89 protein-coding genes and 1 tRNA gene (2 of these 90 running past the window's edge) are annotated in these 115,343 nt (G+C 53.7%); 59 read left to right on the top strand and 31 right to left on the bottom strand.

The window, feature by feature from the left end:
* Together BUB22_RS00855 and BUB22_RS00850 are read right to left on the bottom strand one after the other, a co-directional pair.
* Positions 1-368, bottom strand: partial view of a pyridoxine 5'-phosphate synthase gene (locus BUB22_RS00855; protein ID WP_072809148.1) — the 5' portion only. Its footprint begins 364 nt before the window's first position; the window shows 368 of its 732 coding nt (coding positions 1-368); its start codon is at positions 366-368; its stop codon lies off the left edge, out of view.
* 5 nt (positions 369-373) lie between these two features.
* Entirely contained in the window at positions 374-1,507 is a 1,134-nt protein-coding gene (locus tag BUB22_RS00850; protein ID WP_073113614.1) for a divergent polysaccharide deacetylase family protein, read from the bottom strand.
* 28 nt (positions 1,508-1,535) lie between these two features.
* On the opposite strand from BUB22_RS00850, the gene miaA reads away from it, so the two are divergent.
* From miaA to BUB22_RS00820, 6 genes are all read left to right on the top strand, one after another.
* Positions 1,536-2,426, top strand: coding sequence for a tRNA (adenosine(37)-N6)-dimethylallyltransferase MiaA (miaA, locus tag BUB22_RS00845; protein WP_073113511.1), 891 nt, complete (start codon positions 1,536-1,538; stop codon positions 2,424-2,426).
* Between the two features lie 29 nt (positions 2,427-2,455).
* Positions 2,456-3,589 (top strand): dTDP-glucose 4,6-dehydratase, encoded by a 1,134-nt coding sequence (locus BUB22_RS00840; RefSeq protein ID WP_073113510.1) that lies wholly within the window; start codon positions 2,456-2,458, stop codon positions 3,587-3,589.
* Complete coding sequence (gene rfbC / locus BUB22_RS00835) at positions 3,589-4,152, top strand: dTDP-4-dehydrorhamnose 3,5-epimerase (protein ID WP_073113509.1); 564 nt, start codon at positions 3,589-3,591, stop codon at positions 4,150-4,152. The genes BUB22_RS00840 and rfbC overlap by 1 nt, the downstream gene beginning before the upstream one ends.
* Before the next feature lie 63 nt (positions 4,153-4,215).
* The gene (locus BUB22_RS00830) at positions 4,216-4,659 is read left to right on the top strand and encodes a low molecular weight protein-tyrosine-phosphatase (RefSeq protein WP_073113508.1); all 444 of its coding nucleotides are present in this window, start codon (positions 4,216-4,218) and stop codon (positions 4,657-4,659) included.
* Positions 4,659-5,804: a polysaccharide biosynthesis/export family protein gene (locus BUB22_RS00825; protein WP_073113507.1), complete on the top strand. Its 1,146-nt coding sequence runs from the start codon at positions 4,659-4,661 to the stop codon at positions 5,802-5,804. Before BUB22_RS00830 ends, BUB22_RS00825 begins: the two co-directional genes overlap by 1 nt.
* Before the next feature lie 5 nt (positions 5,805-5,809).
* Positions 5,810-7,189 (top strand): mannose-1-phosphate guanylyltransferase/mannose-6-phosphate isomerase, encoded by a 1,380-nt coding sequence (locus BUB22_RS00820; RefSeq protein WP_073113506.1) that lies wholly within the window; start codon positions 5,810-5,812, stop codon positions 7,187-7,189.
* Positions 7,190-7,380: 191 nt separating this feature from the next.
* On the opposite strand, the gene pheS is transcribed toward BUB22_RS00820, so the two are convergent.
* Genes pheS through BUB22_RS00805 form a run of 3 tightly spaced genes read right to left on the bottom strand, consistent with a single transcriptional unit; the run spans position 7,381 to position 9,465 of the window.
* The gene (gene pheS, locus BUB22_RS00815; RefSeq protein WP_072801315.1) at positions 7,381-8,403 is read right to left on the bottom strand and encodes a phenylalanine--tRNA ligase subunit alpha; all 1,023 of its coding nucleotides are present in this window, start codon (positions 8,401-8,403) and stop codon (positions 7,381-7,383) included.
* Between the two features lie 37 nt (positions 8,404-8,440).
* Complete coding sequence (locus tag BUB22_RS00810; protein WP_073113505.1) at positions 8,441-8,860, bottom strand: AgmX/PglI C-terminal domain-containing protein; 420 nt, start codon at positions 8,858-8,860, stop codon at positions 8,441-8,443.
* Positions 8,861-8,886: 26 nt separating this feature from the next.
* Entirely contained in the window at positions 8,887-9,465 is a 579-nt protein-coding gene (locus BUB22_RS00805) for a pyridoxamine 5'-phosphate oxidase family protein (protein WP_073113504.1), read from the bottom strand.
* A 238-nt stretch (positions 9,466-9,703) separates the two neighbouring features.
* On the opposite strand from BUB22_RS00805, the gene BUB22_RS00800 reads away from it, so the two are divergent.
* Positions 9,704-11,647, top strand: a complete 1,944-nt coding sequence (locus BUB22_RS00800; protein ID WP_083535305.1) for a carbohydrate-binding domain-containing protein — start codon at positions 9,704-9,706, stop codon at positions 11,645-11,647.
* A 36-nt stretch (positions 11,648-11,683) separates the two neighbouring features.
* On the opposite strand, the gene BUB22_RS00795 is transcribed toward BUB22_RS00800, so the two are convergent.
* A complete protein-coding gene (locus BUB22_RS00795; RefSeq protein WP_083535328.1) occupies positions 11,684-13,120 on the bottom strand; it encodes a toxin-antitoxin system YwqK family antitoxin in 1,437 nt (478 codons plus the stop codon).
* A 34-nt stretch (positions 13,121-13,154) separates the two neighbouring features.
* Here BUB22_RS00795 and BUB22_RS00790 point away from each other — a divergent pair, with 34 nt between their 5' ends.
* The 7 genes from BUB22_RS00790 (at position 13,155) to BUB22_RS00760 (ending at position 18,881) form a co-directional block, all read left to right on the top strand.
* The gene (locus BUB22_RS00790) at positions 13,155-13,943 is read left to right on the top strand and encodes a hypothetical protein (RefSeq protein WP_083535304.1); all 789 of its coding nucleotides are present in this window, start codon (positions 13,155-13,157) and stop codon (positions 13,941-13,943) included.
* A gap of 6 nt (positions 13,944-13,949) precedes the next feature.
* Positions 13,950-14,504, top strand: coding sequence for a hypothetical protein (locus tag BUB22_RS00785; RefSeq protein WP_072809128.1), 555 nt, complete (start codon positions 13,950-13,952; stop codon positions 14,502-14,504).
* Between the two features lie 12 nt (positions 14,505-14,516).
* Positions 14,517-15,266 carry an alpha/beta fold hydrolase gene (locus BUB22_RS00780; RefSeq protein WP_073113503.1) on the top strand — a complete coding sequence of 250 codons (750 nt, stop codon included), beginning with the start codon at positions 14,517-14,519 and terminating at the stop codon, positions 15,264-15,266.
* Positions 15,267-15,337: 71 nt separating this feature from the next.
* Positions 15,338-15,421: transfer RNA gene (locus BUB22_RS00775), tRNA-Leu, on the top strand.
* Positions 15,422-15,840: 419 nt separating this feature from the next.
* Positions 15,841-16,488 carry a GNAT family N-acetyltransferase gene (locus tag BUB22_RS00770; RefSeq protein ID WP_073113610.1) on the top strand — a complete coding sequence of 216 codons (648 nt, stop codon included), beginning with the start codon at positions 15,841-15,843 and terminating at the stop codon, positions 16,486-16,488.
* 279 nt (positions 16,489-16,767) lie between these two features.
* The gene (locus BUB22_RS00765; RefSeq protein WP_072809123.1) at positions 16,768-17,616 is read left to right on the top strand and encodes a TIGR02147 family protein; all 849 of its coding nucleotides are present in this window, start codon (positions 16,768-16,770) and stop codon (positions 17,614-17,616) included.
* Positions 17,616-18,881: a carbohydrate binding domain-containing protein gene (locus BUB22_RS00760; RefSeq protein WP_073113502.1), complete on the top strand. Its 1,266-nt coding sequence runs from the start codon at positions 17,616-17,618 to the stop codon at positions 18,879-18,881. Before BUB22_RS00765 ends, BUB22_RS00760 begins: the two co-directional genes overlap by 1 nt.
* A 130-nt stretch (positions 18,882-19,011) precedes the next feature.
* Here BUB22_RS00760 and BUB22_RS00755 read toward each other — a convergent pair whose 3' ends face one another.
* Positions 19,012-20,403 carry a sugar porter family MFS transporter gene (locus BUB22_RS00755; RefSeq protein WP_073113501.1) on the bottom strand — a complete coding sequence of 464 codons (1,392 nt, stop codon included), beginning with the start codon at positions 20,401-20,403 and terminating at the stop codon, positions 19,012-19,014.
* Positions 20,404-20,597: 194 nt separating this feature from the next.
* Here BUB22_RS00755 and ileS point away from each other — a divergent pair, with 194 nt between their 5' ends.
* The 6 genes from ileS to BUB22_RS00725 all read left to right on the top strand — a co-directional run bounded on the left by ileS (position 20,598) and on the right by BUB22_RS00725 (position 27,735).
* Entirely contained in the window at positions 20,598-23,783 is a 3,186-nt protein-coding gene (ileS, locus tag BUB22_RS00750; protein WP_073113500.1) for an isoleucine--tRNA ligase, read from the top strand.
* Between the two features lie 106 nt (positions 23,784-23,889).
* The gene (locus BUB22_RS00745) at positions 23,890-24,159 is read left to right on the top strand and encodes a UPF0175 family protein (RefSeq protein ID WP_083535327.1); all 270 of its coding nucleotides are present in this window, start codon (positions 23,890-23,892) and stop codon (positions 24,157-24,159) included.
* Entirely contained in the window at positions 24,156-24,656 is a 501-nt protein-coding gene (locus BUB22_RS00740; protein WP_073113498.1) for a PIN domain-containing protein, read from the top strand. Before BUB22_RS00745 ends, BUB22_RS00740 begins: the two co-directional genes overlap by 4 nt.
* Positions 24,657-25,120: 464 nt before the next feature.
* Positions 25,121-25,402 carry a hypothetical protein gene (locus tag BUB22_RS00735; protein WP_073113497.1) on the top strand — a complete coding sequence of 94 codons (282 nt, stop codon included), beginning with the start codon at positions 25,121-25,123 and terminating at the stop codon, positions 25,400-25,402.
* Between the two features lie 18 nt (positions 25,403-25,420).
* Positions 25,421-25,948 (top strand): hypothetical protein, encoded by a 528-nt coding sequence (locus BUB22_RS00730; RefSeq protein ID WP_139258644.1) that lies wholly within the window; start codon positions 25,421-25,423, stop codon positions 25,946-25,948.
* 2 nt (positions 25,949-25,950) lie between these two features.
* On the top strand, positions 25,951-27,735 hold the full coding sequence (locus BUB22_RS00725) for an FISUMP domain-containing protein (RefSeq protein ID WP_073113495.1): 1,785 nt from the start codon (positions 25,951-25,953) through the stop codon (positions 27,733-27,735).
* Positions 27,736-28,022: 287 nt separating this feature from the next.
* On the opposite strand, the gene BUB22_RS00720 is transcribed toward BUB22_RS00725, so the two are convergent.
* Positions 28,023-28,901 carry an MBL fold metallo-hydrolase gene (locus tag BUB22_RS00720; protein WP_073113494.1) on the bottom strand — a complete coding sequence of 293 codons (879 nt, stop codon included), beginning with the start codon at positions 28,899-28,901 and terminating at the stop codon, positions 28,023-28,025.
* A 102-nt stretch (positions 28,902-29,003) separates the two neighbouring features.
* Between BUB22_RS00720 and BUB22_RS00715 the strand changes: the two genes are divergently transcribed.
* The 14 genes from BUB22_RS00715 to BUB22_RS00650 all read left to right on the top strand — a co-directional run bounded on the left by BUB22_RS00715 (position 29,004) and on the right by BUB22_RS00650 (position 45,088).
* Entirely contained in the window at positions 29,004-29,822 is an 819-nt protein-coding gene (locus BUB22_RS00715; protein WP_073113493.1) for an alpha/beta fold hydrolase, read from the top strand.
* A gap of 371 nt (positions 29,823-30,193) precedes the next feature.
* Entirely contained in the window at positions 30,194-31,081 is an 888-nt protein-coding gene (locus tag BUB22_RS00710) for a sulfide/dihydroorotate dehydrogenase-like FAD/NAD-binding protein (RefSeq protein WP_073113492.1), read from the top strand.
* The gene (gltA, locus tag BUB22_RS00705; RefSeq protein ID WP_072809078.1) at positions 31,081-32,580 is read left to right on the top strand and encodes an NADPH-dependent glutamate synthase; all 1,500 of its coding nucleotides are present in this window, start codon (positions 31,081-31,083) and stop codon (positions 32,578-32,580) included. The genes BUB22_RS00710 and gltA overlap by 1 nt, the downstream gene beginning before the upstream one ends.
* A gap of 414 nt (positions 32,581-32,994) precedes the next feature.
* Complete coding sequence (locus BUB22_RS00700) at positions 32,995-33,678, top strand: DUF4956 domain-containing protein (RefSeq protein ID WP_072809076.1); 684 nt, start codon at positions 32,995-32,997, stop codon at positions 33,676-33,678.
* 10 nt (positions 33,679-33,688) lie between these two features.
* On the top strand, positions 33,689-34,789 hold the full coding sequence (locus BUB22_RS00695) for an HlyD family secretion protein (RefSeq protein ID WP_073113491.1): 1,101 nt from the start codon (positions 33,689-33,691) through the stop codon (positions 34,787-34,789).
* Entirely contained in the window at positions 34,789-36,168 is a 1,380-nt protein-coding gene (locus tag BUB22_RS00690; RefSeq protein ID WP_073113490.1) for a TolC family protein, read from the top strand. Before BUB22_RS00695 ends, BUB22_RS00690 begins: the two co-directional genes overlap by 1 nt.
* A 1-nt stretch (position 36,169) precedes the next feature.
* Positions 36,170-36,988, top strand: a complete 819-nt coding sequence (locus BUB22_RS00685) for a polyphosphate polymerase domain-containing protein (RefSeq protein ID WP_072809070.1) — start codon at positions 36,170-36,172, stop codon at positions 36,986-36,988.
* Between the two features lie 41 nt (positions 36,989-37,029).
* A complete protein-coding gene (locus BUB22_RS00680; protein ID WP_073113489.1) occupies positions 37,030-38,664 on the top strand; it encodes a lamin tail domain-containing protein in 1,635 nt (544 codons plus the stop codon).
* A 146-nt stretch (positions 38,665-38,810) separates the two neighbouring features.
* Positions 38,811-40,598, top strand: coding sequence for a TolC family protein (locus tag BUB22_RS00675; protein WP_083535303.1), 1,788 nt, complete (start codon positions 38,811-38,813; stop codon positions 40,596-40,598).
* Complete coding sequence (locus BUB22_RS00670) at positions 40,598-41,596, top strand: HlyD family secretion protein (RefSeq protein ID WP_073113487.1); 999 nt, start codon at positions 40,598-40,600, stop codon at positions 41,594-41,596. Before BUB22_RS00675 ends, BUB22_RS00670 begins: the two co-directional genes overlap by 1 nt.
* A gap of 12 nt (positions 41,597-41,608) precedes the next feature.
* On the top strand, positions 41,609-42,799 hold the full coding sequence (locus BUB22_RS00665) for an ABC transporter permease (RefSeq protein ID WP_073113486.1): 1,191 nt from the start codon (positions 41,609-41,611) through the stop codon (positions 42,797-42,799).
* Complete coding sequence (locus BUB22_RS00660; protein WP_072809063.1) at positions 42,796-43,977, top strand: ABC transporter permease; 1,182 nt, start codon at positions 42,796-42,798, stop codon at positions 43,975-43,977. The genes BUB22_RS00665 and BUB22_RS00660 overlap by 4 nt, the downstream gene beginning before the upstream one ends.
* A 104-nt stretch (positions 43,978-44,081) precedes the next feature.
* Entirely contained in the window at positions 44,082-44,795 is a 714-nt protein-coding gene (locus tag BUB22_RS00655; protein WP_073113485.1) for a zinc metallopeptidase, read from the top strand.
* Positions 44,796-44,803: 8 nt separating this feature from the next.
* Positions 44,804-45,088: a hypothetical protein gene (locus tag BUB22_RS00650; RefSeq protein WP_072809059.1), complete on the top strand. Its 285-nt coding sequence runs from the start codon at positions 44,804-44,806 to the stop codon at positions 45,086-45,088.
* A gap of 94 nt (positions 45,089-45,182) precedes the next feature.
* Here BUB22_RS00650 and BUB22_RS00645 read toward each other — a convergent pair whose 3' ends face one another.
* Together BUB22_RS00645 and glmS are read right to left on the bottom strand one after the other, a co-directional pair.
* Complete coding sequence (locus BUB22_RS00645) at positions 45,183-46,574, bottom strand: segregation/condensation protein A (RefSeq protein WP_083535302.1); 1,392 nt, start codon at positions 46,572-46,574, stop codon at positions 45,183-45,185.
* A 40-nt stretch (positions 46,575-46,614) separates the two neighbouring features.
* On the bottom strand, positions 46,615-48,444 hold the full coding sequence (gene glmS / locus BUB22_RS00640) for a glutamine--fructose-6-phosphate transaminase (isomerizing) (RefSeq protein WP_072809049.1): 1,830 nt from the start codon (positions 48,442-48,444) through the stop codon (positions 46,615-46,617).
* A gap of 141 nt (positions 48,445-48,585) precedes the next feature.
* On the opposite strand from glmS, the gene BUB22_RS00635 reads away from it, so the two are divergent.
* Entirely contained in the window at positions 48,586-49,464 is an 879-nt protein-coding gene (locus BUB22_RS00635) for an FKBP-type peptidyl-prolyl cis-trans isomerase (RefSeq protein ID WP_083535301.1), read from the top strand.
* Between the two features lie 174 nt (positions 49,465-49,638).
* On the opposite strand, the gene BUB22_RS00630 is transcribed toward BUB22_RS00635, so the two are convergent.
* The 3 genes from BUB22_RS00630 to BUB22_RS00620 form a co-directional block, all read right to left on the bottom strand.
* On the bottom strand, positions 49,639-51,033 hold the full coding sequence (locus BUB22_RS00630) for a S41 family peptidase (RefSeq protein WP_083535300.1): 1,395 nt from the start codon (positions 51,031-51,033) through the stop codon (positions 49,639-49,641).
* Positions 51,034-51,102: 69 nt separating this feature from the next.
* Positions 51,103-52,407 carry a S41 family peptidase gene (locus BUB22_RS00625; protein WP_083535296.1) on the bottom strand — a complete coding sequence of 435 codons (1,305 nt, stop codon included), beginning with the start codon at positions 52,405-52,407 and terminating at the stop codon, positions 51,103-51,105.
* A 109-nt stretch (positions 52,408-52,516) separates the two neighbouring features.
* The gene (locus BUB22_RS00620) at positions 52,517-53,269 is read right to left on the bottom strand and encodes a leucine-rich repeat domain-containing protein (protein WP_073113481.1); all 753 of its coding nucleotides are present in this window, start codon (positions 53,267-53,269) and stop codon (positions 52,517-52,519) included.
* Positions 53,270-53,539: 270 nt separating this feature from the next.
* Between BUB22_RS00620 and BUB22_RS00615 the strand changes: the two genes are divergently transcribed.
* Both BUB22_RS00615 and sprA read left to right on the top strand, forming a co-directional pair.
* A complete protein-coding gene (locus BUB22_RS00615) occupies positions 53,540-55,432 on the top strand; it encodes an AIPR family protein (RefSeq protein WP_073113480.1) in 1,893 nt (630 codons plus the stop codon).
* Positions 55,433-55,842: 410 nt separating this feature from the next.
* Complete coding sequence (gene sprA, locus BUB22_RS00610; RefSeq protein WP_254794577.1) at positions 55,843-62,730, top strand: T9SS outer membrane translocon Sov/SprA; 6,888 nt, start codon at positions 55,843-55,845, stop codon at positions 62,728-62,730.
* A 96-nt stretch (positions 62,731-62,826) separates the two neighbouring features.
* Here sprA and BUB22_RS00605 read toward each other — a convergent pair whose 3' ends face one another.
* Positions 62,827-63,591, bottom strand: a complete 765-nt coding sequence (locus BUB22_RS00605; protein WP_073113479.1) for an SH3 domain-containing protein — start codon at positions 63,589-63,591, stop codon at positions 62,827-62,829.
* Between the two features lie 212 nt (positions 63,592-63,803).
* Positions 63,804-65,615: a BatD family protein gene (locus BUB22_RS00600; RefSeq protein ID WP_073113478.1), complete on the bottom strand. Its 1,812-nt coding sequence runs from the start codon at positions 65,613-65,615 to the stop codon at positions 63,804-63,806.
* Positions 65,616-66,096: 481 nt separating this feature from the next.
* Here BUB22_RS00600 and BUB22_RS00595 point away from each other — a divergent pair, with 481 nt between their 5' ends.
* The 4 genes from BUB22_RS00595 (at position 66,097) to BUB22_RS00580 (ending at position 77,160) form a co-directional block, all read left to right on the top strand.
* Positions 66,097-69,075, top strand: a complete 2,979-nt coding sequence (locus tag BUB22_RS00595; protein WP_073113477.1) for a glycosyl hydrolase family 95 catalytic domain-containing protein — start codon at positions 66,097-66,099, stop codon at positions 69,073-69,075.
* A gap of 303 nt (positions 69,076-69,378) precedes the next feature.
* A complete protein-coding gene (locus BUB22_RS00590; protein WP_073113476.1) occupies positions 69,379-71,460 on the top strand; it encodes a family 43 glycosylhydrolase in 2,082 nt (693 codons plus the stop codon).
* Positions 71,461-71,569: 109 nt separating this feature from the next.
* Complete coding sequence (locus BUB22_RS00585; RefSeq protein WP_073113609.1) at positions 71,570-75,070, top strand: beta-galactosidase, LacZ type; 3,501 nt, start codon at positions 71,570-71,572, stop codon at positions 75,068-75,070.
* A 116-nt stretch (positions 75,071-75,186) separates the two neighbouring features.
* Complete coding sequence (locus BUB22_RS00580) at positions 75,187-77,160, top strand: carbohydrate-binding protein (RefSeq protein WP_254794576.1); 1,974 nt, start codon at positions 75,187-75,189, stop codon at positions 77,158-77,160.
* A gap of 162 nt (positions 77,161-77,322) precedes the next feature.
* Here BUB22_RS00580 and BUB22_RS16545 read toward each other — a convergent pair whose 3' ends face one another.
* Positions 77,323-77,499 carry a hypothetical protein gene (locus BUB22_RS16545; protein ID WP_175547200.1) on the bottom strand — a complete coding sequence of 59 codons (177 nt, stop codon included), beginning with the start codon at positions 77,497-77,499 and terminating at the stop codon, positions 77,323-77,325.
* 56 nt (positions 77,500-77,555) lie between these two features.
* Here BUB22_RS16545 and BUB22_RS00575 point away from each other — a divergent pair, with 56 nt between their 5' ends.
* On the top strand, positions 77,556-78,326 hold the full coding sequence (locus tag BUB22_RS00575; RefSeq protein ID WP_175547199.1) for a nickel/cobalt transporter: 771 nt from the start codon (positions 77,556-77,558) through the stop codon (positions 78,324-78,326).
* Positions 78,327-78,343: 17 nt separating this feature from the next.
* Here BUB22_RS00575 and BUB22_RS00570 read toward each other — a convergent pair whose 3' ends face one another.
* From BUB22_RS00570 to BUB22_RS00545, 6 genes are all read right to left on the bottom strand, one after another.
* Positions 78,344-78,676 (bottom strand): biopolymer transporter ExbD, encoded by a 333-nt coding sequence (locus BUB22_RS00570; protein WP_073113474.1) that lies wholly within the window; start codon positions 78,674-78,676, stop codon positions 78,344-78,346.
* Positions 78,677-79,243 (bottom strand): MotA/TolQ/ExbB proton channel family protein, encoded by a 567-nt coding sequence (locus BUB22_RS00565; protein ID WP_072809021.1) that lies wholly within the window; start codon positions 79,241-79,243, stop codon positions 78,677-78,679. It abuts the gene before it with no gap.
* A 106-nt stretch (positions 79,244-79,349) separates the two neighbouring features.
* Entirely contained in the window at positions 79,350-80,060 is a 711-nt protein-coding gene (locus BUB22_RS00560) for an energy transducer TonB family protein (protein ID WP_073113473.1), read from the bottom strand.
* 9 nt (positions 80,061-80,069) lie between these two features.
* The gene (locus tag BUB22_RS00555) at positions 80,070-81,281 is read right to left on the bottom strand and encodes a DUF1302 family protein (RefSeq protein WP_254794575.1); all 1,212 of its coding nucleotides are present in this window, start codon (positions 81,279-81,281) and stop codon (positions 80,070-80,072) included.
* Positions 81,282-81,283: 2 nt separating this feature from the next.
* Positions 81,284-82,060 (bottom strand): outer membrane lipoprotein-sorting protein, encoded by a 777-nt coding sequence (locus tag BUB22_RS00550; protein ID WP_073113607.1) that lies wholly within the window; start codon positions 82,058-82,060, stop codon positions 81,284-81,286.
* Between the two features lie 15 nt (positions 82,061-82,075).
* A complete protein-coding gene (locus tag BUB22_RS00545; RefSeq protein ID WP_083535292.1) occupies positions 82,076-84,451 on the bottom strand; it encodes an efflux RND transporter permease subunit in 2,376 nt (791 codons plus the stop codon).
* 158 nt (positions 84,452-84,609) lie between these two features.
* On the opposite strand from BUB22_RS00545, the gene BUB22_RS00540 reads away from it, so the two are divergent.
* Both BUB22_RS00540 and feoB (BUB22_RS00535) read left to right on the top strand, forming a co-directional pair.
* Positions 84,610-84,861: a FeoA family protein gene (locus BUB22_RS00540; RefSeq protein WP_254794573.1), complete on the top strand. Its 252-nt coding sequence runs from the start codon at positions 84,610-84,612 to the stop codon at positions 84,859-84,861.
* Between the two features lie 2 nt (positions 84,862-84,863).
* Positions 84,864-86,912 carry a ferrous iron transport protein B gene (gene feoB, locus BUB22_RS00535; RefSeq protein ID WP_073113471.1) on the top strand — a complete coding sequence of 683 codons (2,049 nt, stop codon included), beginning with the start codon at positions 84,864-84,866 and terminating at the stop codon, positions 86,910-86,912.
* Positions 86,913-86,920: 8 nt separating this feature from the next.
* Here feoB (BUB22_RS00535) and BUB22_RS00530 read toward each other — a convergent pair whose 3' ends face one another.
* The 7 genes from BUB22_RS00530 to BUB22_RS00500 form a co-directional block, all read right to left on the bottom strand.
* A complete protein-coding gene (locus tag BUB22_RS00530) occupies positions 86,921-87,709 on the bottom strand; it encodes a ZIP family metal transporter (protein WP_073113470.1) in 789 nt (262 codons plus the stop codon).
* Positions 87,710-87,724: 15 nt separating this feature from the next.
* Positions 87,725-90,073, bottom strand: a complete 2,349-nt coding sequence (locus BUB22_RS00525; RefSeq protein ID WP_073113469.1) for an efflux RND transporter permease subunit — start codon at positions 90,071-90,073, stop codon at positions 87,725-87,727.
* Positions 90,074-90,156: 83 nt separating this feature from the next.
* A complete protein-coding gene (locus tag BUB22_RS00520; protein WP_073113468.1) occupies positions 90,157-90,585 on the bottom strand; it encodes a flavodoxin in 429 nt (142 codons plus the stop codon).
* A gap of 42 nt (positions 90,586-90,627) precedes the next feature.
* A complete protein-coding gene (locus tag BUB22_RS00515) occupies positions 90,628-91,206 on the bottom strand; it encodes a DUF3793 family protein (protein ID WP_073113467.1) in 579 nt (192 codons plus the stop codon).
* Positions 91,207-91,256: 50 nt separating this feature from the next.
* A complete protein-coding gene (locus BUB22_RS00510) occupies positions 91,257-92,990 on the bottom strand; it encodes an ABC transporter ATP-binding protein (protein WP_073113466.1) in 1,734 nt (577 codons plus the stop codon).
* Positions 92,983-94,767, bottom strand: coding sequence for an ABC transporter ATP-binding protein (locus tag BUB22_RS00505; protein ID WP_073113465.1), 1,785 nt, complete (start codon positions 94,765-94,767; stop codon positions 92,983-92,985). The genes BUB22_RS00510 and BUB22_RS00505 overlap by 8 nt, the downstream gene beginning before the upstream one ends.
* Positions 94,768-94,769: 2 nt before the next feature.
* On the bottom strand, positions 94,770-95,606 hold the full coding sequence (locus BUB22_RS00500) for a helix-turn-helix domain-containing protein (RefSeq protein WP_073113464.1): 837 nt from the start codon (positions 95,604-95,606) through the stop codon (positions 94,770-94,772).
* 323 nt (positions 95,607-95,929) lie between these two features.
* On the opposite strand from BUB22_RS00500, the gene BUB22_RS00495 reads away from it, so the two are divergent.
* The 13 genes from BUB22_RS00495 (at position 95,930) to BUB22_RS00435 (ending at position 112,772) form a co-directional block, all read left to right on the top strand.
* On the top strand, positions 95,930-97,255 hold the full coding sequence (locus tag BUB22_RS00495) for a hypothetical protein (protein ID WP_139258642.1): 1,326 nt from the start codon (positions 95,930-95,932) through the stop codon (positions 97,253-97,255).
* A gap of 171 nt (positions 97,256-97,426) precedes the next feature.
* Positions 97,427-99,685, top strand: a complete 2,259-nt coding sequence (locus tag BUB22_RS00490; RefSeq protein ID WP_254794572.1) for a TonB-dependent receptor — start codon at positions 97,427-97,429, stop codon at positions 99,683-99,685.
* Between the two features lie 217 nt (positions 99,686-99,902).
* Positions 99,903-100,124 (top strand): DUF1490 domain-containing protein, encoded by a 222-nt coding sequence (locus BUB22_RS00485; protein ID WP_073113461.1) that lies wholly within the window; start codon positions 99,903-99,905, stop codon positions 100,122-100,124.
* Between the two features lie 63 nt (positions 100,125-100,187).
* Positions 100,188-102,269: a heavy metal translocating P-type ATPase gene (locus BUB22_RS00480; RefSeq protein ID WP_073113460.1), complete on the top strand. Its 2,082-nt coding sequence runs from the start codon at positions 100,188-100,190 to the stop codon at positions 102,267-102,269.
* A 347-nt stretch (positions 102,270-102,616) separates the two neighbouring features.
* Positions 102,617-103,057 (top strand): metal-dependent transcriptional regulator, encoded by a 441-nt coding sequence (locus tag BUB22_RS00475; RefSeq protein WP_072799375.1) that lies wholly within the window; start codon positions 102,617-102,619, stop codon positions 103,055-103,057.
* A gap of 1 nt (position 103,058) precedes the next feature.
* A complete protein-coding gene (locus BUB22_RS00470) occupies positions 103,059-103,343 on the top strand; it encodes a FeoA family protein (RefSeq protein WP_073113459.1) in 285 nt (94 codons plus the stop codon).
* Entirely contained in the window at positions 103,343-106,267 is a 2,925-nt protein-coding gene (gene feoB, locus BUB22_RS00465; RefSeq protein WP_073113458.1) for a ferrous iron transport protein B, read from the top strand. Before BUB22_RS00470 ends, feoB (BUB22_RS00465) begins: the two co-directional genes overlap by 1 nt.
* Before the next feature lie 227 nt (positions 106,268-106,494).
* The gene (locus BUB22_RS00460) at positions 106,495-107,886 is read left to right on the top strand and encodes a hypothetical protein (RefSeq protein WP_139258641.1); all 1,392 of its coding nucleotides are present in this window, start codon (positions 106,495-106,497) and stop codon (positions 107,884-107,886) included.
* 130 nt (positions 107,887-108,016) lie between these two features.
* Positions 108,017-108,631 (top strand): MptD family putative ECF transporter S component, encoded by a 615-nt coding sequence (locus BUB22_RS00455; RefSeq protein WP_073113606.1) that lies wholly within the window; start codon positions 108,017-108,019, stop codon positions 108,629-108,631.
* The gene (locus BUB22_RS00450) at positions 108,628-109,314 is read left to right on the top strand and encodes an energy-coupling factor transporter transmembrane component T (protein WP_073113456.1); all 687 of its coding nucleotides are present in this window, start codon (positions 108,628-108,630) and stop codon (positions 109,312-109,314) included. The genes BUB22_RS00455 and BUB22_RS00450 overlap by 4 nt, the downstream gene beginning before the upstream one ends.
* 42 nt (positions 109,315-109,356) lie before the next feature.
* Positions 109,357-110,850 (top strand): ABC transporter ATP-binding protein, encoded by a 1,494-nt coding sequence (locus tag BUB22_RS00445; RefSeq protein WP_073113455.1) that lies wholly within the window; start codon positions 109,357-109,359, stop codon positions 110,848-110,850.
* 60 nt (positions 110,851-110,910) lie between these two features.
* The gene (locus tag BUB22_RS00440) at positions 110,911-112,104 is read left to right on the top strand and encodes an alpha/beta hydrolase (RefSeq protein ID WP_083535290.1); all 1,194 of its coding nucleotides are present in this window, start codon (positions 110,911-110,913) and stop codon (positions 112,102-112,104) included.
* 8 nt (positions 112,105-112,112) lie between these two features.
* Entirely contained in the window at positions 112,113-112,772 is a 660-nt protein-coding gene (locus BUB22_RS00435; protein WP_217650338.1) for a class I SAM-dependent methyltransferase, read from the top strand.
* On the opposite strand, the gene BUB22_RS17270 is transcribed toward BUB22_RS00435, so the two are convergent.
* Together BUB22_RS17270 and BUB22_RS00425 are read right to left on the bottom strand one after the other, a co-directional pair.
* On the bottom strand, positions 112,682-113,110 hold the full coding sequence (locus tag BUB22_RS17270) for an ORF6N domain-containing protein (protein WP_139258658.1): 429 nt from the start codon (positions 113,108-113,110) through the stop codon (positions 112,682-112,684). The two genes, BUB22_RS00435 and BUB22_RS17270, sit on opposite strands and share 91 nt — an antisense overlap.
* A 91-nt stretch (positions 113,111-113,201) precedes the next feature.
* A complete protein-coding gene (locus tag BUB22_RS00425; RefSeq protein ID WP_073113453.1) occupies positions 113,202-114,158 on the bottom strand; it encodes an ORF6N domain-containing protein in 957 nt (318 codons plus the stop codon).
* An 82-nt stretch (positions 114,159-114,240) separates the two neighbouring features.
* Here BUB22_RS00425 and BUB22_RS16540 point away from each other — a divergent pair, with 82 nt between their 5' ends.
* Together BUB22_RS16540 and BUB22_RS00415 are read left to right on the top strand one after the other, a co-directional pair.
* Entirely contained in the window at positions 114,241-114,447 is a 207-nt protein-coding gene (locus BUB22_RS16540) for a hypothetical protein (RefSeq protein WP_073113452.1), read from the top strand.
* Positions 114,448-114,960: 513 nt separating this feature from the next.
* On the top strand, positions 114,961-115,343 hold the beginning of the coding sequence (locus BUB22_RS00415) for a DNA cytosine methyltransferase (RefSeq protein WP_073113604.1). The gene runs 970 nt beyond the window's last position; 383 of the gene's 1,353 nt are visible here — the first part of the coding sequence; the start codon lies at positions 114,961-114,963; the stop codon falls past the right edge of the window.

Genomic DNA, 115,343 nt, shown 5'->3' with positions numbered 1-115,343 from the left:
TTGAGGGTCATCACGATTTTTGCAATCTCGTCAATCTTTGCCGCGACGTTCATGCCCGCCTCGGTCGTGATTTCCTGGCTGTTCTCGGGTACGAGCGTCACCATGTCGGGCTGCACGTTGATGGCGAACTGCACCATCTCGGGATTGGTAGAAATCTGGAGGTTGAGTTTCGTGGAAACCGTGCCGCGCAAAAGCTTGAGGTCGCGGTCCTGGATGTGACGCTTGTCTTCGCGCAGGTGGGCAACAATGCCGTTGCAGCCTGCGAGTTCGGCAATAATCGCTGCGGCAACCGGATCCGGTTCGCGGATCTTGCGTGCTTCACGGATAGTGGCGATGTGGTCTACGTTGACACCCAGTTTTACGGTCATGGAAACTACTCCTTGTTGGTGTTCATAAAGGTAGATAAATTTATGAGCGTGGTACCCTGCGCGGTCGTTTTTTCTTTCAATGTCTTGACTTTCTGGACGCTCTCGAGCGTGAGGGGGAGAATGATTGCCGCCATGCCGCTCCTTGCCGCCCCGCGGAGTTTCTTGTGGACGAAGTCGTCAATGCTGCTGTTCGAGGGGTTGTAGGGCGTGATAATCTTGCAGTTCATGCCCACTTCGGGGCAGACGTCCGAAACCTTGGATTTGCTGTTGCCCGAAAGGTCAGCAAACCACAGCTGGTGAGCCTTCGCTGCGTTGAGTACCGCCTGCAGCAGCGGCTTGTGTTCGACTGCCTTGTCGGCGAATCGCGTGGCTATCCCGTTTGCCGAGGGTACGAGCGTCTTGGCGTCCGTAATGATTTCTGAAATCTGGTCTTCCGTGAGGTAACTGCGGATGGCGCGCATGTTCTTGTGCCTGCTGTCAAGGCTGTTCGATTCCATGAGAAGCCACAGTACGAGTTCCTTGTTCTTTATCTTGTCCAGGTCGGGGTAGAAGCCCTTCGGCATGTCGAACGGGGTTATCAGCAGGTCGTAGGGGTAGTCGAGCGAATTGAGCGCCGCGATGATTTCGGGCATAATCCTTTTTTGCTGGAAAGCTTCTCCGGTTATCTGGAACGAGACTGAAAGGTACGATGCGTTGTCGCGGAATATGTTGCGTGATATTTGCAGGTTTATCCGGAGCGTATCGCCATCGGGGGAGAGCGCGTCCAGGTTTGCAGACTGGAACGCGTCGTTGTCGTTGAAAAGCTCCTCCATGTAGAGGACCTTCCCGTTGTTCTTGTCGATGAACCGCTTCGCCTGCAACAGGTAGCGGATAATCGTGGTTCCGTTCCCGAGAGTCCACACGTCGCGCTTTTTCCGGCGGGAGAACTGCGCCTGGATAACGCCTATGTCTGCCTTCATGCGGTCAATGAAGGGCGTGGTGTCCTGTACGGAATTCGTATCCGCTACTTCGGCAGCAGAGTCGTTTGCCATCTTTTCAGAAATAAAACTATCTATGTCGCTCTTGGGAAGCAGGTAGGCTGCCGTAGCGAGTACCCCGAGAACAATAAATATGGCGATTATATGCTTTGCGTTTTTCATCCCCTCCAAATATAATTATATTGCGGGCATGCCAATCCTCTTTGCAATCGCCGGAGCCACGGGAATAGGGAAGTCGCGCCTTTCGCTCGACCTCGCGGAACGATTCGATGTCGAAATAATCGGGGTGGATTCGCGCCAGATATACACGGGCTTCGCGATAGGGACGGCACAGCCTTCACCTGCAGAAATGGAGCGGGTGAAACACCACATGGTAAACTTCCTTGACCCGCGGGAAACTTTTTCGGCGGGGGATTTTTGCAGGAACGTGCGCGAACTTCTGGAAGCAAATCCCGGCAGGAACTACATTGCGGTTGGCGGTACGGGACTTTACCTGCAGTCGCTGATGCTCGGGCTCCCGAAAATCCCGAAGATAGAGCCGGGTGTGCGTGTAGGCCTTGAAGAAAAAGCTGTCTGCGAAGGTCTTGATAGTTTGTTCAAAACTGCGCAGGAAGTAGACCCCGAGGCGATGGCCGGAGTCGAGAAGGAAAACGCCCAGCGCATCATCCGCATACTGGAAGTGTGGCAGGCGACGGGCCGCAAGCTTTCGGACTGGCAAAAGGAACGCGAGGGTGGTATCGGGCAGGTTCCCGTTTTCTGGCTCCAGCGTTCGCGCGAAAACCTGTACGCCCGCATCAACGCCCGCGTGGACAAAATGATGGCGGATGGCTGGCTCGATGAGGTTCACCGCCTTGCAAAGAACGTGCCGCTCGATGCTCCCGCATGGCAGAGTCTCGGGTACCGTGAACTCCTGCAGGCGACATCACCTGCGGATGTGGCGCGGGTTGTCGATGAGGTCAAACGCAAGACCCGCAACTACGCGAAACGCCAGCTGACATGGTTCCGCTGGCAAATTCCCTCTGTTTCCGTAGATTTGGAAACTCTCGCGAACCCGTACGAGTATATCGTAGGCCAGATTTAATATATTTGCTCCATAAAACTGGAGTTTTTATGAAGAATATCGTCATTACCGGCGGTGCAGGCTTTATCGGAAGCCACGTGGTTCGCCTGTTCGTGAACAAGTACCCGGAATACAAGATTATCAACCTCGATAAGCTTACCTATGCGGGCAACCTCGCGAACCTCAAGGATATCGAGAACAAGCCGAACTACAAGTTCGTGAAGATGGACATCTGCGACTTCGACGCGTTCTACAAGCTTATGCAGGACGAACATGTAGACGGTATCATCCACCTGGCGGCAGAAAGCCACGTGGACCGCTCCATCAAGGACCCGTTCACGTTTGCCAAGACGAACGTCATGGGAACTTTGAGCCTGCTTCAGGCTGCGAAGCTCTACTGGGAATCATTGCCCGAAAAGTACGAGGGCAAGCGCTTCTACCACATTTCGACCGATGAAGTCTATGGTGCCCTCAAGATGAACCACCCGGAAGGCATCACGCCCCCGTTTACCACGACGGCTAGCTCCAGCGAACACCACCTGGCGTACGGCGACGACTTCTTCTACGAGACGACGAAGTACACGCCGCATTCTCCGTATTCTGCCTCTAAGGCCGGCTCCGACCACTTCGTGCGCGCGTTCCACGACACCTACGGCATGCCGACGATTGTCACGAACTGCAGTAACAACTACGGCCCGTACCAGTTCCCCGAAAAACTCATCCCGCTTTTCATCAACAATATCCGCCACAAGAAACCGCTCCCGGTTTATGGCAAGGGCGAGAACGTTCGCGACTGGCTCTTCGTGGAAGACCATGCCCGTGCCATCGACGTGATTTTCCATAACGGCAAAATTGCCGAGACGTACAACATCGGCGGCTTCAACGAATGGAAGAACATCGACATCATCAAGGTCGTCATCAAGACCGTTGACAGGCTCCTCGGTCGCGCCGAAGACGAGGACATGAACCTGATCACTTATGTGACGGACCGCCTGGGCCACGACGCCCGCTACGCCATCGACTCCACCAAGCTTCAGAAGGAACTCGGCTGGGAACCAAGCCTCCAGTTCGAGGAAGGCATCGAGAAGACGGTGCGCTGGTACCTCGACAACCAGGAATGGCTCGACAACATCACGAGCGGCGACTACGAAAAGTATTACGAAAAAATGTACGGGAACAGATAATGGGAAAGTTTAACTTTATCAAAACCTCCATCGAGGGCGTGACAATCATCGAGCCGACGGTCTATGGCGACCATCGCGGCTATTTTATGGAAACCTACAACAAGGCTGAATTCGACGCAGCCGGCTTAAACATGGTTTTCGTACAAGATAACGAATCCAGAAGCAAGAAGGGCGTGCTCCGCGGACTCCACTTCCAGAAGAAGAACCCGCAGGGTAAGCTCGTGCGCGTCATCGAAGGCGAAGTCTTCGACGTGGCGGTGGACCTGCGCAAGGGTAGCCCCACGTTTGGCAAGTGGGAAGGTGTTACGCTCTCCGCCGAGAACAAGAAGCAGTTCTACATTCCCGAGGGATTTGCGCACGGTTTCGTGGTGCTCAGTGAAACTGCGACTTTCGTGTACAAGTGCACCCGCCTCTACGACCCGAAGGACGAAGGCGGCCTCATGTGGAACGACCCCGAAATCGGCATCGAGTGGCCGGTGGGCAACGGCTTCGAACCGCTCCTCTCCGAAAAGGACACGAAGAACCCGCCGCTCAAGGACCTGGGCTTCGCGTTTGAAGTGTAATTCCTTTTGTCATGCCCGCGCAGGCGGGCATCTCTTATGATATAATTTTCTAATTTAAGAGCAATGAAGCATATTTTAGTTGTCTGTACGGGAAATATTTGCCGTAGCCCCACGGGAGAATACCTTTTGAAAAAGGAACTCGGTGAGGGTTTTGAAGTCATGAGCGCCGGGCTTGGCGCCTTGGTGGATCATCCTGCGCACGAAATCAGCCAGAAGATCGCTCTTGAACATGGTATTGATATGAGCGCGCACCGTGCTCGCCAAATAAACCTGGATATCCTCAAGTGGGCGGATCTTGTCCTGGTTATGGAAAATGGGCACAAGGCGGAACTTTTGCGCCGCTATCCGGCCCTTGGCGACAAGGTCCATCGCTATGGCGAGGCTCAGCAGGTCGATGTCCCCGACCCCTACCGTAGGCCCGAAAGTGCTTTTGTGTTGGCTTGGAACTTTATTTCTAAACTGACCCCTTATTGGGTCGAGAAGATTAAACAGAGCGAGGCTCAATAATGAAAAAATTGAATCTTTTGCTTGCTGCCGGTGTTGCCCTCGTCATGGGCGGCTGCTCGCTGGGCCCCCACATGCGAATGTCGGTGCCGGAAGGTGATGCGGAAGGATCCGCCGAATACAACGGCATCAAGGTGGTTGTCCACTCTATCGAAAACGGTGATTTTGGCACGGGCACGGCTGCTGCCGGTGATTCTGCAAAGTCGGATTTCGGCGAGCTTGCAGAACTGATTGTGGATTCCCTGCCGAGTCTTGAATACCGCATCGGTCCTCTGGACATGGTCCAGGTGGTCGTTTGGGAACACCCGGAACTCACGTCCCCGATGGGCCAGTACCAGCCTGCCGGCCAGCGCGTGACGACCGATGGCACGCTATTCTACCCCTATGCTGGCGAGATTAAGGCCGCGGGTCTTACGGCGCAGGAACTTCGTGCCGAAATCACGAAGCGCCTTTCCGACAAGATTTTGAACGATCCGCAGGTTGATGTACGCGTGACGGGCTACAACAGCCTCAAGGCGTTTATCTCCGGAGCCGTGAACAAACCGGGCTACGTTTCCTTTAACGAACTGCCGATGACTATCCCCGCTGCGATTGCGAGCGTGGGTGGATTTGCCGATGAGGCAGACCCCTCCGGAATGCAACTGCGCCGTGGAGACAAGGTCTATAGCATCAACTACCTTGATGCATTCAAGGCGAACCTCCCGCTCGACAAGATTCTCCTCAAGCCCGATGACCAGATTTTTATTCCGGCCCTCAGCGAGACCCAGAAGGAGAACCGCGTGTTCGTGATGGGCGAAGTTGCGAGGACTGGCGCCGTGAACGTGAACCAGGGCAAGCTCTCGCTCGTCGAGGCATTGGCTGCGGCTGGTGGCCTGCAGACGACATATGCGTCTTCTAAGTCTATTTATGTTATCCGTAACACTTCGGAAAAGCAGATTGACGTGTACCACCTGAATGCGAAGAACGCGATGGCGCTCGCGATGGCCGAACGCTTCAACCTGAATTCGCGTGACGTTGTCTATGTCGATGCTTCCGATCTTGGAACGTGGAACCGTCTCGTGAATTTGATCTTGCCTACGGCATCGATCATAAACTACGGGGCTAGCACGACTCGTAACATTGAGCTGATTTCTAGAGATGGGTGGTAATAGATATGATTAACCTTATCCTTTGTGGCGGTTCGGGCACGCGCCTTTGGCCCGTGAGCCGTTCCCTGATGCCCAAGCAGTTTGCCCCGCTCTTTGACGGGCAGTCCCTGTTCCGCAAGACGGTTGTCACGAACTCCGCTCTCTGCGAGTCGCAGTTCATCGTCTCTAACGCCGACCAGTTCTTCCTCGCGAAGGACCAGCTCGAAGTCGAAGGCATGACCGGCAGCAAGTTCCTGCTGGAACCCGTGGGCCGCAACACCGCACCCGCGATCGCGCTCGCATGCCTTACCATGAACCCGGAAACCATCGTGCTCGTGTCCCCGTCGGACCACGTGATCCGCAAGAAGGAAGAGTACAAGAAGGTGCTTCTCCGCGCGCAGGAACTCGCCGAGGCGGGTAACCTCGTGACGTTCGGCATCACGCCCACGAGCCCCGAGACGGGCTACGGCTACATCGAGGCTGACGGCGAGAATGTGAAGCGCTTTGTGGAAAAGCCCGACTTGGCGACCGCCGAGAAGTACCTGCTCGCGGGCAACTTCTACTGGAACAGCGGCATCTTCTGCTTCAAGGCGAAGACCTTCCTCGCGGAACTCGGCAAGTATTCTCCGGAGATGCTCGCCGCCGCACAGAAGGCGCTTACCAACGCGACCATCGAGGACGGTGAACCCATCCGCATCAACCGCGACGACATGCTTGCCATTCCGAGCAACTCCATCGACTACGCCGTGATGGAGAAGTCCAAGAAGGTGAAGGTCGTGCCGAGCGACATCGGCTGGAGCGACCTCGGAAGCTTTGATAGTTTGTATGGGGAATACCCGCACGACGATAACGGCAACAACGTGAACCCGCGCCACATCGCGGTGGGCTCGAAGAACTCCCTCGTGATGGGCACTCAGCGCGCTATCGCGACGATCGACCTCGACAAGATGCTCATCGTCGACACCCCGGACGCATTGTTGGTCGCCCCGCTTAGCAGCAGCCAGAAGGTGAAGAAGGTGGTGGAAGAGCTCAAGCAGCGCGGTTCCGACCTCATCAACGTGCCGCAGACGGTGAGCCGCCCGTGGGGTACTTACTCCGTGCTCGAATCCACCGAACGCTACAAGATGAAGCGCATCGTGGTGAAGCCGGGCAAGCGCCTTAGCCTGCAGAAGCACCTGCACCGTTCCGAACACTGGGTCGTGGTGAGCGGTACTGCTACCGTGACTGTCGGCGACAAGGTGTTCTACGTGCGTCCGAACGAGTCGACCTACATCCCGATGGGCGAGGTGCACCGCCTCCAGAACGAAGGCCGCCTCCCGCTCGTGATCGTGGAAGTCCAGGTGGGCGAGTACACCGGCGAAGACGACATCATCCGCGTGGAAGACGACTTCCACCGCTGCAAATAACAACCTTCTGTCACCCTGGAGCACCGCAGGTGCGATAGGGTCCATAAAAAGAAAAGCGGGCCTTTCGGTCCGCTTCTTTCATATTGTCATCCCCGCGAAGGCGGGGATCTCTTTTTTATACAAGAAAAGCGGGCCTTGCGGTCCGCTTTTTCGTTTCCTTCGTCTACCAGCGCAGCGGTCTTTCGTCTAACCTAGAACTGGCTCAGGAATCTCTGGTCGTTGCTGGTCAGGAGGCCGATTTCCGGAATCGCGTGGCGGAGCATCGCGATACGGTCGAGACCGAAGCCGAATGCAAAGCCTGTGTACTTCTCGGAATCGATGCCGCAGTTCTTGAACACGTTCGGGTCCACGGAACCGCAACCGCCGATTTCCATCCAGCCGGTTCCCTTGCAGCGACGGCAGCCCTTGCCACCGCAGAACACGCAGCTCACGTCCATTTCGGCACTGGGCTCCGTGAACGGGAAGAAGCTCGGGCGGAAACGGGTCTTGACGCCTTCGCCGAACAGCTTGTTCATGAACACCTGCAAGACACCCTTGAGGTCTGCAAAGCTGATGTTCTCGTCGACCACGAGGCCTTCGCACTGCTGGAACATCGGGGCGTGGGTCGCATCGTTATCCACACGGAACACGTGGCCCGGAGCAATCATGCGGAACGGCGGCTTGTGCGTTTCCATGTAGTGGATCTGCGTGCCGGAGGTGTGCGTACGCAGCATCACCTTGTCGTCCACGTAGAACGTGTCCTGCATGTCGCGGCTCGGGTGGTCGGGCGGCGTATTCAAGGCTTCGAAGTTGTACCAGTCCGTCTCGATGTCGCGACCGAAGTCCACTTCGAAACCCATCTGGCTAAAGAAGTCGATAATCTCTTCGCGCACGTCGTAGAGCGGATGCGTAGAGCCCGCCGGGATGCCTGCACCCGGGAGCGTGGTATCTACAAAGCCGCTTTCCAGCTTCTTCTGGAGGGCAGCCTGGTTCGCGGTCTCGATAGCCTTGTCGATTGCCTCGGAGACGGCGACCTTAAGTTCGTTCACGAGCTTGCCGTAAGCCGGACGTTCCTCGGCGCTCAAGCTCCCCATCTGCTTCATGAGGTCGGTGACGGCACCCTTCTTGCCCAGGTACTTCACGCGGAGGTTGTTGACGGCTTCTTGGTTCGTAAGGTCGGTTTGCGCAAGTTCTGCGTCAAACGCCTGCTTCACATTGTTAATAGCTTCACTCATAGTGCGGGTAAATTTAGCAATTTTTAGTCAATCAAGATTATTCCGAAAATGTCAAGGGAACCGTAATCGTGCACTTCTCGTAATCCCCAGCGGGATATTTCCACTGCAAAAGGTCTGCCGCCACTGCTTTTTCAAATTCGGGATAGTCCGTAGTAGCATTCACAACTTCCGTTTTTTCAACCTCACCATTTGCAAGTATGGTATACTTTATTTTTATCGTACCTGCAAAATGAGGCTTTTTGTGCAGATAGTTATTATAAAGTGGAACCAATCGCTCCTGCGTATTTTTTGCGACTATGACTTTCAGGTCCTTTAAGCTACGTAAATTTTCCGACTTTTTATCAGATGTTTTTTCTTCAGTAGCCTGAGATGGTTCTTTCGATACACTTGGATTTGATGTTGACGCACACGCCGCAAAGAACACCGTCATACATAATGCAATCAAGAACTTATTCATAAAACTCCAAATACTTTTTAGGCAATCTATTTTTCAGCCTTCGCTTTCCCTGTGAAATTCATGCTCGTTATCTTGAGGACGGTCACGGCGGCGGCCTGCGTGGGCGTGAATTCGAACTTATGCGGGGTCGCGTGCATAGGTTGCGCCGGTTTTGCGGACTGCGCGGAACTTGAACCGTGCGCGGCGCCTGCGGCGTGCATTTGCTGCGCGGCGCCTGCGGCCTGCCGTTCCATCAGGAGCGAGAGTCCGTGGCATTTCTCGGTGCTATCCTCGACGATTTCCGCCTTGCCCTGCCCGACAACGCTTGCATAAAAGCGCCCGCTCTTGCAATAAACGTCCTCGTGAATTTCGATGCGGTTCTCGACGCACATGCTGAACGCCACATTCGGATTCTTGCGGATGCAGTCGAGTTTTTTGCCGACGTGCGCACAATGGAAGTACAGCTCCAGGACGCCGCCCTTCAAACTGTACCCGAACGACATCGGAATCACGTAGGGCATGCCCGCATCCGTATCGTCCTCCATCGCAATGTGGCAAGTCGTGCACTGCTCGATAATCTTTGCGATATTCTCGTCGCCTAAAACTTCTCTATCCTTGCGCCGCATATTTAATTTGTCCTTTCCTTTTTTTCAAATCTAATTTTTTTCTTGGACTCTTCTCCCGCTTGAAAAATGATTTTTACGTAAACGGCCGCCTGGAAATTTTTTCGGGATAATGCGTAACGCGCGGAACTTAAACTCCCGATTTTTCGGGTTTTGTTGTTCTCGACTTCAACAGAATGTTATAGGCTGCAGTGGCGTGTTTGGAGGGGCCAATCTATATTAAGAAAAAAAGGAGTCAGATATGAAATTAGGGCTTTTGGCGTTTCCCGCCATTGGAGTCTCGTTGGGTCTTGTAGCCTGTTCTGAAGATGCCGGCGTGAATCCGAATACGGACAACGGGGCGCTTTTCCCGTCGGATTTTTCTTCCAGCAGCGATTTCTTGGGAACTGGCATCCCTGGCGTAGAACTTTCCAGTTCCAGCTTTGTCGTGCCCGGCATTGAACTTTCCAGTTCGAGTATTGCCGGCCCCGGCTTTGGCATCTCCAGTTCAAGCTTCGTATGGCCCGGCCCGGTTGTCTCTAGCTCGAGCGTCGTGATTCCCGGTGGCAACAATCCCGGCAACGAGAGCGGCGACGACGAGAACGACAACGAGGATTCAAGGACGTTGGACGGCTCGCAGATTCTCCTGAAGCTTGCGGGCACTTCGGCTACGGTCGAAAACAACAACGGCTGTGTCGAAGTGGCGGACAAGAGCGCGTCCATCACTTGCCCGGGCGCCTACTACGTGACGGGCGAATCATCCGACTTCCAGGTGGTGGTGAATACTCCGGGCGCCGAGAACGAGGGCAATACCGGCATCTACCTCCATAACGCGACCATCAAGAGTTCCAATTCCCCCATCCTCGTGAAGAACGCTGACAAGACGGTGATTCACCTGGTGAAGGGGACTACCAACGTGGTCGAAGACGGCAACGGGAATCACTTGTTCACGAAGGTCAACGGCGCGCAGGATACTTCGAAGGCTGCAATCTATTCCCGCGACGACTTGAACATCAAGGGCGCAGGCACCCTGACCGTCAAGGGCAAGTTCAAGAACGGCATTCAGTGCAGCAATGACCTCAAAATCAAGAACGGAAACATCACTGTCGAGGCTGAAGAAAACGCCATCAAGGGCAAGGGAAGTCTCCAGATTTCGGGCGGTGTCTTGAACGTGACCGCCAAGAAGGGCGACGGACTCGAAAGCGACGAATGCGAAGAGGCGGGTGGCGCCTGCAAGGATACGGTTGCCGGCAAGGGCATCGTGGAAATCTCCGGCGGAAACATCACCATCAAGGCGGGTGACGACGGCATCCAGGCGGCAAACTACATTCTTGTGAACGATTCTGCCGAAGCCTCCACCATCAAGGTGACTTCTACCGGCAAGGGAATGGTCGCCACGAAGTTCATCTATGTGAACGGGGGCGATATCAACGTGACCGCCGATGACGATGCAATGCATACAAAATGGCGTGTCTACATGAATGCGGGCAACGTGACGGTCAGTTCGAAGGATGACGGCATTCACGCCGATTCTGCCCTGTACCTGAAGGGCTCTACAATCAACGTGGTTACCGCTAGCGAAGGCCTGGAAGCCTACAGGATTTTTGCGGAAGGCGGAATCACTTCGACATTTGCTACAAACGACGGCTGGAACGGCGCCGGTGGCCCGAAGGAAAACGTGGGCCAGTACGCTGCGTTCAGCGAGAGCGGTGGCCATATTGTCGTTAGCGGCGGCTACCACTACATCAGCGCGAAGGGCGACATGATCGACGTGTTCGATGCGAACGGTTCCGGAAAGATGACCGGTGGCGTGCTGATTCTCGAAATCACTGGCCAGAGCTACGAGAACCAAGGCGGCTTCAACTTTGGAGGTTGGGGCGGCGGAGGCATGGGTGGCGGCATGGGCGGTGGTAGCGGCGGATGCTCTTCCAACATGGCGGGCGGCCTTATCGATACGGATGCCGGCTTCGAGATTACCGGCGGCGTTCTCCTCGCGTTCGGCAACTACTCGACCGACCTTCCCAAGTGTGCGACCGTCACCTACAACAACAGCAGTTACTACGGCTCAAACAACGCTGCATTCAAGCCGACCTACCAGGGCAACGCGATTATCTACGGTGGCGAAGTGAATTCTGTCAGCCAGGTAAATACGGCTGGAATGCAGGAGCTCAAGTTCCCCAACGCCGTGAGCTACATGTACAAGTAGCCCTTCGGCATGGTTCGGCAGGCTCACCAACCGAGCTCAGGGACCTTGTTTAGCGGGTAAATGCATTATCACGGGCCGGTTCTTGCCGGCCTCTGTTTTATGTATCGTGAGCTTGCCGGTGCTGTCGTAACCGAACTGCTCGCCGACGCGTTCCCCGTTTACGTAGTTGAGGCTGTCTTTCAGTACCCCGTTCGGGTACCAGTTGCGCCAGATGCCATGGCGTTTGGTGTTTTCCCAAAAGCCCAGGCTAGCCATTCCACCGCCCATGCTGTCGGGGTAGAAACTTCGTTCTTCGATTTGGGTAGAATCTTCTCCGGCACCCCAGAACTCTTCGTGTAACAGGTTGTGCCCTGCCTTGATATAGCGCAGTGTTGCTGGAAATTTTCCGATACTTAGTTTATATGCGTCTTTGTCGCTCAAACCGCTTGTTTTGAGAAGACCGCTTGGGATTGGAGAACGAAAAAAAGAGGTTTCCGCACAGAACATTGTCGATGATGTTTCGCATGTTCCGTAAGATATTCCGGTATTTTCACTGAAGCCCTTGTATGTTTCTATAGTGAATTTGCTTTCACGAAGTAGTTTCCCGTTTTCGTCATACCAGCTCCATATGGAATCGCGTTGCCCGGTTACTGTCCTATGTTCCTGCTTTAGGAGGGTTCCGTCGGCCCTGTAGTATTCTGTGGTGCCGATGAGGGCGCTATCTCCAGATGCTGGCCCATAAAATGTTGTTTCATCTAAACGGAATCCTAGTGTTCCCTTAATGCGGATACGTTCCGTTTTAGGATCTTCACTGAAATTCTCATAGTATAGTTCAAAGGGGCCATATAGTTTGTTTTTGTGGCAGGTGAATTTTTCGAGCAGGGCGCCATTCATGGAATACCTTTTCAGGTAACTTTTTTTGCTCATTTCGGGAGCGGATTTTATTTCGCGGTTGGGTTCCCATCTGGCATGACATGTTCCCTCTTGTTGTGGATTTCCATTCTCGTGCCACTTTTTCCACACTCCGGTTGCGTTGCCGTTCTCGTCGTAGTGTTCCTCGAAGGCCTTGTTCCCGTTAAAATGCCAGCCTTCCCAGTCGCCTACGGGATGATCGTCCTTGTAGTGTCGCACGGCTTCCTTGCGGCGGGAGTTGAGCCGTTCTACGAAGTAGCTTGTCCAAGTCCCTTCGCGCTTGCCGTTCTTGTATTCGCCGTCGAGTGCCACGTCGCCGAGTACGGTCCAGCGCTTGATATTCCCGTGCGGTATGTTGTTTTTGTACTGGATTTCGAATTCCTTGATGCCGTTGTCGTACCACTCGTTGCGCTTGAGGATTTCGCCGTCGGGGTATACCCACACGGAGGTTTTCTTCGTGCCGTTCACGTGCTTTTCGAGGACTTGCTCTTCGGCATGCTCAATGGTGCAACCATAAAGCACGCCACATACGCCCAAAAGCGGCAAAAAGGTCAAAAATGTCGAAAAAATCTTCCTGCGCATGTCCACCAAAGTAGAAAAAAGGTAATTTCTTAGTGTGGAAGATACAAAAAACAGGACGATTGCCGATACCTTCAACGCGAAGCTCAAGACTCCGTGGGTTTGGCTGATTATCCTCATAACGCTCGGGCTTACCGCGCTGTTCTACTTTTCGCAGAAACCGGGCGTCATCGTCTACTCGCGCTATATCAAGTCGCTTTCCGATTACCAGCTGATGGACATGGAACTCATGCGGTCCATGAGTGCAGTCCGTTGCGGGTACGCGGGCGATTCCATGAAGGTGCTTTCGCAGTCCATGTCGCTGCGTGAACTGGCAGTCTCGTTTGCCCGCGAGATGGACGAATTCTCGTCGCGGGGAGTCGTTGCCCCTCCGCCTTATTCCGTTCACGAGTTTGAACGCCGCGTGCTTTCGAAGGTGGCCGGCGTCCGCCGTTACCTGTCTGTCCGTCAAGCGTGGTTCGGAACATACGACAAGGTGTATGCCGACGTGGCTTTCTTGCCGGATAACGTTTCGTACCCGCTGCTCGTTACGCTTGACTCTGCGCGTTTCGGGTTCCCGGTCACGTTCCCGCAGGGGCTCGACGTTCCCGATTCGCTCGCGCTGCGCGTGAAGGCCCTCCTGGACGAGAACGTGGAACATGCGCTTGCGTGGAACCGCCTTGACAATCACGAGACCGTCCTCGCGGGTGAAGACCTCATACAGTACTTCCAGCAAGAAAGCATGAACGAGATAACCCTGAAGGCGAAGATCCCGCTGGTGTTCTATTTCCTCACGCTCATCCTGTTGCTCTCGACTTTCTTTTTTATATTCAGGTCAAAAAACTAGTTTGTTATGGCATTTTTCCACACGCGCAAATACGTCTACTTTAATGCGGCACTGCTGTTTCTGCTGGTGATAGTGTGGTGCGTGTCGAGTACGCATCTTGTGGTGCGCAGTTTCCGGGAAGAGCCTCACCTCTTTTACGGCACGTTGAGCCACGCCTCTATCCCGAGCCTCTTTGGCGGTACGGATATCCCGTTCCTGGACAAGACGTATTTCCAGATAAACGGCGACAAGGATGTCACGTTCGTGCTTTACGCTACGGGCGAAATGAACGAAATCTTGTCGGAATGGTATGACTTTGCCGATGTTGATGCGGCGAGCATTCCGCTCGAAATATGGGCTTCGCGTGTCAAGGACAACCTTTTCGTGGTGCAGTCCATCTCGACATCGGAAGGCGGACTGGAATGGGAGGAACTCGCCGACTACATGGTGGGGAACCTGCTTGTCGTTGCTGGCATTGTCCTGTTCAGCTTTATCGGGATGGTCGTGTTCGTAATCCTGGGTATCAAGACGAAGGTGCCGCGCCGCCGCCTGGTCCGCCACATGGGTGGTAATCCCGCATAAGCGGTTTGCCCTATGCGCGTAGTTGCCTTCCTGTTTTTGTTCGTTGCGTTTGTGTGGGCGGGCAACCCCGATTCACTGACCGTGCGTTCGATCAATCAGGAAAGCAGGACGTTCTTCAATAGCGCAACGGGCGTGTGGTGGCCCGCGCAGCCGAAATCTTCCAGGGCGAGTTTCCCGCGTCATGCGGCAAAGTCGGGTGTCGTCGTGTGGTTCCATGGAGGAATGACGAGCGGCAACTGCGAGAAGGGGCTTGTCGCGGGTGGTGACTTCGCGAAACTTTTTCCGGATGTAATCGTGGTGAGCGCTTCTGCCTGCAGGGAAACCCACTGGGTGACGGGTGCTATGGTGGCGGCTGTCGATGCCGCTCTCGATTCCGTGGCCCAAAGGCGGGGCGGGTTTGTGGACGAGGTCTCGCTGGTGGGTGTCTCGGACGGGGCGCTGGGCGTGCTCTACTACTCCATGCAGGGCAAGCGTCGCGTGAAGGACCGCCTGCTGATGAGTTCTTTCGGCAAGTTGCTGGGGGGCGCCCCCGAGGTTGCCGGGGCGAGCCCCAGGATGCGCGACGGACGCTGGCGCTTTTTGCAGGGCGGCAACGACAGGCTTTTCCCGGCGGGGGAGGCTGCCCCCTGGATAGAGGAATTTTGCAGGTCGGTTCAGGCGGACTGCATGCTCCGGTTCGACCCCGCGGGCGAACATGACTGGTCGTACTGGCGCGAAAAGCACCTCGACTGGATTCGCGAGTCGATTTCTTCTGGGAAATAATTGTGCCGCCCCCTTTTTTATGAAGAAACCCTTGACAAAACGGGCGAAATTTTCAAAATTTGGTGCACCACGCGGATGTGGTGGAACTGGTAGACACGCTAGATTCAGGTTCTAGTGCCTGCAAGGGCATGAAGGTTCAAGTCCTTTCATCCGCACTGAAAACCCGTCGGATTCGTCCGGCGGGTTTTTCTTTTTGTTGCATTGCCTTTGCGAAGCCGAAGGTCGGAAAATGCGCCGTCAGCAGACTAAAAGACTGTTTTACTTCGATTTGGTCTGCTGATTCAGCTCAAAACGCCATTCTTGTAGCCCGGAAAATGCGCTGTCAGCAGACTAAAAGACCGTTTTACTTCGATTTGGTCTGCTGATTCAGCTCAAAACACCATTCTTGTAGCCCAGAAAATGCGCCGTCAGCAGACTAAAAGACAGTTTTACTTCGATTTGGTCTGCTACTTTGGTCAAAAAGCCGGCGTCCTACATCAAAAAATCGCATTCCCAGCAGACCAAACGGCGCCGTCTTCGTGATTTGGTCTGCTCAAGCATCTAGCCTGCATTCCGTTTGCTAATTTTGCTCCACATGGAAAACTTCCTGGACGAAATTCCCGACGAAGAACTGCGCGGCGAGCGAGTTACGCTCCGCTTGCTGCATGAAGGCGATGCGCCCGCGCTGTTTTCCCTCATAGACGGCAGTCGCGAGTTTCTTGCCCGCCATTTGCCGTGGCCCGCGGAATGTACCTGCGTCGAGGATGTCGAGTCCCGCATCGAATCGTGGGAAATCCAGGCCCAGATGGCGAACGGCGCCTGCTGGGGCATCTTTGCGAAGGACGCGGGCAGTTCGCAATCCGCGGGCAGTTTAAGGCCCGCGGACGGTTCAGTTCCCGCAAACAGCCAGCAACACGCAAGCGACCTTCAACTCGCAGGCGTCATCATCCTCGGCTGGATTCAGGCGGCACACCTATCCGCGAGCGTGAGTTACTGGCTCGGCGAATGCTTTACCGGCAGGGGGCTTGCGACCGATGCCCTGAAGATCCTCTCGCATTTTGCGTTCAACAGGCTCGGCCTCAACCGGCTAGAAATTTCGGCATCTGTAACCAACAAGGCAAGCCAGACCGTCGCCACCCGCGCAGGCTATACGCAAGAGGGCTTTTCCCGCGAATTTGAGCGAATTAACGGGAAATTCGAAGACCACGTGCGCTTTTCCCGCCTTGCCCGCGACCCGCAATAAACGGTCCAAAACCAGCAATAAACGGTTTTGAACCCGCAATAAACGGTCTTGAACCAGCAATAAACGGCCCGAAACCCGCAATAAACGGCCTAAAACCCGCAATAAACAGTCTTAAACCCGCAACTCTAATAACTAACAACTAATAACTAACAACTAATAACTAACAACTAATAACTAATAACTAATAACTAACAACTAATGACTCCCCTGGTTTCTTGGGTAAACACGAAAACGTAAATTTTTTTGTTCTTTGCTCCTGCAATCTTCTATCTTATAGGCATGGACAATGGTGAGAAAATAATTTTAACTGAACCGGATGTGCTGCAGTACACCAACTTTCGTGTGTATCTCCGTGATTACTACGAATACAAGAAAAAGACGCAGCCCTCTTTTAGTTTGCGTTTCTTCGCTGAGAAGGCGGGGCTGTCAAGCCACGCCCACCTGAAGCTTACCATCGACGGCAAGCGCAATATCACGAAGGGAACCGTACTGAAGCTCATCCAGGGTTTAGGTCTCGAAAAGCAGCGTGCCGCTTATTTCGAAAGCCTGGTGTTCTTTAACCAGGCCCAGAACGACACCGAAAAGCAGATATACTACGCGCAGCTCCTCAAGGCGAGCCCGCGCTCCAAGCTGCACAAGATGGACCAGGCGCAGTTCCGCATCTTCCGCGAATGGCACCACTCCGTCATTTTGGAAATGGTCGCCCTCAAGGGCTTCCGCCCGATTCCCGACTGGGTGAGCCGCAAGCTCCGCGGCATGGTCACGCCCTCGCAGGTGCAGGAATCTTTTGACCTCCTTATGGAACTCGGCCTCCTGGTGAAGACCGCCAACGGTTACCGCCAGCGCGACCCGATGCTCACGACCGATGACGAAGTGCAGGACATGATGGTGAAACTCTATCACCAGCAGATGCTGCGCATCTCGGCCAACATGATGAATGAACTCCCGAGTGCGGAACGCGATATATCTGCACTGACGTTCAGTATCAAACGCTCAGATTTCCCCAATTTGAAAAAACATATCCAACTCATGCGCAAAGAACTACTAGATTTCTCCGCAAAGCCTGGCGAAGCGGACGATGTGGTTCAGGTGAACATACAACTGTTTCCGCTTACTCGAGGAGTATAATGCGTTTTGTTTGGTCCATAGTTGTTTGCGTGATGGGTTTGCTTGCCGTCGTCGGATGTTCTTCCGGCGGTAACTCCGATCCTATTGCCGGTATCGAAATCGGTAACCCGGCGCTCGCGCTCACTGCGGATTTTTCTGTGGATTATTCCGAAGTTGAAAAAAACGCCCTCTTGAAGTCCGCCGCGAAGGATGAACCGGTGTTGCTGGATTCATTCTCGATGTCTCTGTTCGAGGTGCGTTCTTATTCCAGCTATTACGTTGCAGTTTCCATCGATCCGATCGAAGGCTTGCCGATCTGGCCCGAGGAAGACTCTCCGGAAACTTCCTTGCCCATTTCGTTCACGGAAGGCTCCTCGGTGGAGGAACCGTTCAAGAACATCAACCTTGAAGATCAGGGCTACCTGAAAGAAATAGGCGTGTCGTTCAAGCCCGAAGGGGCAGAGTCCACTATTTGCGGTCGGGTACTGATTGACGGCAAGTATGTCCCGTTCGTGTACGACCTGAACGGATTCCAGAGGGTAAGGCTGCGCTATCACTTCTCGCAGATTGAACGCGTGTCCGATTCTGTTGCGAACTTGTCTGTGATTTTCCGCGTGCGTTACTTTGTACAGGGCTTGGACCTGACTAAGGCCGAAATTGACGAAGACGGGACAATCTACTTCAACAATGCCAACAATACGGCGTTGTGGAATGCCCTCAACAACAACTTTGTATCGGCCTTCCGCCCGCTGCGTTACGACTTCGTAGATGCCCAGGGCAACGAGGGCGAGGATTTCGTCAAGGATATCTGGGACGGCGTTGTCGGTGCCATGAGCGACAATACTATTGAAAACGGCAATTTCGCCGACGGCATGGCTCACTGGATTTTCTTCACGCAGATGAACGGCGTGGCGACGGCCAACGTGATAGAAGAAAAGGGTGGCGAACGCTACCTGAAGGTGGTCGTGACCAATGGTGGCAACAAGTCCTATAGCGTGCAGCTTATCCAGGAGGACGTCGCGCTTGTCGCGAAAAAGAAGTACAAGTGCGTGTTTACCATCTGGTCCGATGTCGAAGGTCAGATTACGGCACGTATCGGTACTTACGATGATTACGAGACCGTGGGCTTCATGGAACATCCGATTGTGAAGACTTCGGGCCAGTCGTTCGAGAAGGAATTTACCCCGAGCGAAAGCACTCCGTTTGCAAGGTTCGAACTGAACCTCGGCAAGATGGAACGCACGTTCTACATCAAGGACGTGAAAATCTACCGTATCGAGGAATAACCGAAAGTTTGGTGTATGAGAAAGCCGGCAGATTTTTCTGCCGGCCTTTCTGTTGTTTTTGATTGACTCGCGCAATATTTCTTTGCGTTATATTTCTTTGCGCAAAGATTCTTCGCGCTGCGTTTCCTCGCTACATATCCTCGAGTTCCTTGCCCTTCGTTTCCTTGATGAACTTTGCCACGAAGAATATGCTGAAGATGGCGAAGAATGAATAGATGGCGTAAGTCGGGCCCACTCCGATGCCGTCCTTGCCGGTGAGTACCGGGAACGTCCAGGTAACCACGAAGTTAGCGAACCACTGTGCAAGCCCGCAGATGGCGATGGCGATGGTGCGGATGCGGTTGTTGAACATCTCGCCGAGCATTACCCACATGACCGGGCCCCACGTTGCCGCGAAGAAGGTAATGTAGAGGTTCGCCGCAATCAGGGCGATTACGGCAGCCATTCCCGGAAGGCTTCCGTCGGCACCCGCGCTCATGAAGCATACGGTAAGCGTGCTCAGGGTAATTGCCATGCCTATGCTACCGATTAGCAGGAGCGGCTTGCGCCCAATCTTGTCGATAAGCAGGATGGCGACTACGGTCATCACCAGGTTCACGGCGCTCGAAATCACGCTCGTGAGGAATGCGTCGCTCTCGCCGAAGCCCACGCTCTGCCAGAGCATCGTGCCGTAGTAGAAAATCACGTTGATGCCCACCAGCTGCTGCAATATTGCAAGCCCGAGGCCCGCCCACAGAATCGGGGAAATGCGCTCCCTGCCGTTGATGATTTCGAGCAGGTCGGTAAACTTGGGCTGCTTCTTGTTCTTGAAGGAAGCCTGGATGGTTTCCACTTCATTTTCGACGCCCTCGGGGTTAATCTTCGCGAGCACGTCCCTGGCCTGGTCAGTGAACCCCTTGTGGATAAGGTAACGCGGCGATTCGGGGAGTTTCCAGGCGGCGTACCCGTAGAGTACCGCCGGGATGATTTCGACCCAGAACATCACCTGCCATGCCTTGACACTGCCGATTATCGTGTTGTTTGCTGCCCCCGCAATTTGCACGATGAGGTAGTTCGAAAGGAGCGCCACGAAGATGCCTATCACGATGGCGAACTGCTGCATGGAACCCAGTCGCCCGCGCAGGTGGGCGGGTGCCGTCTCGGCGATGTATATCGGGGCGATGATGCTTGCCATGCCGATGCCGAAACCGCCGATGACGCGCCACAGGATAAAGTCAGATATGCCGAAGGGAATGCCGGAACCGATGGCGCTAATCAAGAACAGGTCCGAGGCGAAAAGCATGCAGCGCACGCGCCCGAAGGCGTCGGCAATACGGCCCGCAAAGAATGCGCCGATGGCGGCGCTAATCAGTGCAAGCGAAACGGCCCAGGCGAGCTGATAGTCAGTCGCGTTGAAGTGCGCCTTGAGCGCACCATTTGCCCCGTTGATAACGGAGGAGTCGAAGCCGAACAGGAATCCGCCAATGGCGGCGGAAAGGGTTATTAGGACGATATGGCCCATATGCGACTTTTCATTTGACATGGAATCTCCTTTTTTTTGAAACGCCTAGAGTCTAAACTATTCGAATGTGGATGAAAAAGCCACTTTGAAAAGAATAAATAGCACAAAACGATATTCCAAGTTGGAATAGGGGGCGGGGCTCCTCCGCTAAATTTCTACATTTACGCCCGAAAATTTAGTGCCCGTGGTGCATGCCGCGGGGTTTGAGGTAGCCCATGTTCCGTGAAGTAAAGAAAGAAGAGACCTTCCCGCAGATTGAAGAGCGCGTGCTCGCCCTGTGGGATAAGGATGAATCGTTCAAGAAGTCGCTGGACTCCCGTCCGGAAACTGAACCGTACACTTTCTACGATGGCCCTCCGTTTGCAACGGGCCTTCCGCACTACGGTCACTTGCTTGCCGGTACCATCAAGGATATCGTTCCGCGTTACTGGACCATGAAGGGCAAGAAGGTTCCGCGCGGTTTCGGTTGGGACTGCCACGGCCTTCCGATTGAATCTCTTGTGCAGAACGAACTCGGTCTCGCTGGCGTTGCCGAAATCCAGAAGCTCGGCGTCGATAAGTTCAACGAAACTTGCCGCGGCAAGGTGCTCAAGTACACCAGCGAATGGAAGAAGACGGTGCGCCGCATGGGCCGCTGGGTCGACTTCGACAAGGGCTACAAGACCATGGACAAGAACTTCATGGAATCTGTGTGGTGGGTGTTCAAGCAGTGCTTCGACAAGGGCCTCATCTACCAGGGCTACCGCATCCAGCCGTACAGCCCGGCTCTCGCGACCCCGCTTTCGAACTTCGAAACGAACCAGGGCTATAAGGACCGTCAGGACCCGTCCCTCACGCTGATTTTCCCGATCAACTCGAGCGAGCCCAAGTTCAAGGACACGAGCATCCTCGTGTGGACGACGACCCCGTGGACGCTGTACTCCAACTTCTGCATCGTTGTGGGCCCGGACATGGACTACAACCTCGTGGAGCAGGACGGCAAGAAGTACTGGATTGCCGCAAGCCGTACCGCCGCCTACTTCAAGAACCCGAACATCGTGGATACCTGCAAGGGCTCTGAACTCGTGGGCAAGGACTACGAACCGCTCTCCCGCATTTCCGACGCCTTCGTGACGCCGGACCAGCTGTCCCGCCACTACAAGATTTACCCCGCCGACTACGTGAGTACCGAAGACGGTACCGGCGCCGTGCATACCGCTCCTTCCTTCGGTGAAGAAGACTTCCAGAAGGGGGCTGAACTCGACCTCGGCCTTTTCGATCCGCTGGATACCGAAGGCAAGTTCACCGACAAGGTCCCGATGTGGAAGGGCCTGGGCGCAAAGGAAGCCGACAAGGAAATTATCCGCTACTTCAAGGAACAGGGCCGCGTGTTCAAGCAGGACGTGATTGTCCATAGCTACCCGCACTGCTGGCGTACCGGCGTTCCTCTGATTTACCGCGCCCTCAAGACATGGTTCCTCAAGATTGACGCGCCTGTCACCAGCAAGGACGGCGTGACCAAGACCCTGAAGGAATGGATGGTCGAAAACAACCAGACCGTGAACTGGGTGCCGGACCACATCAAGAACGGCCGTTTCGGCAAGTGGCTCGAAGGCGCTCGCGATTGGAACCTTTCCCGTAACCGTTTCTGGGGTACGCCGATTCCGGTGTGGCTCTCTGATGACGGCGACATGATTGCTGTTGGCTCCATTGAAGAACTCCAACAACTCACCGGCGTGAAGCTCGACGACTTGCACAAGCACTTTGTCGATAAGCTCACCATCGAAAAGAACGGCAAGGTTTACCGCCGTACGCCGGAAGTTTTCGACTGCTGGTTCGAATCCGGTTCCATGCCGTATGCTAGCCGCCATTACCCGTTCGAAAACAAGGAACTCGTGGAACGCAGCTTCCCGGCTGACTTCATCGCTGAAGGCCTTGACCAGACTCGTGGTTGGTTCTACACGCTGACGGTGCTTTCTAACGCTTTGTTCCAGAAGCCGGCATTCAAGAACGTGATTGTGAACGGTATCATCTTGGCCGAAGACGGCTCCAAGATGAGTAAGTCCAAGCGCAACTATCCGGACCCGAACGACCTCATCGAACGCACGGGTGCCGACGCTATTCGCTTGTTCATGATCAACTCCGCCGCATTGAAGGCCGAAGACCTGCGCTTCAGCGAAGAAGGCGTGAAGGGCATCGTGAAACAGGTGATGCTCCCGCTTTGGAACGCCGTGGCATTCTTTGTGTCTAACCACAACGCCGACGCCGCCAAGGGCCAGCTCACGTGGAAGCCCGGTCAGGAAGTCAAGAGCGAGAATGAACTTGACCGCTGGATGCTTGCAACATTGCAGGATCTCGCTGCCAAGGTCGAAGTGGAAATGAAGGCTTACCGCCTGTACAACGTGGTGCCCGCCGTGATCGCCGCGGTCGATGACCTCACGAACTGGTATGTGCGCCGCAGCCGTCGCCGTTTCTGGAAGTCCGAAAACGATGGCGACAAGAACGCTGCCTACGCCACCATGTACAAGGTGCTGGTGGACTTCTCCAAGATTCTCGCCCCGTTCCTCCCGCTCCTCGCCGAAGAAATCTACCAGATTCTCGTGCGCGAAGTCGATGCCAATGCCCCGGTGAGCGTGCACCTCTGCGAATTCCCCAGTGCCGACAAGTCCCTGATGGACGAAAAACTCGTGGAACGCATCGCCATGGTGCGTGGCATGGTCGAAATGGGCCGCGTGATTCGCGCTACGAACAACGTAAAGAACCGCATGCCGATCGCCAGCATGACGGTGGTTGCTCACGGCACCGAAGAAAAGAACGTCGCCGAGACCATGAAGGACTTGATTCTCGAAGAACTCAACGTTCGCGAAATGAAGTTCCTCGAAGACGAAACGAAGCTCGTGAAGCTCTCCGCCAAGCCGAACTTCCTCGCCATCAAGGCGAAGGGCCCGGATTACGCGAAGAACATGAAGGTGATTTCCGCCAAGCTGAATTCGTTGAGCGTCGATGAAATCAAGGCCCTGCAAAATGGCGAAACCATCAAGTTCGACTTCGGTGAAGTCGGTGCCGACTGCCTGATGCTCAACCGCATCGTGGCCGACGGCATGGCCGTGGAAGCCAACCAGCACTTCACCGTGGCTCTGGACCTGAAGATTACGGACGAGCTCCGCCGCGCCTGCGTGGCCCGCGAACTCGTGAACCGCATCCAGAACCGCCGTAAGGACCAGAACTACGCCATCTCCGACAAGATTGAAGTGACGCTGTTCTCTGCAAGCGAAGTCTTCAAGCAGGCTGTCGCCGAGAATGAAGCTTACATCGCTGGCGAGACGCAAGCGGTCGCAATCAAGTGGGCTGCCGCCGCCGATGGCCTCGAAGCCAACGACGCCGACGGAGAGGCATTTAGCTTCACGACTGTTAAGGCGTAAGAAAAATACTTAAAAAACTCTAAAAACGCTCTTTCCTTGCGAAAGGGCGTTTTTCTTATTTGGTCTTTTGTTTGAAAAAGTGTATATTTATAGATGAGGTATGAATATGCAAACCGCAACAATTGAAATAACGACTGCGATGGAACCTTATGTAAATAAGCGTGACATGTGGCTGAAGCAACGTGCGATGCTTCTGTACCCCTATATCCAGAACGGGACGATTTCGCATGGCCGTGCCGCCGAGATTCTTGAAATGGACAAGTGGTCTCTTATCCAGCTGTATGGTTCTATGGGTATTCCGTATATTGACATGGACGAAGCGGAACTTGAGCGTGATATTGCAAATGCCCTTGCTGCATGTGGAGAGTCTAAGTGATAGTTGTCTCTGACACGACTCCATTATTGACTCTGTTCAAAATTGGGCGGATTGATGTTTTGAATAAACTATATAATTCCGTTCATATTCCATTTGCTGTATTTGAAGAACTGACTCGTAATACTGAATACCCTGAAGAAGCAGAGTATTTTAGGAATTGTCCGTTTTTGGAAGTTCATTCGGAACTTTCCGCAGAAAGAGTATCCCTATTGCAACGAGCGACTGGTTTGGATCTGGGCGAAAGTGAAGCGATTATATTAGCAGACGAAAAGCAGCCGAGTCTTTTGCTGATTGATGAAAGCAAGGGGCGTGTTGTTGCAGAGAGCATGAAACTGACAATCACCGGAAGCATAGGTATTCTCTTTGCCGCATACCAGAAAAAGTTACTTACTGCAGATGAAATTGACCAAAGTGTTACTATGCTTAGGGGCATGAATCGCTTTATCGGCGAAAAACTTTTTAACCTGCTATTGTCGTTGGTTCACAATAAGAAATAGGCCCTTTCTATTCCTTTTTCTCCCTAAAAACACTCTTTCCTCTTTATAAATTAGCCCGAAATCACCATTTTTATGTCAAAAACGCTTGTTTTTGTAAACTTTTTGAGCATTTAGCTCATTTTTATGTTATTTTTAAAGAGTAAAAGAGTTTTTGCTCTTGTTCTCTAGATGAAATGTGCAAATTTCAAATAGACGGGAACAAGACGAACGCTCACGCAGGTATGCCGTTTTGCGGCATGCTTCAGTTTGTCATACCGACTTTTTAGTCGGTCTTTGGTCGTATGACCAAGGGCAACAGCCCGTTTGGGGCGTGGGTCGTTTGTGTTTATCGTCTATTAGGCATGCACAGCCTCATCTAGGTAAACGCAACGATCTGCGCCTTTTTTGTATTCATACAAAATATGGTGAAGTTCTTTGCGGAACGGGGGTGAACTCCATAGGACATATTTCTATAAGGAGTGACCATGAAATTAAAACTATTCATGTTGACGGCACTTGCTTCGGTGCTTTTGTTTGCAGGCTGTAAATCGGAGGCCGTTGAAAAACTTGAAGAGTCCTGTAGCAAAGATATGAACTTAATTGGAAATGAAAAGGCTTGTCGAATGGCTCTTATGATAAATTGTGGAGGACTGGTAGGTATCAACACTGTTAAATCCTGTGCAAAAGATATGAAAGATGAGGAATGCGCGGGAATTCCCTCTTACTGCATAAGCAGCTATTCCAAGGCTTTTGATTCTAAAAATTAATAGGCTCGGGGAATAAAAATGACCTCAAAATGGATGACAGAAAATGAAAAAACGGCTTTAAAAGCATCTATGGACAAGTTGGCTGGTCTCCGTGCTTTAAAAAACACAGAAAACGTCTATGATGCATTTGATGCATACAAGAACTTCAAGGATGCAATCGGCAATTACAACAGCGACATGGCCTATATTTCTTGCTTGATGGCGAAGAAATGGCTAATCAAAAGATTTGGAAATCACGTTAGCGATTCCCTAGATGTCTCCCAAAAGTCGCAGTCAGCCAAAGGCTTTGATATTGAACTTAGGGAATGCGACATTGTTGGCGAAATAAAAAACACGGTTCCTTGTAAAAAAAAAGATGACGGTTTTGGAGCACAGCAGATTGCATCCATTGATAGCGATTTACAAAAATTAAGAAACTCCGGGGTTAAGAACAAATTCTTTTTTGTCACAGACAAGAAATGCTTTGATAATCTTAAAGATGAAAAATTTAAACAAAAACTTAAGGGCATTGAACTTGTGCCACTTTTCAATGAAAAGGAGGCTTAGTTATGAATAATTATGAAAAACAAGCATCAGCAGAAACATACTTCCATCTTGCGATTATAACAATCGTAATTTCAGCATTTATCGCCTGCGGCGGAGATTCTGGAAACAATACGTCCGATGAAGTGCTTAGTGAAAGAAACTCTGCATCTCGAGATTCTGTAAATTATTCGGGGTTGACCTATAAAACATACGAAGGTCTAGTTGCTGAACAGCCCTGCGATTTAGCATTGAACAAAACCGTAGCACATGTGAGTTCAACCAATCAAGACTATCTTTGTAGCCAATCCCCATCAACTGGTATATGGTCGTGGGTCCCATATCAGGGAGGAAACGGAACCACCGTTGATGAAAATGGCCGGGTCTATGAAACGTTCGTAGACTCGCGCGATGGTCACATTTACAAAATGGTGACAATAGGCTCGCAAACCTGGATGGCCGAGAATTTAGCCTTTGCGACGGATAGTAGCCATTGTATGTTAGACGACGGTGTCGTAGAGTATTGTGGTTTTGGTAGGTATTATCGGTGGTCAGATGCGATAGACACTGCAGGTCGCTTTTCTACTGATGGGGTTGGATGTGGATATGGTTCGTATGCCAAGGATTGCGCAGCAATATGGTCAAAAAATTCAATTAGGGGAGTTTGTCCGCAAGGGTGGCATCTTCCTGATACCAGCGAATGGAGAACTCTATTTGATTTCGTTGGAATGCCTTCCGCATTACTAAAACAAGGACTATCAAGTTCCTATTTGGATAATGGAACTGATGTCTATGGATTTTCAGCCTTCCCTATGGGTTATTGGTATCAAGGCCGTTGTAGTAATTGCTCTAGGAGTTTAGGCGGTAGCAGCCTCATTTCTACAGTTATGTATCTTGCTTCCACACCAATATATCATTATGATAATATGACTCTAATGGATATTCCGAATGTTGAATGGGATGAAGATAAATTCAATATTACATGGTCAACTTATTTTACAAAAAATGGATTGTTACCCGTCCGTTGTGTAAAAAATATTGAAGAAAATATTTACTCTTCATCTTCGCAATATTCAAATAGCGAAACAGCATTCTCGTCTTCAACAGCATCCACGAGTAGTTTGTATTTAGCTCACTCTGTACCAAATTCATGCAATGGAAAAATATCTTGGCATGGTCCAAACAAAATGTATCGAGTAGATACGAAGCATGACGCCCAATTAGGACAATCCAAATGTTCAACTTCTTTTAGTGCAGGGTGTTGGGACTCTTACAATGACTCGGAGAACGGCGGCTCGTCCTTTGTAACATGGCCTACCACTGTGGTTAAATACCCTTATGGTCATGGAGCAGGTATTACAGAAGGATTTTACACAGATGAATACGATTATTCTCCGCTTATTGATTATTGTGGAGGAATTTGTGGCACTTATACGCTTGGGTTGAATGAAGAAAATCTAGGAGGTAGGGATAGTCCTTTTGTGGGTGTTGGATTCAGCATAGCAGGAATGGCTTATGCTGATGTTTCAGATTGGGGTGGAATCTGTGTCACTTATGTTTCTGACATCGACCTATCCATCCAAGAGCAACATGAGGATTATTCTTGTCTAGAAGTTATTTTGCCTAAAGCATCCACCCCTACTACAAAGAAGATTTCCTGGAATTCCTTTAAGCCTACGTTATACGCTCGTAACCAAACGTTGACTGGTGAAGATGCGGCCAAAAAACTTCGTGGAATTATGATTGAAATTCGAGGAAATGCTGGTTCCTCAGGTAATTTCAACATCATTTCCATAGGATCATATAACTAATTTCTTTTTTTGACCATGTTACGGAAGTAATCACACTTGATTGGTTATAATTGAAGAAAAAATTGCGTTAGGGATAGTGACCCCTTGGGGACAAGACTCGCGAAGCGAGGCTTGGTTGCAAGAGCGACGCGGGTGTGCCGCAGGTGCGCACGGGTCGCCTTACAATATAGCCCGCCCTTGCCGTAGGCAAGGGAACGCCCAAAAAAATTTTGACCGTAGCACACCGCTGCGGTCTTTTTTATAAATCTGCACGATTTTAGTCAAGTTGCGACTAAGCGGCAAAGCCCTTACTCCGCAAATCCCGGAGGGGGCAGGTGCATGCCGGCCATCAGGAGCTTGTTGTCGCGGGCGTATTGCATAATGCGCTTGCGGCTCTCGGCGGATTTCGGCTTGTCCATGTCGTAGTTGGAGTTGATTTCGGGGTGGTCCTTCTGCAGGGCGTAACCGTGCATCAGGTCGCCGACGATAAGCAGGTTTGCCAGCTGGAATGCGGTGTGGCCCGGCGTATGCCCGACGGCGTCCATCGCGAGCACTCCGTGGGGGAGCGTATCACCGAATGCGAACAAGTGAAGGCTATCCTTGTAGAGCGCCATGATGTTCTTCTGCAAATCGTTTTTCGGGATGTCGTTCATCCAGGCGTCGTATTCCACCTTGCCCGCATACACGGCGGCGTTCTTGAAAGCCTTCGTGTCGTTGCCGGCATCATCCTTTGCGACAAGGCCCGAGATGTGGTCCACATGGAAATGCGTGAGGTAGACAAGCCCGATGCTGTCGGGGTTCACGCCGAGAGCGGCAAGGCGGTTCATGAGCTGCCCGCCGAATGCGCCGAGGCCTGCATCGAACAAGATGTACTTGCCGTCGACCTTCACGAGGAAGGTGCTCACGCTGGCGGGGATGCCGTCGGGCATGTTCAGACTGTTGTAGAGCGAGTCGCTGGCGTCGCTGAAGAGCGAGCGCGGGTTCAACTTGTTGCCCGTGTTGTCCTGAATCCAGGTGACGCTCGCACCGTTTGAAAGCGTAATCGTCTTGGTGCCCTCGACTTGAGCGGCAGCTTCAGTACTCGCATTTTCCACGGTGGCGGTTTCCTTGGCGGTCTTGGTGTCGCTGCAGGCGGCAATCGTAAGCGCCAGCGCGAAAGAGCAGAACGTGATGAAATTTTTATTCATAAAGCCACCTTTTGAACGTGGAGATCCCCGCCTTCGCGGGGATGACAAAAAAAATAAGAAATAACATTCTCTTTTGTGAAAGATGTATCTATCTTTTACACCATGAGCGAAGAACTTGTACAGTGTGTCCGCACCGCCGGTTTTGAAATGGAATACGCGAAGTTCGGGAATGGCCCGAGAGCGCTCGTGGTTATTCCGGGGCTTGCCATCAAGAGCGTGATGAAATCTGCAGCCTCCTTGCAGGTGCCCTACAAGATGTTCACCGAGGGTTATACGCTCTACTTCTTTGACCGGCGCAAGGATGTGGACCCGGGTTACTCCCTCGAGGAGATGGCTCGCGACCAGGTGCTTGCCATGCAGGCGCTCGGCCTCAAGGACGTGGCGCTCTACGGCGTTTCGCAGGGTGGCATGGTGGCCCAGCATATCGCGGCGACGCACCCGAAACTCGTGTGGAAGCTCGTGCTCGGCTGTTCGACATCGAAGCCGGAGCCGCAACAGCTTGAAGTCATCGGGAACTGGGCGCGCCTTGCTCGAGCTCACGACCGTGAAGGCCTAGTGGAAGCCTTCATCCGCGACTGCTTTTCGGTGAAGTTTGCCGAACGCTACAGCCGCGCACTCCGTGCCATGTACAAGGACGTTTCCGAAGCTGACATGGACCGCTTCGCCATATTCGCCCGCGAGTGCGATAACGTGAATACCGGCGACATGCTTGCAAGCATCAAGTGCCCGGTGCTCGTGCTTGCCGCAAGCGAAGACCGCGTTGTTTTGCCCATCGCATCCGACAAGATCGTGGAAAAACTCAGGGCCGCAAATGTCCCCTGCGAGTACGAGATTTTCGAGGGCTACGGCCACGCCGCCTTCGATGAAATCAAGGAATACAAGGACCGCATATTGCAGTTCTTGCTGAAAGAGATTCCATAAATAAACTTATTTCTGCTTGAAATAAACGGTCATAACCCTGCGATAAACAGTCTTATAAGTGGAAGGCGTCGGCCACAACCGATCAAGGCGAGTGCCGCGGCCATACTTGTATGGCCATGGTTGAGCCGTAAGGTTGGCGCTTGCGCCAGGATGGGAAGGGTGCAGGGAGGGGCCCGTGCGGCCTTCGCAGTAGTGTGCAAACGAGTGTCGCAGCGGCAAGTTTACTTGCCGATATGACCGAGTGCAGCCACGGACGCCGTAGGCGTCCACTCTGAGCTGGGGCCCCTCCCGCAAGAATTAAACTAAAAGAAGCCTCTTTTTCATGAAAAAGTCCTTTCTGACCAGAAGGACTTTTTTATTTTTGTGCCACTATGGCAAAAATTCTCTTTAAAAAACAGTTATCTCCTGCGGTATTCCAATTCCGCGTCGAGGCCCCGCTGATCGCCCAAGAGCGTAAGGCCGGCCAGTTCATCATCCTCCAGACGAACAAGGACAACGGCGAACGCGTGCCCCTCACCATCGCCGATGCCGACACGACTGAAGGCTCCATCACCCTGATTTTCCAGACCGTCGGTAAGACCACCACCGAACTCTCCAAGTTCGAAGTCGGTGACGATATCCCGGTGCTCGTGGGCCCGCTGGGTTCCCCGACCCACATCGAGAATTTTGGCCACGTGGTTTGCGTGTGCGGTGGCGTGGGCATTGCCCCGATGCACCCGATCGTGCAGGCCATGAAGAAGGCCGGCAACAAGGTCACTATCATCATGGGTGCCCGTAACGAGAGCCTCTTCCTCATGAAGGAAGAAATGACCGCCCTCGCCGACGAAATCATTTTCATGACCGACGACGGTTCTTACGGCCGCAAGGGTCTCGTGACCGAACCGCTGAAGGAACTCTGCGAAGACACGAAGGGCAAGCCCGACATGGTGCTCGCCATCGGTCCTCCGATCATGATGAAGTTCTGCGCCCTCACCACCAAGCCCTACGGCGTGAAGACCGTCGTGAGCCTCAACAGCATCATGGTGGACGGGACCGGCATGTGCGGTGGCTGCCGCGTGACTATCGGCGGCAAGACGAAGTTCGTCTGCGTCGATGGCCCGGAATTCGACGGCCACGAAGTCGACTGGAACAACATGCTCCAGCGCATGGGCGCCTTCAAGCCCCAGGAACAGGAAGCCTTGCACCGCTTCGGTGCCAATGACGGCCACAAGTGCAACATTGATAAGATGGCTGACGCAAAGGCCAAGGAGAGCAAGTAATGTCTGAACATTTGACTCGTGAACAGTTGGACGCCGCCGCCAAGGTGGAACTTGAAAAGATTAACGCCCTCCCGAAGCCGCTCAAGCCGAAGGACAAGACTGCCATTCCGGCCCAGCCGATGCCGCAGCTCGAACCCAGTTACCGTGCCCGCGTGATGGAAGAAGTGGCCCAGGGTTACACCGAAGCCCAGGCTATCGTGGAAGCTAACCGCTGCCTCGCTTGTAAGAACCAGCCTTGCGTCGAAAGCTGCCCGGTGCACATCGACATTCCGGCCTTCATCGCGAAGATCGCCGAAGGTGACTTCAAGGCCGCTATCGCGAAGATTAAGGAAACCAGCTTGCTCCCGGCTATCTGCGGCCGTGTTTGCCCGCAGGAACGCCAGTGCCAGATGAACTGCACCATGGGCAAGATGCACAAGGACGTGAACCAGGCTGTGGCTATCGGCCGTCTGGAACGCTTTGCTGCCGACTACGAACGCAACAACGGTGGCGCCTCTGTGCCGGCCGTGAAGCCCGCTACCGGCAAGAAGGTGGCTGTGATCGGTTCCGGTCCTGCTGGCTTGGTCGTCGCTGCCGACGTGCGCCGCGAAGGCCACGACGTGACCATCTTCGAAGCTTTCCACAAGCTCGGTGGCGTGGTCCGCTACGGCATTCCTGAATTCCGTCTGCCCAAGAAGATCGTTGACAACGAAATCGAATCTCTCGCAGCCATGGGCGTGAAGTTTGAGACAAATTTTGTCATCGGTCGTACCCGCAAGCTCAAGGACTTGATTGAAAAGGATGGCTTCGATGCCGTGTTCGTCGGTACCGGTGCAGGCCTCCCGCTCTTCATGAACATCGAAGGTGAAAACCTCGTCGGTGTGTTCGCCGCTAACGAATACCTGACCCGCGCAAACCTCATGCGCGCCTACGACAAGGAACATGCCGATACCCCGATGTGGCCCGGCAAGAACGTGGTCGTTCTCGGTGGTGGTAACGTCGCTATGGACGCTGCCCGTATGGCTCTCCGTCTCGGTGCCGAAAAGGTCCGCATCGTCTACCGCCGCAGCATGAACGAACTGCCTGCCCGTAAGGAAGAAGTTCTCCATGCCCAGGAAGAGGGTGTCGAATTCTGCGTCTTGCAGAACCCGGCCAAGATCCTTGGCGACGAAGCCGGTCACGTGCGCGGCATGCTCGTCGACAAGTACGAACTCGGCGAGCCCGACGAAAAGGGCCGTCCGCGTCCGGTCAAGGTCGAAGGCGCAAGCTTCGAAATCGAATGCGACACCGTGCTCGTTGCTATCGGTAACGGTTCTAACCCGCTTATCAGCAACACCACGCCGGAACTCTCCGTCGACAAGAAGGGTCACATCCTTCTCGAAGATGCTGCCGCCAACAAGACCTTTATGGAAAAGGTTTATGCCGGTGGTGACATCGTGCTGGGTGCTGCCACTGTCATTCTCGCCATGGGTGAGGGGCGTCGTGCCGCAGCCGGCATCAACGAGTTCTTGAAAAAATAAGCTTCGCATTACGGCGTCGCTCGCCCCCTCACGTATTACGATACGCTACGGGGGCTCGGCTCCTGGTCCTGCTCGCTTCTTTTTCAAGACCTAAAGCGTTATAAGAGGATGGCATTGCGCCATCTTCTTTTTTCTTCTAGCTTCGGCTTGGAAAAACTACGTCCCCGCTTCGGCGTTTTTTTTTCTTGGAACGAACTGTTCCGAAAAAATACCGCTTTTTGATGTTCTCTTTTACAACGGAGAATGCTTTATTAACGCTTCTTTACAAGGAATTTCGGGAGTTTTTATCTATTTTTCGGATGAAACGTTATTATAATGGCTCTTTGTTGACCCATTTTTACAAGAAAATGCCCTAAAAACGGCGTTATTTAAGTAGATTATGGAAACAAAAAGCAAACCTATATGGAGTAAAACATGCTCGACCTTCTTGCGGTCCAGTCCAGCACGACCAACGCGACTCTCATCACGCTGGTTTATACCCTTACGCTGGCTTTTATCCTTTCTTCCATCATCGGCTGGACGTACGAAAAGACGTTCCTCGGCCTTTCCTATTCCCGCAACTTCGTCCAGGGCATTGTCCTGAGTTCGGTTGCGGCTGCGATGATTATGCAGGCCATCGGCGATAACGTCGGGCGTGGCCTCGGTATGATGGGCGCTCTCTCGGTGGTTCGCTTCCGTACGAGTTTCAAGGACCCTCGCGATATCATGTTCATATTTGCCTCGCTGGGTGCGGGTATCGGATGTGGAGTGTATGCCTGGGGTGCCGCTGCCGGCGGTACGATAGCCTTCTGCTGTGTCGCCTTCCTGCTTTCGCGTACGGGCCTCGGCACCAAGCACTTCTTTGACGGCATGCTCCGCTTCGCCCTCCCGAACGAAGGCCCGGTCCGCGAGCAGGTCGAACATATCATGAAGACGAGCCTCAAGACGTTCATCCTTATCACCATGCGCGAAGTCGATGGCGGTGCCCGCCTCGATGTCGCCTACCAAGTGCGCCTGAGGGCGACGAAGCCTGCGGCGGAAATCCTGAATGAACTTTCCAAGCTGGAAGGCATCTCGGACGTGCAGTTCATGATGCAAGACGCAACGACGGAAATGTAGGGAGGCAACGATGAACAAGCTTGAAGATTGGCTCGATACATTCTGGAATACCCACAAGAACAATGCGGGCGTGGCCTACGTCTATGGCCACAAGCTCTCCATAGCATGGGTTATCTGCGTTATTTTGGCAATCGTGGTCGGGTTTGTCTACCAGGGCAAGGTCGCCATGTTCAGGGGTATCGCCGAGGCGAGCGAGACCATCATCAGCGTGCCCAGTGCTACCGAGATTGTGAAGGTGCACGTGGTTCCCGGCCAGGAAATCCATGCGGGCGATACGATTGTCGAAATCAACCGCCCCGACCTGACTCTCCGCATTGCCGAACTTACCCGCGAGATTGATGCGCTCGAAGGCCGCAGCAACCTGAGTTCTGCCGAAATCGACCAGAAGGTGGCCGACGTGAAGGCGAACCTAGAGACCCGCCGCCTGACCCTCACCGCAGAAATCCGCAACCTCGAAACCGAATACAACAGCAACAAGGCTATTTCTGCAAAGCTCAAGAGCCTCTCGAACTCCAAATCCCAGAGCGACGGCAACGACGCGATGGCGATGCGCATCAAGAGCCTCAAGAACGAACTCGCCCTTGCCACCAAGAGCGCGAACGAGCAGATTGCCCTCCTCCGCGGTAGCAGCAAGCTCCAGAAGGCGAGCGGCAAGAGCGAAGCCGAGAACCTCAAGAAGGAACTTGAGGAAATGCAGAAGCAGCAGGAAGAACTTATCCAGATTGCGAAGGAAGACTGGGTCGTGGGCGACGTGAACGTGCGCGACGGCGAGAAGGTATCCAGCTTTGCTCCTATCGTGACATTGGCCCACAAGTCCCCGACGCTCGTGCGCGGCTACATCAACGAACAGATTTACCAGAACATGGACCTGGGCGAGGCCGTGAAGGTCACTACGCTTGCCGGTTCGGGCAAGGCCGTGGTGGGCGAGGTCGTTGGCCTTTCGAGCCGTATTGTCGCATTCCCGGAACGCATGTGGAAGATGCCCGAGATGCCGGTCTACGGCCGTGAAGTGACCATCAAGATTCCCGAAAACAATCCGTTCCTGCTGGGCGAGATGGTGACCATTTCTGAAACTAGCGGAAAGAAACTCAAGAAGAACGAGAACAAGTAATGAAACGCATTGCAGTCCTCCCCGCCATGCTTGCGGCTGCCGTATTCGCGGAACCGCTCACATGGGATAAGCTTGTAGAATCGGCCAAGAACGACCCCCGCTACGAGGCGGCGCAGAAGCGTTCCGAGGCCACCTCGGGCGAACGGAATACGAAACTCTGGGACAAGTTGGAACTCCGTTACCAGCTTGACGGGTTCAGTTTTGCAAAGCACGATTTTGAACTGCGCATGAGTCCGAAGACCTTCGGCGAAAGCAGTGCCGACAAGGAAAGGGCCGATGCCGTAAGGAATTACGAGAAGGCGAGGTTCGGCGTCGAACGTTCTCTGTTGCTCTTTGACCGTTACGAACGTGGCGTGCGTTACGTGATGCGCAAGAAGATTAACGAGATTAACAAGCAGTTGCTGCAGGTAAACGCAGACCGCGTGGAAGTGCTGCACATGAAGTCGGGTTCTGCCTCGTTCAGTGCCGAAGATCTGATGTCCACGCTCGAGAAGGGTGCTACCATCAAGGCGGATTTGCTTTCGGACAGCACGGCGCTCCGCGATGCGGAACTCAAGATGAAAATCTGGGTGCCCGATTTCGAAGGCGTCGATCTGGATTCGTCGTTCCTCCCCACGATGGACGAACTTGCGCAGAACCTCTCGAACGGCGTGGAAGTGAACGAGAACTTCCCGCTGGTGGCGATGGCACGCGGCAAGCGCGACAGCGAAGTGGCGCAGGCCAAGCAGGACGTGAGCAAGGGCCGCGACTACATCTCGCATATCGGTATCGGGTACTCCCTGCAGATTGAATCCCTGCTGGAAAAGTACAAGGACCTGGACGCCTCCGACATTTACGGTACAGGCGCGTATGCCGACTACAAGGACGAGTTCCAGTCCAAGACGGGTTGCACGAGCGCGCTCAACTGCAGCGCCACGGCCAGCATCCTCGTTCCGGACAAGGATAACAGGAAGACTGCCGACAAGTTCTTCGTGAACCTGGCTTTCCGCCTGCCGTTCTTCGACAGCGGTAAGGATTCCGACCTCAAGCTCCAGGTGGCAAAGCTCGATGCCGAAAGCGACTACCTCGCCGACGTGCGTGACATTAACCAGAAGGTGGCGCGCCTCACCGAAGAAGTGCTCGCGCTGATTGGCCAGTGGAAGGTGCAGAAGGAATTCGTGGAACAGGTGGGTGCGAGCGGGTTCATGGAACAATTCGCCCGCAATGCCGGTTCCGACCCGTTGCTTCTCCTGCGTGCCAAGGAAAGTGCGCTCGAAAGCGACATGAAGGCGGTGAAGCTCGAATACGATATCTTTGCCCGCTATCTTGAACTGCTCAACTACGCGGGTATCCTTGCCCGCGAAAACAGCGTGAACCACCTGCGCGAGGCTCTGAAGTAGTATGGCAGAAGCCCGCGGTTTTAGCCTCCTCGAGCGTTTTGAGCTCAAGTACCACATCCCCGTCGAATGGGCGGACCGGATTGGCGCCTTCCTTGCGCCGTACTGCGAGGAGGATTACTATTCCAAGATTACGCCGGGCGGATTCTACTGGATTACGAACCTGTACCTGGATACCCCGAAGTGGACGTTCCTCGGCTGGAAAAAGAAGCAGCTGCTGGACCGTTTCAACATGCGTATCCGCACCTACGGTGAACACCCTGCACAGGATGGCACCTTCCATTTCGAGGTCAAGCGCAAGATCAGGAGTATCTGCTACAAGAGTCGCGCGACCATCAAGGGAATCAATCCGGGCGAAGTCTGGCACATGAAACCCGATGAATGGCCCTGCAAGGGCGAGAAGGACCGCATGTACCTCAAGGATTTCCTGTACAAGACGGAACTTCACGGGGCACACCCGCGCCTTTTGACGCAGTACAAGCGCCGCGCCTGGTTCGGGCTCCGCGAGGAATATTCCCGCGTCACCATCGATACGGGCATGCGCTTCCGCGAAGAGAACGGTTTTGACTATACGGTGGACCCGCACTACATGCATTCGACGGGTCTTCCGAGGTTTTTCCAGCCCGGAGCCGATGCAGTGCTCGAATTAAAGTGTCCTTGCTCACAGGTTCCTTACTGGATGTTCGACCTGATAAGATTTCTGAACCTCAAACACGCCGCATTTTCTAAATTCGGTAATGCAGCAGCCGAATGGAAACGCGTTTATGAGAACCCTCGCCGGTTCAAGTCCCCATACTGGACAAAACTGGCGGGCAATTTCTAGTTTTTTTTAAAAGAGCGAAAACCTCAAAAAGGATGGCCCTTATGGATATGAAAAAGTGGCTTTTGGCTGGAACCCTGATTTCTACCCTCGGTGCATTTACGGCATGCTCCGAAGACTCGAGCAGCGACCCGGTGGGGCCGGTAGATTCTAGCGGCAGTGTCGTTCCCGATAGCAGCGGGGACGTTCCCGGCAGCAGTGATGGCCAGCCTACGGCGAAGTCGAGTTCTTCCATTGCGGACAACGCAGCTCCCCAGATGGCGTGCTCCGAAATCATGTACAATGCTCCCGATGGCTCTGCCCTGGAATGGATTGAAGTCTATATTGCGGGCGGCATGGACATGGACAACATGCAGAACTTTTTCCTCCACCTGAGCGGCGCGGTCGACTACACGTTCCCTGCCGAACCTCTTGCGAAGGGGGAATACATTGTTATCGCGAACGACCTTAACCTGTTCAAGGCGACTTACCCCGAATTTAACGGTCGCCTGTTTGGACCGTGGGACAATGCCGCTACGGTCAAACTCCCGAACGAAGGCGATGTGGTGAATGTGAAGGTTCAGGGCGAAGGTGACGTGAGCTGCGCCTTCAGCAACGAACCTCCCTGGCCGAGCATTGCCGATGGCAAGGGCCGTACCCTCGTGTACGTGGGCGGCAACGCTGCCCAGCCCAATTCCTGGGCGGCAAGCAAGGTGGATAAAGGCACTCCGGGCGTAGGTGGCGATGAATGGGTTGCCCCGACGCATGTGCGCATCAACGAAATCATGCCGTTCAAGCTTGGCGAAAAATCCTGGATCGAAGTGTACAATGCCGGCGACCAGCCGGTAGATATCACGGGCTGGACTCTCGAGGCGAAGCGCCGCGGCGAAACCCTTACTATCAATGCGGGCGTGGTCCCTGCGAAGGGTTACCTCGTTCTCGATGCAGAAACCGCCTTTGACAAGGAACTGGTTGTCGCTCCCGATGGCGGCGAGTTCTACCTGCGCGGCCCACAGGAAGGCGACGAATCGAGCATCTGGGTGCCGGCGACCACTGCAACGAGCGGCGTTGTTGACCTTTCCGACGGTTCTACGGCACAGGGTCCGCTTGCCGCGGCGACTCCCGGAGAGAAGAACTCCGCTCTCGCTATCGGTTCTCTCTATATAAACGAAATCCATTACCATCCGGATTTGAATAGTTCCGTGCCGTTTGAATTTGTGGAACTCGTAAATGCGAGCGACAAGGACATCACCCTTTACAGTTCTACGGTCAAGAGGGGATGGAAAGTCGAAGGTATCAATATCGAATTCACGGGCATCGTTTTCCCGGCAAACTCCCTGATGCTCCTGATTCCTGCGACGCTTGAAGATTTCGCGGTTGACGGCTGGGGAGAGGACTATGTCCGCAATGCGTTCAAGATTCCGGAAAATGTCATTATCAAGACGTACAACGGTAAGCTTTCTAACCGCAGTGAAACTGTCGCCGTCAAGGAACCGTATTCCAAGGAAGATAATGCGAGCGATCCTACGGCAACCAAGTACTTCTACATCTGGCACGATGCGACCCTTTACTCTGATGCGTGGGATGGCCTTGCCGAAGCGGACGGTTACGGATTTAGCCTGCAGCGTGTAGATACGTCTACCATGGGTTACGAAGCGAAGGCCTGGAAAGCAGTGAAGCCGACTCCGGGTACGCTTTAAATCAGTTCAATGGAACATTAAAATAAGAATTGCAAGAATCCCGCGGAAAACGGGATTCTTTTTGTATTCATAAGGCCGGATGTTTTACACAATTAGTAGGATGGGCGGAGTTGCCCCTGCTTATTTAAATATGTATTTTTCATTATATGAAAAAGAGTTTGGTCTATATCGCTTCCCTGAGCGTTGCCGCCATGGCAGCCCCGCTTACGCTGCAGGAAGCCTTGGAAATGGCGAAGTCCAACAACTCGCAGATTAAGGCCGAAAAGGCAAAGGTCGAAATGGCCGAAAGCGGGCAGAGCGAGGCCTTTTCACGGTTCTTGCCGAAGGTTTCCCTTTCGGCGGGTGTCACGAAGATTAACGACCCGATTACGATTGACTTGAGCCGCCTCCAGGGGCCCCTGAGCGAGGTGGCCGGTGCCGCCGCGTATTCGAAGGCGTACCTTTCGGCATACAACATGGCGTATACGCAGGCTTACAACGATGCCGTGAAGCAGGCGATGTCTGCCGGGCTGGACGAGGCGACTGCCAAGAGCATGGTGGACCAGAGGGTGGACGAAATCCGCGGCGGTGTCATGGGGAGCAACAAGGTGAATACGCTTGCCCAGCAGGCTGCAGAAAATTACGGCGCCGATGCGTCGAATAAGATAAACGATACCGACTTTGGTATGAAGGTACAGGACGACGTGTTCTTCAATGCCCGCGTGACCGTGGTGTGGCCCATCTTCACCGGCCTCAAGATTTATTCGGCATACGATGCGGCCAAGGAGAACGTGGCTGCCCGCAAGGCGGAATTCGACATGGCGCAGAACACCATCCTGATGGACGTGGCGACCAAGTACTTTACGCTCCGCCTCACCGAGGAACTTTCCGTGATGCGCGAATCCACGATGAAGAACCTCGAAGGCCACCTGGAACGCTCCAAGAAGCTCGAAGAAGGCGGGCAGATCAGCAAGGCGGAACGCCTGCGTGCCGAAGTCGCGCTTGCAGAGGCGCAGAATGCATACGAGGATGCTCTGCGTGACCAGTCGCTTGCCCGAATGGCGCTTGCGAGCCTGCTGCACACGGACACGAGCATTACGGCGACGACCCCGGTGGAAGCGCCGGACGTGGTGCACGGTATGGAGGAATTCAAGCAGCTTGCGCGCGAAAAGCACCCGGGGCTCAGGCAGCTTCGAACGGAACGCAAGCGCAGCCAGGATGCCGTGCGGGCCGCACGCGCCGACTGGTTCCCGACAATCGCCCTGTTCGGTTACAGGGAACTCTACACGAAGGACTTGACGATTCTGGAGCCCGAGTGGGCGGTGGGCGCGAAGGCCCAGTGGGACTTGCCGATTTTGGGCGGAAAGGAATCCCGTGCGAAGGTCAGTTCCGCGAAGTCGATGGAACGCTCGCTCTCGAACATGGAGGAACAGACTCTCGACAATATAAGCCTGCTGGTAGAAAAACGCTGGCGTGAACTGGAACATGCACGGGGCCGCCTGCAGAGCCTCGTCAAGACGCGCGAGCTCGCCGACGAGGCGCTCCGCAGCCAGACGCGTGCCTACGAGGCGGGTCTTGCAACCGGGCTTGACGTGGTGGATGCGGAGCTTGCGCTTTCGCGCTTGCAGGTGGCCGACCTGAAGGCACATTTCGATGCTGTGATTGCATGGCTCGGCCTGCTGGAAGCATCTGGCGAGGTTGCCGATGCGGGCACGATGCTGAATGCGACACGCCCGGTGGAAAAGCCGGAGGAATCCGCGCCGGCAGAAACGCCTGTCGAACCGGCTGCACCCGAAACGCAGCCTACCGCCGATGCGGCTGCCGCGTCGGCCCCCGCCGAACCTGCCGCCGTGCAGCCCGCAGAAAACACTGCGGGTGAACCGCCTGCCGCGGTCGGAACTGCCGCAAATCCCGCCGAACCCTTGCCTGCAAATGAAAATACGGAGAAGAAATAATGAACGTGCTGAAAACTCTCGGAAAGGTTATAGTTGTCGCCGCGTTGATTGTCCTCGTGGTGCTTGGAATCATGCAGTTGCAGAAGTTTGCGACCGCTCCCCGCGAGCAGTTCCTGCAGGGGCAAATGGAGGCTAGGCGCGTGCTTGTGGCCGGGAAGGTCCCCGGCCGCATCGAACGCTTGTTCGTGCACGAGGGCGACATCGTCATCAAGGATTCCCTTGTGGCGTTAATCAGCAGCCCCGAAATCGAGGCGAAGAAGATGCAGGCGCAGGGCGCCCTCGGTGCCGCACGCGCCCAGGCGAGCAAGGCCCGCAACGGTGCCCGCAGTGAAGATATCACCGCGCTCAAGGCGATGGCCGACCGCGCCCAGGATGCGGCGACGCTCGCGAAGAACACCTACGACCGCGTGCAGAAACTCTACAACGAGGGCGTGCTCCCGCTGCAGAAGCGCGACGAAGCCGAAACGCAGATGAAGGCGAGCCAGTCCGCTGCCGACGCCGCGAAGGCGCAGTACAACCAGGCAGTGGCCGGCGCCCGCAGCGAAGACAAGGCTGCCGCGAACGCCCTCGTGATGCAGGCCCGCGGCGCCACCGCCGAGGTGGACGCCTACCTCGAAGAAACCAAGATCCGTAGCCCCATCAGTGGCGAAGTCTCGCTCAAGCTTGCCGAAGAGGGCGAGGTCGTGGGCTCGGGCATGCCCGTAATCGCGGTGACCGACCTGGACGATGCCTGGGCGGTATTCCACCTGCGCGAAGACATGCTCAAGAACGTGTACAAGGGCAGGAAGTTTACTCTCAGCATTCCGGCGCTCGACAGGCAGGTTGAAATGGAAGTGAGCTACATCGCTTCCGTGGGAGACTATGCCACCTGGCGCAGCAGCAAGGAAAGTGGCGGGTTCGACCTCAAGACGTTCGAGGTGCGCCTGCGCCCCACGCAAAAAGTTGAAAACCTGCGCCCCGGCATGAGCGTGCTCCTTTCTGTAGATGCAATCCAGTAGCAGGGATTTGCCATGATTTTGAATGGCCTGCTGAATACCATCAGGAAAATCTACTTCAGCCACAATATCGTGTTGTGGATGATTCTCCTGGTGTTGCCCGTGGGCGTATCGCTTTTTACCATGGGCATGTTCACGTCGCAGATTGTGCAGCACGTGCCCATAGGCATCGTGATGCAAGACGACAGCAGGCTTGCGGACAAGATAAACGCCCGCTTGCGTTCGAGCCCCGTTCTGGACGTGAAGCTTGAATGCGGCAGCATGAATGAATGCGAACGTGCGGTAGTCCGCGGGGATTTGCAAGGGTTCCTTGTGCTCCCGAACGAACTGGAACGCAGGGCGCTCCGGCTCGAGACTCCCGTGATCCCCGTGTATTCCAGCGGGCAAAATTACCTCACGAACATGTTCGCGACCAAGGAAATTCGCTCTGTAATTTCTTCTGTGGGTAGCGAGATGTTCGTGCCCGAAATCGCCGACCCGGTAAAGACCGAAATCCATTCCGTGGGGAACGTGGAGGGCAACTACCAGGGGTTTTTAGCGCTCGGGCTCGTGACGGCGATTTTCCACCTTGCGGCGATGATTGTGGGCGTGTATGTACTCTCGTTCCCGCTTCGTGACCATCGCGTTACCGAGATGATCCGCTATGCGGGCGGTTCGCGCCTTACCCTGTGGGTGGCGAGCGTATTCCCGATGAACATCGCTCTCTGGCTCGAACTGATGGGCTGCTACGCCTATTGCCACAGGATGCTCGCCCCGCTCACGTTCGATGAATTTGTCATGACTGCTGCCGCCCAGTTGTTTATGATATGCGCCTGCTCGGGTGCAGGGATCGTTTTTATAGGCGTGGTGGGCGTGATGCGCATAGCGACAGGTGCGGCGGGCGTTATCGGGAGCCCCGCGTTCGCCTTTGCGGGCCAGACCTTCCCGGTGATGGCGATGCCCTTTGCCGTGCGCTGCTTTGCGTTTGTTCTCCCGCTCACGCACGCACTCAAGGTGCAGTCCATGATGCTCTTGGGTGACGTGAGTACGGCCCCCGCTTGGGATTCCGTGAAAATTCTTATCGGGATGGCGATATTCTGGAATGTGCTCGGCGCGCTCCTCATGTCGATGCGCTGGAAACAGCACCTGCGCCGTGAAGCTGCCCGCGGGCAGTCCTCCGGCATGGATGTCGCAGGTATGGACCCAAAAACGGAGGCGGTAACATGATTCGTCGCCTCTGGAAAGTTGCCTTTGCGGAGTGGAAGCTCTTCTACACGGACCCTGCCGCAATTCTCCTCCTTGTGGTGGCAGGGGTCCTGTATGCGTTCTATTACCCGACCCCCTACATATACCAGACGGTATCGAAGGTACCGGTTGCAGTTGTCGACCTCGACAATACTGCGATGTCGCGCGACCTTATCCGCATGGCATCTGCTGCCCAGCAGATAGAGGTCAAGTCTATCTATGCCGAAATGAACGAGGCCGAGGCGGCCATGGCCCGCGAGGAGATATTCGGGTTTATGGTTATTCCCGAGAACATGGAGAAGGACATCCGCGCCAAGCGCCCCGTTTCGGTGAACATCTTTACGCACGGTGCTTACGTGATGCTGCACGGTGCCATAGGTACGGCGTTCTCGACATGCGCGCTTACCGTCGGTGCTACAAACAAAGTAAAGCAAATTGCCCTGGGCAAAAAAGTGCCTTCCGCGAAGGCGATTGCCATGCGCGACCCGATTCCCATCAGCATCCAGACAATGTTCAACAGTTCGGGCAGCTATTCCAACTACGTGGTGCCGAGCGTGCTCGTGGTGATTCTGCAACAGTCGCTCATTATCGGTATCTGCGTCTTGGGCGGTTCGCGCGCCCACAGGCGGTTCCGCAAAAAATTCCGTGACAGTCCCGTCGAGAACGAGACTGCCGAATACCGCTACTTTGGCCGTGCGCTTGCTTATTTTTTGCACTACTGCTCGTTTATCCTCTTCTATCACTGCATCATCTACAACCTGTTCGATTTTCCGCGACGTGGTGAACTTTTGCCCATGATGGTGTTCTCCCTCGTGTTTCTTGCATCGGTCATCAATTTGGGCATGGTCGTCTCGCAGGTGTTCTTGCGCCGCGAATCCAGCATGCAGCTGTTCCTGTACCTTTCCATCCCGATTCTCTTCCTTGCGAATTTCAGTTGGCCCAGTTACCTGATGCCCCAGTGGATGGTCTCAATATCGTACATACTGCCGAGCACTTTTGCCATACCGGCGTGGCTCTCCATTGAGCAGATGGGGGCCGATATATACGAGGTTGCGCCCAAGTTGTACCAGCTTGCAATCCAGGCGGTCGTGTACCTGGTTTTGGGGCTTGTCCTGACCCGCGCCCGCGACAAGGCGAAGATTGACATCGGCGACATGTAGCCTGCTTTTTTTTGATGAAATGCGAATACGCCGGACAGGGTGTTACCTTTTCCGGCTTTGTTTTTATACATTTAGAGTGTAAATATTTCATTGAGGAAACACAGATGTATTTTGATCCGCTTTACATGATGATTCTCGTGGTGACGCTCGCTCTTTCGGGCGGTGTTTCGCTGATGGTCAAGTCGCGCTTCAATGCGGGGCAGAAGGTGAATATTTCTAGCGGGCTTACCGGCGCCGACGTGGCGAAGGCAATCCTCATGGATGCAGGCATTACCGACGTGAAGGTGCTGCAGCATCACGGGTTCCTTTCGGACCACTACAACCCGCTTAACAAGACGCTGAACCTTTCTCCGGAGGTATACAACGGCCGCAATGCGAGTGCCGCGGGTGTCGCCGCCCACGAGGTGGGGCACGCCATCCAGCATGCGCAGGGGTATTTCCCCATGTGGTTGCGCTCTGCCATCGTTCCGGTCGCTAACATCGGGAACAATCTCGGGCCGTGGCTCGTGATTATCGGCATCATGCTCATGGGATTCGGGAAGGCGATAGGCCAGCCGATATCTATCGTGGGCGTGCTCCTGTTTGCAGCGACGACGCTCTTTACGCTGGTGACCGTTCCGGTGGAATTCGATGCCTCTAGCCGCGCTAAAAAGGCTCTCGCCCGCATGGACGTGGTGGCACAGGGCCGCGAGTACAACACCGTCTCGGGTGTGCTGTTTGCCGCGGGCCTTACCTACGTGGCTGCAGCAGTCAGTTCGATTCTCCAACTGCTCTACTGGGCGTACCGCGCAGGTCTCATCGGCGGGCGCAGGGACTAGGGGGCGTTATGGCCGTAAGGACGCTTACCATCGAATGCCCCATGTGCAAGGGCGAAATCGTAGTGGATGCCGATACGGGCGAGGTGCTGAGCCACAAGGAGTTCAAGAAGGAGGTCAAGTCCTTCGATGACTTCTTGAAGGAGCAGAAGTCGCGCAGTTCCGACTTGGAAGCGAAATTTGCCGCCGCGAAGGAGGCGCAGAAGAACCGCGCCGAACTCCTGGAAAAGAAGTTCGAGGCTGCCAAGCAGAACAAGGACCTGAAGGACCCTCCGCCGAGCATCAACTGGGATTAAATTTTTGCACCGAAGGTGCCCGCGAAGAAACTTGTTTCGAGCGTTGGGAGGGTCTTAGGGAGGGCGTAGCCGTGCGAAACCCTCCCTAGTCGCATTAGTCGTCGCCGGAATGGACTTCCAGTGACGGAAAATCGTCATCATCATCGTCGGAATCTTCGGCGATGTTTTCGCTTGAGGTGGTTTCCTCGGCCTGGGTGTCGTAGAACGCCTGGGCCTTTTTCATGAATGCCTCGAATTCCTCGTCGCTCATCTGCGATGTTGCAGGAGCCGCCGGCTTTTCCGTTTCTGCGGGAGGTTCGGGCTGTGAAGAAATTACTTTGTCTGCGCTTGCGGTTTCTTCAACCGGCGATACCGTTTCAGTTGTCGGCGGCACGTTTTCAACCGGAGCGTCGGCTGGTGTGCCCGTCGATCCGTCTGCTAGTGTGGCACTTTCCGCTGGAGAGCCTTCAGCCGGAGCCTGGGCGTTTTCCGCAGCATCGTCTTCCTTCATCATCTCGGCGAACGGGTTCTCCTGAACTTCGCTCAGGTCTTCGCGCCCTTCGAGCATGGCCTGCAGGTTTTCCTCGGTTACCTCGCGCCCGCGGGTTGTCCAGAGTACGGCCTCCTTCATCACGGCGGCGATATCGCCCACGCTGCCTGCCTGTGAGCGGGCCAGCGCCATGTTGCGGATTTCTTCCACCAGGCCGGGTTTCACGTCCGGGTCCTTCGAGTAGAACACGGTCTCGCGCGCCATCTCGTCGGCATAGTCCGGGTTGTTCTTCTTGCGGTAAATCCAGATGGGGCCAAAGAGTTCGCTCTGGCGGAACACCACCTCGTCGGTCTTTATCATCTCGAGGAGTGCCATGAAGGTCACTGCGGCTACAATCGGGTGGCTGTCGTTGTCGAGCAGTTCCTCGAAGAGTGCGCGCCCGTTTACCGAGAGGTAGTTGTTTATCGCCTGTTGCCGGTCCTGGATGGTCACGTAGTCGAGTTCGATGTGGTGGACCGTATCCGAAATCTTTGTCTTGAGGCTCTTCTGGTACGCGCGGAAAAGCTGCCAGATGTTTGCGTCGGCGAGCGTGTCCTCGTCGCTCTGCGTCTTTTCGAGGCGGCCACGGCTGTACGTGCCGAAGTTCTTGCCTTCCATGTCCTGGAGCCCGCCCGCGACCTGCTTGTAGCGCTGGTACTCGAGCATCTCCTGCATGAGTTTTTCGCGGTCGGCGTTGTATTCTTCGACAAGTTCCGGGTCGCGTTCTTCTGCCGGGAGCAGTTCCTGCACCTTGAGGGCCATCAGGCGGCTCGCCATGTACAAAAAGTCGCCCGCCTTCGAGAGGTCGGTCACCCCAATCTTGTTGACCCATGCGAGGAAGTCGTCCGCGATTTCTGCAATCGGGATCTGGTCCAGCGACATTTCCTTCTTCTGGACAAGGTACACGAGCAGGTCCATCGGCCCGTTAAAGGAGCCGATTCGGACTTCGTAATCTTCCTGTTCCTCGATTTCGGTCATTATTCCAAATCTAGAAAATCAAATAGTTCCGAGACTTGCCTTATTCCACCGTCACGCTCTTTGCGAGGTTGCGCGGCTGGTCCACGTCGTTGCCGCGAAGTACCGCGATATGGTAGGCGAGGAGCTGAAGCGGAACGCATGTCACGATAGGCATGAGCATCGGGATTGTCTTCGGCACCTTGATGAGGTGGTCCGCAAACTCGTCGAGCGGCTTGCAGTCTTCGGTGGTGACTGCAATGACGCGGCCGCCACGTGCCTTGATTTCGCGCACGTTGCTGATGACCTTGTCGAACAGCGCATCCTTCGGGGCAATCACGACCACCGGCATGTTCTCGTCGATAAGGGCGATGGGACCGTGCTTCATTTCGGCGGCGGGGTAGCCTTCGGCGTGGATGTAGCTGATTTCCTTGAGTTTCAGGGCGCCTTCCATGGCCACGGGGTAGTTGAAGTGGCGGCCCAGGTACAGGAAGTTGTTCGCCTTCGCGTACTTCTGCGCAATGCCCGCAATCTGGTCCGAAAGCTGTAAGGTCTGCTCCACGAGAGTGGGGAGTTCCTGCATCGCCTTCACGATGTCTGCGCCGCTTTCGAAACTGAGCCTGCGCTGGCGCCCGAGCAAGAGGGCGATCATTGCGAGCACGGTCACCTGCGATGTGAACGCCTTGGTGCTAGCCACGCCAATTTCGGGACCCGCGTGCAGGTATACGCCGCCGTCGCTCGTGCGGGCGATGGTGGAGCCCACGCCGTTGCATATCGCGAGCGCGGTCGCACCCTTCTGCTGGGCCTCCTTGAGGGCCGCAAGCGTGTCGGCGGTTTCGCCGGACTGGCTGATGGCGAGCACGAGCGTGCCCGGCTTGATGATGGGGTTGCGGTACCGGAACTCGGAGGCGTACTCGACTTCCACGGGGACGCCCGCCAGGTCTTCGATCATGTATTCGCCGACCATGCCCGCGTAGTAGCTCGTGCCGCATGCGGTAATGATAATGCGGTTGATGTTTCTCAGTTCCTTGATGTTCGTGTCAAGGCCCGCGAGCTTGGCGTTGCCTTCTGCGCTGAGCAGGCGCCCGCGCATGGTGTTGCGCAACACTTCGGGCTGTTCGAAGATTTCCTTGAGCATGAAGTGCGCGAACCCGCCCTTCGCGACGGCGTCCGCGTCGAATTCCACGTCCTTGACTTCGCGCTGCACCTCGTGGCTGTTCATGTTCACGATGGAGTAGTTGTTGCCCGTAATCTGCACGATGTCGTTATCGTCGAGGTAAACGACCTTCTGCGTGTGGTTGATGATTGCAGAGACGTCACTCGCGAGGAAAAAGTCGGAATTGCTCCCGATGCCGAGGATGAGCGGGCTGCCGCGGCGTGCCCCGATGAGCGTGCCCGGTTCCTCGCTGCAGATGACGGCAAGGCCGAACGTGCCTTCCACCTTGTCGAGCGCCTTGAGCACGGCCGCCTTCAGGTCGCCCTTGTAGAAGCGGGCGATGAGGTGTGCTAGGACTTCGGTATCGGTTTCGGACTGGAACTTGATGCCTTCCGAAATGAGTTTTGCCTTGAGGCTTGCGTAGTTCTCGATGATGCCGTTGTGGACAATCGAAATTTTCCCGTCGTAGCTTGTGTGCGGGTGGGCGTTTTCGACGGTGGGGGCGCCGTGCGTGGCCCAGCGGGTGTGCGCGATGCCGGTCTTTCCGGTAACTTTCTGCGTTTTCAGCTTGTCTTCGAGCGCGCTAATCTTGCCCGAAGCCTTCACCACGTGGATGCTGCCGTTCTCGATGACAGCGATGCCCGAGCTATCGTAGCCGCGGTACTCGAGCTTCTTGAGCCCGCCGACCAGGATGGGCAATGCTTCGCTTTGACCGATGTAACCGACAATTCCGCACATAAAAATTCCTTGAATGGGGTAAAAAAGAACTATACGGCAAAATATACGAAAAGAAAGTGTAAAAAATACTTTTATGTGAGAAAAATCACGTTTGATTTGCTATTTTAAATAGCGTCTAAAATAAACTCAAAAGAGGACACTATGAAAACAAAATTGATTATTGCCGCTGGCGCTCTCGCCATGCTCATGACCGGCTGTGACCAGCTGTGCCCGAGCAAGAGTGCTCCGGCCAAGACCTCCCTGGTTACCCAGAAGGATACGACCAGCTACGCCTTCGGTGCGCACTTTGCCAACCAGGTGTACGCCCAGCTCGTGGCCCGCGATTCCATCGAACTGGATCTTGACCTCTTTATCCAGGCTTTCAAGGACCGTTTCAGCCAGGATTCCAGCAAGTACCTGATGAACGATTCCACCGTGTTTGCTACCCTCATGAACATCCAGCAGCAGAAGCAGCTTGAAGCTCAGAAGAAGGACAGCATCGCTTCTGAAAAGCGCAAGAGCGAAGGCGCCGCCTTCCTCGAGACGAACAAGACTGCCGAAGGCGTCGTGACGACTGCTTCGGGCCTCCAGTACAAGGTGCTTACCGAAGGTACGGGCGCTACTCCGGGTGATTCCGACGTGGTAAAGGTGCACTACACCGGAACGCTCCTCGACGGAACCAAGTTCGATAGCTCCATCGACCGTGGCCAGCCGCTCGAATTCCCGATTAACGCCGTGATTCCGGGCTGGACCGAAATGCTCAAGCTCATGAAGGTGGGCGAGAAGGTTACCGCATGGATTCCGTTCGACCTCGCTTATGGCCCGTACGGCCGTCCTCCTCAGATTCCGGGCTACAGCCTGCTCGTGTTCGAAATGGAACTCATCGACACCAAGGCTCCGGAAGCCCCGAAGGCTGAACCTGCTGCCAAGCCCGCCAAGGCTGTGAAGGCTGCAAAGCCTGCTGCCCCGAAGGCCGAAGCCAAGCCTGCCGAAGCCCCGAAGGCAGAGGCCAAGCCCGCCGAAGCCCCGAAGGCTGAATAAGGCTGCTTAGAAAATCAGTAAAAACACCTCCGCTCAATGCGGAGGTATTTTTATTTGCACCGCAGGTGCGCACGTAAATAATTCGTGCTTACCATAATCTTGTGACTAGAACGAAACGAATTATTAAGTGTCGGGAGGGTCTTAGGGAGGGCTCGCCCTCCCTAGTCTAAAAAACTACCTGCGGATTATCCTGAACAACCCGCGGTCGAGTTCCTTGTTGCCGTGCTTCTTCGCGAGCGTGAAGTGCCCCTTGTCGACGGTGCCGTAGCCCTGCGTACGCTGTGCCGTGCCCTCCTTCGCGAGTTCAACCGCCTTCTGCATCGCCTTGTTGGAGTCCCCTTCTTCGAAATCCGGGACAATTCCGTACTTCTGGTAGGTTCCCCAGTTCTTGTCCAGGAGCCTCATGCTGGTAATGCCGGTGAGGCCGCCCGCGATGGTTTCCAGGTACGACTGCCCGATGGCCTTGCCGTAGGTGGTTTGCCCCACGACGGGTGATTTCGTGTTGCTCACGACGCCTGCAACCATGAGTTCCGCACAGCTGGCGCTATTGCTGTCTGCGAGAATCACGTAGTAGCGCTCGGCTCCGATACCGTCCTCTTTGGTAATATAGGTTGTCGTGTCGATATAGGGCTCCTCGGTGAGGGAGTCAATGGTGTGGCTGATAATCGTGATGATGGTGTCGTTCTTGGGGAGCATTTCTGCCGCCATGTTGACGCAGTGCTCCACGGTGCCGCCCGGGTTTCCGCGAAGGTCGATGATGGTGGATTTCGCGCCGGCAGTTTCTTCCAGGGCGTCGAGGAATTCTCCGTACGTGCCGGTGACAAGTACGGTCGTGTCCGTAAATTCGGTGACGGTAATTACCGGGATGGAGTCGACCATGTCGACAAAGACTGTGGGGGAAAAGTATTGGTCGAACGTGATTGAAATATTGAGGGTGTCCTCGCCACGCTTGATGGTGAAGGGGACGGTTTCTCCGGCATCGAATACGGCTTCGAGCCTCCTGAAGTGTTGCTCGTTGCGGGGGCCCGTTCCGTCAATCGTAAGCAGAGTGTCTCCCTTCAGCACGCCCGCCTTGTCTGCAGGGCCGTTCTTGTACACGTGCTTGAATACGAGCGTACCGGAATTGGTGCATAAGCCGTCCGTTGTACAGTTGGTCTCGATAATTTCCTGGAAGTCCGCGCCGATGCCCGCCGTCGCTTCGGAATAGACCAACTGCTTGAGAATCCTTTCTGCGATATACGGGCTGAAGTAGTTCGTGAAGTTGTCGCTCAGGGTCGAGTACATGTACGATACGTCAGGGAATTCGTAGTCGTCCTCGGTAAATCCATTTTTTGCGCCTTCGTCGAGGTACTTGTTGACGTCCTTGACTTCCGTTTCGGCATTGACGTACATCGCCTGGAGAAAGAAATTCGTGAAGAGTAATTCCTGCTGGGCCTTGGGTAGACGGCTAAAGGATTCCTCGTCCATGTAAGGCGATAGAATTTCTTCGTCAGAAGCGGATGTCGTGCAGGCCTGGAACAGCAATGCAGCTGCACTAAGCCCAGCTATAAACAGATGCGTGAATTTCATACCTTCTCCTTTTTTATCGCATACGTTTACGTATGCGCGAGGCTAGCTTTGCTTGCTGAAGTTTTTTCTTTACCAAACTACAAAATTTTCGACAAGTGCGCCGCCGGGAATCTCGTATCGGGGCCTTTCGGGCACGATGATTTCCGGTTCGTTGACAACATTTCTAGACATAGAGCCTGCCGCCTTTGCGGGCGCATAGCCGGTCTTTTTCGGGACCCCGCCGAAGTGAACCTCCGCCGCCTCGATGGCACACGCGATGCTCGCGCCGCCTTCACAGCGGTACTGGGGCACGAGCCCCTTCTTGTGGTACGAATTCCCCTTCGGGGTCAAGAACTCGAGCGTCGTTATGGTGGCAAGCCCCCCTGCGGGCGTGCTCCAGGACGATTGGCCGATTCCCTTGCCGTAGGTGGTAATGCCCACGAGCGGGATATCTTCGAGTTCGGTGACCGCGGCTGCAAAAATCTCCGCACACGATGCGCTCCCGTTATTGGCGAGCAACACGAACTTCCCGCCTTCTCCGGGATCGCCCGCGGTGGCGTCGTTTTTCGTGTTGTACTCGGTGCGCTTCCCGTCGGGCGAGAACGCGTACCATTTCCGGGAAGAAAGCGTCCCCTGCCTTACGAACAGGTCTGCCATGCGGATGCACTGGTCCACGTGCCCGCCGGGGTTGTTCCGGAGGTCGAGAATGCGCGGTGACTTGTCGCCCGTAGAGGATTCCAGGTATTTCTTGAGTTCCCCGTAGGTGCCGTTTTCGCGGTCGTACGTGTCGGGTTTGAACTCGCGGATGTTGATGACCGCATGTCCGCCGACCGTGTCCACGAATACCGTCGGGGCGTAGATGGTCTCGCGCTTCATGTCGTAGGTCTTGACCTCCCCGTTGTACTCGATTTCGAGGGAGATGTCCGCAGTGTCGTTGAAAACGCTCCTGTAGGTGGAGTAGGCGTCGTCGCCGGTAAGTTCGACCCCGTTTATCGAAATGACGTTGCCGTAGCGGGGAACGCCCGCACGGTCGGCGGGGCTTTCGGGGTACACGCGGTTGATGAACAGCGGATGCTCGAGGCTCACGTCGCGCAAGAACTCCACGCCGATGTCGCCGGTGATGATGCTCGTGTTGCGCGACTCAATGACTGCCTCGCTGTGCGAAGGTTCCGTATAGCGGGTGTACCTGTCGGTAAGCACACTGAAGAGCGCCTGCACGGAATCCCCCTCTTCGGGTATCGCCGCCAGTTCTTCCCCGTAGAGGTAGGTCTTTTGCAACAGCCAGTAGTTGTATTCGTACTCGCTTGGCGCAGGAATGCTCTCTACAGGCGACAAAAAGTCGTTGCACGCAGCAAGCATCGCTACAAGCGGCAGATATACGAGATGCCGGAACATAAACGCCTAAACATGGTCAATAGTCATTGGTCAATGGTCATTAGTTTTTTGTGCCGAAGGCACGATGGTTTTGCCAATGACTAACAACTAATGACTAACGACTAAAGAATTACTGATCTACCTTCAGGCCCTTCTTGTTCAGGAGTGCGTGCGGTACGCCTTCTTCCATCGGGTTTTCCACGACGGATACTGTCTCGAGCTTGTCGCACTGGCTGAGCGATTCGGGGAGCGTCGACAGCTGGTTCGCGTCGAGCACGAGTTCGCGGAGCTTCTTGAGGTTTCCGAGTTCGGAGGGCACGCTGCTCAGGCTGTTGCCCGAAACCATGAGAATCTCGAGGTTCGCAAGCTTCCCGAGGGATGCCGGGATGGAGGCGAGTTCGTTGTTGTCGAGGTAGAGCTTCACGAGGCTCTTCATGTCGCCGATGGTCGCGGGAATTTCGGAGAGCATGTTGTCGTGGAGGCTGAGCTTGGTGACCTTTGTCCACTTGCCAATCTCTTTCGGGAGGTCCAGGAGCTGGTTCTTCGCGATGTTCACTGTATTCAGGTTCACGAGGTTCCCGACGCTAGCCGACAGTTCGGACAGGCTGTTGTAGCCCAGGTAGAGGTGGTTCAGGTTCTTGAGCTCGCCGATGGTCTCGGGGAGTTCCATCAGGTCGTTCTCGCTCACCGAGAGGCTCTTCAGGTTCTTGAGTTTCCCGATTTCGTCGGGTATTTCGACCAGCTTGTTGCGGTCGAGGTTCAGTTCTTCGAGGGAGTCGATTTCGAAAAGCTCGGGCGGGAGGAGCCTGAGTTCCTTCTGGGACAGGTCGAGCGATTTGGCCTTCTCGGCCTTTGCCTTGGCAATAATATCAAGCAGATTCATACGTCACTCCTTGTCGATAGTTTCTCTCCCCTAAATCATAGTATTTTTACCCGATTTTGCGGAAGCGGCACCGAAAAAAAAGAAAAAAAACGATTTTCTGTACATTTGTTCACTATTTTTTGACGTTTGTAGTGGTGTTTTTACAAAAGATTTGTTATTTTTTTACTCAAATTGTAGTTTTGAAACTATTTTTAGTGTGCGAATTACGATACTGGCATATTATGTAATGTTTTTATATGGTATGCCGCCGGTATAATAGTTGAGGAAAAAATGGAACTAACAAAATCGCAGGAACGCCGTCTGGCATTTGTCGCTAGCCTCCTAAGCTTGAACCCTAACGATCCCAACGACCGAATAAAGGCTCTCCGGCACCTGAACCTGGACGAAAACGGCTGTTTCCACGGCTTCCAGTATTCTCAGGGCTTCATGGAGTTCTTCATATTCCTGGACGAGGATACCCCGCTCGAGAAGGTTGTCGCGCACCTGAATTCCGACCTCAAACTGCTCCAGATTGCCGTTTTCCGCACAAGCGACCCCACAAACCCGTTCTTCCTCTCCCTGCGTGAAGAGGCAGACCCGTGGGACGTGAAGAAGATTTCTGACGGCGACGAGGAGGAAGACGAAGATACTCCGGCAAGCCGCCCGTACATGGAAACGCTCCAGATTACGGTGCTCCGCACCAAGGCTAGCCGCGACCTCACCGACTCTGAACTGGAACGCACCCTCAAGGATATGCGCCGCAAGCTCGGTATCTGGAAGAACGAGGTGAAGGCCAAGCTCGAGATTATCGCCGAGCACGACGACCTTACCCGCGACCTCCGCAGCGCCGACGACAAGCTTGAAATCGTGATGGAATCCGAACCGCTCCACCTCACGAGCGACCATGGCGAACTCTTCCTCGGTTTCTGCCCCATCCGCACGATTTTCGATTACCACGTAGCCCTCGGCAAGCGCCTCAAGACAAAGCACAACATGGCGATTGTCTCGAGCAACATCCGTACCTACCTCGGTAACCTCACGCATACGAACGCGGCCCTCATCGACGCCTTCCAGACTATGGAACGTAACGATGACGAGAACGTGAATATCGACGACTTCCCGTTCCTGCACAACGGTATGACCCTTACCGGTGATGACCTGCGCGCCAAGGAACGCGACGGCAAGAAGGTGCTCGTCATTGAACGCCCGAAAATCATTAACGGTGCCCAGTCCCTGTTTACCTACGAAACCTACGCGAAGAAGAGCAAGAAGCCCGTGAACCCGCAGGTGCTCGTGAAGGTCGTGGTGCCGTACCCCGGTGCCGACAACTTCCTGAACCAGGTGACCATGGCCAACAACCGCCAGAACCCGGTGTTCAGCTACCACCTGCGCGCCGCAGACGACCTGCAGTTCTTCATTTGGCAGCGCTACCAGGAAGAAGGCTTCACCTACGTTTACAAGGATGGCGTGCGCCTCAAGGCACGTACCCGTAAGCTCGAAGTCCGCATGCGCCCCGAACTTGCAAAGACCCTGTTCATGATGGATGGCAAGCTCAGCGAATGCCGCAGTAGCGACTGCATCTTCGACAAGGAAACGCTTTACCAGCGCTGCTTCGGTGCGTTCGTGCGCGTCGCCCCGGACAAGGAAAAGGATTTCGTCCGCAAGACTATCGCCTTCACGAAGGCATGGCAGCTCCTTAGCCGCCTCCCGATTAAGATCCGCAAGGTTACCCCGGGCAAGGGCGTGTCTATCGAGGCCAACGACGATAACCCGCTGACCAAGATTACCTGGAATGGCCGCCTGGAAGACAAGTTCATCTTCCGTAGCGCCGTGAAGGACCTGGTGGTTGCTCTCGCGCTCAAGCACTGGCTTGTGTACGGCGACCCGATTCAGGATTTCGAATGGCTTGTCGATAACGAACTCAACTTCAACGAGTCTATCCTCAGGTACGCTTCGAAAATCTACACCGAAGACCTGAAGGGCATTCTCATCAACGAGTTCAAGGACAATCCGGCCTACTACGACACGATCACCACTATCGACAAGGATAGTGGCGAATCCGTGGAACGCCGCCTGTGGAAGGGCTTCGCGAACACCGCCACTTACGACAAGATGATGGATCTCCTGTGCAAGAAGAACCGCTCTTGGGAAAAGTGCCGCGGCGGCATCGAGATGTTCATCTAGTCGCAGGCTAACAGCCCAAAGGATTTAATCCCCGCTCCGGCGGGGATTTTCTTTTTTTTGCGTTCTCAGCTGTCATCCCCGCGAAGGCGGGGATCTCCCTTTTGCTTCTTATGCCCCCAAGGCCTTCGCAGTAGTGTGCAAGCGAGTGTCGCGGCGGACTGCTTGCAGGCCGACATGACCGAGCGCAGCCACGGACGCCTATACGAAACTTGCCACTTTAGTGGCTTAGTTGAGTTATCCTCTTTGAGGAGTAGGCGTCCACTCTGAGCTGGGGCCCCTCCCGCATGACTTTTAATCCTTAATTTTTTGCAACTTTGAAATTGCAAAGTGAAAAATTGCTAATTTGGCAGAAAATTCACTTTTTAACTGAATTTGGCTCGGCTGAATTCTGTATTTTGTGATTGTTGCTTTTGAAAAGGTTCTTACATAGAACCCGCTCGGGTTTTTTGGCCCTGTGCCTTACGGCATTCGGCATCGCTTGGTCTCAGGAAGATTCTTCCGTGAGCGTTTCCGCGTCTGCGGGCGAACCCGAAAATGCAGAGGCGGAAGAGGCCCCTGACCCGGCAGAGACCGAGTGGCAGCCGACCCTCCAGTACTTCCCGCTGCCGGCATCTTCGAACCCGCTGAATAGCCTGCTTCCGTTCGGGGGCGTGGGCGCATCGCCCCGCCTGATGAAGGAAACGAAGGGCCAGGTGTTCGACCACGAAATCAACATGGCGACCCGCGAGCTCGACGTGAGCGAGAAGCGCGTGAACAGCGTGTCGCGAGATACGACTACGCTCTGGACGGCGCACTACCCCGAACTTACCGACTACGTGGCCGACATGTACGACGTGGGCCGCAAGAACCTGTGGCTCAATAGCCTTATCGGCCAGCGCGACGGCGGGTACGAGGCGCCCGAGACGGGCTCGATGTTCGACATCACGATTCCGGTGAACATGCCCGCGTGGATGAAGACCTTCGGGTTCGACAAGCCCAAGCTGATGCTCCAGGGTACCATGAACGTGCGCCTGAAGGGCTATGGCGAGATTGACGATGCGGAAGGCAGTACCAAGACGAGCCTCTGGCCTTCGCCTTCGCTCGATTACGAACCGAGCTTCATGGTGAAGGGCAAGATTGGCCCTTACGTGACGGTCGAGATTAACAACGTGGAAAGCGGGCTCGGCGTACAGAACCAGGTGCGCGTGGTGTACGAGGAATCGTTCAAGGACGAGTTCGAGGACTACATACTGCAGCGCGTCGAAGCGGGTACTACGTCCCTCTCGCTTTCGGGTACGGAACTTACGGGTTATTCCGAGAACCACCAGGGCCTGTTCGGTATCAAGGCGGACTGGAAACTGGGTGACTGGCGGCTTACGACCATCGCGTCGCAGGATGGTGGAAGCCAGGAGGAATACACCATCAACGCCTCGGAGACGACAACCGAATTCCAGGTGCTCGACAAGCAGTTCGTTGCCTACCGCTACTACTTCTTGAACCACGATGCCCGTGACAAGTACGTGAACGCAGCCATTGCGGGCCGCACCACGTCGAGTTACCCGGCAACGGGCCTCAAGCTGTTCAAGAGGAGCGCGCTCAACAACAAGAACGACGTGTGGCGCGATGTCAAGGTATTGTACACGACGCCTAGTGGCAAGCCTATCGAGAAGACTGTCGAACGCATGGTGGAAATCCCTGCGAGCGAGTACTCCTACGACCCCAAGACGGGTATTGTGAAGGTGAACGGCGTGACCCGCTCTACGCTGCTTGCCGCCCTATGGAGTGAAGACGGCACGGGGCGCGTGGGTACCACGATGAGCCACGGGGCAAAGATTGTGCTTATCCAGTGGGATGCGGAACTCGCCGAACTGACGGACATCGGGAAGCTCATGCTCCGAAACGTGTACGCTATTGGCATTACGGATGCGAGTTCCTCGAATTTTGTGCTCCGCATGAAGAACAAGTCGGGCGTGGCGGGAACGTTCCTCAAGACGCTCGGCGTCGCGGATACGACGACGGGTACGCCCCTCGTGAGCGATGCTACGATTTTCAAGAAGGATGCAAGCGGCAACTACACCGGCGAGATGTGGCTCCCGTGTAAGCCGCTCTCGGAATATTCCGGCCCGAACGCTACGGAGCGCGCGCGCGCGAACTGCTTGGAACCCTTGCGCAACCTGGATTCTACGAACGTGGTGGCGCAGCTCTACTCGCTCCCGGTCTACAACCTGAGCCGCTATACGAGCCAGTTCTACTTTGAATCGGTGGGCAAGCGCCGCAGTTCCACGATTAGCGTGCGCGACCCGAACTCGAGCTACTCCGTGAGTGGCTCCAGCTGTATGGACATTTCACCGGGCACGGAAAAGCTTACTGCGGGTTCTACCGTGCTTACCCGCGGGACGGACTACGAGGTGAACTACGAGCTCGGCCAGATTGAGCTTTTGAGCGAGCGCGCGCTTGACCCGAACAAGGAAATCAAGGTCACCTTCGAATGTGAACCGCTGTTCGAGATAGACAACAAGCTGTTGCTGGGCGCCCGCGCGGAACTCCCGCTGGAACGCTACGGGTTCGGAACGGGTTCGCTCTTTGGCGTTACCGCGCTCTACAAGAGCCAGAGCACTACGGCGAAGACCCCGACTCTCGGTAACGAACCGTTCTCCAGCGTGCTGTGGGGCATGAACCTCCGCCTGCAAGATACGGTGCAGGCCCTGACCGACCTCGTGAACAAAATTCCGGGAATAAACACGGACGCAAAGTCCAGCTGGCGGTTCGAGGCCGAATTTGCGGCGAGCAGGCACAATGCGAACACGAGTGACGATGTCGAGGCTCTCGTGGAAGATTTCGAGACGACGACGAACGGCCTCACGTACCCGCTGTCGAGACTTTCGTGGTACCAGGCTTCGCCTCCGGGCGGAACGGATTCGAGCCTTTCGACTTACATTGAGAACCTGGATTACAAGCATCAGGGTGAATTCATTTGGCATAGCAACAATACGGAACTGTACAAGTACATCTACCCGAATGTCGGCAACTCGGATGTCGATAACCAGCACCTGACCGTCCTCAAGATGACTCTCCGTGCAAACGACAACCTGGTGGGCAACTCCTGGGGCGGCATCATGCGCCCGAACAGCGCCTACTACCAGGACCTGAGCGAGATGAAGTATATCGAGGTGGTGGCGCGCGGTAACGTGGGTTCGCTGTTCCTCGATTTGGGCCAGGTAAGCGAAGATATTTCCATAAACGGCTTTGCCCCGAATGGCGAGTACGATGGTGAAAATGACCTGGGCTCGACGACTGCGCTCCATGACAGGGGCCTGGACGGCAAGACGGGCGACGAGGAAGAACGCCAGGTCTGGGATTGTCGCATTGCCGGGTGTATCTCCTCGGTGAGGAATTCGACGAACTCCGGCCCGACGACCGATATTGCGCTCGATAACTTTGACGACGACCTGGACGACGACAGTGACCCGCCGAGGATTATCAACGGCACCGAGAACAATGCCGGTGAACGCACCTACGATACCGAGGACATCAACAAGAACGGCTCGCTCGATACCGACATCAACTTCGTGCGTTACCGAATTGACCTTTCCGATACGAACGCGGCGAACTTCGAGGTGCTCCGCAACGGCTGGCGCAAGTGGCGCATTCCGCTGAACCAGTACGACACGCTTGTCTCGTCGACAGGGAGCGACTACAAGTCTATCCTTGCGCAGTCGCTGTATACGAGGCTCTGGATGGGCCGGCTGAATCCGGGTGTTGCCGAAGCGAAGGTGCAGGTGGTGAGCCTTGCCGTGGTGGGGAACGCCTGGGAAGAAACGACGGTTGCCGACTTCTACAAGACGTCTTCTAACGAGAACTCGCAGATTGTTAGCGTGAACGGGATTGAAACTTCCGTTTCGGAATCGGTGGGTACGACCGATACCACCTACGTGAAGGTTTCTACCATCAATAGCCGCGAAAACGCGAATACGTATTTCAAGAGCCCGAATACCAAGACGGAACGCGATTCCGAGACGAACGCCCCCCTGAAGGAAACTGCGCTGGTACTTGACTACCAGAACATGAACCCCGGCCAGGAAGTGGGCGTGACGCGCATATTCGAGACCGACAAGAAGGACCTGTCGTCGTACAAGTCGCTCAAGATGGAAATCCATTACGTGACGAAGGCGAAAACGTCGAAGGCTCCGGTGCGTTTCGCGCTGCAGTTCGGTTCCGGCTCGCTTGAGGGCTCGAACGATTACTATGAATGGAGCTTCCGTCCGGTAATGTACGATAGCACTTCGTGCGAACGCGAGCAGGATTGCCACGAGCAGAACTGGCTTGCGAACGCCTTCGCGATGAACGTTTCCGACTTCTCGGATTTGAAGCAGGGACGCCGCCCGCCGTTCGTGGAACCTGTCGTGAAGGAACTTGGCGGCGACCGCGAAGAACGGCTCAGGCTGGTGGGTAACCCTGCCGTGACGAGCGTCGACTGGATGCGCTTCGTGATTATTGCGGATTCGAGCGCGTCGGCGGAAGACCTCGAGGGAACCTTCTGGATTGACGACCTGCGCCTTTCGGACATGGATACTGAATGGGGCTATGCTGCACGAACCTCTGCGCAGGTGAACTTCGCTGACTTCCTTTCTGTTTCGGGTGCGGTGCGCTACCAGGACGGAGCCTTCGCGACACTTTCTACTTCGGGTGGTTCTCCGAAGCCCAAGCTTTCTCAGGCCGCATCGCAGTTCGATGTTTCGGGCGATATTACGCTTAGCCTGAACAAGTTCCTTGCCGATAGTCTCGGGTTCCATATCCCGATGAGCTTCGGTTACAGGAGCACGACCAAGCGCCCCTACATGAAACCTTCCGATGACCTGACGCTTGACCGCAGCAGCTTTGGCGAACTCACGAAGGACATGTTCCAGAACGAGCTCGCCGTGACGAAGGACAAGAAGGAACAGGAACTCCGTGACGACGCTCAGTCGAAGGGCTACCAGTCCTACACCCGCGAAAAGAACTTCAGCATCAGCTATAGCAAGAGTTACAAGGCGGCCGATTCGAAGGTGGGCGAGGCGCTTTCGCAGATATTCCTGGAACGCCCGGCGGCGAGCTATTCTTACCGGCAGTCCGAGGGCCGCGCGACGACCGCATCGGATTCCACGTATTCTTACCACACGGTGCTCGAGTACAAGCTGGGTACGTTCAGCCTCTTCAAGTTCAAGCCGTTCGAATCCCTCGCCAAGTCCGAAAACAGCTTCCTGAAGGCTCTCGCGAAGACGGAATTCGAACCGTGGCCGCAGACGTTCGACGTGACATTGTTCGACTTCAATTACGTGCGCTACGTGAACCAGGTGCGCGACCCCGACTACGTGGAACCGCAGGTGGACAAGGTGGTGACCTACACGGCGGACTTGAACCACAAGCTGAATATGCGCTGGAACATCCTTTCGTTCCTGTCTACGAGCTACTCCCTGAACATCAAGCGCGACATGTACGGTGGCGGTGACCGCGAAGGGTTCGTGAAGGAAAACTTCTTCAGCCCCGACGAGGGCGGGCTCTTTGCGAGCGGCTACGTGTTTGACTACGACCATACCGACAGGAAGGTGTATGTTTCCCGCGACAGTCTCGTGATTATCCCGACCGATACTATCGCGAAAATGGATGCGAACGGCAAGCCGATGGCAATCGACATGTCTAACCCGGATTCCTACGAAATCCGCTACGACTCCACCACGTTCTACAAGGTGGATAGCGTGGGTACCCGCGAGTACGGCAAGTCCTACGGCATATTGAGGAACGAACGTTCCCGCACGCAGCAGTTCAAGATAAACTTTAACCCGCGACTGATTTCATTCTTGCCGTTCAACATGGGGTACACCTCTGACTTTAACCAGCAGAAGACCATTCCCGACAACTTTGACTTTATGGACCAGAACAATCTCGAGAAGAACTACTGGACCATATCGCAGACAAACCGCTTCGAGTTCAGCCCGACCTTCAAGATTGTCGGCTTCCTGAAACTCTTCGGCAAGGAATCGAAGGCCGTGAGCGCGGTGGAAAAAATCAAGTGGCGTGAAATACGGTTCAACTGGACCGCGAGTACCAACACGCTGGGCGAGAACTTCACGCTGGCACAACTGTACGAGCAGCAGGGCGTGACTCCCTTCCAGTACTACCTCTACGGTCTCGGTATCGGCAACGGCTACCGCAATCGCGGGCTCTGGAACATCGTCTCGGGCGACATGGGGCTAACATCCCGCGGAGATTTCGAAAAGTTCGGGCAGTACCGCAACAGGGATGTCGATACGCTTGTTTACCAGGGCAACTTCCGCCATGCGGTATCGCGCAGTTTCCAGATAGGTACGGGCATCACGCTCCCCATCTGGGATATTGGCCTTACGGGTGACCTGCAGTGGAAGGAAGATTTCGCGCAGTCCCGTGAATACCCGCTGTACATCGACACCACAACGGTGTGGCCCAAGATTGGCGTGGGTGTGACAATCCCGAACTTTGCCCAGCGCGTATCGTTCCTGAATACTTTCAAGAGCGTGAGCACAATCCACAGGTTCGATTTCACGAAGACGACGAGCGTGAAGCCCTTCCAGAGCGCGGAAGATTCCTGGTCGTACCAGATTAACTTCAACCCGCTGGTGCGTGCTACGTTCCTGTTGCAGAACAACCTGAAGATTGAGAACAGCGTGCGCATGAAGATAGAGACTACGGATAGGCGCCCGAAGGAAGAAGTTATCGGGCTTCCGTGCTGGCCCGACTCGCTCGGTAACATCGCCGACACTACGGACTACTTCTGGAATACGCCCTGGATATACACGGCGCTTTACAACGACTTTGCGTTCAATATCGGCGATGACTTCACGATTTCGTACCCGCTCAAGCTAAAGCGCGGGTTCCAGCTGTGGAAATGGTACTTCAAGCTCGACAACAACGTAGACCTGAAACTCACTGCGGGCTACGACTACAACAAGACTATCCGTAAGGAATACACGCCTGCAAACAAGGATTACAACATGTGGAACAAGGAGAGCGGTACGGACGGCGTGTTTAGGGAATGGAAGTTCGATTCTGAAGACCTCTCGGCGTACAACATGACGGGCAACCCGACCGCATATAACCCCGAGCTGAAACTGACTGACCGCACGGTGCCTTCGCGTACGCACGAGTGGTTCATTCGCCCGAGTGCAAGCTACCAGTTCAACAAGATGGCGTCGATGAGCAGCTACATCGAGTACAGGCAGATTCACGAGAAACTCGACGACGAGACCCCGCACCTGCGCCAGATCCTGCAGTTCGAAATCGCACTCCTCCTGAGATTCAATTAACTTGAACAGTTAGCCGAAGGATTTGCTTTTAACTCCCTGCATCTAAATCGCATACGCTGAGCGTATGCGCGAGGCTAACGCAGTTAGCCGAAGGACTTATTTTATAATCCCCACTTCGCTGAGCTTTACAAAGCCCTTGATCTTTTCGCCGAGGCGAATTTCGGCAAAGTTGCCCTGCACAGAAATAACCTCGAAGCTCGTCCCTTCGGAGAGCGTGTTGAGCGTTTGTGACTTGTCGCTCGGTGCGCTTGTCACGTCGGCATCGGCTGCAGTCACCACGCCGGTAATTTCTGTCTCGAGGACAATTACCTTGTAGGCGGCACTCGCCCCGATGACGCAGAAGACTGTCGTGAGCGCGAATACGATTCCCGTGCAGATGTTCTTGCGGGTCTCTCCGATAACGAGCTTGCGGGCGATAAGCACGAGCGTGATAATCCAGAAGAGGGCGAGCAGCGTGAAAAGTTGCGCCTTGAGGGAAAGAGCGTGGTGCGCCTTGAATAGCCCGGTGAGGATGGGATTTTCTTCCTCGTCTTCTTCCACCTTGTCGCGGGTCATGGCCTGCGCGAACTTGAGGTTGTGCATTATGTCGTCATCGGTGGCGCGGAGCCGGAGCGCCATCTTGTAGTAGTAAATCGAGAACCCGAGCTTACCGCTCCGGAAGTAGGCGTTGCCCAGGTTGTAGAAGAGGTCGGCGTCTTCCATGCCGTTGTCGACGCAGGTGCGCCATTCGTCGATGGCTCGCTCGAAATCGCTCTCGTTGTATGCCTTGGCGCCTGCTTCGATGCCCGCGCATTTTTCGGCGGCAAGAGCCGGGCCGAAAGCCACTGCGATTGCAAATAAGATAAACAAAGTTTTCTTCATTTTTCTCTAATTCCATTTGTTACCGTGTCATTCTGAGCAAGCAATATAGAATTGTTAGCAACTTGTTGCTCTACAATTCTTAAGCTCTTTGAGCTAGAATCTAGGCTTGATTCTTTTACTGGATCCTTCTCCCCACAAGGGGGATCATGGCTCACTAAGGGCTGAAGCCCAAGTGACCAAAGAGACTCCGTTGCACTCCGCTCAGGATGACATCATACCTTAAGTCCTTCGCAAAGTTTTTCGACGTCGTCGAGCATCTGCTTCTGCTCTTCGGCGGAGGGGTTCACCGGGGCGAACCGTGCAAATGCGCATTTTTCGAGCCAGCTGTCAATTGCCGCAATCGTCTCTGCGTTCAAGCCGAGCCTTGCGAGTTCTTCCTTCATCTGCGGGCGGGTCATGCCCTTGAATTCCAGGTTCGTCTTGTCGCTCAGGTAGTCAATAAGCCCGTTTTCGAGCGCCGCATAGAGGGCCTTCGCGTCGCCCTTCTGGAGGGCCGCGCGTGCATTTGCGAACCGGGCCTTGAGCATCTTGTTTGCCTTGCCCTTGCGCACGAGGGCTGCATCGCTGTTGTGCTTGCGGCGCCTGCGGATTGCAAATGTTACGAGTACATAGAACGGGATTGCCGCGAAGAATATGGTCCAGAAAATGGCGTTCCTGTGCGGGTGCGATGAACTTGCGTTCTTGCCGACCGCATGGATGAACCGTATGTCGTTACCGAGCGATTCAATCTCCTGCTTCTGCACGGCTGCGGGGCCGCTTGCGGTGACGGGGTTCTGGAAAATAGCCTCGGGAGCGTTTTCACCCTTTTCCACGTGTATGTTCCACGGGCCGGCCTTTGCCGTCTCGTACTTCTTCTTTGCGGGGTTGAACCAGCTGTAGGTAATCTCGGGTACGGTAAAGTCGCCCTTCTTTTTGGGGTAGAGGAACACCTTGATGCTCTTGCTGGTAATGACCTTGCTGCCCACGACCTTCTTGTTGATGTTGTTTTCGGGAGGTACGGAGCGGAAATCGCTAAAGTCGGGGAATTTCGGGTCGGTAATGGTGCCGGGAGTTCCGTCGCCCTTGATGTCTACGGAGAGCGTGAGCGCTTCGCCCACCTTTACGTCGGTGCGGTCGAAGTTGGCGCTGAAGCTGTAGTTGCCCACCATGCCGCTGAAGTCCGCGGGCTTGCCTTCGGTGGGGAGAGGTTTCACCATGATGTTAATCGTGGGGGACTGGGCCTCGGCCTCGACGGATTCCTGCCTGATGCTCTGCGAATGGAACGACATGCCGCCCATCTGCTTGTTCTCTTCGACAATCTTCGGTTCGCCGCGTTTGGTGTACTTGAACTTGAACGGCGGAATCTGCAGGTTGCCACTCTTGGTGGGGCTAAGCCATGCAAACTTGGCGCTTGCCTGCATTTCGCGGCGGCTGCCTTCCACGGGTTCAAATTTTAGGTTCGAGAGGTCGCTGCGGTGCACGATGAAGTCGTTGCCCGTATTCATGTCTGTCGCCTGCAGGTTGCCCTCGAAATGCTCGTAGGTGTGGAGCCCGAGCGTTACGTAGAACTGTTCGCCTTCATAGATGGTCTTCTTGCTTGCGGTAAGCGATACGCCGAGCGCATCGTCGGTATAGGCGCGCTGGATGTTGACGGGGATTTCGCCCGAGATGGGTTGTTTTTGCCCTTCAAATTCGATTAGGACCTTGCCGATGTTCAGGCGCCCTGTCTTTTTGGGGGCCCTTAGCTTGAAGGTGTAAATGCGGGCCTTGTAGGCGCCACGGCTTCCGCCTCCCCAGAAGGAATTGAACATTTCTTCCATGCTGGGGCGCATCACCTGGTCTGTACTGTCCATGCCCAGGAACGTGAATCCGTTCTGCGTGTCGATGGAAAAACCGCTCCTGTTTTCGGGCAAATCGCTTAACGGGTATACAAGCTGCAGTCCAAAGGTCTTGCCCGCTTCTACGCGCTCCCTGTCGAGTTGCAGGGAAGGCCGCGCGGTCGCTCCGAGGGCGAGGGCAAGGCATATGAGTATAATTCGTTTCATACCGCCAAAAATACCAATTTTTCGGGTAGAAAACCAAAATGAGGGTGCCGGATGCGGGGTATAGGGGCAGGCGAGCCGTTTTTTTTGCCGGAAATCGGAGAAAAAAGTTTTTCTTATATAATTTTTTCCCTTGACGCGTTAGTAAATTTTTGTTAATTTTGGCCCGTCGTTGCGAAAATCACATAAAAACGACGATAAAACGCAAAAATAAAGGATAAAAAGTCAATATGTACTGCATTCTCGCCGCCCTCCTGGTCAAGAGCTACAAGAAGTATGCCAAGCGTGCCTAATTGCCGCTCGGTTATTTTTTTAGACATCTCTCTCTAGTGATTACCGGTTCCGCTGGATAGGCGGGCCGGTTTTTTTATGCAAAATGGGCGTTTCTTGATAAAAAATCAATGCAAACTGGGTTGCGGTTCGTAATTTTGGCGTTTTCGGCATATATCTTTGGATTTGAGTGTATGTAAAACCAGGAGAACGTATGAAACTTGGCCTGATGTTTGGCGTAAAAATCGCGGCAGCCTTTTGCGCGGCGACCTTGTCTTACGCGTCGACGGACAACCCGCTCACCCTCTGGTACAACAGCGATGCGGCGGGCGAATTCACGAACGCCCTCCCCATCGGCAACGGCTACATGGGCGGCATCATTTACGGTGGCGTCACGAAGGATATTATCGGCCTGAACGAAAGTACGGTCTGGTCGGGCGGCCCGGGCGACAACAACAAGCAGGGCGCGGCAAGCCACCTGAAGGATGCCCGCGACGCCATGTTCCGCGGGGACTACCGCACGGCGGAATCCATCGTTTCTAACTATATGATCGGCCCTGGCCCTGCAAGCTTCCAGCCGGTGGGCGACCTCGTGATTACCACGTCGCATTCGGGGGCCACAAACTACCGCCGCGAACTGGACCTCAAGACGGCCATCGCGAAAACGACCTATACGAGCGGGGGAGTCAAGTACACCCGCGAATACTTTGCGAGCTACCCGGACCACGTGATTGTGGTGCGCCTCTCCGCCGATAAAAGCGGCTCGGTGAGTTTCGGGGCCACCATGACGACTCCGCATCGCAACAACAAGATGTCGAATAGCGGGAACACGCTTATCTACGACGTGACCGTCAATTCCATCAAGTTCCAGAACCGCCTGAACGTGGTGGTCGATGGCGGTACGGTCTCTGTCTCGAACGGGAATATCAATGTGCAGGGCGCGAATTCCGCAATGCTCGTGCTCACGATTGCGACAAACTTCAAATCGTATAATGACGTGAGCGGTGACCCGGGCGCCATTGCGGCCGATATCATGAGCAAGGTGAAGGGCAAGTCTTACGACGACCTGCTCAGCGCGCACCTCAAGGACTACCAGACGATTTTTAACCGCGTGAAGATTGACCTGGGTACTGCCGACGCGAGCGCAGGCGATATCACCAGCACCCGCGTGAAGAATTTCAATTCCACGAACGACCCCTCGCTCGTAGAACTGCATTACCAGTATGGTCGCTACCTGCTGATTGCGAGTTCGCGCAAGGGCGGCCAGCCTGCAAACCTGCAGGGCATCTGGAACAAGGACACGAACCCGGTTTGGGGCAGCAAGTACACGACCAACATCAACCTCGAAATGAATTACTGGCCGGTAGAGACGGCGAACCTCGGCGAATGCGTGTGGCCGCTCATTGACAAGATCAAGAGCATGGTCCCGCAGGGCGAAAAGACCGCGAAGGTGCATTGGGGCGTAGACGAGGGATGGGTGGAACACCACAATACCGACCTCTGGAACCGTACCGCCCCGATTGACGGCGCATGGGGCTTGTGGCCCTCTGGCGCAGGCTGGCTCAGCACGCACCTCTGGGAACATTTCCTGTTCAACCCGACGGACAAGGCTTACCTCCAGGACGTTTACTCCACCATGAAGGGGGCGGCGCTCTTCTTCGTGAACAGCCTTGTGGAAGAACCTGAAACCGGCCACAAGTATCTGGTGACGGCCCCGAGCGATTCTCCGGAAAACGACCATAGTGGTTATAACGTCTGCTTTGGCCCCACGATGGACAACCAGATTATCCGCGATGTTCTGAATTACACCATCGAGGCTTCCAAGATTCTGGGCGTCGACGAGGATGTTCGTGCCAGGATGGAGGCGACCGTCAAGAGACTCCCGCCCACAAAGACGGGCAAGTACGGCCAGATTACGGAATGGTTGCAGGACTGGGATGACCCGAACAACAAGAACCGCCACATTTCGCACCTGTACGGCCTTTTCCCGAGCGCGCAGATTACGCCGGAAGAGACCCCCGACTTGATCAAGGGTGCTGGTGTCACGCTGAAACAGCGCGGTGACGATGCGACCGGCTGGTCTCTTGCATGGAAAATCAACTTCTGGGCCCGCATGCACGATGGCGACCATGCCTACACGATGATCCGCATGCTCCTCACGCCAAACAAGACTTACAACAACCTGTTCGATGCGCACCCGCCGTTCCAGATAGATGGCAACTTCGGTGCGGTTTCGGGCGTGAACGAGATGCTCATGCAGAGCCACAACAACAGGATTAACCTGCTGCCCGCACTCCCCTCGCAGTGGAAAGACGGCTCTATCAAGGGTATCCGTGCCCGCGGTGGCTTCGAGATTGATTCCATGGCCTGGAAGGGCGGCAAGCTCACGTATGTCGCCATCAAGTCCGATGTGGGCCAGACCCTGAATTTGGTCAGCGGTACGAATACCTTCACGACCACGACGGTTCCGGGTAAGATTTATGAATTTGACGGCAATCTGAAACTCACGAACCAGCCGTTCGAGCCGGTAACGGTTCCGGGCAAGATTCAGGCCGAAAGCTACATCGCGATGGATGGCGTGCAGATTGAAGATGATACTGAGGGAGAGCCGAACCTGGGCTGGATTAACGACGGCGATTGGTCCACCTACCTGGTGAAGGTCCCGACTGCGGGCACCTACACGGTTACGGCCCGCGTGGCGAGCGAGGCGGAGGCCGCCTCTACCATCACGATTACGGATTCTACCGGCAAGGCGCTCGCGACCCTCACGGTAGACCCCGAAAAGACGAACGGCTGGAACGACTGGTACGAGACTACGGCGGATATCGCGCTTGCCGCGGGCGAGCAAAAACTCCGCTTCGAGTATTCCGGCGAGAGCAACTTCCTGATGAACTTTGACTGGTTCAGCATCGCGAAGGGCACGGATGCCGTACCCGAGGCGCGCAAGACGGTAACGATGCTCGACGTGCGCCCCGTATCGCTCTCGAAGGGCTCCGTTTCGCTCATGATACGTTCCAATGCCGGCTTCAAGGTCAGCCTGTACACGGTGCAGGGAATGCTGGTTGGCACGCATGAAGGTTTCGGCAGTTCGCTCGTGGAATTCGGTGAGGATGGTAGCCTTGCCCGCGGGAACTACATTGCGGTCGTTACCAGCGGAAACCTGCAAAAAACGCTCAAAATCCGCGCTTTTTAACCATATTGTCATCCCCGCTATACGATACTTGGCAACTTGTTGCCTTAGTAGAGTTATCCTCTTTGGGGAGCAGGCGGGGATCTTTGAGCAAAACCGCGCACATCGTCATCCCCGCAGGCGGGCGGACAGCACTTAACAACTTGTTGTTTAGTGCGCATGGCCACCAAGGTGGGGATCTTCTTGCCGAACCATTGACAACTTATCCACGCGAACATGGCTTTCACATGGTTTTTTCGCCTTTTTTATGGATAATTTTAGAATGGTGAGTTAAAAAAGTCGCCTTTTAGGCGAAAGGGATGTTCTATGAGTTTTGCCAAGACAGCAAAAATAGCCGTAGCCGTGATAGGGTTCGGTCTCTGCACGCAGGCCATGGCCGAAAACCCGCTTATCCAGACTTATTATTCTCCGGACCCGGCGCCTGTCGTGTTCGGCGATACGCTTTGCACCTATTCCGGCAACGACGAGGGCGGCAGCTTCTTCACGATGCACGGCTGGCGCGTATCGTGCACCACGGATATGGTGAACTGGACCGACATGAATACCCTCATTTTGGAAGCGGGTGACTTTAACGGTTCTGCCAAGAAAAACGGCGACTGGGCATCTCAATGCATTCGTCGCAATGGCAAGTACTATTACTACGTGACCGTGGAATCCACCCGAGGTGGCCGCGCCATCAACGTGGCCGTGTCCGACAAGAAGGAAGGTCCCTTCAAGGACGCCCTGAACGGCAAGCACCTGGCGGGCCCCAACTGGGACTACATCGACCCCACCGTGTTTATTGACGACGATGGCCAGGCTTGGCTCTACTGGGGTAACCCGAAGCTCTATTACTGCCCCCTCAAGGAGAACATGATTGAATGCGCAAGCGAAATCAAGGTCTCCGACATGAGCACCTTTAACGGCAAGTATACCGAAGGCCCGTGGATCCACAAGCGCGGGAAAAAATATTACATGATTTACGCCGCCGGTGGCATTCCCGAATCCATTGACTATTCCTGGAGTGATTCCCCGACGGGCCCCTGGACCTACAAGGGCGTCATTATGCCGAGTAGCGAACCGGGTTCCGCGTTCACCGTCCACTCCGGAATTGTCGACTTTAAGGGCCGTAGCTTCTTCTTCTATCACAACCAGAAGAACGTGAAGGGCGGCGGCTACAGCCGTTCTACCGCAATTGAAGAATTCACCTGGAATGCCGACGGTACCATTCCCACTATCCGCGCTACCAACAATGGCGTCGTGAAGCCCATCAAGAACCTTGACCCGTTCGTGCGCGTGGAAGCCGAGACCAAGTCTTGGGTGGGTGGCATGACAGTCAATACGGCGGGTGGCTATACCATCATCGAGCATGTCGGTGCCGAATATGGCAATGTTTTCCTTACCAAGATGAACAGCGGGTTCTACACCAAGGTGCGCTCTGTTGACATGGGCGACGGTGCCGACCGCATTATCGTTTGCACCAGGGGTAACGGCGGTAAGCTTGAACTCCATGCCGGTTCCGAAAACGGCGCTCTCCTTGCATCCATGAATATCCCTTCAAGTTCTGCTTGGGAAGAACATACCTTCGATGTGACCGATGCTGCCGGCGTCGACGACCTGTTCTTTGTGGTAAAGCAGGGCGGGTTCGATTTCGACTACTGGTACATGGAAAGCGAAAAGACTGCTGTTCCGCAGACGCCTTACAAGGGCACTGCCGCTGCGGTTCCGGGCAAGATCGAGGCTGAAAATTACGACGAAGGCGGCCACAACAAGGCCTTCTACGACAACGACCGTGAAAACCAGGGCAAGGCCTACCGCGAAGACGAGGTCGACGTGGTGGATATCAGCGATTCCAAGTGCGGGGAAGCCGCCTGCACGGGCTACGCCATCGGTTACACGAACGATGGCGAATGGATGGAATACACCATCAACGTGACTGCCGACGGCAAGTACAATATCGTTGCGAATGTGGCTACCGCGTTCGAGACCTCTGCAATGCAGTTGTTCATTGACGACAAGGAAATTACCGAATCTGTGGTGCTCCCGAAGGTTGACAGCGTATGGACGACGTACAAGGAAGTGGAAATCGGTTCCGTGGAGCTCAAGAAGGGCGAACACGTGCTCAAGCTCCTGATTACGGGCGCCTACCTGAACGTGGACTGGATCAACTTCGTTGACCCGAATGCGGAAATTACGGCTCTCAAGCAGGTTCGCTTTGCCCCGATGGCCGAAGGCGAGTTCAACGTGTTCGGCGCCACGGGCAAGTATATTGGCCGCATCGATTTGGGTTCCGCGACATCTACGCAGGATATGGCGGCATCGCTCAAGCGTGCCGGTTACGCGAGCGGCATGTACATCGTCCGCAGCGTCACGAACCGTGCCCAAATCCAGCGCGTGCAGGTGAGGTAAGCTTGCCGAACCATTGACAACTTATCCACGAAACCTCTTCTAGAACCATTTAAATACCCCCGAAAAAGGGGTATTTTTCTTTATGGTGTGGAAAACAAAAGAGGATGTTATGAAGAATCTCCAGATAGCTAAGGTAGTATCGTGTGCGGCCATTTTCGCCGCACTTACGGGCACCGCTTTTGCGCAGAGCGGCCCGAACGACGAATGGAACGGCAAGCCGCGCGTTTTCGGCGTGAACCGGCTTAACCCGCACGTGACCTCGATGCCCTACACTACGGTGGAAGAGGCTGTCAAGGGCGACCGCCATGCATCCGAATGGTACCAGACGCTCTCCGGCAAGTGGAAATTCTTCCATGTGGACAAGCCGAGCCAGCGCAACAACGACTTCTACAAGGACAACTACGACGTTTCCAAGTGGGATGAAATTCCGGTGCCTTCCTCGTGGCAGATTCTCGGCTACGACCACCCGATTTACACCAACGTGGTTTACCCGTGGGCGCAGAACAACCGCGTGTCCGCTCCGGGCGCCCCGACCGACTTCAACCCGGTGGGCCACTACCGCCGCACCTTCACCGTGCCCGACAAGTGGGCCGGCAAGCGCATCCGCCTGCATTTCGAGGGCGTGGAATCCGCATACTACGTGTGGGTGAACGGCAACTACGTGGGCTATTCCGAAGACTCCTTCACGGGCCACGAATTCGACATCAACAAGTACCTGCGCAAGGGCGAGAACAACATCTCGGTGCAGGTGTTCCGCTGGTGCGATGGCTCCTGGCTCGAAGACCAGGACTTCATTCGCCTTTCGGGCATTATGCGCGATGTGTACATCTACGCCGTTCCCGAGGTCCATATTCAGGACTTCCAGATTGACGCTACCCTCACGAACAACTATACCGACGGCTTGCTGAAGACAACCGCCTGGATTTACAACTCCACGGGTTCCTCTTCGGGCGAATACACGGTGGAACTTTCGCTCTACAACGATGCGGGCAGCGAAGTGATTGCCCCGACGGCGCAGAAGGTCTCGGGTATCGGCGCGAACGGTGGCGAAAAGAGCGTGCATTTCGAAATCCCGTATGCCAAGCCGAATCGCTGGTCTGCAGAAACGCCGTACCTCTACACGGCGGTGCTCACCATCAAGGATAACGCGGGCAAGATCATCCAGGTCGAAAGCAACAAGATTGGTTTCCGCACGGTCGAAATCAAGAAGGACAACGGAGCCCCGCGCCTGCTGGTGAACGGCATGCCGGTCAAGTTCCACGGCGTGAACCGCCACGAGCTCGACCCGGATAATGGCCGCGCAGTGACTTACGACCGCATGGAACAGGATATCATCCTGATGAAGCAGTTCAATATCAACGCTCTCCGCATGTCGCACTACCCGAACAACCCGGTAATGTACGATCTTTGCGACAAGTACGGTATTTACGTGATTGACGAGGCGAACGTGGAAAGCCACGGTGCGAACGGTGACCTGCCCAAGAGCAGCGATGACTGGCGCGCTCCGGTGGTGGACCGCCTGAACAGCATGGTGCAGCGCGACAAGAACCACCCGAGTATCATCCTGTGGTCGCTCGGTAACGAAGCCGGCAACGGCAACGTGTTTGCCTCTGAACGCCAGCGCGCACACGAAATCGACTCCACCCGCTACGTGCACTACGAAGGCGATAACAACAATGCCGACGTGACGAGCCAGATGTACTGGGGCTACGACTACATCGCCGGTTACAAGGATGCGAACAAGCCGGTGATGCTCTGCGAATACGAACACGCCATGGGCAACTCTGTGGGCGATTTGAAGGAATACATGGATGCCTTCTATAGCAACCCGCGCGCCTTCGGTGGCTTTATTTGGGATTTCATTGACCAGGGCCTGCACCACAAGGGCACTCCGTACTGGGAATTCGGTGGCATGTGGGGCGACTGGCAGAACGATGACAACTTCTGCGCGAACGGCCTCGTGTTCCCCGACCGTGCGATTCAGCCGGAAATGTGGGAAGTCAAGTATCAGTATAGCCAGCTGCGCGTGAAGAACGTCGACGCCGCGAAGGGCAAAATCGAAATCGAGAACCGCTACCTGTTCAAGAACCTCGGCGACTTCCTCGAAGGTATCTGGCAACTCAGGGAAAACGGCAAGATTATCAAGGACGGCAAGCTGAGCGGCTCGCAGTTGAACATCGGGCCCCTCCAGAAGAAGGAAATTACCATTGAACTGCCGGACATCGAGACGACAATCGGTGCGGAATACCATCTGGATATCGATTTCCGCCTCAAGAAGGATGAACTCTGGGCGAAGGCGGGTCACAGTGTCGCTCATGAACAGTTCGGCGTCAACTATGACCAGCCCTGGTCTACCGAAGTGGATATCAGTACTCTGAGCGCCCAGAAGGTTTCCCGTGTCAGCGGCCTCACCATCGAAGGTACCGACTTCAAGATTACTTTCGACGAGAAGGCGGGTACGCTTGCCAGCTACGTTCTCGGTGGCGATACCATTATCAAGAACGGCGGTATCCCGAACTTCTGGCGTGCCCCGACCGATAACGACAAGGGCTTCAACATGGAAAGGGGCCACGGCGAATGGCGCAAGGCGAGCAAGAACCGCAATGTGACCTCCGAAGTCAATGAGGTTTCTCCGCAAGAAACACGTGTGACCTTCAACTTCAGCTTCCCGGACGTGGGCAGTTCCAAGATGAAGATGACTTACTACGTGTACGGCAGTGGCGATATCGTTGTGGAATACACGTTCAACCCGGATGGCTCCAAGAGCTATATCCCGAACGTGGGTACCCTCTTCACGGTGCCGGGTGGCTACGAGAAGGTGCGCTACTTCGGTCGCGGCCCCGACGAGAACTACATGGGCCGTAACCGCGGCACCTTCATGGGCATCTACTCGACTCTCGTGGATTCCATGACGGTCATGTATATGGAAATTGGCGAAACGGGCCAGCGCACCGACGTGAAGTGGGCGACGCTCACCAGCGACAAGACCGGCAAGGGCTTGATGGTTGTGGGCAATCCGCGTATGGAATTCAACGCGCAGCACTACACTCCGGAACAGCTCTCCGATACCAAGCTCCCGTGGGAACTCAAGCGCAACAAGGATATCACGATGCGTGTGGACCTGCACCAGATGGGGCTCGGCGGCATCAACAGCTGGGGTGCGGAACCGCTCAACGAATATCGCCTGAACGCGAACCGCGAATACTCGCATAAGTTCCGCATCGCTCCGATTCGCCAGCAGTTGAACGATCCGACCGAATACTCGCTGCTCGGCTTCAAGAACTTTGGTTGGAACGACCTCCCGCCTGCAGCGTATGGCCCGGATGAAGTCGCCGGTATTTACAAGAACCAGCCGGAAAAGGATGTTACTGAGACGGCGAACGTCGGCACTGTCGAAACGACGGACAAACTGCGTACGCCATCCGTGCTGGTACCCGAAGGTATGCGCTACTACAGGGTGTTCGATATGCAGGGGCGCCAGGTGGCAAGGTTCATGACCCGCGGTGTCGAAGACCTGCATGTTGCAACCAAGCGTGCGATTGGCCGTGCGGGCTCGTACCTGGTTCGCCCGGAACGGGGCGGCAACGCCTTCCGCATCGTCGTGAGATAGCCTAAAACCCCATTGTAATTTTGTCAAAAGTATTTGATTTGGGCGCCTTCTTGGAAGGCGCCCTTTTACATACATTTATATGTGTGTATTTGTGCAAACGCACAAGGGATGGCTATATGTTCAAGAAAATTCCTGCAATCGCGCTGTTGACGTTCACCCTGCCTGCAAGCGTTCTGGCTGCTGTCAACCTCAACGTTAGTCTTGGCGATAGTATCAAGCCGGTGACCCATGTGGCCACGGGCTCGCTCTACGGCCTTACGGAAACGCTCCCGAGCGATATCACGAAAGATGTCGCCCCGCTCAAGCCGAATGTTTTCCTTTCTCCTGCGCGTAGCGGTAACGGCCGTCAGCAGGGTATAGGCGGTGCCTTCCTCGTGGCCCCGCGTGTCGAAAGCATCGGCGCCAAGATCCAGATACGCCTTGCCGACGTGTTGCCCGGCTGGCCCTACAGGTTCCAGAACATGAACCACTGGAAAAACGAGGTTACCTCGGTCATCAACGACAAACTCAAATCGAACAACAAGAACTTTGACGGCTACGAAATCTGGAACGAACCGGACGGTACCTGGAAAAACGAGAACGGCGACTTCAATTCAGTGCTCTGGAAACAGACTTACGACCTGATCCGCCAACTGGACCCGACCGCAAAGATTATCGGTCCCTCGTACTCGTACTACAATTCCTCGCGTATGGACGCCTTCGTGAAATACTGCTCGCAGAACAACTGCATGCCCGACGTAATCAGCTGGCACCAGTGGGGTAGCGCGAACTTCGTGAACACTGTCGAAAGCTACCGCAGTATCGAGAAGAAGTACGGCGTGTCTCCGCGCCCCTTCAGTATCAACGAGTATTCCTCCGAGGAACATTCCGAGGAAGGCTGCCCGGGCGTATCGGTGCCGTTTATCGCCAAGTTCGAACGCTATGGCGTCGAGAGCGCGATGATTTCCTGGTGGTTCGTACCGCTTCCGGGGCGTCTCGGCAGTCTCCTTACCTCCAATAACGAGCGCGGTGGCGGCTGGTGGCTGTACAAGTGGTACGGCGACATGAGCGGCTACATGGCTAAGGTTACGCCCCCCAACGACAAGAGTGATGGCGTAGACGGCTTTGCCGCCCTCGACAAGAAGAAGGGTTTTGCGAGCATCGTGCTCGGCGGAAACACCAAGGGCGAAATCAGCGTGAACATTTCGGGCATTCCGGAGGCGTTCGGCAAGAAGGTGAATGTCGACGTGGAATACGTCGTGTGGGAAAACAAGGACAAGGCCGTGCCTTCTACCACTCCGGTTTCGAGCAAGGAATATGACGTGAACGGAGGCAAGATTACGGTGCCGGTGAACATCACGAACGTGAAGTACGGTTACCGCGTGTATGTGACTCCGATTATCCCGCAGGAACCGTACAAGGGTTCCGCCGCCGCCATCCCGGGCAAGATTGAAGTTGAAAACTACGATGTGGGTGGCTCCGGAAAGGCCTACCTGGATAAGGACGATGACAACAAGGGCGGTGAATACCGCGAAGATGCTGTCGATATCGTGAAGGGTGGTACGGGTTACGCCATCGGGTACACGCAGGAAGGCGAATGGCTCGAGTATACTGTGGACGTGGCGGCGGCGGGTGAATACGCCCTCACCGCAAGCTACGCGACCTCCTCGGAAAATGCGGGCATAAAACTCTATGTCGATGATATCGCAGTTACTGATAACGTAATATTCCCGCAGGGCGCCGACTGGGAAACCTACACCGCGTTCGATGCGGGCAAGGTGAACCTTTCTGCCGGCAAGCACGTCCTCAAGCTCGAAATTGTGGGCAACTACGTGAACGTGGATTACCTCGAATTCTGCACCGGCGAAAAGTGCAGTGCTGGCGATACGACCGTCACGGAGCCTTCAGGAACGGGCGATTCGACGACTCTCGTGCAAAACTACCGCGTGGATTTCGGGATGGCGCAAACCTACGGCATATTCTCCCTGAATGGCCGCCTGCTCGGGAAGGTTTCTGCCACATCGCTCGCCGAGGCTCATGTCAAGGCCCGCAACCTGGTGCAGCGCGGCTATGCATTGCAGTCCCGCTACGTCATTCGCGCTGTCAAATAGCGCACCGCTAGCCGGTACGGTAAAGTTTCATCTCTACACACAAAAGGTCTCTGCATTCTTGCGGAGGCCTTTTTTGGGGTGTTTCGGCCGACACTAGAGGCCGATATTTTCATTTAGTCGGACTCGTCGCATGAACGCTGTTTTCGTTCTTTGAATTAGCCGTTAACCTTTCCCGTATGGCTTGCACAGGTAAACAAGTGCGGTGGTGAGCGTGTAGTCGGCAAGGAGTGCGGCACCTAGGCCCACGATGGAGAGCAGGCCCACGTTGTGGAGGGCCCCCATGGGGCTGAAGATGAATACGAAGAACATCGCGCAAAGAATGAAGGTGGTCATGCCCATGGTCTTTCCGATTTCGCGGTAAGAGAGCAGGAGCGTTGACGGCGGCGATTTCGGCGATGAAAAGTGGCGACTGGGATGCCATTTGGAAATTCCTCGCGATTTGCCTTGTGTACGGTATGTTGCACGCGCTTGGCCCCGGACATGGAAAGTCGATTGTGGTCGGATATTTTATTGCGCGTCGTGGTCGCTGGCGGCAGGGTGTGGCGCTTGGTGCGGGCATTACCGTAACGCACACGATGAGTGCTGTTCTCTTGTTGCTGATTCTGTATGCGATTTTCAAGGCGACGGTTTTTGCTGCGTTTGAAACAGGCCGCGTCGGAATCGAGCGCGCGAGTTATGCGCTCATTATGCTCACGGGTGTGTTGCTTGTGGTGCTTGCAATTCGCGATGTGATTAAGTCGCGTAAGGGCTGTGGATGTGCCGCTCGGCTTGATGCCGCGGAAGGGGCTGCGCAAGATGGTGCGTGCGCGGAATCTGGCTTGGGAAGTGCGCTCCCGCCGGTTGCCCGCTGGCGTGAAATTATCGGAGTTGCCGCCGTTACGGGAATTGTGCCTTGCCCGGCTGTGGCGTTGATTGTTCTGTTCTGCCTGCTGAATTCGATGGTGGCGCTTTCGCTCTTGGGAGCGCTTGTCATTTGCATCGGCATGACGATTACGAATGTGGCCTTCGGTATTGCGGCCGTGGCATTCCGCAAGGGAATCGATAAGGGAAGTGCCCATACCCGTATCGCGACAAAAATATACACCGTCGCGACTCTCGCAGGCGGTGTTATAATCTTTATTTCGGGACTGCTGCTGTTTACGAACCAGTTCGCGGGAAGGGTGTAGCGACGCCGCAAGCGGCCTTATTCCGCACTTTCCATTTCGTTGATTAGCTGGATATTGTACAGTTTTTGCACCTGTAAAATGTCGAGGATGACGGCGATGCGTTCGTAAGTGGTTCCCTTGTCGATCTTGATGGCGACAGGGGATTTCTTGTTCTGCACCGTTGCCGCCTTTTCGCGGAGTTCGTCGGGCGTGCCGCGCTTGGTTTCGGTCTGTGTTTCGGGCAGAATCAGCTTGAGCACCGATTCGTCTTGCTTGAAGACGGATGTCACCAGGAAAAACACTAGCAGCAAGAAGACGCAGTCGATGAGCGGCGTCATGTCGGGGCGGATTCGGCGGGTGCGCTTGGCCATTTATGCATCCTCGTTTTGGGAACGAAGGTGGTCTTTTTCCTTGAGAATGCGGCCCAGCTGCAAAAGCACATCGTTTTCAACGTTGTCCTGCTCCGATTCCATGCTTGCGTTCAAGTAGTTGAACGCGATAACGTGCGGAATGGCGACCACGAGGCCAATCACTGTCGTAATGAGGGCGAGTTTGATGCCTGTAGCGAATGCGCCTGCGTCAGAAAGGCCCGAAACGGCGATGACGCTGAAGGCGTTGAATATGCCGAACACGGTGCCCAAAAGGCCGAGCAATGGAGAAATGCTTGCGATATTTTCAATCGTGGTCATTCCCTTTTGCAACGGCGAGAAAGCGAGTGCGATTTCGGTGCGGATGCTTTCCATGATGATGTGGTGGTCGGTATTGTGGCTCACCACGCGGTGCAGAATTTTGGAAGGAAGGCGCTTGCGGATGCTCCTGTTAAAGAGAATCAGCGAAATGATTTTCCACACGATGATGGAATAACCGACGAAATTCATCGCCACGAGTACGTAGGCGATAACGCCGCCCTGTTGAATAAAGTCTAAGATGTAGTTCATGTTTATCCTCTTTAAAAGTTCTTTTGTTCGTCATCGCGAGGTCATGCAATGACCGTGGCGATCCATTGGATTGCTTCCCCTTACAGGGTCGCAATGACGTAAGTAGTTAGTGCAGATTATATTTTATAGGAATCTCCATTTTCCAGGTGTCCTTGCCAAGTACAGCTGGAATCGGGTCGAACTTGGGCACGGCCTGCACAGCGGCAAGCGCGCTTTCGTTCAGTGAAGAATACGGACAGGGCTTTGCCACAACCGCTCCGCTGATGCTTCCGTCTTTTGCAACCGTGAACTGCACGCGCACGGTGCCTTCTTGCTTTAGGCGGCGGGCTGTTGCCGGGTAGTCCTTCTGTTTTTCGAAAGCCTTGGAAAGCCCGATAAGGTAGGCTTTCGTCACCTTCATCAGCGAATCCTTCGAGGGCTTCGGCGGTGGCGGTGGGGGCGGTGCCACTGGCTCAGGCGGTGCTTCGACAACGGGTTCCGCGTCTGTAACCACAATGGGTTCCGGCTCTGGTTCAGGTTCAGGTTCCGGCACCGTATCTTGTACGATGTTCGGAATAATTTTCGCGCGAACCACCTTCTTCACGATTTTCTTGACTTCGGGCGGTGGCGGAGGTGGCTGCAAGAGCAAACGCTCCACATGAATCACCTCGGCATCTTCGCGGGTGGTAACCACCTGCGTCCGCTTCATGAATCCCCAGGCGTAAAAGCCTGCGTGCAGCAAGACGGCGACGATAATGCCGATGCAAAATACACGCCGCATCGTGAATGCAGAATAGGGATTGCGCGGGCGCGATGTCGGTTCAATTTCAAAATTCATTATATCTTGTTAGAAGTAGTACTTCGCTTTAGCCCAGACTTGACGGTTCTTGTCGTACCCCGCGAGTTGCCCGCGCTTGCCACCGAAGTGATCGTAGCCGAGCGAAAGCGTTACCTGGTCAGAAAGCGCGTAATCGCCGGAAACTCGGGCGTAGTAACCCAGGTTGTCGATGTCGAACATGCCGTATAGCGCAAGTTTAAGCGTGTTGTTCAGCAGTTCTTTTGAAATGCGGAATGTCACCTGCGAACTGTACTTTTCGGCGGCAAGTTCGTCCGAATAGTCGGCGATGTACTTGTGCAGATACTGAACCATGAAGGTCCAGTTGTCGCCTGCGTACCAGTCGATTCCGCCGAGCGCATTGAACGTGTTCTTGCGGGCATAATCGAGGTTGTTGGCATAACCGAGCGCTTCATCCAGGTATTCCGCGATTTCGAGGCGGAGGACGAATTCCCCGAGGGGTATTGACATGTCGCCACCGAACATGGTCATAGTCTCGTGAATTCCGTGGATGATGATGGAATCCTTGACAGGATCGTAGCCTGCGACAGTGACGGGCGACTGGTTATGCGTATGGAGTGCCGAGATAGAGAAATCCAGATTCGAGAGGAAAAACGAAACTCGCGTTCCGAAATCTCCATTCTTGAGACGTGGCTCGGGGCCTTCAGGGAAGTCAAAACTGGCATTTTCGGGCAAGTCCGGTCGCCACGGGTTGTCTTCGCCTATTGGCATCTGGAAATACCGCGACACGGGCACGTAGACGAGTTCGGCGTTTACGCGCTCGCCGGGGTACTTGATGCGAATTCCGTCAACAGCCATGCGCATGTCGTCGTAATCGCTCGACATGAATTCGGTGTAATCTACAGGCGAAATCAGATCGGTAACGCGAAGCCCGTCGGCAACGCCCCACACCACAATCTGGCGGCCAGCGCGGATTTCGAGGAAACTGTTCGAGTAGTTGAAATATGCTTCCTGCAGTTGCACGCCGGTGCGGTCGTCGAGAATGCTGTTGTGTATGCCGTTCAAACTAGCAAACAGGTAGGCGCTTTCGTAATCTACGCGCAGTTCGGCACGGAGGCGTGTCCGCGATGTCGTGAAGTCATGCGGCCACTCCGTCTGCACGGCGTGATACGTGTCCACGAACCCGTTGAATTGAAACGGACTTTCTTGGGCGAAGGCTGCGACAGCGGCCGCCCCAACCACTAACCACCAACCACTAGCCACTATTACAGTCCTCTTTCCAATCGCGGAACGGTGAATGTCTTTGCGTCTAGCGGAATGTTGAACTTGATGTTGCCGAATTCAAGGAGCGTCTTGTGGTTGGTCTGAACGTTTTCCATGCTCATCTTGGCGATAGACCAGAATCCGTCCACCTGAACCACGTTTTCAACCTTCAGCGCACGGTGCAGTTTTCCGAGCTTGTCGTAGTATTCCACCTTGGCGGCAATCAGGCAATCCTTGCGGATCCACATAATTTTCTTCGAGAAGATTTCGTCGCCCTTTTTCGGCACGGATTCAACCACCCAGCAATCGATTCCGTCCACTTTTTCTTCGCGGAGGAGCTTGTGGGTGTCTTCGTCAATGTTGCGCTGGCCAACGTCGTCATAAGTGAAGTCAGATCCCATGAAGTAGTCCGTCTTGGAACTCTTGCCGCTAATGCGGCGCGTCTTTTTCATGGCGGGCAGGTAAAGCCACTTGTCGTCATCCTTGTTGATGTCGTCGTAGTCGACGGTCAGGAAACCCGTTCCCTTAACATCGTTGGGGTAGCGGAAGAACATAATCTGCTTGGTGTCCTTGCCCACGTCCATGGCGAACGAGGTAATCTTGCGTTCGCGCTTGCTGCCGCTCTTGTTCACGAGCGTCATCGAGAGTTCGGAACTGCGGGTGTCGCCATCGGGGCGGTCATGCACTTTTTGCACAATGTCGCGGCCGGTTAAAGTTTCTGCGCTCACCATAGCGCTCAATGCGACAATAATTGTCGCGGCTGTTTTTGCAAATTTCATATTCATATTTTTCTCCTATTTTCCAAAAATCTTGAATTTCTTGATTAAAAGCGGTGTCACGAACAGGTCGGCGAGCAGTGCCGAGACAAGGCCCACGAACACCACGAAGCCGAAGTTGAACATCTGCGTTGCGGCCGAGGTGGTAAAGCCCGCAAATGTCGCCACCATGATAATCGTCGTCATCACGAGGGCCGGGCCTGCCGTGCGGAATACGTTGAGAATCGATTCGCGGTAATCGCGGGTGCGGTCAAATTCCACATGCCCGTGGTTGATGAAGTGAATCGTGTCGTCAACGGAAAGGCCGATAATCATCGGGATGAGTGTCGCCGTCATCATGTCGAGCGGAATGTCCGTGAGTCCAAGGTAGCCGCCCACGAAAATGCCTGGCGCAATGTTCGGAATCATGCCGATAAGGCCCGTGCGAATGCTGCCGAAGACAATCATCAAAAGGACAGCCACAATGACTACAGAAATCAGGAACGAAGTCATCTGGCCGACTTCCAGGTACTGCTGCATGGCGGTGAACTGCGGCAAGTTGCCCACGGCAGTCACCTTTGCGTCCGGGTAAAGCTTGCGTGCGAAATCCTGCAAGTCCTCGATTTCCTTCTGGAGTTCGTTGGAGTTGTAGCTCGAAATTTCAATCATCAGGCGGAGCTTCTTGTAATCGTAATCCATCCAGTAGCTCGCTTCGCTGCCGCCCGCGTTTTCGTAGAGCAAAAGCAGCTGAGCGACTTCTTCTTCCGTTTCGGGAATTGCGTATTTGTCCTGGCGGTTTTCATTCAGCGTGCGGTCCAAATCCTTGACGATGTCAAGAATGGAGGTGGAACGCTTGGTGAGCGGGTACTTGCCGGCGTACTCCTGCAACTGATCCAACTTTTTCAGGTTCTCGACTTCCTTGGCCTTGTCATTTGCGCCAAAGTCAATCACCAAGTCGTAAGAGTAGAAGCTTCCGATTTCGGATTCTGCCACGTAGAGCATCTTGTTCACGTATTCGACCTTGCGGCCCATGGTGCGTTCCACGTCAAAGGCGGGTTCTATCTTGGTGAGCCCGAAAACAGAAATTGCAGTCACGACGGCGAATACGATGGCGATGGGCTTTCCATGCCCGAGAACGAACTTGCCGATAGAATCGAGAATGACTCCCATGCGCGTGTCGCCACGTTCAAGCACCTTGGCGTTCGGCTTCTTGTCTTTACCGAAGCTCAAGAGAATCGGCGAAATGGTCAACGCTACAAGCAAAATGAATCCGACCGCAATCGACGAAAGAATGCCCACGGAGCGGATCGGCTTGAGCATCACCGAAAGGAAACTGAGCAACGCGACAATCGTGGTAAGGCCCGAGAACAGCACCGACCAGCCCGTTTCACGCATGGCGTAAAGCACCGATTCCTTGCGCTTGCCCGTAAGCATCATGTTCTTGCGGAAGAACGAGTTGATGTGAATGTTGTACGCAATCGAGACGGCGAAGGCCAAAATCACGGGCACCATGATGTTGGTCGCATCCATGTAAAGTCCGAGATAACCCACCAGGCCAAATGTCATAATGACACCCGCAAAAGTCGTAATCAGCGGAGAGACAATTCCGCGGAGCGAACGCGTCACCAAGAACATCACGATGATAGCGCAGAGAATCGTCATGATGAAAATGCGGCCCATCTCTTCGCCGATGTATTTCAGCTTTTGGAAACTCAGGTAGGGCATGCCTGTAGCACGCGGGTGCAGCGGCGCATACTTTTCCTTCGCGATGATAGCCGCCGTCTCGCGACCCGTTTGCATGTCAGGCGCTTCTGCCTTTACGCCCTTCGCTTCGCCTTCGGCCTTCCACACTGAATCTTCGGGGAAGGGCCGCAGCTTGATGTTGATGAAGGCCTGCTTGCGGTCACTTGAAATCAACTTCTTCGCCAGTTCCGGCTTGTCAGCCAGACGCTTTTCAATTTCGGCAAGTCCCGCTTCGTCTGTCGGGATTTCTTCGGGCACAATCTGCGTGATTTCCATGCCCTCTTCGGTGCCGAGCATGTATTCCAAATCGACAATCGAAGTCGCCTTGCCGTCGGAATACGAGAGGCTATCGCGCAGTTCGTTCGAAAGCTCGCGTAAAAGTTTCAGGTTGTCCGGCGTCAAGATGGAATGGTCGCTCTCGACCAGCACGCCCACGAAATAGTCGTTACCGAAAGTTTTCTTGAACTTGTCCGTTTCGACAAGCATCGGGTCGCCCTCGATAAAGTAGCTGTCCCACGAGGCTTCGACGTAGATTTTTTTCATGCCCACAATCGAAACCGCAAGCAAAACGACAAACGCCACCAGCAAAATGGCTCGGTGGTTGAGCAAGAATTCGCCAAAACGGCCGAACCGCTCGTTGATTCTTTCAATGTTAATCTTTGGAAGGCTCATTGTATCCTCTTTTTTTGCGGAGCAAAAAGTAGAGAGATGAGCCTAAAATTTCTACTCCAAATGGTTTTGCTCAAAACCGAATGGGTTGCAAATCTTTCCGGATTATCGCAAGTCCATTTGGAGCGGTTTTTTGTGCGGGTTTCGGCTAATTTTGGCGCATGAAAAACGCTGAATTTGTTGACCGTTTGAGTCTCGCCGAAATGGGTGAGAATCGTTGCGGGACGGTCGCCCAAATTGAGGGCGATTCCCGCTTTATTTCAAGAATTGTTTCCATCGGGCTTACGCCGGGTTCCGCCTTTACGCTTCTCAAGAATGACGGGCGCTCGCCGGTGCTCGTTTTTTGTCGCGATACGGTTATCGCTGTCAACCACAAGGAAAGTTCACAGATTTTTGTCAAGGTAGAATCGTAAAGATGAGCGAAATCAAGACTATTGCCTTGCTCGGGCAACCCAATTCCGGTAAATCAACGCTTTTTAACAACCTTACGGGACTTCACCAGCGTGTGGGCAACTGGCCCGGCAAAACGGTGGAGCAGGCCGAGGGTGAATTTGTTTTTGACGGCACAACATATAAAGTAATTGACCTTCCGGGCAGTTACGGGCTTTCGGCGAACTCCGAAGAAGAAGTCGTCACGCGTGACTACATTCAGAGTGGTAAGGCCGACCTCGTCTGTATTCTGGTGGACGCATCGCAGTTGGAACGTAGCCTTTACATGCTGGCTGATTTTGTGGGCATTCGCATGCCTGTGATGCTGGTGCTCAACATGATGGATGTGGCTGAAGCGGCAGGCAAGAAGATTGACGTGACTGCGATTGAAAAGCGCCTCGGCGTTCCGGTGCTTGGCTTCAGTGCGGCCGAAACGGAACGTTATCCTGAATTTTTCAAGAAGATGGTTTCGGCCATCAAGACGCCTGTTTGCCTGGATAGCGGGAGCCTGCGCGAGGAACTCGTTAGCGGGGGAGAGCTTGGCGAAAAAACGGATGATATCATTAGCCGCATCGAAGCAGCCCTCGGCGATTTTGAATATGGCGTTTGCGAAAGAATCTGGATTGCAGAAAAACTCCTCGAAAAAGACAAGCTCATTTGCGGTATCGTGAATGAATCGCTTCCGTTCGCAAGGAAGAATGCGATTGATGCAATCCTCGATAGCGACGAAGGGCGCGACGGCGGAATTCTCACCGGCGAGGCCAAGTACCGCTGGGTTTCAAAGATTGTGCATGAATCGGCGACGCCCAAGTCCATCGAAAAGGTCTTTAGCAAGTGGGACCGTATCGCGACGCACCATATCAAGGGCAAGTTCTTTGCGTTTGGTATCATGGTCGTCTCGCTGATTGCGTGCATGATTCTCGCTTTCCCGGGCATGGGAATCGGTTTTGGAATACAGCCTGTATTGCAGTCGCTTGTAGAACGCGCTGGCAATGCGCTTGGCGTCTGGCCTGTGGTGATTTCGTTCATCAATCTGGTGCTTGTTGGTGGAACTTGTATTACAATTTGTATGACAAGTTTCATTTTCTCCATCATTTTCGTATTCCGCATTCTCGAAGAAATCGGTTACATGGCGCGTTTCTCGTATGCGTTCGACAACTGGCTTTCGCGCCTGGGTTTGCAGGGCAAGGCGATTATGCCGCTGTTCTCTGGAATTGGATGCACGGCGGGTGCGGTTTGCGGCACGCGCGTGCTAGATACCCGCGGGCAACGCTTGCTTGCGCTCGTTCTGTTGTGGGCGATTCCGTGCGGGAGCAAGGTGGCGGTGGTGCTGTTCCTGGCGTCGACTTTCTTCGGGTCGGCCGCACCGCTGTTCGGCATCGGCTACGTGGCGCTGATTTTCGCCAGTTTCTACCTGTCTTCGCGCCTGTTCGGAAAAAAGCTTGTCCCGCAGAATGAACGCGTGGGCATGATTATGGAGCTGCCGCCGTATCACAAGCCGCACTGGAAGATGATTGCCGCGATGGTGGGGCGCAGCACCTGGGGCATTTTCAAGAAGGCTCTGAAAATGATCCTGATGGTGGCGGCTCTTTTCTGGGCGCTTTCTTACGCGGGCGACGGGAATGTGGAAAATACACTCCTGTACAAGATTGGCAATGCGATCGAGCCGGTGACGATGTTCTTTGGCATGCGCTGGGAACTGTTTGTCTCTTATCTGGGCGGCATGTTCAGTAAGGAAGCTTCGCTTGGCATCATGAGCACGCTCTTCAACCACACCGGCGAGGCGTTCTCTCTTGTGACCCGCGTGGCTGCAAGCGAAAACTTGGGCGAGGCTCTTGCAAGTACCATCAGCAAGCCCGAAGCGCTCGCGTTCCTGTTTGCCTCAATGTTCAACGTTCCCTGCGTGCTGGCGATGGGCACCACCTACCGCGAGGCCGGTTCGTTCAAGTGGCTAGCCACCATCATGGGTTACTACTTGGCGCTTTCTTTGGGGCTCGCCTTTATCGGCTACCACATCGGATTGCTGATTTTCTAAGTGAAATTTTATAGCGCGCTGTCGAGCACCATCATGAGCGTGAAGCCCACGGCAAAAAGGATGGTGCCGGCATCAAAATGCTCTCCTTCGCTGACTTCGGGGAGCATTTCTTCGATGACAACATAAATCATGGCGCCCGCCGCAAGCGAGAGCAGGTAGGGCATAAATGGCGAAAGCGCCTCAGCCGCAAGCAGCGTGATTAACGCGCCTACGGGTTCTACGGCTCCGGAGAGCGCTCCCAAGGCGAAAGCCTTTTTGCGGGAAGCCCCTTCGGCACGGAGCGGGAGCGAAACCACCGCCCCTTCAGGGAAATTCTGAATCGCAATGCCTATGGCAAGCGCGAACGCACCTGAAAGCGTGATGGCCACATTCCCCGAAAGCCAGCCTGCGAAAACGATGCCGACGGCCATGCCCCCGGGCAAGTTGTGCAAAGTCACCGCCAGCGTAAGCATGGTCGTGCGCTTGAGTTTTGCCTTGGGGCCTTCGGGCGTGGCGCTACCCAAATGCAAGTGCGGTGTTATTTTATCCAAAATGTACAGGAACAGGATGCCGGCCCAGAATCCGACTGTCGCTGGGATGAAAGCGAGTTTGCCCATCGATTCGCTCGCGCTGATTGCGGGCAAAAGCAGACTCCAGACGGAAGCCGCCACCATGACGCCCGCCGCAAACGACAAAAGGCCACGTTTGAGGTTTTGCCCCATCTGTTTCTTCATAAAGAACACGCATGCGGCCCCCAAGACGGTCCCTAAAAATGGGATGGCAAGACCTTGGGCAATTTGTAAAACAGGCTCGTTCATGCCATAAAGATAGTATTAACCTTTCCCGTACGGTTTGTTCAGGTACACGAGTGCGGTGGTGAGCGTGTAATCGGCAAGGAGTGCGGCTCCTAGGCCCACGATAGAAAGCAGGCCCACGTTGTGGAGCGCGCCCATGGGGCTGAAGATGAATACGAAGAACATCGCGCAAAGGATGAATGTGGTCATGCCCATGGTCTTTCCGATTTCGCGGTAAGAGAGCAGTAGCGCGTGCCTGTAGCTGCCCGTGCGCTCGTAACCGTATTTGATGTGGTTGTTCATGTGGATGGTGTCGTCGACGGCGATGCCCAGAATCATTGGCATCACGATCATCGTGATCATGTCGAGCGGCATGCCCGAATAGCCCATGATGCCGCCGATCAGGAGTACCGGCGCGACGTTTGGAATCATCCCGATAAGGCCCGCCTTGATGCTCCCGAATGCGAGAATCATCATGATGGCGATAATCACGAACGATCCGCCGAACGAGCGCAATAGCCCACCGACCAACTTGCCGTTCATTTCGGCGTAATTCACGACTTCGCCCACGACAGAAACTTTTGCGTCGGGGAAAATCTGTGCGCCGTAGCTTTTGGTCGAATCCAAGTCCTCGACGATTTTGTTGGCGTCGTAGCCCGAAAGTTCTATATGGATGAACGAGGTCTTGTAATCTTCGTCCATATATTCGAAAAGCGCTTCCGGGTCCGAAATCTCATACAGGAAAAGCAATTGCGTGAGCATGTCCTGTGCGTCGGGAATCTTGTAATACTCGATACTGTCGGCGTTCAGCGTGCGGTTCATCTCTTTCACGAGACGCGTCACCGATTGCACGCGCGGCTTGTCGCCCGAAATTTTTGTGAGCTGGAGCGTTCCGAGTTTCTGTTCCAGTTGCTCGATGCGTATCATGTTGGCGGGGTCCTTGAGCGCGTCCGCGTCATCGAATTCCACCATCACGTTAAAGTCGTAGAGGCTTCCGAGCTTTCCGCTGAGCATGTCCTTGAGCCGCACCACGAAGGGAATCTTTTCACCCATGGTTTCGGTGTAGTCCATGTTCACGTCGATGCGCATCATTCCCGGAATCTGCAGCAACATTACCGCCGCCGAAATCACCGCGATAACAATGCTGTGCCTGCACACCTTGCGCCCGAAAAATTCAAAGAGGACGTCCGCCTTGGTGGCCCCCGCGCTCTTGACCATCTCGGGTTCCGGCTTCGCATTTTTCCCGAAACTCATGAAAACCGGAATTAGGATGATGACGTACAGATAAACCATCGTGACGATGCCTGCCGAAATGCCGCCGATCCAGCGGATGGGGCGGATTCCCGCGAACAGGAACGAAATCAACGATGCGACCGTAGTAATGACGGTAAAGAGAATGGGCCAGCCCGTTTCCTCGACGGCGCAAATCACGGATTCGCGGCGGTTGCCCGTGCGCCTAAAGTGCATGCGAAACGAATTGATGTAGTGGATGGAATAGCCCACCGAAAGAGCCATTCCCAGAAGCACCGGGAGCGCCACCATGGTCTTGTCGCCGACAAAGCCCAGCCAACCGTTAATTCCGAGCACCGAGGCGATGCCCCCCGCGGTAGCGATTGCGGGCACCACCACGCCGCGCAGCGAACGCACGAACAGGATAAGGCACAAAAGCATTACGGCAAAACCGATTCCAATGCGCATTGCGCACTCTCTCGAAACCACCTCGTCTTCTTCCATTTCAGTGTAGCTCATGCCCGTGGGCATCAAGGTGTATCTGTCGCTCTTGAATTCGTCGGAATAGATGACTTCGCGGGCAAATGGCGCAATGCTGTCCTTGCCGAATTCGATGCCGCCCTCGTAAGTCTTGAGCGAAAGAATCACCCAGGTCTCCTTCGCGTCATCGGAGACGATGTTGTTCACCAGCGATTCGCGGGTCATAATCAGTTTGCGTTTTTCGGCTAGCTCCTGCGGGTTATCGGGAATGCCGCCCTCGAACGGGTCTATGACTTCGAAACCCTCGTCATTTGCGACCGGAATCGACAAATTGTGTGTCAGCGAAACCACGCGATCGGCGTACGGCACCTCGTTTTCGAGCCTGCGCGAAAGCCTGTCAATTGCCTGCAATACCTCTGGCGCAAAAACGTCGTCGGCGCGGACCATCACCATGTAACCGTCATCGCTACCGAATTTTTCGTTGAAGTGCGCCTGGTCAATCTTCACCTTGTCCCAGTCGTCAAACCATTCTTCTTCGCTGCTCGTCATCTGCAGTTGCGGGAGCCCGAGGCACGCCAAAAACGTCACAATTGCCGTTACCAGCAGAATCAACCAACGAAACTTGACCTGAAAACGCCCCAATCGGGCAAAAACCTTGTTGACACGAGAAACTTGCATTGAAAAACTCCTCTAAAAGCCCCAACGGAGTGTGATTCCGTCGGGGCTGCTTTTCAAAACACTATAAAAAAGATTCTTTCATTTTATGCGGTGGCGAGTGCCTTGCCGAGTTCCTGGCAGGCGGCCTTGCCTGCGTCATCGGGGGCGTTCTCGATGGCGAGCGGGTCTGCCACAAGTACGAGCCCGGCGGCTTCGGCGTCGGCCTTCCACGGGTTCATCCATTCGCCACCACCCCAGCCGTAAGAGCCGAACAGGGCGACTTTTTTGCCGTTGAGTGCGGGCTTGACGGCTTCGTAGAAGGGCTGGAATTCGGAATCTTCGAGTTCCTCGGCGCCCATGGCGGGGCAACCCAGTGCATAGCGGGCGTATTCGCCCAGCTGGCCCTGCGAAAAGTCCGAGACGCTGAACACGTCGGCTTCGGCGCCGGCGGCTTTGGCACCTTCGGCGACGTATTTTGCCATCAGTTCGGTGTTGCCGGTTCCGCTCCAATAAATGACTGCGATTTTTTCCATTGTGATTCTCCTAGGTGAATTAAAGGGGTAAATGTCGTTTGATTACGCTGCGTTTCGGACAGTTAGCATCGGCAGCGAGTAGCCTCGTTCGAAAAGTGAATTCATGACCGAAAAGCATTTCCGGAAGCATTCGAATTTCTTTTCCGATTCGGCGACATCGCCATAAACCTTCCAGTAGCCCGTACTTTTGCAATTTTGCCCGCCATTGGCGATGAAACCTTTGACATCTTCGAGTGGATAGCCCAGAAAAAGTCCGATTTCATGCGGAAAGCAATGACATTTTGCAATGCGGTGGGTGAGGTTTGCGATAAGCGTTTCCTCGTCGAAATGCTGGTAGCCGTAATGCCCCATAAATTGACGGATTTCAGTCTCGTTGAACAATTGACTCAACACGTTGCGGCGATAGACGTACACAAAACTGCGTCCGTAGCGTTCGGCAACGACACGTACGAATATGCCCGACGGATTCAGTTCGCGGTTCCAACGGGCAAGAATGGCGCAAAGCGGTTCGTGTTCTGCGGGCGATTTTTCCATGCAGAAGAGGCTACCGACCTTGCGCGCGGCAAGTGTCGGTGCGCATTGGCGAACCAGTTTGTAATCCATCAATCGTTGTGCAGTCATCGTTATTCCTCTAGAGATTGCTTCGCTTCGCTCGCAATGACAAGACGAAGTTATGCGTTAGAGACTTCCTGAAGTTCCAACATCTTGCTGAATAGGCCGCCTTTCGCCTTGAGCTCGGCAGGGGTGCCCGTTTCGGCGATGTGACCGTCTTGCAGAACCACGACCTTGTCGGCGTTTGCGATGGTACGCATGCGGTGCGCAATGATGATGACAGTCTTGCCCTTCACCAGCTGCGAAATGCCGCGCTGGATCTTGGATTCGTTTTCTACGTCGAGGCTTGCGGTCGCTTCGTCGAGCAAGATGATGGGCGCGTCTTTCAACAAGGCGCGTGCAATCGAGATTCGCTGGCGTTCTCCGCCCGAGAGCGTTTCGCCGTTTTCGCCGATGACGGTGTCATAGCCTTGCGGCATCTTCTGCACGAATTCGTCACATCCCGCAAGTTTTGCCACCTTCAGGATTTCTTCGTCGCTGGCATCGCGCTTGCCGATGCGGATGTTGTCCTTGATGCTCGTGTTGAACAGCACCACGTCCTGGAAGACGATGGAGAAATTCTTGAGGAGCGTTTCGGGATCAATCTTGCTGATGTCCTGGCCGCCGAGGGTCACCTTGCCGCCTTGAATATCCCAGAAGCGTGCCGCGAGTTTTGCTGCAGTCGTCTTTCCGCTGCCGCTCGGGCCTACAAGTGCGGTGATTTCTCCCTGCTTAGCCGTGAACGAAACTTTTTTCAGAACTTGCTTGTTCTCGTTGTAATTGAAGTCGACATCCTTGAATTCGATATCGTAATTCTGCGGAGTGAATACAGTTACGCCATCCTGAGGTTTCATCTGGTCCATTTCGCGGAAACGGCGCAAGCGCACATTCACGAAGAACAGTTCAGCGAGATTGTTGAACACCAGGAAAACCGGGTTGTAAACAGTCGCCGCGCACACGATGAACACCAGATAGGTAAACACGTCGATTTCGCCCTTGGTCCAGAGGCGTGCGCCCGTAATCAACACCGTGGCAAGGCCCATCTTGAGAATGCCTTGTGCCGAATTCAGGAATGAACCCACCTTCACGTCGGAATCCATCTGCGATTTTTCGTATTTGATGCAATCCTTATCAAAATGATTGAGGTAGGCGGCTTCGCCCGAATACGAGCGGATTTCCTGCACGTTTTCGAGACCTTCCTGGATATCTTCCATAATCACGCGGCGGGCGTTATATGAATTTTCGAACCAACGGTCCTGAATTTTCTTGGAAAGCGCAATGAGCAATGCTGCTGCGGGCACCACCCAGAAAAGTGCGATAGACATTTTCCAGTTGTAGCAGAACAGCATGATTCCGATTATGGTGACGCTCCCGATGGCTGCGAAAAGTTCCGGCACCGCATGCGAGAAAATCATTTCGAGAGCATTGCAGTCGTCCATGATGGTCGATGTCAAGTCTGAAAGGTTCTTTTTGCCGAAGAACGAAAGCGGCAACTTGCGGAGTTTTTCGGCAATCGAGACGCGACGGCGCATGCTTTCGTCGTACACGCTATCGTAGGTGGAGCTGTACGAGAACCTGTAAATGACAAGCATCACGACAAACAGGACTACCGCAATTCCCACATAGAATAAGGTTCCGTGCGGAGTTTTGCCAGCAAATTCACCGACGCCCATCTGCTCCATCAAAAAATAAAAGAGCATCATCATCGGGAACATAAGCGAAACAAAGTGCAAAAATGTCCAAATGACGCCACGGACAAACGTGTGCGAGCCTTCTTCCGAAAGAGCAAAAGTATTCTGAACCCACTTATACATTTTCGCCTCCTTCATTATCCTTGGAATTGTCGAGGGTCCATGTGACGGACTGCTGGTATTCGGCCCACATCTTGGCATAAATGCCGTTCTTTTCAAGTAATTCGCTGTGCGTTCCGCGTTCAGCGATTTCGCCATCTTCGACAACGATAATCTGGTCGGCGTTCACCACGCTTGTAAGCCTGTGGGCAATCATCAGAACGGTCTTGCCGGCGGCAAGCTTGTGCAACGCTTCTTGAATCAGGCGTTCGTTTTCGGGGTCTGCAAAGGCGGTCGCCTCGTCTAGCACAACGATGGGGGCGTTCTTCAAGATGGCGCGAGCAAGTACCACGCGTTGCTGCTCGCCACCCGAAAGATAAGTTCCCTTGCTCCCGATAACGGTATCGATACCGCCGGGCAACTTGTCGATGATTTCGCGGCACTGCGCAAGGTCAAGAGCCTTGTTTACCTGCTCGAGAGTCGCGTCGGGCATGCCGTAGCGAACGTTGTCCAGAATGCTCATCTTGAAAAGTCGCGTATTCTGGAACACGAACGAAACGTTCTTCATCAGTTCCTTCGGGTCAATCTGCTTTACGGGAATACCGCCGATGGTGATTTCGCCACTATCGACATCGAAGAATCGTGGCAGGAGTTTTGCAATCGTACTCTTGCCGCCGCCCGAAGGCCCGACAAGTGCTACCGTATGGCCCGCCGGTACCGTGAGTGAAATGTCGCTCAGTACTTGTTTGTCGGTATCGGGGTAGGTGAAGTTCACGTTCCGGAATTCTACATCGAACTTTTGCATCGGTGCCGGATTTTCGCAAACTTCCAAATCCTTGGTGCGTGCAATATCGTTGATGCGGTCAATGGCAAGCCCCGCCTGGTTCGTAGCGTTGCTTAGGTACATGCTGCGCATGACGCACTGCGAGAATAGTGGTGTTACCAGCACGTAAATCATCATGTTCACGATGGTGAGTTTTACATCGCCGTCGTTACCGATAATGAGCGCTGCCGTCGGCACCAGGAACAGTACGAAGCCGTTCACGAGGGTCGTGTAGATGCAGTAAGGAACTTTCCAATTGTCGGAATAGGCAGTTACCATCTTGTGGTAGGTCGCAATGCTGTTGTAGAAACTTTTGAACGAAAAAATCGTCTGCTGGAAAACCTTGACTACGGGTATCCCGCGCACGTATTCCACCGCTTCGGAGTTCATCTCTTCGAGGGCCTGCATGTAGCGTTCCATGAACTTGGTTCCCCTGCGGCCAAGGGTGCCTAAAATGAACATGGCGTAGACGATAGGCACCAAAGAGGCGAGGCCGAGTCGCCAGTCAAAGCTGAACATCATCACGAGCGCCACGACGGGAATCAAGATGGTGCTCGAAATGTCGGGCATCTGGTGCGCAATGAAGGTGTGCGTAATCGCGGCGTTGTCGTCGATAATCTTGCGGAGTTTGCCGGTCGGGTTCTTGTCGAAGAATCCGAGAGGGGCGCTCATCAGTTTTTTCATGGCAAACCGACGCAGGTCTCCTTCGAGCCTGAAAGCTACCAAGTGTGAACAGGCGAGGGCCGCAAAGTAGAGCAATACGCTTGCGACCGAGGCGAGAACCGCTCCGATGGAGTAGTCGAATATCTTGATGTTCGTCATGTCGCCGCCAGAGATAACCTCGCGGACAATGAGCCACATCAGTAAAAACGGCACGAGCCCTGCGATGGCGCTCAATGCCGAGAGAATCAATGCTAGCGGGAACAGCGGTCTTCGCGAACCCATGTAAGCGTAGAGTTTAGAGAATGTCTTTTTCATAATTATGCGACGTTTGTCATCCTGTATTTTTTCCTGTATTCCTTCGGGGTCATGCCCATTACGTCCTGGAAGGCGTGGGCGAACTTGCTCCCGTTATTGTAACCGACTTCACCTGCGATTTCAAGAATCCCGCGGTCGCACTCGCGAAGTTGCTTGGCGGCCAGTTTCATGCGTTCGCGGCGGGCGTAAGTGAATACCGGCAAACCGAACACGTTCTTGAAGCAGAGTTTCATTGCGGTAGGCGGCATGTCGAATTTGTCGGAAAGTTCCTCGATGGTAAAATGGCTGTCCATGTTTTCGCAGATGAACGAACGGATGCAGTAAATCTTTTCTATTTGCATCGAAGATAAATTGCACTCGCGGCAGGCGTATTCTCTTTGAGTGTCCAAGTTTTTTAACGTGAGCAACAATTCTAAGATGGCGAGTCTGCAGTATTCTGCCTGCGTTTTTTCGGACTTGTTCTCGATTTTCTCGAATGCGTGAGCCACCTCTTCCTTGGTGTGCACGATGAACGGTCGGCCCGGACGGCACATTTTTTGCGCAAGAGTCCTGATGTCGAGTGCAAAACCTGCGAAATGTTCCTGGATGTATTTTGCTGATTCCTCGTAGAAAAGGATGCGGTCGCCGCAGTAATCGGCAGAGCGCGTTAGCGCACCCGAAGTCCAGGCGTCATAAACCAGCATTTCTCCTGCATTCAGCTGATTGCAGGGCAGTGCTCCGCCGGCCCAGGTAATGCGGCCCTTCCGGCAAAATTCAAGAATGAGAATTGGATCTCCTGCGAGTGTCGTATGGTAGCACCCGATTTTGTGCAACCATTCAATTCCTTTGATGTCTAGCATTCTTTCCTCATAAATCAATTCAGATTGAGATTGTTAGTCTAATCTTAAAAAGTAAGACAAATCTAACAAGTAAGCAAAACTTTGTCAAGGCTAATTTTATTTTGGGCTTATCATATTTTGAATACGATTCTGTCTAAATGGATTGAAAAATGACTAAATGGAGTTAAATGGTAGCCTAACATTGATAAAATGAAGTTTTTGGCTTTATAATCCAATTGGATTTTTTCATTCCTTTTTGGAGTAGAACGCCCCCGACGATATTTCTAAAATGCTCCGCAAAATTAACAACCGCGGTTTTCCCGCATCCCAATCAAGGAGTATATATGAAAACACGTTTTCTGGCGGCTCTTGCTGTATCGTTCAGCATGCTTGTCGCTTGCGGCGACGACAACTCTTCTTCTGCTAACGGTGACGATGAAAAGGAACTTTCCAGTTCTTCGTCCGAAAAGTCCGGTGACAGCGAAAACAAATCTAGCAGTAGCAATGCCAAGTCTAGCGATAGCAAGGATAATTCCAGCAGTTCCAAGAAGGAAGAAAAAGGCGAATACAAACGCGAATTTGCAACTGCGATTGCCTCGGGCGAAACGATGTTCGTCGGCACGATGTCGCTGGACCATACAGATGATATCGGCACCGACTATATCGAAGTTGGAACCCGCGCAGGCGTTGTCTATTACGACAATTCCCTGTTCATTGCCGACCTTGATGTGGGAACCATTGCACGCTACAGTCTCGATGCAAACAACAAGATTGGTAGCAAGACGGCTGAACTTTCGCTTGCTGGCGCATGGGCGAACCACATTTATTTCGTGAATGAAGAAAAAGCCTACTTAGGCGGCATGCTTGACTCGCTGCTCATCATCAACCCGAAGACCATGAAGCGCACGGGCGCGATTGACCTGTCCAAATACAAGGGCGACGATGCTCTCGTGGTGAGCCCGGGTACAGGCGTAATCGTGGACGGTCGGCTCTATGTTGGCCTGTTGCAGAACGTGAGCGACTATGCTACCGGTAATACCGCTCAGGTTGCCATCATTGACATCAAAAAGGATTCCGTGATTGCCGTGGCTGAAGATGACCGCGTCGCGGCAGTGGGCTCCTTGGATGATTCCCAGAACCAGTCGTTTATCGTTGCTGACGGTTACATTTACTGCTACAGCAATGCTTCCTGGGGCTACGCTCCGGGCCAGGTCGACGGGTTCCTGCGCATCAAGGTGGGCGAAACCGAATTCGACAAGGATTATCAGTGGCTCGTGACCAAGGATGTCGCCATCGACGGTGTCACCAAGAAAGACAACTTCAAATACCTGAGCCCCACTACCGTCGCCAATGGAACCAAGGTGTATTCCTTCTTGAACGTGATGGTGGACCTGCAGCAGGTTTGGACCGATATGGATAGCTACCACAACAATACCTGCAAGCCGGTAGAAATCGATCTTGCCAAGAAAACCATGAAGGCGCTCCCGATTGATTATACTTCTAGCTGGGCTAGCTACGGCAAGTACATCGATGACGATGGCACCGTGATTTTTGCGGTCTCTACCGAAAAAGACGGTAACGCCTACTTCCGCTATGATCCTAAGTCCGAAAAGGCGGAAAAGATCGCCGATATAAAGCAGATTCCGATGTGGCTTGTGCCGCTCAAGTAAGCGAAATTGCCGCAAATCTGCGGTGTACATATTGTCCTCATAAACGCGAAGGTCCGTTCCCGCCTAATGGTGGGGGCGGATTTTGTTATTGGTACAGGATAAATCCATTCGGATTTTCAAAGGCCCGTTTGGAGTAGAAAATTAGTCTGAAAATTGCTTAATTGCGCTGCGATGAAAAAGATGATTTTTTATAAGGCGGCAACGCTTGCCCTTATATTTGCTACGGTTGGTGCGGTTTCGGCCCGTGCCCAAGATGATGAAATTACCTCGATAGACGATTTTCTGGAAGAATCTGCTCCGGAAAGTAATGCGACAACTGATGACGCAAACAGCGCGACGGCGCAATCAGATGCATCTGCGGCAAATGCATCAAGTGTCACGCAGTTGGACGAACTCTCGGTGGAGTCAGAAATAGAAGCGGAACAGGCGAAGCAGGCCAAAAAGGCGGAATCGGTTGCGACGATTGACGCAGCCGAGATGCAGAATACAAGCAAGACCATTTCGAAGGCCGTCAACTCCGCCTCGGGCGTTAAGGTACGCAAGTCCGGCGGCATGGGCAGCGAAGGCAAAATCAACATTCGCGGCATGGAAGGCAAGAACGTCAAGGTGCTTGTAAATGGGGTCCCAGTTGAGACGCAAGGCAACTTGGGCCTTGACGATATCCCTATCGACCAGATTGCAGACATTGAAGTTTACAAGGGCTATGTTCCCGCACGCTTTGCAACAGATGGTGCAGGCGGAGCCATCAATATCATTACCAAGAAGCGTCCCGCCAATTCGGTGGATGCGTCCTACAGCCTTTCAAGTTTCAATACACATAAGGCATCGGTAAGCGCGAGCCATGTAATCGATAGTATTGTCGGTGGCGCGAGCCTGGAAGTGGGGGTATCGGGCTATTTCAACCATTCCGATAACGATTACGAATTCACTTCGCCTTACATGAAAAGCTCGACAGGTAAAGATACGAGCGTCGTTCGCGATCACGACCATTACACCTCTTACAATGTACAGGCCTTTGCGAACTTGATGAATGTCTGGTTCGACCAGGTTTCGCTTGGTGCAAGCTACGGTGCGTTCGATAAGGAAATTCAAGGCGAAACGAACCGCATTGTTGAAGCGACTGCCGAAGGGTATAATTTAGGAGCGACTTTCGGATTAGATAAGAAAAATTTGTTTGTAAAAGACTTGAATTTCGGTGACCATTTTTCGTTTGGTTACAATGAAAATAAAATTATTGACACGAGTCGTGTCCATTGCCGCAACTGGTATAGTTGCGATACCGCCAAAAAGAATGTGGGCGAAATTTCTTCGATGGGACTTCCGAAATTCCGCACTGTGCAGGCGTACGACTTCAATAATTTGCTGAATCTGGATTATCAGTTTATTAAAAATCAGTTTGTTTACTGGAACACGCTTTTCCGGTATCACAAGGAAGATCCTGAAGATGACTTGGGTTCCGAAATGGTCGGATTCAATACAGCGGGGTATCCGGGAAAGACGATTTCGTTGACGACAGGCCTTTCGCTTGAAGATAATTTCTTTGATTCGAGACTCCAGAACCTATTGGGTTTCAAGTTCCATTACATGAAGGCTGAAATTTCTAATACTTCCACAAGTATGATACAGCAGGCGGTATTGGAAAAGAATGATTATACGGACTTTAGTTACGATGAAAGCTTGATGTTCCGGATTGTAAAGCCTCTTGCGGTCAAGGGCTCTTACCAGCATGCAGTACGCCTGCCCACGCCCGATGAACTCTTTGGCGATGGAATCCGCGTGAGTGCTGCGACAAACCTCAAGCCCGAAGAAGCGGACAATTTTAACATTGGACTTTCTTTAGATTTGCAAGAAATTCCGTTAGTGGCGCGGTTCCGATTTGATGGCGACGTTTTCTATTCCTATTACAAGAACCGCATTCACTATATGAGCGCTTCTCAGATGTCGGTGCCGTATTTCAACATGGACCCGATTCGCGGCTGGGGCTACGAGGGCGATGTGAAACTCGATGTGAATGAGTGGGTGTTGCTCGGGACAAACTGGACTTTCCAGGATTTGCGCAACATAGATTACAATGCGAAGCTGGGTATTCTTGAAGATGCGATTATCCCGAACATTCCGCGATTCTTCATGAACTACCTCGCTGAATTCCACATGGGCGATATATTCAATAAGAACGATTTTGTCAAGTTCTGGTGGGCTGCTAACTACACCGATGAATATTATTACGGTTGGAAAATCAGTTCCCGCCAGAGCCGGAAAATTGATGCTTCGTTCACGCAGGATTTGGGCGTGGAATATTCCGTGTGGGATAACAAGTTCGCCTGGAGTTTCGAGGTCGACAACTTTTTGGACGAAACCGTTTACGACAAGTACGGAGAATCTAAACTGGGACGCACTTTTGCAACCAAGATCCGGTACAGTTTCAGGTAGATATATCTAACTTCGGATAGTTTACGCTAACTAAGTTGTTTATACGGAAACTAAGTTGTGTATCGTAAACTAGTTTGCAAATTTGCAACAATGTTAGTTGCTCGGAATGCTTATGGGACTTGGGCTTGAAGTCTGTTTATTAGTTTGTATGTAAGTTGCTTTTTGGGGTAGTTTTAGGTAAATTATTATGCAAACAAATCAACAAAAGGAGTAAGCTATGTCCGTATGGAAAAATGAAAAGTTCTGGTGTGTGGTGGCCGGTGTCGTTGGCCCGACTATCATCAAGAAGATTCTCAAGGCTCCCAAAACTCGCGAGTATGCCGTCAAGGGACTTGCCGAAGGCATGAAGATTACTGCCGACGCCAAGGCCGCCTTCCAGGATATGAAGGACGAAGCTGCCGACATCTGCAACGACGCGAAGAAAGAAGCGAACAAGTAAACTGCGCTCGTCATCCTGACCCTAGAGCCGTAGGCGATAGGGGAAGGATCCAGGACAAAATTTATGAAGTCTAGAATCGTTTACGATCAGCCGGGGCGTATCCGCTTTCGGGCGGGGGCCTACGCGTTTGAACGTGTGCATGAACCGCGCATCCACAAGGCATGCGTGAGTGAACCTTATGTCCAGAAAGCGGTAGTCCATTCGGAAAACGGCGGCATTCTGCTGGAATACGAAGACGGCTATCGTGAACAGGTGATTGATTTCGTTCGGAATCTGAACATCACAAATCTCCCTGAATGTGAACCCGATACCGAGTACCAATTACAGGAACTCGACACGCAATTCAAGAACCGACTCGCGTTCATGATTGCGCGGCGTTACCTGGCCAAGTTGCTGATTCCGGCCCCCATTCGCACGGCACACCTGATTTACAGGGGGCTCAAGTTTGTGGCGAAGGGCTTGAATTGCCTTGGCGAAGGGAAACTCTCCGTCGAAGTGCTGGACGGTGCCGCCATCGGGGCGAGCATCTTGCAGCGCAATTACGAATCGGCAGGGACCATCATGTTCCTGCTTAACGTGAGTAGCCTCTTGGAAGATTACACCAAGGCGCGTACCCGCACGGCCCTTACTGCAAGCCTTGCCGTGAAGGTGGACCGCGTGTGGGTCGTCAAGGACGGCGTCGATGTTCAGGTGCGCATGCAGGATGTCCAAGTGGGCGACCTCGTGCGCGTGCGTTCCGGCTGCATGATTCCGGTGGACGGAACCGTTGCCGAAGGCGATGCGTTCGTGAACGAAGCGACCATGACGGGCGAATCGCAGGCGGTACACAAGACGGTCGGAAAGTCCGTTTTTGCGGGCACCGTCGTGGACGAAGGCTCCATCGTAGTATCCGTGCGGGCCGCGAGCGGCAACACCAAGATTCAAAAAATCATCGAACTCATCGACCGCTCCGAAGACTTGAAGGCTTCTATCCAGAGCCGCGCCGAACGCCTTGCCGACGGAATTGTACCGTTCAGCTTTATCGGATTCGGGCTCACGCTCCTGTTTACGCGCAACATCACCAAGGCCGTCTCGATTCTGATGGTGGACTATTCTTGCGCCATCAAGCTTTCCACTCCGATTTCGGTGATTTCGGCGCTGCGCGAAGCGGCCGACCGCAACATGACCGTGAAGGGCGGCAAGTACCTGGAAGAATTTGCGCTTGCAGACACCATCGTTTTCGACAAGACGGGAACGCTCACCAAGGCGGAACCGAAACTCGAACGCGTGATTCCGTTCGGAAACCGCAGCGAAGAAGAAATTCTCCGCATTGCGGCCTGCATCGAGGAGCATTTCCCGCATAGCATGGCGCGCGCCATTGTGCGTGGTGCCGCCGAACGCGGAATCGACCACGAAGAAGAACATGCTGACGTGAAGTACATCGTGGCGCATGGAATCGCGACGACTCTCGACGGTGAACGCGCCGTTATCGGCAGCAAGCATTTCGTCGTCGAAGACGAAAAGATTGCGGTGGGCGAGGCGGAACAGAAAAAGATCGACGAACTCGCCGGAGCCGCATCCGTGATTTACCTTGCCATTGGCGGGAACCTTGCGGGCGTACTTTGCATTAGCGATCCTCCGCGGGACGAAGCAGCAGAAGCGATCCGCATGCTGCGCGAACGCGGAATCAAGCATGTGGCGATGATTACCGGCGATAGCCAGAAGGCCGCTGAACGCACGGCGCAACTTTTGGGCATCGATACCTTCTTTGCGCAGGTGCTGCCCGAAGACAAGCACCGCTATGTGGAAAAAATGAAGGCCGAAGGCCGCCGCGTGATTATGGTGGGCGACGGAATCAACGATGCGCCCGCATTGGCTGCCGCGAACGTGTCGGTCGCCATGAGTGATGCCAGCGACATTGCCCGCGAAACCGCCGATGTGACCCTCCGCAGCGAAGACCTGCGCGACCTCGCCGAACTCCGCACATTGAGTACGCAGCTCATGGAACGCATCCAAGCGAACTACCGCTTTATCGTCGCCTTCAACACGTCACTCCTGGCCGCAGGTTTCTTCGGGATACTTGCCCCCTCGACCTCGGCCCTGCTGCACAACCTCTCGACCATGGCGATTTGCGCCAAGAGCATGACCCCGTTGAAACAGGTGTAGGGCCGCGACAATCAAAATCGGCCATAATTAACGAAAAACGCCCCTGCTCAGAGCTACTTGAGCGGGGGCGCAATCGTTCCCAAAGAGACACAAGGAGGGAATTGGATTTTTGCTTCAACCAGACAAGCCCGGGTCTAAAAGCTATGGCAACAATCAGAATTAGACTTGTCTAACTAAAAGTTAGATAAATCTAACTAGAAAAACAAGGGCAAAAAAGTCAAAATAATGTAAATTTTCCGTTTCAAAGTTAGATTTGTCTAAAAAAGTATGGCTATTGTAATATTTTTAGCCTTGCCTAATTAGTTTTATTAAACTATATTAGCCTCGTCTAAATAAGGCTGGTTGATATGGACCATACAAAACTGACTCAAAGCTTAGAAGACTATCTGGAAATGGTGCACATGCTGCGCCTGGCGAACGGGCTTGCCCGCGTCAAGGATATTGCTGCGGCTCTCGGCGTGAAAATGCCGTCGGTTGCAAAGGCCATGGTGGAACTCAAGAAGATGGGCCTTGTGAGGCAGGAGCCCTACAGCGGCGTGGAACTCACCGAAGAGGGCGAACGCGTTGCCGCCATGATTTTAAACCGTCATATTCTACTGAAGGGTTTCCTGATTAAGCTGGGCGTGTCCGAAGCGATTGCCGACAAGGATGCTTGCAGCATGGAACATATCCTTTCGGCAGAAACTCTCGGTAAGATTGAAGATTTTGTGAAGCCGACGGACGCGATTTCGTCGGCTAAAAAATTAAAACCCGCCGCGAAAAACGGCAAAAAAGCAGGTGAAAAGTAACATGAGCTGTAATTGTGGTTGCGGCGGAAAGTCGCAAACGAAAAAGTGGAGTACCGAGCCCAAGTTCTCGGAACTCAAGAAGGGCGACAAGGTAGAGATCGTCGGTTATAACGAGGGCGATTCTGCTTACAAGTCCAAGTTGCTTTCGATGGGCCTTGTGCGTGGCGTGCAGATTGAAGTCTTGCAGGTGGCCCCCCTCGGCGATCCGATTGAAGTAAGCGTACTGTCTTACAGGCTCTCGCTCCGTAAAGAAGAAGCCAATGTTCTCAAGTTGAGGAGGGTATAATGGCTGCCAGAAAACTTTTGACGATTGCAATTGCCGGTAACCCTAACTGCGGTAAGACGGCTCTCTTTAACGCCCTTACGGGTGCACGCCAGCATGTGGGTAACTGGCCCGGCGTGACGGTCGAAAAGAAGGAAGGTTACTTTGAACTGGGCGACCGCCAGATTCGCCTGGTGGACCTTCCGGGTACTTACGCTTTGTTCGCAAATGCCGAAGACGAACGCGCTGCTGTCGACTACTTGCTCAGCCGCGAAGCGAGCCTGATTATTAACATTGTCGATGCGACGAACTTGGAACGTAACCTGTTCCTCACGAGCCAGCTTGCCGACATGAAGATTCCGATGGTGATTGCCGTCAACATGATGGACATTGCCGAGAATCGCGGAATTCAGCTGGACCTCGACGAACTTTCTGATTTCTACGGTGTGCCGTGCATTCCGCTTTCTGCCGTGAGCGAAAAGAGCGTCACTAACTTTATTAGCCAGATGGGCCACGTGCTTGCCAGCCCGATGCCGCTCCCGAAGCAGATGGTTTACGGCGACAAGGTTGAAGAGGCCGTGAAGGTTTTGGAACCGAAGGTGGCACCGGTCGCAAAGCTTTTGGATGCGGACTCCCGTTGGGTTTCGCTCATGTACTTGGGCAACCAGAAGAGCTATGCAGACAAATTCGCCGAAGCGGGCGTGAAGCTCGACAAGGCCGAAGTCGTGAAGATTCTGGGCGAAGAGCCGGAATTTGCGATGGCTGAAAACCGCTACTCCATTTCGCACGAGGTGGCGGGCAAGGCGACTGTTTCTGTCCGCGCGAAAAAGACATTCTCCGACAAACTGGATGCCGTTCTTTTGAACCGCTGGGCTGCACTCCCGATTTTCTTGGTCATCATGTATCTGGTGTTCTGGATTGCGGTGACTATCGGTTCTGCGTTCATTGATTTCTTTGACGTGCTGTTCGGTGCGATTTTCGTGGATGGCCTCGGCTACCTGCTGGGCGATGTACTCGGCTGCCCCTCCTTTGTCACGGCAGTTCTCGCCGACGGTATCGGTGCCGGTATCCAGACGGTTTCGACCTTCATCCCGGTCATCTTCTTCATGTTCCTGTGCCTTTCGTTCCTCGAAGACTCGGGTTACATGGCCCGCGCGGCTTTCGTTGCAGACCGTTTCATGAGATTCCTCGGGCTCCCGGGTCGTGCCTTCGTGCCGATGATGGTGGGCTTCGGTTGCGGCGTGCCGGCCATTATGGGCACCCGCGTGCTGGAATCCAAGCGTGAACGCTTCCTCACCATCTTCTTGGTGCCGTTCATGAGCTGCGGCGCACGCCTCCCGGTGTATGCACTGTTTGCGGCGGCATTCTTCGGCAAGATGGCGGGCACGGTGGTGTTCCTGCTTTACCTCACCGGTGTGCTGTTCGCCATCGCTTACGGTTTGTTCCTGAAGAGGTCGCTTTTCCAGGGCCAGGCCAGCAACTTTGTGATGGAACTTCCGCCGTATCACTTGCCCAAGTTCAAGTCCCTGATGATTCACTGCTGGCAGCGCCTGCGCGACTACATCTGGCGCGCCGGTAAGGTGATTACGCTTGCCGTTGCCGTGCTCGGGTTCCTCAACAGTTTTGGTATTGTCGAGAAGATGTATGTTGATGTTGACGGCACGGCGACCGAAATTGTCCAGGCCGAAGACGGCTACCAGATGGTCAAGGAAAATGAAGAAGGCGAGGCTGAAAATGTTGCTCTCCCCGAAGGTTTCGTTGTTGACGAATCCAAGGTGGTGAAGTCAAACGAGTTCACTGCCGGTAACGGCGACTCCGAAAACAGCTTGCTTTCTATAATCGGTAAGGCCATTACGCCGGTATTCGAACCCTTCGGCGTCGAAAAAGAAAACTGGCCTGCATCCGTGTCGCTGTTCACTGGCCTGTTGGCCAAGGAAGCCGTTATCGGTACCATGAACTCCCTCTATTCCATGGTGGGGGAGAACAATTCGGAATCCGGAATTCAGAATTCGGAAACGAATGAAGATGGCAAGGCTGCGGAACCGGAACAAGTGGCGGTTGCTGACTCTGCTGCTACAGATAGCGTGAAGGCGGATTCGACAGTCGCCGCTGTTGCTGACTCCGCAGCAACTGATAGCGCTGTGGTTGCCGATAGTGCCGCAGCACCTGCTGAATCCGCAGAAGTTGTTGCCGAAGCCGCTCCTGCCGAAGAAAAGCCGCTTATCGCCGGCATCGATGAATGTCCCGCCGAAGAAGAGGAAGAAGGCGGCGCTCCCGATATCAAGGGCGCTGTGCTCGAAGCCCTCGGCTCGATTCCTGCTAACCTCGCCGAAGTCTTCGGTTCGCTTACCGACCCGCTGGGAACCTCCGGCGAATTGGAAGGCCAGGAAGCCGCCGAACTCAAGAAGGAAACTCTTGACAAGATTACCGACGCCAAGGTGCTGACCTGCGAAGAATATGCAGCCATCGAAACCTTCGGCGAAGAAGAAGAGGACGAAAAGACTCGCGAAGCCGTGTTTGCTAAGCTCGCTGCCGCAGGTCTCGAACTCTCCGAAGACGAAATGGGCGCTCTCGAAGAAGGCGACCTTTCTGAAACCGCCGACATCTACGCCAACCTCCGCTCTTACTTCCACAATCCGGACAAGAACGGTAACCCGGTGGATGGCTTTAGCTGGCAGGTGTTTGCGTTCCTCATCTTCATCTTGCTTTACGTGCCGTGCCTTGCCGCCATGGGCGTGGTTACCCGTGAAATCGGCCTCGGTCTCGCCGTCCTCATGGCGACCGTGCAGACGCTCATTGCCTGGGCGATTGCCGTGCTCCTCTACCAGGTTCCTGTTGGCGGAAACATGACATGGATTGTCGCCGCCATCGTGGTGCTCGTGGGTACTGGAATCTTCCTCAAACTCTTCGGCATGAAGGCGAATAAGGAAAAGCGCTTCGAAGACTAACCTTTGGAATCAAGAACAGGGCTGGTGGGCCCAAAACCTGCCAGCCCTTTATTAAAAATCTTGAATTAGATTAGTCTAATTTTTGAAACTAAACTAAAACCTCTTGGCACGCATTTTGCAACGTTAGTACACAGAAAGTGATAGCCAAGCGTTTTTGTAGCACTATTTGTAAAAAACCTGACGGAGTGTTACAAAAACAGAAAATTAATCCGTCAAGGGAGAAAAAAATGAAAAACCGTTTGACGTCTAATCTCTTGTTCGGCCTTGCAGCCGCCTCCGTGTTTGCGATGCCTGCATTCGCTCAGGAAGCCGCCCCTGCTGCCGAAGCCCCTGCTACAGCCCCCGTTGCTGAAGCTCCTGCCCAAGCTGCCCCGGCCCCTGCACAGGAAACCCCTGCCGCAGCACCTGCAGAACAGGCTGCTCCAGCTCCCGCCGCAGAACAGGCAAAGGCCGAAGAACCGGCTCCCGCTGAAGAAAAGGCTCCTGCCGAAAACACGAACCCCGGTGAAGTTGCTGCCGCTGCAGGTAACGCTCTCGACATGCTCAAGGCGAGCATGAGTGAAGCAACTTCTGCCGCCAACATGGAAGTCAAGTTCTCTGGCGAAGTCGAATTCGATGCCTATACGGGCGACGTTTTGAACGATGACGACCTGAACCATGAATACGCATCTACGTTCGACCTGAATGTGGAAGTGAAGTTCAACGAAAAGTGGTCTGCATTCGTGGGCCTCGAAGCCGATGGCGAAACGGATAGCCCTGCCGCTGTCTATAACGGTGCCTACGTTCAGTACCAGCCGGCTGATTTCTTCGCCGTCAAGCTGGGTGACCTGACCTTCTCGGAAGGGGCGTTCAATGCCTACTACGGCTACGATGATCCGGCCGACAATGCTGCGGGCATGAAGGAACACGATATTCGCGGTCTTGAAATTGACTTGGCGGGCCTCGTGCTCGGTTTCGGTTTTGGTCGTGGCGATAACGACTTTGCCGATGACGAAGGCGCAAAGGTCTACGACATTCACGCTGCCTACGATTTCGATATCGCCGGTCAGCACCTGCGTCCGTTCGTTGACTACAAGAGCTTCCAGATGGCTCAGCACAACGAATTCCATGCCGGTGTCGAGGCGGGCCTGAATATCGGTGGCTTTGGCTTTAGGGCCGTGTACGGCTTCCATGCCGATTACCTGGGTGACGACGGCGATGTGGTCGATGGTCAGGACTGGACTTCTACTGCCCACGCCTTCTTGGTCGAGCCGACTTTTGAAGTGGGTATGTTCGATATCAAGACGACCGCCTTCTATGCCATTGTCGATAGGGGCGATGCCGACGAAGATGCGAGCGACCTTGATAACGGCGAAATTCCGGAATACTTCTTCGTGTATGCCGAACCCGCCTTCAAGCTTGCCGAATTTATCAAGCTCGGCATTCCTGTAGAATACCACACCAATACAATGGATGATGACGATGATTCCGCCGCTACGTTCGATGTCGGTGCCCGCGCCTACATTACACCGGTGGAAAACCTCGAAATCACGGCCTTCGGCATGGTGGATATTCCCGTGCAGGATAACGAGGACGATACTGCGCTACGCTTCGGTCTTGAAACCGTATTCAGTTTCTAATTACTTCATAGAATGCCCAATAAAGGGACTGTGGCAAAAAGCCGCGGTCCTTTTTCTGTCTAAATGGAGTAGAAAAAAGCGCATCAAAAAACTCTATTTGGCGTGCATTTGTTTGCTATTGGAGACTTTTATGAGTAATGTAAGATCGACCGGAAAAAAAACATCGAATACGTTGGTCCGCGACCTGGTGAACGTGGGCATTTTTGCGGCGCTTTATATCGTGCTTGGTTTTATGTCGTCGAGCATCGGCTACATTCCCGCCCTTATTGTTTTTTCGACCGCGAGCATTGCGCTTGTGACGAGCGTTCCCATGTTCCTGTTCTATTCGAAAATAGAAAGACCTATCCTGTGCTGTATGCTTTTTTGCGGCATTTTCGGGGGAGCAATGCTGGTGATGGGCCAGAGCGTTATCATGTTTGCGATAAGCCTTGCAGTTGGGCTACTGTCGGGAACAATTCTGAAAATCATAGGGAAAAATTTTGCCGGCTTGTACATGGCAAACATTGTCTTGAGCCTAATGAGTTCTTCGATGATGCTTCCGCTTTGGCTTTATACCGAGAAATATCTGGAATATACCCGTGGCATGTGCGACGAAGGTTACGTTGCGAAGCTAGCGGAACTTTCTAACAGTATCTGGCCCCTGGTCGGAATTTACACCTTCGGCATCTTGGGTGCCGTTATCGGTGGACTCGTGGCCCGCCGCATCATGAAAAAGCATTTTGAACGGATCGGTCTTGCCCGGTGAAATTGGACCCTCGGACAAAACTGTTCTTAACGATTGCGGGGAACAGTATCATTCTTTCCGCACCAGTGATTTACGGCGCCATGATTGTTGTTTTGCCGGCAGTTTTATTGGTGCTTGAAAAAAGATGGCGGTTTTCCCTGCTCTTTTCTTTCTTGTACGCAATATCTGCATTCAGTTTTGATTATTTAAAAACGATGGATGTCGGGCTGGCGGGCACGCTGTTTGTCTCGACGATGATGCTTGTTTCGCATGTGATGCCGATAAGCGTTATTTTTTACTATGTCATGACGACCACCAAGGTGAACGAGTTCATGGCGGGAATGTCGAAGATGCATATTCCTAACAAAGTGACGATTCCCTTAGCGGTGATGATTCGCTTTTTTCCGACCGTATTCGATGAAGCCCGCGATATCGGGAATGCAATGCGCATGCGGGGTATTCGCCTGTTCAGCCTGCGGACATTAAAGAACCCGCTTGCCATTTTGGAATACAGACTTATTCCGTTGCTGGTGTCGCTCACGAAAATCGGGGATGAACTTTCGGTGGCGGCGACGACGCGCGGACTTTCTCCAGAAACGAGACGCAGTTGCATTGTCAAAATCGGGTTCCGCGTTCAAGATGTTGCCGTGTTTGTTTATTGTATTGCGGTTGTAGTTTTATTCTGTTCTCGGTCAGTCACTTAATTGTCATTCCCGCGAAGGCGGGAATCTCCTTGCTTGTTAGAAATGACTATCACATTAAAAAACGTTTCCTTCTCCTACGCAGAATCTCTTGACGATGCCGTCATCAAGAACTTGAATTTCGAAATTAAGTCTGGTGAATGCGTTGTGCTTGTGGGGGAGTCGGGTTGCGGAAAGACGACTATTTCAAAGCTTATCAACGGGCTTATTCCGCTTTATCAATCGGGAACGATGGCGGGCGACGTATTGCTCGGCGACAAGAATACCGCCGACATGACGCTTGCAGAAATTTCAAGGCACGTGGGTTCCGTTTTCCAGAATCCGCGTTCGCAATTTTTCAACATCGATACCGACAGTGAAGTCGCCTTTGGCTGCGAAAACTTGGGAATGGATCCGGAGGAAATCAGGGAACGCGTGAATCGCGTCGTGAAGGAATTCCACATAGAACATTTGGCGGGCCGAAATATCTTCCACCTTTCTGGCGGGGAAAAGCAGAAAATCGCCTGCGCTTCGGTCTCTGCGACCGATCCGGAAATTTTCGTTCTCGACGAGCCCTCGGCTAATCTTGACTTGAAAACCGTCGCGGACCTCGCCGGAATCATCAAGTTCTGGAAATCTCGCGGCAAGACCGTTGTTATCGTGGAGCACCGCATCCATTACCTGCGCGACATTTCAGACCGGATTTGCTATGTAAAAGATGGCTGTATTGCGCACGAATGGACTCCTGCGGAACTCGAAGCGAAAGGCCCGGAATATGCAGCAAGCCTCGGACTGCGCTGCATGAACTTGAAACAACTGGGTGAAACAGAAGATGCCCGCCTGCGCGGGCATGACAAGAAAGGTTTCATTGCGACCCTGAACTCGTTTCAGGGGAAGCAATCTCTTAAAGAGACATTGCTTTTCAACAACCTCCATTTCGCCTACAACCGCAAATTTCCGGTTTTAGACATCCCAGTGCTTTCACTCCCTCGCAATCAAATCACCGCCATTATCGGCCACAATGGTGCCGGAAAATCGACGCTTGCCCAGGTGTTGTGCGGGCTCCGCGGAACCTGGCGACAAAAACGCAAGACGCGTAAGTACGGGGCGTACTTGATTATGCAGGACGTGAACCACCAACTGTTTACAGGAAGCGTCCTTGACGAAATCTTGCTAGGCATGAATCCGCAAGATGAAAATTCTGCCCTAGAAATCCTTGAACGGCTCAACCTGAAAGAATACGCTAGCTGCCACCCGATGGCGCTTTCGGGCGGTCAAAAACAACGCGTAGCTATAGGCAGTGGCGTTTCTAGCGGGCGCGAAATTGTCGTGTTCGACGAACCCACCAGCGGCCTGGATTACAAGCAGATGCTTGCCGTGTCGGCAACTCTCCAAAAACTTGCTGCAAGCGGAAAAACGTTGCTCGTGATTACGCACGATCCCGAATTCATTCTAAATTGTTGCCAGTCCGTGATTCGCATGGAACACGGAAAAATCGCGGAACAGTATCTGCTGCAAGGCAATCAAGAAAAATTGATTGCTGCTATGCTGAATGTATAGCGGATTTTGTTTGGCCTAATTGGAGTAGAGTTAGTTTGTACGATTTTTTATCGTATTGGCATGAATAGGACAAAAACACTCATTGCCGCGACCTTGGTCGCACTTCTTTCTGCCACATCCGCTAACGCCTGCCTTGCCGCCAGCAAAGAAAAGAAGCGGGATGAAGCTTACAGCAAACCTCTCACAACAGCCACATTGCAGACTATTGTCAACAATGCCCTGCCTCAAAAAGCGGTAGATCCGGAACTTGGCGCTCCTTACACGATTTATCCGATTGAGGTGAATCCGTACGACAAGGTTTTCCATTCGACGTTAATTGAATATCCCTTCGGGAGTTCGCCGCGCGCTGTGTCGCCGATTTCTAGCCCGCGTGGAATTATTTTGTATGTACACGGATACAACGATTACTTTTTCCAAGAAGAATTGGCCGAAAAGTCTGATTCTGCCGGGTTTGCATTCTTTGCGATAGACCTGCATTACAATGGCCGTTCGTACCGCGCAGGGGAGCCGCGTTCCGACATGCGGAGCGTCAAGGAATACTATGCCGAACTGGATGCCGCTGTGGCGCTCAGTAAAAAGATTGCAGGGAATTCCATTTCGAGCAATCTGCCGTTTGTCATTATCGCGCATTCCAACGGTGGCTTGATTACGCCGAATTACTTGAACGAACGCAATAGCGAAGATTTTGCGGCGTTTGTCTTGAACAGTCCCTTCCTCGACTACAAAAACAGCTGGTTTGTCCGTAATGTGGCATTCCCCGTTCTTTCGGACGTCGCGCTCCTCATGCCCGACGTGCCGGCTCCAAAACAAGAATCTCCCAAGTACAACACGTCTCTTTTGAAGACTGAAAGAGGCGAATGGGAATTCAACACGGAATTAAAGAGCGCCGAATGGCCGCAGCAATACTTCGGTTTCCTTCGCGCGACCACAAGGGGAATCAAGTGGATCCATAACGGGATGCAAATCAAGTCTCCCATACTTATGATGCGTAGCGGATGCACGGTCAACAACGTTAAATGGGACGAAGACTACATGCGCTGCGACTGCTTACTCGATGTGGATCTCCTGGAAAAATGGGCTCCCAAGCTAGGGCCTGATGTTACAACAGCGACTGTTGAAGACGGAATGCACGACGTATTCCTTTCCCGTAAGGACGTTCGCGATTTCGCTTACCGCACGATGTTCGAATTTCTCGATGACGCCGTAGCACGTAAAAATGCGGTAGTCGCTTATAACTATATTTTGCCTCGGTAGAGGTAAGTATGAACATTTGGAACGTTTTCGCACCGGTTTATGAATTTTCGATGCGCACGCAGAAGAATATTTATGATTTTCTGTATGCGCGGATTGCCGAAGTCGCCAAGGGCAAAGATGTACTTGAACTGGCGACAGGCCCCGGGATGATTGCGCGGCATATTGCGCCTGCCGCAAAGTCCGTGGTGGCAACGGATTTTGCTCCGAAGATGATTGAAACCGCACTCAAGGCGAAGAATCCAGACAACCTGAGTTTCGAAGTTGCAGACGCGACTTCTTTACGCTTTGCGGACAATTCCTTCGACATTGTCGTGATTGCAAACGCACTCCACATTATACCGAATCCGGAAAAGGCGCTTGAAGAAATTCATCGCGTCTTAAAGGATGGCGGCTTGCTGATTGCGCCGAACTTCTTTTTCCGCGAAGGCGGCAAGAAGAACTTGTGGCAAAAATTCTTGAGCCTTGTCGGCATTCGCTTCGCACACGAATGGACCGAAAAAGAATACAAGGCCTTCTTGGAATCGAATGGCTGGAAAATCAAAATGGACCGCGTTATCGAAGGCCGAATTGATTTGATTTATGTAGAGTGCATCCTTGGCATCCAGGTCCCCTTGATACATTCCAATAATTCCGGCGGCGTTTCGAATTTGCGAGACACTGTCGCATGATGGACATTTTTTACCCGTTCCGCAAGGATTTCAAAAGTTGTGTTAATCGCCGTCTTGCTTTTTAAGATTGTCGCAAGCATATAGAGGCCTTTTTCTGTGAAAGCGTAGGGTAAAGATCTGCTTTTGGCCGAATAATTTGTGGACGAAATTTTCGTCCGCAAAATTTCAACTTCGTCCTTTGACAACTGGAACATATATGTCGAGGGAAACTTGTCAGGATTGTTCCTGACCGCCTCATTGATTCGCTTTGTCTCTACACCATATAACAAAGCGACATCGGCATCCAAAATGATTTTATGATTTCGAACGGATGCAATTCGGTCTGCCACATTGCGCATTAAAATCGAAAACGTGTTTTCGTTATTCATCTTCTACTCCAATCCGCCTACAAGCAAAAAAAAGGTGGGGTACGTTGTCACCTTGTAATGCCTAGCTTTCTTTTTCTGCCTGAATTTTCTGCGATTCCTTCAACACTTCTTGCAGCGTGAAATCTTCCTGCGTAAAGAAGAAGGTGTTCTTGCCCAAATCCTTGAGCGAAGCCCCAAAGTGGTAAGCCGTATCGTCTATGAATAGGAATCGGTCGTGCATTCCGTAACTTGGCAAGACTTGCATCGGGCTGTCAGGATATTGTTCGTTGTAAGTGGCTAGGTCCATTTCAAGGACTTTGCTTTTGTCATAGGTGTAGATTGTCACGGAAACGCCTTTTTCCCGCTTGAGCATCATGGCCAGAGTCTTCTCGGTCACGTACCTGTCGACAAGTACGATTCTTTTCTTTGCCTGGCGAATCAAGTCGCAGACAAATACATAGGCATCGAACTCCTGGTTGTTGTAAAATAAGCCCTTGGATTTGAGTTCGCCACGGTCCATCGCCTCGAAAAGTTCGTCAAATTTTCGGTCATGATCAAGCAGATGTTCGTCATGACCGGTCAAGCGGCTGTCCTGTTCCAAATCCTTTGCTTCTACATTTGAAAGACGGTTGATAAGACCGCCGTTACCCATCATAAGGTGCCGCAATTGCACGAAAGCATCCATTATAGCGAGAGACACCTTAATTGCCGTTTTGGTACGCAAAACAGCTGAAAGCATTGCCACTCCTTGCTCGGTAAAGGCAAACGGCATCTTACGCAAGCCCATTTTCTCAGAATTGGACATCACAATTTGTGATTTCCAATTTGAAAATTCCAGTTCTGTCAATTGAAAACAGTTCCTTTCCGGGAACCTTTCCATATTTCGTTTGACGGCCTGATTTATGGCCCTAGTTTCCACCCCGTAAAGCGCCGCCAAATCGCGATCAAGCAACACCTGCTTGCCACGAATGACCAGAATCATCTTTTCTACGCCCGATTCCTCCAGCAGGTTCGGAACAGCAATCTCTTTTTCATTCATCTTCTACTCCAATCCGCCTACAAGCAAAAAAGGCAGGGCAAAGTGATCTCGAAGCAAATATACATTCCTTAAATGTCATATTATGACAATCGGCGATTTTTTCGGAAATTTTGGGAATTTTGACGAAAATCGACCCCCGCAGGCGGTTGAAATCTGCATTTTTACGCTTTTTTCTCGCCTTCCGGGCATGGCGTCACCTTTTGACAGCGGAATAATCTATATTTCCTTGCAAATAGGGTTTTCTCTTATTCGCCACCTGAATCTCGACAATTCAAAAACGGAAGAATAAGACGAACGCTCACGTCTGCGACCGGCGTATGCCCGCCGCATCGTTTTGCTACATGGTCTATTGTTTAATAGCAGTTTGCCTGTATGCAAGCGGCCTTTTGGGGCGTGAGTTGTTTGTATTTATTCCGTACAGGCTGTCGAGAGCCTCAGGTGGGTAAGTGCATTCAACTCCACGCCTTTTTTGTTTTCTAAAAAGATTGGATTGATGTAGAATGGGAGCGAACTCGCTGAGTTTTGCTCTTGTTCCCCACCTGGAATCTCGACAATTCAAAAACGGAAGAATAAGACAATGACTCGCCATCGCCCATGGATTGCATGGGCGTAGTGTACCCTGGGCGTACTGTATCCGCTCGGGTTTTTGCGGGTGTATTGTATTCTTTTGAAAATGTCGCGCTTTTAGGCGAGGAGTGAGTCGGCTCCCCGCCGTTTCTTTTTGTCCGCACCCCGGCCAAGCGAATCGGCCAGAACCGCTCCCGCGAGAGTGAACTCGTTCACTTTCAACACGGAGCGAAAAGTGGCTCAAAATAAAGTCGGCAAAAACGGCGAAGGAAAGAAATCTTTCAAATTCATAGATTTATTTGCTGGACTGGGTGGTTTTCATCTGGCGTTGTCTTCTATAGGTGGGGAATGTGTTTTTGCTTCTGAATTGAGAGAAGATCTTCGAAAAATTTATAAACAGAATTTCGGCATGGAAATACAGGGCGATATTACAAAAATCGACCCAAAGAAAGATATTCCTCCACACAACGTATTATGCGGTGGCTTTCCCTGTCAACCATTCAGTCAGGCCGGAAAAAGAGAAGGTTTCAATGATGTTCGTGGAACAATGTTTGATTATATCTGCAAGATTATTGAAGTCCATAAGCCAGAGTATCTTTTTTTAGAAAATGTTGCGAA

It is taken from the genome of Fibrobacter sp. UWCM (assembly GCF_900129735.1).
GTDB lineage: Bacteria > Fibrobacterota > Fibrobacteria > Fibrobacterales > Fibrobacteraceae > Fibrobacter.
This window is presented reverse-complemented; position numbering and strand designations above follow the sequence as displayed.

What these genes read in the sequence shown, in the direction of transcription:
- BUB22_RS00850 (WP_073113614.1), bottom strand. Translation starts at nt 1,507, where the DNA reads ATGAAAAACGCAAAGCATATAATCGCCATATTTATTGTTCTCGGGGTA.
- miaA (WP_073113511.1), top strand. Translation starts at nt 1,536, where the DNA reads ATGCCAATCCTCTTTGCAATCGCCGGAGCCACGGGAATAGGGAAGTCG.
- BUB22_RS00840 (WP_073113510.1), top strand. Translation starts at nt 2,456, where the DNA reads ATGAAGAATATCGTCATTACCGGCGGTGCAGGCTTTATCGGAAGCCAC.
- rfbC (WP_073113509.1), top strand. Translation starts at nt 3,589, where the DNA reads ATGGGAAAGTTTAACTTTATCAAAACCTCCATCGAGGGCGTGACAATC.
- BUB22_RS00830 (WP_073113508.1), top strand. Translation starts at nt 4,216, where the DNA reads ATGAAGCATATTTTAGTTGTCTGTACGGGAAATATTTGCCGTAGCCCC.
- BUB22_RS00825 (WP_073113507.1), top strand. Translation starts at nt 4,659, where the DNA reads ATGAAAAAATTGAATCTTTTGCTTGCTGCCGGTGTTGCCCTCGTCATG.
- BUB22_RS00820 (WP_073113506.1), top strand. Translation starts at nt 5,810, where the DNA reads ATGATTAACCTTATCCTTTGTGGCGGTTCGGGCACGCGCCTTTGGCCC.
- pheS (WP_072801315.1), bottom strand. Translation starts at nt 8,403, where the DNA reads ATGAGTGAAGCTATTAACAATGTGAAGCAGGCGTTTGACGCAGAACTT.
- BUB22_RS00810 (WP_073113505.1), bottom strand. Translation starts at nt 8,860, where the DNA reads ATGAATAAGTTCTTGATTGCATTATGTATGACGGTGTTCTTTGCGGCG.
- BUB22_RS00805 (WP_073113504.1), bottom strand. Translation starts at nt 9,465, where the DNA reads ATGCGGCGCAAGGATAGAGAAGTTTTAGGCGACGAGAATATCGCAAAG.
- BUB22_RS00800 (WP_083535305.1), top strand. Translation starts at nt 9,704, where the DNA reads ATGAAATTAGGGCTTTTGGCGTTTCCCGCCATTGGAGTCTCGTTGGGT.
- BUB22_RS00795 (WP_083535328.1), bottom strand. Translation starts at nt 13,120, where the DNA reads ATGCGCAGGAAGATTTTTTCGACATTTTTGACCTTTTTGCCGCTTTTG.
- BUB22_RS00785 (WP_072809128.1), top strand. Translation starts at nt 13,950, where the DNA reads ATGGCATTTTTCCACACGCGCAAATACGTCTACTTTAATGCGGCACTG.
- BUB22_RS00780 (WP_073113503.1), top strand. Translation starts at nt 14,517, where the DNA reads ATGCGCGTAGTTGCCTTCCTGTTTTTGTTCGTTGCGTTTGTGTGGGCG.
- BUB22_RS00770 (WP_073113610.1), top strand. Translation starts at nt 15,841, where the DNA reads ATGGAAAACTTCCTGGACGAAATTCCCGACGAAGAACTGCGCGGCGAG.
- BUB22_RS00765 (WP_072809123.1), top strand. Translation starts at nt 16,768, where the DNA reads ATGGACAATGGTGAGAAAATAATTTTAACTGAACCGGATGTGCTGCAG.
- BUB22_RS00760 (WP_073113502.1), top strand. Translation starts at nt 17,616, where the DNA reads ATGCGTTTTGTTTGGTCCATAGTTGTTTGCGTGATGGGTTTGCTTGCC.
- BUB22_RS00755 (WP_073113501.1), bottom strand. Translation starts at nt 20,403, where the DNA reads ATGTCAAATGAAAAGTCGCATATGGGCCATATCGTCCTAATAACCCTT.
- ileS (WP_073113500.1), top strand. Translation starts at nt 20,598, where the DNA reads ATGTTCCGTGAAGTAAAGAAAGAAGAGACCTTCCCGCAGATTGAAGAG.
- BUB22_RS00745 (WP_083535327.1), top strand. Translation starts at nt 23,890, where the DNA reads ATGCAAACCGCAACAATTGAAATAACGACTGCGATGGAACCTTATGTA.
- BUB22_RS00735 (WP_073113497.1), top strand. Translation starts at nt 25,121, where the DNA reads ATGAAATTAAAACTATTCATGTTGACGGCACTTGCTTCGGTGCTTTTG.
- BUB22_RS00730 (WP_139258644.1), top strand. Translation starts at nt 25,421, where the DNA reads ATGACCTCAAAATGGATGACAGAAAATGAAAAAACGGCTTTAAAAGCA.
- BUB22_RS00725 (WP_073113495.1), top strand. Translation starts at nt 25,951, where the DNA reads ATGAATAATTATGAAAAACAAGCATCAGCAGAAACATACTTCCATCTT.
- BUB22_RS00720 (WP_073113494.1), bottom strand. Translation starts at nt 28,901, where the DNA reads ATGAATAAAAATTTCATCACGTTCTGCTCTTTCGCGCTGGCGCTTACG.
- BUB22_RS00715 (WP_073113493.1), top strand. Translation starts at nt 29,004, where the DNA reads ATGAGCGAAGAACTTGTACAGTGTGTCCGCACCGCCGGTTTTGAAATG.
- BUB22_RS00710 (WP_073113492.1), top strand. Translation starts at nt 30,194, where the DNA reads ATGGCAAAAATTCTCTTTAAAAAACAGTTATCTCCTGCGGTATTCCAA.
- gltA (WP_072809078.1), top strand. Translation starts at nt 31,081, where the DNA reads ATGTCTGAACATTTGACTCGTGAACAGTTGGACGCCGCCGCCAAGGTG.
- BUB22_RS00700 (WP_072809076.1), top strand. Translation starts at nt 32,995, where the DNA reads ATGCTCGACCTTCTTGCGGTCCAGTCCAGCACGACCAACGCGACTCTC.
- BUB22_RS00695 (WP_073113491.1), top strand. Translation starts at nt 33,689, where the DNA reads ATGAACAAGCTTGAAGATTGGCTCGATACATTCTGGAATACCCACAAG.
- BUB22_RS00690 (WP_073113490.1), top strand. Translation starts at nt 34,789, where the DNA reads ATGAAACGCATTGCAGTCCTCCCCGCCATGCTTGCGGCTGCCGTATTC.
- BUB22_RS00685 (WP_072809070.1), top strand. Translation starts at nt 36,170, where the DNA reads ATGGCAGAAGCCCGCGGTTTTAGCCTCCTCGAGCGTTTTGAGCTCAAG.
- BUB22_RS00680 (WP_073113489.1), top strand. Translation starts at nt 37,030, where the DNA reads ATGGATATGAAAAAGTGGCTTTTGGCTGGAACCCTGATTTCTACCCTC.
- BUB22_RS00675 (WP_083535303.1), top strand. Translation starts at nt 38,811, where the DNA reads ATGAAAAAGAGTTTGGTCTATATCGCTTCCCTGAGCGTTGCCGCCATG.
- BUB22_RS00670 (WP_073113487.1), top strand. Translation starts at nt 40,598, where the DNA reads ATGAACGTGCTGAAAACTCTCGGAAAGGTTATAGTTGTCGCCGCGTTG.
- BUB22_RS00665 (WP_073113486.1), top strand. Translation starts at nt 41,609, where the DNA reads ATGATTTTGAATGGCCTGCTGAATACCATCAGGAAAATCTACTTCAGC.
- BUB22_RS00660 (WP_072809063.1), top strand. Translation starts at nt 42,796, where the DNA reads ATGATTCGTCGCCTCTGGAAAGTTGCCTTTGCGGAGTGGAAGCTCTTC.
- BUB22_RS00655 (WP_073113485.1), top strand. Translation starts at nt 44,082, where the DNA reads ATGTATTTTGATCCGCTTTACATGATGATTCTCGTGGTGACGCTCGCT.
- BUB22_RS00650 (WP_072809059.1), top strand. Translation starts at nt 44,804, where the DNA reads ATGGCCGTAAGGACGCTTACCATCGAATGCCCCATGTGCAAGGGCGAA.
- BUB22_RS00645 (WP_083535302.1), bottom strand. Translation starts at nt 46,574, where the DNA reads ATGACCGAAATCGAGGAACAGGAAGATTACGAAGTCCGAATCGGCTCC.
- glmS (WP_072809049.1), bottom strand. Translation starts at nt 48,444, where the DNA reads ATGTGCGGAATTGTCGGTTACATCGGTCAAAGCGAAGCATTGCCCATC.
- BUB22_RS00635 (WP_083535301.1), top strand. Translation starts at nt 48,586, where the DNA reads ATGAAAACAAAATTGATTATTGCCGCTGGCGCTCTCGCCATGCTCATG.
- BUB22_RS00630 (WP_083535300.1), bottom strand. Translation starts at nt 51,033, where the DNA reads ATGAAATTCACGCATCTGTTTATAGCTGGGCTTAGTGCAGCTGCATTG.
- BUB22_RS00625 (WP_083535296.1), bottom strand. Translation starts at nt 52,407, where the DNA reads ATGTTCCGGCATCTCGTATATCTGCCGCTTGTAGCGATGCTTGCTGCG.
- BUB22_RS00620 (WP_073113481.1), bottom strand. Translation starts at nt 53,269, where the DNA reads ATGAATCTGCTTGATATTATTGCCAAGGCAAAGGCCGAGAAGGCCAAA.
- BUB22_RS00615 (WP_073113480.1), top strand. Translation starts at nt 53,540, where the DNA reads ATGGAACTAACAAAATCGCAGGAACGCCGTCTGGCATTTGTCGCTAGC.
- BUB22_RS00605 (WP_073113479.1), bottom strand. Translation starts at nt 63,591, where the DNA reads ATGAAGAAAACTTTGTTTATCTTATTTGCAATCGCAGTGGCTTTCGGC.
- BUB22_RS00600 (WP_073113478.1), bottom strand. Translation starts at nt 65,615, where the DNA reads ATGAAACGAATTATACTCATATGCCTTGCCCTCGCCCTCGGAGCGACC.
- BUB22_RS00595 (WP_073113477.1), top strand. Translation starts at nt 66,097, where the DNA reads ATGAAACTTGGCCTGATGTTTGGCGTAAAAATCGCGGCAGCCTTTTGC.
- BUB22_RS00590 (WP_073113476.1), top strand. Translation starts at nt 69,379, where the DNA reads ATGAGTTTTGCCAAGACAGCAAAAATAGCCGTAGCCGTGATAGGGTTC.
- BUB22_RS00585 (WP_073113609.1), top strand. Translation starts at nt 71,570, where the DNA reads ATGAAGAATCTCCAGATAGCTAAGGTAGTATCGTGTGCGGCCATTTTC.
- BUB22_RS00580 (WP_254794576.1), top strand. Translation starts at nt 75,187, where the DNA reads ATGTTCAAGAAAATTCCTGCAATCGCGCTGTTGACGTTCACCCTGCCT.
- BUB22_RS16545 (WP_175547200.1), bottom strand. Translation starts at nt 77,499, where the DNA reads ATGGGCATGACCACCTTCATTCTTTGCGCGATGTTCTTCGTATTCATC.
- BUB22_RS00575 (WP_175547199.1), top strand. Translation starts at nt 77,556, where the DNA reads ATGAAAAGTGGCGACTGGGATGCCATTTGGAAATTCCTCGCGATTTGC.
- BUB22_RS00570 (WP_073113474.1), bottom strand. Translation starts at nt 78,676, where the DNA reads ATGGCCAAGCGCACCCGCCGAATCCGCCCCGACATGACGCCGCTCATC.
- BUB22_RS00565 (WP_072809021.1), bottom strand. Translation starts at nt 79,243, where the DNA reads ATGAACTACATCTTAGACTTTATTCAACAGGGCGGCGTTATCGCCTAC.
- BUB22_RS00560 (WP_073113473.1), bottom strand. Translation starts at nt 80,060, where the DNA reads ATGAATTTTGAAATTGAACCGACATCGCGCCCGCGCAATCCCTATTCT.
- BUB22_RS00550 (WP_073113607.1), bottom strand. Translation starts at nt 82,060, where the DNA reads ATGAAATTTGCAAAAACAGCCGCGACAATTATTGTCGCATTGAGCGCT.
- BUB22_RS00545 (WP_083535292.1), bottom strand. Translation starts at nt 84,451, where the DNA reads ATGAGCCTTCCAAAGATTAACATTGAAAGAATCAACGAGCGGTTCGGC.
- BUB22_RS00540 (WP_254794573.1), top strand. Translation starts at nt 84,610, where the DNA reads ATGAAAAACGCTGAATTTGTTGACCGTTTGAGTCTCGCCGAAATGGGT.
- feoB (WP_073113471.1), top strand. Translation starts at nt 84,864, where the DNA reads ATGAGCGAAATCAAGACTATTGCCTTGCTCGGGCAACCCAATTCCGGT.
- BUB22_RS00530 (WP_073113470.1), bottom strand. Translation starts at nt 87,709, where the DNA reads ATGAACGAGCCTGTTTTACAAATTGCCCAAGGTCTTGCCATCCCATTT.
- BUB22_RS00525 (WP_073113469.1), bottom strand. Translation starts at nt 90,073, where the DNA reads ATGCAAGTTTCTCGTGTCAACAAGGTTTTTGCCCGATTGGGGCGTTTT.
- BUB22_RS00520 (WP_073113468.1), bottom strand. Translation starts at nt 90,585, where the DNA reads ATGGAAAAAATCGCAGTCATTTATTGGAGCGGAACCGGCAACACCGAA.
- BUB22_RS00515 (WP_073113467.1), bottom strand. Translation starts at nt 91,206, where the DNA reads ATGACTGCACAACGATTGATGGATTACAAACTGGTTCGCCAATGCGCA.
- BUB22_RS00510 (WP_073113466.1), bottom strand. Translation starts at nt 92,990, where the DNA reads ATGTATAAGTGGGTTCAGAATACTTTTGCTCTTTCGGAAGAAGGCTCG.
- BUB22_RS00505 (WP_073113465.1), bottom strand. Translation starts at nt 94,767, where the DNA reads ATGAAAAAGACATTCTCTAAACTCTACGCTTACATGGGTTCGCGAAGA.
- BUB22_RS00500 (WP_073113464.1), bottom strand. Translation starts at nt 95,606, where the DNA reads ATGCTAGACATCAAAGGAATTGAATGGTTGCACAAAATCGGGTGCTAC.
- BUB22_RS00495 (WP_139258642.1), top strand. Translation starts at nt 95,930, where the DNA reads ATGAAAACACGTTTTCTGGCGGCTCTTGCTGTATCGTTCAGCATGCTT.
- BUB22_RS00490 (WP_254794572.1), top strand. Translation starts at nt 97,427, where the DNA reads ATGAAAAAGATGATTTTTTATAAGGCGGCAACGCTTGCCCTTATATTT.
- BUB22_RS00485 (WP_073113461.1), top strand. Translation starts at nt 99,903, where the DNA reads ATGTCCGTATGGAAAAATGAAAAGTTCTGGTGTGTGGTGGCCGGTGTC.
- BUB22_RS00480 (WP_073113460.1), top strand. Translation starts at nt 100,188, where the DNA reads ATGAAGTCTAGAATCGTTTACGATCAGCCGGGGCGTATCCGCTTTCGG.
- BUB22_RS00475 (WP_072799375.1), top strand. Translation starts at nt 102,617, where the DNA reads ATGGACCATACAAAACTGACTCAAAGCTTAGAAGACTATCTGGAAATG.
- BUB22_RS00470 (WP_073113459.1), top strand. Translation starts at nt 103,059, where the DNA reads ATGAGCTGTAATTGTGGTTGCGGCGGAAAGTCGCAAACGAAAAAGTGG.
- feoB (WP_073113458.1), top strand. Translation starts at nt 103,343, where the DNA reads ATGGCTGCCAGAAAACTTTTGACGATTGCAATTGCCGGTAACCCTAAC.
- BUB22_RS00460 (WP_139258641.1), top strand. Translation starts at nt 106,495, where the DNA reads ATGAAAAACCGTTTGACGTCTAATCTCTTGTTCGGCCTTGCAGCCGCC.
- BUB22_RS00455 (WP_073113606.1), top strand. Translation starts at nt 108,017, where the DNA reads ATGAGTAATGTAAGATCGACCGGAAAAAAAACATCGAATACGTTGGTC.
- BUB22_RS00445 (WP_073113455.1), top strand. Translation starts at nt 109,357, where the DNA reads ATGACTATCACATTAAAAAACGTTTCCTTCTCCTACGCAGAATCTCTT.
- BUB22_RS00440 (WP_083535290.1), top strand. Translation starts at nt 110,911, where the DNA reads ATGAATAGGACAAAAACACTCATTGCCGCGACCTTGGTCGCACTTCTT.
- BUB22_RS00435 (WP_217650338.1), top strand. Translation starts at nt 112,113, where the DNA reads ATGAACATTTGGAACGTTTTCGCACCGGTTTATGAATTTTCGATGCGC.
- BUB22_RS17270 (WP_139258658.1), bottom strand. Translation starts at nt 113,110, where the DNA reads ATGCGCAATGTGGCAGACCGAATTGCATCCGTTCGAAATCATAAAATC.
- BUB22_RS00425 (WP_073113453.1), bottom strand. Translation starts at nt 114,158, where the DNA reads ATGAATGAAAAAGAGATTGCTGTTCCGAACCTGCTGGAGGAATCGGGC.
- BUB22_RS16540 (WP_073113452.1), top strand. Translation starts at nt 114,241, where the DNA reads ATGACAATCGGCGATTTTTTCGGAAATTTTGGGAATTTTGACGAAAAT.